Genomic DNA, 115,343 nt, shown 5'->3' with positions numbered 1-115,343 from the left:
GTCATTGACAACTTTAAATTGGTCTAAATCCAGATAACATAAAACATGATTATGGCCCTCGTTATTTGCCGCGATGGTCTCATCTAGTTTCTGTTCAAAGCCTGAACGATTGATTAAACCCGTTAGAAAATCATGACTGGCTTGCCAGGTAAGTTGACGGGTGAGGTTATGGGCAATGGTCACATCCCGAAAAATAACCACACTCCCCACTACGTTTCCTTTACGGTCTTGAATTGGAGCAGCGGAGTCATCAATGGGAATTTCGGAGCCATCACGGCGAATTAAATTCGTATTTTTCGCCAAATTAATTGTCGTAATTTCTTCCAGAGCTTGAATAATGGGATTTTTAACCGGATTCCTGGTAAATTCGTTAATAATTTTAAAAATTTCAAATAAATGATTTCCTGAGGCCTCTTCATTCGTCCAACCGGTTAGTGATTCAGCGGTGGGATTAAGATAGGTAACAGCACATTCAGCATCAGTGGTAATTACCGCATCCCCAATGGATTTAAGCGTAACCTGAGCTAATTCCTTCTCAAAAAAAAGAGCCTCCTGAGTTTGTCTATGATCCTCTATTTCTTTAAGTAATTGCTTATTTTTTGCTCGAATTAGTTCTGTGCTTGTTGCCCAAAGTCGGCGCTGGAGTTGCCGCAGAGATATGTGAGTTGCAATTCGTGCGAATAATTCCTCCATTTGAAAGGGCTGGGTTATATAATCAGCCCCCCCTAACTCCAAACCTCGAACTTTATTAAAAGTACTAGTCAGTTCGCTTAAAAAAATGATAGGAATAGGAGCTATCTCTACATCTGCTTTTAATCGTCGACACAGCTCATAGGCATCATAACCACCGAGTTTAACGTAAAGCAAAATTAAATCTACTTTAATTGCTAACACATTTTTTAGGATAGCCGAATCAGATCGACAAACTTGAAACTCATAGCCTTTGTTTTCGAGTTTCTCCCTGAGCTTTTGCAGATTACCAGAATCACCAACAACTAAAATTTTACCTTTTGTTTTTAACATAGCAAATCACTAGCTCAGTGGCGAAGTTTTTTCAATATACCCATCTTTTATATGGTGAATGTATATTGATGAAAATCACGTGTCTGGAACTGGAAATAAAAGTAAAGAATCTTGACTAACTAGGAGCAACGGTTGGACTGATATCCTCTCTTAATCAGCCTCAGAATGACTTTGTGGTATCAAGATTTAAATCGCGCGGTCTTATTGATTTATTTTTGAATAAAAATTTTATTTGTTCTTAAAAAAAACAATAAAATAGCTATTAATCATGGGCTTTAGGCTTTCAGAGTTTTATTCTCTGACCAGAATAAAGAAAGAGAACACAACAACCTCAAGTCGCTTATCAAAGGTGACGGGCTCAGAACTTTTATTGATACAAAATCCTCGGTTTACAAACTGCCCTGCACAGTTTCAGCCTAACTGAATATTTGGAGTTTGTCCGTACGAATTAAGGCCTGTGAAAAATTCAAATTATCTTTGGGGAATAGAAAGTTTAAATATACTATTAAAGCCAAGGCATTATGTTAAACTTTGTAAAAATCAAAGTAGCTATCACCAGCAACCGAACTAACTTGGTTGTAGTTAGGAGATTTTAAGATTTTTGCCTAATGAATACTTTGTTATCGTCTGTAGTCAAAAAATGCCTACTTGGACCAATTCTGTATGAGCTACATGCAAGGGGTATCACAAGTTTTAATGCCAAAGGCAGTAAATTATATGACTGAAGTATTTCTCTGGGATCAGCCTTCATGAAAAAATGGATCTGGAATGCTCGGATTCCTCAACTTTGCGGCGGCACCGGCGCCGGTAACTGGGAGACCCGTTGGATCGAGGAGTCCGATCTGTACAAGCACATTGGCTTGGTCCCACATAATGTGCTCGTAGGCAACCTTGTCGTTTTCGATGCCAACGATCACAACAAACACGACTTCAACCCGTTTTCCGGTCGGCTCAACTCCAGGAAGCATCCAGTCAATCTTGTGCGTGTGCGTAAACGAGATAATCAGTTCATCAACCAACCGTTCTTCACTACAGGTTCGAGAGACTGTTTCAAACACAACGTCTGGAGGAAAAAACTGACCAATTAGGCGCTTTGCGTAAAAGGTTCGGACGCCGCTTGGACCTTGACCACCGACCATAGTTGGCACGTTCACCAAATGCGGTTGTGGGGCCATGGTCGCTAACGTTTGATCAAGGTCGCCCGCCAACTCTGCACTCATGTGGGCATTGAAGATTGCATCAAGTTTTGCCTCTAAGCTGGGATCAGTCATTGCATCTCCTTTTCGCGGTTTTGTTATGCATTATTTTGGAGGGTGTACTTTAGTTGGACAAAGCCAAACTCGTAAGCCTTGGCTCCGACAAATGTTAGCAACACGTCTGATCCTGTCGGACCAAAGAGGGGAATTCCCTCGCCAAGAATCACCGGGATGACCGTAATTGTAAGCTCATGAACCAGCCCAGCGGACAGAAATCGCTGAATGGTGTTGCCTCCATCCACATAAATGTGAGCAACACCTTCACCAGAGAGTCGTTCGCATAATTCCCGAGGGCTTTCTGACGATTGCTGGAGTGTCTTCGGCAGTTCATCCGAGAATGTGATCGGCTTGCTGCTCATAACCACGACGGGAACATCACCATAGGGCCAAAAACTAAACGATCGCACCTTTTCGTATGAGTTGCGTCCCATCACCAATACATCGACGGACCGCATCAACGCACCGTAGCCACAATCCTCGCCCTTTGGGACTTTGGCATTGGCGGCATCCAGCCAATCAATGTCACCATTACTGCGCGCAATATAGCCGTCGAGGCTTGTTGCAATGAAAACAGAGACTTTTGGGATCATAGGTCGCCAGTGTGGTTTGAACAACTCTACCTATAAACAACACGAAATCGTTCACAAACCAAAAGCATTTCTGGAGTGGGTTCCTTCCCAATTTCAGGCAATACTCGCAAAAAGTACTGCCAATGCTCTTTCCGCCAAGACTCCAGGGAACGGTCATTCTCGCCTTCTTCATAGGCAAATCGTGCATCCACTCCACTAAATGGGCAGATCATAATCTCCGTAGTTTCAATAATGCAAGTGGGCTCACCGCTTCCATTTAATACGATTGTTTTTGCCCCTATTTCAGGCAGTTGAATTCCCTCTGCTTCCCATTCCCACAAAGCTGAACAAGTTGCAGTTTTAGTCCCCTCCAGAACTAAATTACTCAGTTCATCTGCCAAAGCGGAAGAGTCACCAAATTGGTGTGCCTCATAGCCCTCGTCACTCGATGCAGTATTCGAAAGTCCTGCTATATATGTCTGCCAATACCGCTCTAACTGCTCATTTCTCATCGGATTTTATTGAAGAGAGTAACCAATCTTGATGATTCAATTCAAAGGTTTGCTCAACACACCATTCACCTCTGAATTCTACTTCAAGGGAGTTCGATAACCTCATTCCTAGCCTTTTGAGAAGACGAATAGAAGATTCATTCCGGGAGTCGGTGATAGCAACAATTTTATTGATACTTCCAAGTTTAAACAGCAAATGGATTAAGGCAGATACCGCTTCTTGAGCATATCCTTTACCCTGCTCTTGCTGATTCAAAGTAAAACCAACTTCCACATTTGTTGGATCTTTTGCATAAATTTGTATGCCTATGTCGCCGATCAGTAAGTTAGATTGTTTATAGGCGATCGCCATTTGAAACCACTCACCAGGTATCCCGATTACGGCTGTCTGCATTTCCTTGATAAAAGATTTCCCTTCAGCTTCGGAGAGCATCGACCAACCTTGAAATTGCGCTACTTGAGGGTCTTGGCGGTAAGCTAGAAACCGCTCCAGATCTACATCAATAAACCGACGCAGAATCAGTCTTTCAGTTGATTGGGGCAGAAAGTTCGCGGGAAACAATAAAATTTCACTCCAGGATCATTGATTGACTGAACTTGGTCAAGGCCTGCGGGCCAATATTCTGTTCAGTCCCCAGCCGCCGCTAGTAACCTCTCAAACTTAACCAAGAAACCCCATGGGGTTGGTATGCAAACAGACTATTAGGCATTATTTCTTGTCATTTTTATATATCCAGGAATATTTTCAAAATCTTTGAACCACCTCTGAATATTCAGATACTCAGACAGATCGAAACCACCTTCATCGGCGACATGGGTGTATGCATACGGACTGATGTCGGCAATTGTTGCGCTAGCACCAAGAAAAAATTTATTCTCAACGAGGTGTTTCTCCATTACTGAAAGCGCTTTATGGCCACCAATCTGTTTGGCATGATATTCTGCTTCCCGCTCTTTCGGCAATCCTAAGTACTTGTTGATGTACCTTGCTGTCGCGATGTATGGCTCATGACTATACTGCTCAAAAAATTGCCATTGCAAGACTTTAGCTTTTTCATACCTATCTTGTGGTAAAAACTCAGTGTTCTCTGCTAAGTAGTTCAATATCGCATTGGATTCCCAGAGGTACCTACCATCACCCAAGTCGATGACTGGTATTCTTGCATTTGGATTCATTTTCCTGAATTCTTCGGTGTGAGTTTCACTGGCAAGGATATCAACATGAACCCATTCGTGTTCAATACCAAGAAACTCCATTAACAATTTGATTTTGTAGCAATTGCCGGACAACATATCTCCAAAAACGGTATACATAGAGTTTTCTTCCTCCGAGCTTTATGCGCATTACTTAAGTTCAATATATAATCTTAATCTATCTTTATGCTGTACACCATTTTCGAAGATTGGCTCCGAATAATTTACTAGAAAATGATCTTTCACGACAGAATCCACCCTAAAGCCAATACGCTGATAATAGGTAAGCTGATAACCGAACGTACCAGTGCCCAACTCTACACGATACACGTTTTTTTTAGCCAATTCATTCAAGGTAAACTTCAGTAATCCGGATCCGATACCTTGTTGTTGAAAGCTTGGGTAAACAGAGATATTGAATATTTCAACGATGCTATCGTGAATTGGCCTAGCAATACAAGCACCAACAATCTGCCCATTACGCTTGGCTACGTAACACCACGAATCGCTTAAATATGAGTGGATACTTTGTTCAGAAGGATCAGCCTCAAGCAAAAGCTGAATAGGGATTTCCGTAGGCTTTACTTCCGAATATTCCATTTTCACCTCGAAGCACATAACTAATCATCAGTGACTACAAAATGTTTTGTTGAACCTTTGAGTTGAGCTTCGAGTACAAACATGGGAAGAAGATAAGTCTTATGAAGATAAACTACTACAGCTTTTGTTGCTATTCGAAATTCATCTCGGCACCCAATCTAAGATTCGAGTGGGAGCTTTCTTTCGACACTTAGGTAAGGGAGATAGTGTAATTCCATTACTGATTCAAGACATCACGCTTATGTTGGGGAGCGGCGGCGATCGCGGCAACCTGGGCCCTCAATTCTTCTGAGACTCCCAGTTCCTCCAGGGTGATCATTAAGTCTTCGGCTACGGCATCGAAGTGTTCACTGTTAAGACCATGGTTTTGCACCAGTGCTTGATGGGCTTCCCGCATATAGCGCCCATCATATTTGTCTGTGCCGCCAAAGGCATAGGTCAAAAAATCCTTTTGGTGTGCCCTCTGCTTGGCCATATCCACATTGGCAAAGAAATGCTTGATCCGGTCATCCTGGAGCACCCGCTCATAAAATTTATCAACGGCTAGATCTACCGCCGCCGCACCGCCTAGTTGATCAAATAAGGTCGTCATGGGTTTTTCTTGAGAATAAAGAATTATTGAAAGATTTCTGGTTTCTTGAGGAAGCCAGGGATAGGAATTAGAACCTATTGACCCTCTACAGCGGGGCTAATTGCTTCAGATGGGCCTAGTTGAGTAGGCTGATGGAAAACGGAGTATACCGCTCGCCCAGTAAACACCACTATGGTGATCGCCCCTAGGGTAAACACAATATCGCCTGGGATACGCAACCATACCGTCCACTGCATCCAGGGTGAACCAATCACTTCCGCACTACGGGCATACCAGGTGCCGTGGTTAATCGATTGCATAAGCTGGTAAAAGCCATTGGGAATCAAGCCCAAGACCATCATCATCCCTAGACCACCATTGAGGCTCCAAAAGGAGAAGCGCAAAATTTTCTCATTCCAGGCCCGGTCCGGCACAATTTCCCGCAGAGAGAACAGCATTAAGGCGATCGCCAAACAGCCATAGACTCCAAACAGGGCACTGTGGGCATGGATGGGGGTGGTGTTAAGTCCCTGGGAATAGTAGAGGACGATGGGCGGGTTAATCAAAAACCCAAAGACCCCTGCACCGACGAGGTTCCAGAAACAAGTAGCCAAAAAGAATCGCAGAGGCCAGCGGTAAAAACGCTCGGCTTGCTGAGACATACGCAGGGTCTTCACCACTTCAAAGCCAATTAAGGTAAGGGGAACCACCTCTAAGGCAGAAGCCACTGCTCCCATGGCCGCAATAAATGACGGTGTGCCCGCAAAGTACAGGTGGTGTAGGGTGCCGATCACACCACTGCCTAAGTACAAAATTGTAGTTAGGTAAGTAGCGCGCAACGCTGAAGACTTTTTCAGAAATCCGAGTTCGCTACAGAGGTAGGCAATGGTCACCGTGGCAAACACTTCAAAGAAGCCTTCTACCCACAGATGCACCACCCACCAACGCCAGTATTCCGCCATGCTGAGGGAAGTATGGTTGTTATACATCAACCCTGAAGCATAGAAGAGGGGAATGGTAATGGCACTGTAGAAAAAGAAATGGTTTAGCCCAGTTTTATTGCCTTCGGCCTTGATGGCAGGGCGTAGGGCCCGAAACATTAACCACAGCCAAAAGACCATGCCACCGATCAGCAACAACTGCCAAAGACGACCCAGTTCCACATACTCATAGCCCTGGTGCCCAAACATAAAGCTGTTGTCGCCGGTGAGAAAGCCCTGAACACTAGCCCAAGAGCCAATTAAGGAACCTACGACTACCACCGTTAGGGCAATGAGCAAGGCACCGTTGCCCCAGACTTGACCCTTGGGTTCTTGTTTGCCAAAACGGGGAGCAAAATATAGTCCTGCTGCCAGCCAACAGGTGGCAATCCAAAACACGGCTAGCTGTAGGTGCCAAGTGCGGGATGCGGCGTAGGGCAGATATTGCTGGAGGGGTAAGCCGTAAAAGCCGTCCCCTTCCACTGCATAGTGGGCAGTGACCATCCCCATGGCAATCTGCACTCCAAACAAAGCCATGGCCACCCCAAAGAAAAGACTGGTGGCTTTTTGGCTAGGGGTAGCAATACGAATGGCGGGGCGATCGGCTACAATCTGCACTTCATCGGCTTCTTCCTGGGTGAGGTAGATGAAAAGAAAAGCGGCGATCGCAAAAATCAGCACCATCACCGACACAATTGACCACACTAAAAATTGCCCTGGGGGTTGATTACCAATCAGGTCATCGTGGGGCCAGTTAGCTGTATAGGAGAAAGGGGCATGGGGTCGATTGGTTGCCGCCGCCCAAGCCGTCCAGACAAAAAACGTAGTGACATCATGAATATCCTGCTCGCTCTTAAACCAGCCATCGGGGATGGAGTGAATTCGTGACCCATGGGCTAATAGCTCTTGATAGTCGGCAAATACCTGCTTGAGACCCTCGGCTTGAGCGGCGGTAAGTGCTAGGGTATCGGTCTCCGCATCATAGCGGTTGGGCTTAAACTGCTCCTGCACCTGAGCTTCTAGCAATGCCCGATCTGAGGCACTGAGAGCTTCAAGGTCAGCTTGGGAGAAACTGGGATCATTGGCGTAGAGTACCCCTGCTGTGGCTAGTCCCCAACGGTGCAAAACATCCGCTGTCCAGTCGGGAGCCAGATAACTGCCGTGGCCCCAAACACTGCCCACGTGTTGGCCGCCCCTGCCTAGGTAGGTAACCTGGCCATTTTCCACATCGGCAGCGGTGAAAATAGTCTTCTGTTGAGGTGATTGGACTAGGCTGGGATGGGGAGGAGCATATTTAGAAATAGCCGCCCCGGCCCCCAGTAAAACACTGAAGGTGATAACACAGACAAGTACCAGCCATACCGGTAAATTAAAGCTTCTAGACCGGTTGCGAGCTAGGGTCATAACCTCAAGGGATGGATTAGCCATGGTTAAAAAGGATGTTTGAAATTTTTCCGTTGATGCAATTCAAATATTCAGATATGGAGATTTATTTTGGATAGATCTACCTATGCAAGGTCAGTTCCAGCCTAATGTGGCTTGATGTCGCTATTTTGCGCCAGTCTAACAGACAGATCCCAGCTTCTTCATTAGCTAGCTCATAGTTGGAGAGTGGAGTTCAGCCGTTACAGCTCACGCCCGTAACGAAGTCATAATCAGCTTGCCCGACCAACGCCAGCACCACAAGAGCTACATCAAAGGAATCGCGGCATAGTTTAAGTTACCAGTGGAGGATTGGAAATCTTAACCGTTTCGCACAATGACTCAAAACTGGTCCACTGCCGATCGCCAATCCCAGTAGCTAGGGACCTCAGTTTTGTTGGATACTATTGCCGTGGGACAATTTGCCCGCTGTTTTTCCTTGGTAAGGGTATCGACTTAAATGCTTCCTAAAATTTCTTTGGCCGCAGTGGGCTTAACGGTAGGGGGAATCCTCACCATCACAGGATTTGTGGCCTACGCCCTGGACTATGCCACCCTCAACCTGGCTGGTTTTTTCTATGGCATTCCCCTGGTATTGGGAGGATTGGCCCTGAAAGCAGCGGAGTTGAAACCCATTCCCTTTAGTCAGCCGACCCCGGAAAAAATTGTCGCCCTACGGAATCAACTGGCCACACCCACCCAAAACCAAATTCGTAAGGATGTGACCCGCTATCGTTATGGCCAGGAAGCCCACCTGGACGAATCCCTGGAGCGCCTAGGGTTGAGCCCCACCGATGAGGAAAGACCAGTACTAACTAGCCTTTTGGAACAGGACTGGGAAGGAAAATACGTGCTCACCCTAACCTTTACCTCCCCCTTTATTAGTCTGGAAACTTGGCAAGAAAAGCAGGAAAAAATTGCCAAATTCTTCGGCCCCGACCTGGAGGTTACCGTCGCCGAACCGGAAGAAAAGGTGGTAACGGTGAACCTAATTTCCCAATTAACCCTCCCGTAATTTATCCAGCACTGTCCGGTCCTCCAGGGTAGAAGTATCCCCAGAGATTTCCTGCCCGGAGGCCAAACTCCGCAACAGACGGCGCATAATTTTACCGGAACGGGTTTTGGGCAAGACATCGGTGAAACGAATTTCCGCTGGCCTGGCGATCGCCCCAATTTCGGCGGTGACATGCTTGACCAACTCTTTTTTCAAATCCTCATTGGCCTCTGTGTTGCCTTCCAGGGAAACAAAGGCAAAAATGGCTTCCCCAGTCAATTCATCGGGGCGACCCACTACCGCCGCTTCCGCCACGAGGGGATGGGAAACCAACGCGGATTCGATTTCCATGGTGCCCAAACGGTGGCCAGAAACATTAATAACGTCGTCCACCCGACCCATGACCCAAAAATAACCATCGGCATCCCGGCGAGCCCCATCTCCGGCAAAGTAGAGATATTGCCCCTCCTTAGGTTGGATATGTTCCCAATAGGTAAAGCGGAAACGATCGGTGTCGCCGTACACGTCCCGAATCATGCTGGGCCAGGGTTGTTTAATCACTAAAAAGCCCCCCTGACCAGACTCTACGGGGTTGCCATCTAAATCAACTATGTCTGCCACAATGCCTGGGAAAGGTCGAGTGCAGGAGCCCGGTTTAGTAGGAATGGCTCCAGGTAAGGGAGTAAGCATAATGCCACCGGTTTCCGTTTGCCACCAGGTATCCACAATGGGACATTTGCCGCCGCCAATGACCCGGTGATACCACATCCAGGCTTCAGGATTAATGGGTTCCCCCACGGTGCCCAGTAAGCGCAGGGAAGATAAATCCCTGGCATTGGGTATGGCTTCCCCCATGCGAATAAAGGCACGGATGGCGGTGGGGGCGGTGTAGAAAATATTCACCCCATACTTTTCAATCACGTCCCAAAAACAACCGGGATTGGAGGGACGGGGTACCCCTTCATACATGACCGTGGTGGCTCCGTTGGAGAGGGGGCCATAGACGATGTAGCTATGGCCAGTGATCCAGCCCACATCGGCGGTACACCAATAAACGTCCGTGTCCTTGAGGTCAAAAATCCATTTGGTGGTCATGTGGGTATAAAGGTTATAGCCCCCGGTGGTGTGGACTACGCCCTTCGGTTTACCGGTACTGCCGGAAGTGTAGAGAATGAACAGCATATCCTCACTGTCCATGGGTTCCGCTGGGCAATGGGCCGATTGTTGGGGTTGGAGTTCATGCCACCAGTGGTCCCGCCCCGCCGTCATGGTCACATCGGCTTTAGTCCGTTGCACCACGATGACGTTTTCTACGCTGGGGGCACCGTGTTCCAGGGCCTTGTCCACTTCCTGTTTGAGGGCGATCGCCTTATCTTTGCGAAAACCACCGTCGGCAGTGATGACCAATTTCGCTTCCGCATCCACTAACCGATCCCTGAGGGCTTCCGCACTAAACCCACCAAACACAACGCTATGGGGCGCACCGATACGGGCACAGGCCAACATGGCGATCGCCGCTTCGGGGATCATGGGTAGATAGATGGCCACCCGATCGCCTTTTTGCACCCCCAAACTTTTCAGGGCATTGGCAAACTGACAAACTTCCCGATGCAGTTCCCCATAGGTAATTACCCGGGAATCTCCTGGTTCCCCCTCCCAGATAATGGCCGCCTTATTGCGCCGCCAACTATGCAAATGTCGGTCTAAACAGTTATGGGAAATATTCAACTGGCCACCGACAAACCATTGGGCAAAGGGGGGTTGCCAGTCCAGCACTCGGTCCCATTTTTTAAACCAATGCAATTCCTGCTCCGCCAGTTCCCCCCAAAACTTCTCTGGATTGCTCGCCGCCCGGCTGTAAAGTTGCTCATACTCCCGCCCACTGCGCACATAGGCCCGTTCACTAAACTCGGTGGGGGGATTAAAGAGTCGTTCTTCCTGGAGGATAGATTCAATGGTATCTGACATGGTTCTCCGTCTTGGTCGTCAATGGCCCTGGGCCCAACGTTGACGATTGTCGCAAAATTTTTTGCCCTTTCTTCGGATCTGTAACTTTTTGTATTTCTTTGCCTCTGCTTTTTACCCTGGGGGCGGCCTAGGATAGAAGAAGGAAGCCAGTATTGATACAGTTCGTTTGGCAGTGGGGAGCAAGAGAAATCACACCCTTAACGGGATTGCTAGCCATAACCCCCTTACCCGGAGATTTACACCATGAAACTCAACCATCTACTTACGGCGATCGCCACCCTTGGCCTTGTGGCCAGTTTTGCCCCCAGTGCCAACGCCCAATTCCGCAACTATAACCGCTACAACAATTCCGGCTACAGCAATTCCGGCGATCGGATTGGCACCCCAGGCTTTAGCCAGCCAATTTTTATGCCTAATCGCAGCAATACCTATCCCAACGGTTACTACAGAGGCCACAACTACAATCGCAATTATCGGGGCAAGGACGAATTAACTATTATCAATGGCGGTAATAATTGTGTTAACTGCCGGGTGAATGGTTGGGAGCGTCGGGATAATAATAATTGGCACCATCAACGCCATCGTCAGGAGTATTTTTATTACTAATATTTCTCTTAGGTTAACGACAATAAAAAAACCCTGTCTAAACTTTAATTAAGTCAACAGGGAGATAATTGTTTTTGGAAAAATTTAACGCTGCTTGAGAACTATCTGAATGCCGTCAAATTATTGCCTAGGTTTTATTGGCCAACGCCGTTTCTGGGGGCAGCTTAATATCCTTAGCTAAGCCAAGGAAAGATAGGGCTTTGATGGTCATCCAAGTTAAATCCACTTCCCACCACCGCAAACCATGGCGAGCGGAATATTGGTAAGCGTGGTGATTATTGTGCCAGCCTTCCCCAAAAGTTAACAAAGCCACCCACCAACAATTACGGGAATAATCATCAGATTCATGGCTAACGTAACCAAATTTATGGGTGGCACTATTAACAAACCAAGTGAAGTGGAAAACAAACACGAGGCGGACAAAAATGCCCCAAATAACAAAGGGCCAGCCACCGAAGGCATAAAGAATCAAGCCCAGGACCACTTGAATAGGAACTAAATTATTCTGGCAAAATTGATAAAATTTATCGTCTTGAATATCTTTGGTGTAGCGGGGAATATCTTGCTTTGCAGGAATTTCAAACATCATCCAGCCCATGTGGCTCCACCAAAACCCTTTATTGGAGTCGTGGGGATCAGGATTAGTATCGGAAAATTTGTGGTGCATGCGGTGTAAACCAACCCACTCGAATACGCCCCCCTGACAAGCCAGGGTGCCACAGACTACGAAAACATATTCCAACCATTTAGGAACGTTAAAACTACGGTGGGAAATGCAACGGTGGAAACCCAGGGTAATGCCGACACCGCCGGTAATCACATAGAGTAAGAAAGCCACCCCCACTGCTTTCCAACTAAAAAACTGGGGGAGGAAAGCCAAAAGGGCCACCAAATGAATGGAGGTGAAAAAGAAGATCACAGTCCAAGCAGGAGTTAGCTTGGGCTTGGAATCGTTGGGAAGAGCAGCAGTCATGAAAAAAACCTAACGAAAAAACGGAATAATTGGCGCTTGCTAAAAACGATTAAACTATTGTCGGAAAGTTTGCTTAAATATAGGTATTCAATGTTTAATGGGTTTAACATCGCCGGAATTTACCAATCAGCAAAGAAAATCGAATCGTTGATGATCTCGGGGATTGGAAGATAGTTTAAGGGGAATTCCCAAACATCATCAAAAGTTAAATAATATCTTAATGAAATATTCAGGACTACTTAAACAAGCAGAAGAAAACCTAGTCCCAATCTTTTCGGAAATCGACGCAAAGGTCAAGCAAAATCTATACAAAGTCATAGAGGCTTTTCGTCACCATCGGGTTGGGGTACAGCACTTTGCGGGGGTGAGTGGTTATGGCCACGACGACCTAGGTAGAGATACCCTGGATAGGGTTTTTGCAGAGGTGATGGGGGCGGAGTCGGCCGCTGTGCGGGTACAGTTTGTTTCTGGAACCCATGCGATCGCCTGTGCGTTGTACGGCATTTTGCGACCGGGGGATGAACTACTGTCGGCGGTGGGTGCTCCTTACGACACCCTCGAAGAAGTGATTGGTCTTAGGGGAAGTTGTCAAGGCTCCCTCGCTGACTTTAACATTTCTTATCGTCAATTGCCCCTCGCGGCGGCCGGTACGGTGGACTGGCAGGGGCTGGAAACGGCGGTGCGTCCGGAAACCAGGTTAGTTTTAATTCAACGCTCCTGTGGTTACAGTTGGCGCCCCAGTTTGGCGATCGCCGACATTGCCAGAATTATCGAAATTGTTAAAGCCCAAAATCCCCATACCCTTTGTTTTGTGGACAACTGCTATGGGGAATTCATCGAGACAGTGGAACCTACGGCGATCGGGGCAGATTTGATGGCGGGCTCCTTAATCAAAAATCCCGGGGGCACCATTGTCACTGCCGGAGGGTATTTAGCAGGGAAGGCAGAGTGGGTAGAAGCAGGGGCCTATAGATTGACCGCTCCAGGCATTGGCCTGGAAGGGGGAGCCACCTTTGACCAAAATCGCCTCCTCTACCAAGGCTTATTCCTGGCTCCGCAGATGGTGGGGGAAGCGATGAAATGTAACCATTTACTAGCCTATGTATTTGACCAATTGGGCTACCCGGTTAATCCGGCCCCCTTGGCCCCCCGCCGGGACGTAATCCAAGCGATTCAGTTGGGCAGTCCAGAAAAATTAATTGCCTTTTGCCGAGCGCTCCAGGGGGCTTCCCCCATCAGTTCCTATCTCCAGCCCGTACCGGCCGCCATGCCTGGTTACGCTAGTGAGGTGGTGATGGCCGGGGGCACCTTTATTGACGGCAGTACCTCTGAGTTGTCCGCTGATGGTCCATTGCGGGAACCCTACACTGTTTTTTGCCAGGGAGGCACCCACTGGACCCACATGGCGATCGCCTTGGAGGAAATCCTGGCCGCCTTTGAAGCGCTGGAGAAGGACGAAAAACCTTGAATTATCAGGACATCAGCCGTTTGGGGAAGTGGTCTGTGGCAAACTCAGGAACTCCATTGCCAAGCCTACAATTGGGTTAGCTGGTCAAAACAGCCACAGTATTTGGAGGCGTGATTGACACGATTGGTTATGAAAAATTATTATTCTGCCCTTTTGGGTCGCCCCGCTAAAGTTGCCCTAGTTGCCCTAATTCTTGGTGGCCTGGGCCTAGCAATGCCCAGCTACGCACAGGAGACCCAAACCTACTACTGCTCCCCGACCGAAACGCTGTTGATTAAAATGATGGCAGGCCCTGCCATTGAAGTTACCCTGCCGGATGGGCGGACAATGGTGCTCCCCCAAGCAGAATCAGCCTCTGGCACTAAGTACAGTAATGGTTCCCTGACGGTTTGGTCTAAGGGGAATACTGCCCTAGTGGAGGAAGGCGGCACCGTTAAATGGCAGGATTGCGTCAAAATCTAGTCACTTTCATCCCTTCATTAGGACATCAATGTCATGGTCAATAACTCCCCTACTCTCCGCCGGCGATCGCCCATTGTCTTATTGGCAGCCCTACTCAGTTTTGGGGCTGGGGCGTTGGTGTTTGTCCCCGTCCATGCGGGGGAAGTGGAAAATCCCCATAATCCCTTTGGTTACGAAGATGCGGACCAAGTGGATTACAAAGACATGGACCAGGAAAATTATCAGGATTTAACCGAGGAAAAATCCGTCAATGACAATAGCCTAGACTACGAACAAGACAATGAGTATGAGAATGACAACCAGTATGAATACAAAGATCAAGATGATTTCAATTACCGTGATATGAACTGATAGGAGCCATAGGCCTATTCAAAGGCATTGGCGATCGCCTGTTGACCCTGGGGACTGGTGGCAAAACCCAAAAATGCTTCCACCTGGGGAGAGGGGGGCGTTTTGTAAAAATAAAACAATTGCCGTCGCAGGGGATAATTCTCCTGGTTGGGACTGAGGCTGTCAATGGGCAAAATTTTGGCGGTTTGCTGGTTCTCTACCTGTCCATAGGTGGCGTAGCTGATGCCGTTACTACCCAAGGCCCGAATGATGGGGGTGGTGGCATCCCTGGGCATGGTTTGGAAATTTGCGCCCTGGCCAAAAGTTTGCCCCTGTAAAACCTGGGCGGCGAAGGTTTGTTGGGTGCCGCTTTCAGAAGGTCGATTGATCACCTGAATGGCACTGTTTGGTCCCCCCACCTCAGACCAATTAGTGATTTTTCCGGTAAAAATATCCCGTAGTTGGGCCAACGTTAGACCCCGGTTGAAAAGATTTTCCCTGCCTACCATCACGGCGATCGTGTCGCTGGCCACCGGCACCGCTGCTAAGCCCTGGCTTTGCTCCTGGGGAGTGAGGGGGCGAGAACTTGCCGCCACATCCACTTTGCCCAGAATTAGGCTAACAACCCCCTTATCGGTGCCCTGGGCATCGGTTTGCACCACTGTGCCGGGAAAAGTTTGCTGGAATTGATTTTTTAATGCCTCATTGATATTGACCATGGTGGTGGAACCATCAATGATCACCTTGGTGCCTGCTGAAACTTGGGCTGGGGCGAGGAACGCATCGGCAGCTTGTAATTCTGGAGGAGGAGGTAATTTGCTCGGTTCACCAACCATCGCCCCTGGGTTTTCATCGCCAGCGTGGAACCGTTGCCATAGCCACCAACCGCCCCCCGCCACCACCACTCCGGTAATGGCTAAAGCTCCGATTAAGATAACTGCTTCATTTTTTTGCCCCATGGGTCATTGCTCCCAACTCTATGCCATTGAAGTGGAAAAATCATAGCCTATTTAGCTTCGGTTAACCTTTACTTAATCTTGGTGTAATTCCGTCTAGCTCCCCCAATAAACTTTAATATCAAAACACACTTCCCCTGTCGGGTTAATCGTTATGGTGTCAACCCTCGATCGCCGAAAATTAGTTTCCCTCAATCTTCCCGACCAGATCTCACTCCAGGTCACCCCAGAGCAATTTGCCCAGTTGGCGATCGCCAATCGAGACTTAAGACTAGAACGCACTGCAACAGGAGTTTTGATTGTGAATCCTCCCACCGGCGGCGAAACTGGTAAGCGTAATCTTAACCTTGCCGGTCAGCTTAGTTATTGGTTTGAAGCTAACGACAATTTAGGGGAAGCATTTGACTCCTCCACGGGTTTTGAGTTGCCCAATGGTGCCAACCGATCGCCGGATGCTTCTTGGGTTGCTAGGGAACGCTGGGAGTCCCTTACCCAAGAAGAAAGGGAAGGATTTATTCCCCTCTGTCCTGATTTTGTCGTGGAGTTGCGGTCTAAAACCGACAGTCTCAAAAAACTCCAGGAAAAGATGGAGGAATATATGGAGAACGGGGCAAAATTAGGTTGGTTAATCGACCCCCAAAATAAACGGGTAGAAATTTATCGCCCCGGGCAAGCTGTCGAAGTTTTACAAAATCCAGATACACTATCAGGGGAAGAAATTTTACCGGGATTTACCCTGTCTCTTAAGAGAATTTTTCCGGTTTAATCACTATATTTCTCCCTTTTTTCTTAATTTATAGGTTGAGATTTATCAACTATTGAAATGACTCTTTTGGCGTGATTACTTCAATGGTTCTCAAGGTCTTGTCGCCAATCCTAACGCCTTTATCCATAATTTTAGTGATGCTTCTTTCTTCTAGGTCATCTCTTACTTCTGTTTCAACTACTTGACAAAAATCAAAATAGAGCTATCTCCACCTGCCCTTGTATGATGGTGAAACAGAATAATTTTGAGATTCGAGCAAGGTAAGCGAATGAAAATTTTGGTCACCGGCGGCACAGGCTTTTTGGGCACAACCCTCTGCAATCAACTTGAGGCCCAGAGCCATGAGCTAACCAAAATCAATTCCCGCAACTGTGACCTGACCCAACCGGATTCTCTACATCAGTTTGCTCCCGGCAGTTTTGACCAAATTTATCACCTAGCTGCCTGGACCCAAGCCGGAGATTTTTGTTTGTCCCATCCGGGGGAACAGTGGTTGATCAACCAAAAATTAAACACTAACGTCCTAGATTGGTGGCACGGTCAACAACCCCAGGCGAAGTTGATTTTTATGGGCACCAGTTGCGCCTATGACCCAAATTTGCCCTTGGAGGAGGAATATTACCTCACTGGTTTACCCATTGACAGTTTGTTCACCTACGCCATGACCAAAAGGATGCTCTATGCGGGGGCTTTGGCATTACAAAAACAATATGGGCTGAAATACCTCTGCCTAGTGCCTTCAACGTTATATGGCCCCGGTTACCACACCGACGGACGGCAAATGCACTTTATTTTTGACCTGATTCGCAAAATTATCCGGGGTAAGCTCTACGGTGAAACGGTTACTCTCTGGGGAGATGGTTATCAGCGGCGGGAACTGGTCTTTGTGGAGGATTTTGCCCGTATTGCCCTGGAACTGGCGGCCACTGTGGATAATGATTTGGTTAATATTGGTGCCGGGGAAGAGTTTACCATTCGTCGTTTTGCGGAGTTAATTTGCCAGGAAGTGGGCTACGACTTCAATTTGATTGAATTTGACACCAGCCGTTATGTGGGGGCTAAGTCTAAATGCTTAGGGGTGAAAAAACTCCAGGGTCTCATGCCGGATTTGCAGCTAACCGGCTTGGATCAAGGCTTGGCAAAAACGATCAAATGGTTCTGGACAGAACAGGAAAAGTTAGTGCCTGAAACTGTTGCTTAAATTGAATACGATTGTCGTATCGTTTTTAACTTTGAGAAAAATCATGAAACCCTACAGCCTACATTCTGCAGCCTCTACCGATAGTTACGAAATTTAGATGAAAACACTAAATATAGCGCAGTCTTCTTGTACAACTTACCTGGGAGTGAAGAGGCAAACCCCGAAATAGGCTTGCTGTCGTACTCGATTTCAAACAAAAGTGTACTATTCGCGGAAGGTAGGCTACAAGAAGAAATAGTTCTAATTGATATCGGAGCTCACGATGAAGTCAATTAAAACGATCGCCCAGTTGCCTATTTCTGTATACTGAAAGGGAAATGAAAATCAACTTAGCAAACATCTCTACACTAAGTCAAAATTACTATTAACCGTACTCGAAAAACAAAGTAATTTATAACCTTCGTAAAAAATGTTTATTAGTAGAGTTCATTTGTCTAAAATAATTGGAACAAAACCTAGCAATATTAGGAAGACAAAAAAAGTAAATAATGAAATTATTATTCACCTATGGGACTCTGACAAAATTGTTAGAATAAATTTTGAGGAGTATGAAGATTTCATTAAAAAAAGCCAAGGTAACACTGACAAATCAGACTACTCATTAAAACAACAATCATTTGGGGCTATTTTATTGTTAGCAGGTTTAGCTATATCCTTAATTGGAGTCAATATGAATACCTCTGCTGGTTCGACATTTGGTCGTTCATCTAATTTCAACAAAATAAACAATCAAAACACCATAGGTGGTTTTGTATTTTTGAGTGGTATTATTCTTATTGCCACATCCAAATCTTAATAGCTTCACTTTTTTGTATTAAGATACGCATCTCTTCTCCTTGCGATTTATGAAAACCCCAAAGACTTCTGACTATGGTTCCTGGCGATCGCCAATTACGGCCGATGCTCTGTTGGCTGGGAGTATTGGTTTGGGAGCGGTGCAAAACAGCGGCGGGGATTTGTTTTGGCTGGAAGCGAGACCGGCGGAAAAAGGACGTAATGTGTTGGTGCAACGTCGAGCCGATGGCACTGTGCGGGATGTCACCCCGGCTCCCTTCAATGTCCGCACCAGGGTGCACGAATATGGTGGTGGAGCCTTTTTAGTCACGGAAAATGGGATTTATTTCAGTAATTTCAGCGACCAACAGGTTTACGTCCAAGGCTTGGGGCAGGAACCACATCAGTTGACCCATACACCGGACTGCCGTTTTGCTGATTTTGTCTTGGATCAACCCAGACAAAGGTTAATTGCTGTTGGTGAACGTCACAATGCAGAAGAAAAAGAACCGGAAAATTTTCTCGCCGCCATTAGCCTAGAAAACGGAGAAGTCACGGCGATCGCCACGGGCCATGATTTTTATTCTTCCCCCCGCCTTAGTCCCGATGGGCAGAAATTGGCTTGGATTACCTGGGACCATCCGAATATGCCCTGGGATGGGACCCAGCTATGGTTGGCCGACATTGACCAAGCAGGAAACCTCAGTAATCTTAAAATCATTGCTGGGCAGACAGGTAACGAATCCATCCATGAACCCCAATGGTGCCCCGACGGCAGTTTATATTTTGTCGGCGATCGATCCGATTGGTGGAATTTGTACCGCTATCACAAAGGGGAAGTGGATAACGTTTTTCCCCTCGACGCAGAATTTGCCTATCCCCATTGGGTATTCGGCCTGCGGAGTTATACCTTTGTTGATGTTGACACTATTATTTGTACCTTCACCCAGGATGGTGCTTGGCAGTTGGGCAAACTTAAACCTTCCCGTAAACAGTTAAGCATTTTGGGACTGCCCTACAGCAATTATTCTTCCCTGTGCAGTGACGGCAAAACCCTCTGGTTCATCGGCAGTGGCCCCACCACATCCTCGGCGGTAATTGCCCTGGCGGTGGAAGCCCAGGAAACGGAAATTCTCAAAGTGGCCAGCGATTTTGACCTCGATCCGGCCTACCTTGCCCGGCCCCAAGCAATCAGTTTTGCCAGTGATGATGGGCAAACTGCCCATGCCTGGTACTATCCCCCCACCAACGGTGATTTTCAAGGCCCCCCCGATGCCCTTCCTCCCCTCTTGGTCAAAAGCCATGGTGGCCCCACCGCAGCGGCCGGCAATTCCCTGAGTTTAAAAATTCAGTATTGGACTAGTCGGGGTTTCGCCTATGTGGATGTCAATTACGGAGGCAGTACGGGCTATGGCCGGGATTATCGTCAACGGTTGAATGGGCAGTGGGGCATTGTCGATGTGGCGGATTGTGTCAGTGCGGCCCGTTACCTGGCAGACCAAGGTCTAGTTGATGGGGAGCAACTGGCTATTTCCGGCGGTAGTGCGGGGGGTTACACCACCCTGGCGGCCCTAACTTTCCACAATACGTTTAAAGCTGGGGCTAGCTATTACGGTGTGAGCGATTTGACTGCCCTAGCCACCGATACCCACAAATTTGAGGCCCGTTATCTAGATGGTCTGATTGGTCCCTATCCAGAAAGAAAGGATTTATACGAACGGCGATCGCCAGTGAACCATGCGGAGCAACTTACTTGCCCAGTGATTTTTTTCCAAGGTTTAGAGGATAAAGTGGTGCCCCCCAACCAAACGGAAATGATGGTGGCAGCCCTCAAAGCCAAGGGCATTAAGGTGGAATATGTGGCTTTTCCCGAGGAACAACATGGCTTCCGCATCGCCGCCAACATTAAAAAAGCCCTGGAGTCGGAACTCGCTTTCTACGGCGAAGTGTTCGGCTTTACCACCGCCGCAGATTGACGGCCCATTACCAAGGAGCGAATTTTGTCCCAAGGCTAATTTGTGCAATAATCAGAGTTTGCGTATAAATTACCGTATTCCTTCCCGCAACAGTTATGGCTAAAAAAGGTAAGGGGGCACGCCTCGTCATCACCCTAGAATGCACCGAGTGCCGCAGTAACCCCGACAAACGTTCTAATGGCGTTAATCGTTACACCACGATGAAAAATCGTCGTAACACCACCGCCCGGTTGGAACTGAAAAAATTCTGCACCCATTGCAACAAACACACCATCCACAAGGAAACCAAATAATTTCCCTGGTCTGTGATTATTTTCCTTAGTTCGGTATCCGCTTTGTAACCGAGATGCCCAAACTAGCACCCTATCAAGTTATTTTCGCTAATCTCCATGAACTACTACCGTAAACGCCTTTCTCCCCTACCCCCCAATCAACCGATTGATTATAAAGACACGGAATTATTGCGTAAATTCATCACTGAACGGGGCAAGATTCTCCCCCGGCGCATCACTGGTTTGACCGCTAAACAACAACGGGATTTAACCACTGCGGTGAAGCGCTCCCGTTTGGTGGCTCTGTTACCTTTCGTCAACAAAGAAATTTAGTTTTTTTCGTAGAAAATTAAATAAACTCCAATGTCTGTGAATTAGGGTCGAGAAAGTCTTTTCGTTTTAGGCCCTAATTTTCTTCTTTTAGCAGCTCCCTCGCCATTTGCAAGTATTTGTCTTTGCTTTTTTGAATTTCATCAAACCGAGATAGACTTCTTGTAATTTCCGCTACTATTGGACTCATCCAACCAATTACTTCAAGAATTTTGTCGTGTTGTTGCTTAATTTTGGAGTTATTACAGATTGGTTCATGATGGAATATTTTGTTCCTAAATTTATTGATATTTCCCAATTCATTGGACAACGTTGCTCTAGTTCTCAGAGATCTGGGTAATTGGGGCATAAAGTCTTTGTTTTTAAACAGGACAGGATAAAGTTTTTGCTTATGTTCATATTCCCTGTAGGACAATGCTGTCCAGAATCCCAGAGTCAAAGAGCTAAGAATTTGATTATGCCTTAGTTCTCTACCTTGGCGTTGAATGATCTTTTGAATTTTTTCCCTATCTTTATCACAAAGAAATGAATGGGCTTTTGTAGTTGGAAGAAGCCAATCTTCACCATAAAGACAATAAATTGCATGGTCAAAGTGGTTTCTTAAAGTTATTTCATAGCTTTGTAGTAATGGATAAAAGCACTCACTCAACGCAATATTCCAGAGATAATTCCCAAATATATCAGCGTGACTCTCTTTGTTGGAAATACGGTAGGAAACCAGTCTTCGATATGACAGGGCTTTCCTTAGTTCCTGTTGTCGAATTTGCCGAAAATCCACCGTTTCGTTAGAATAGAGTTGAGTCCCATGGTTAATCCTCTGTCAGTATAGCTGTTATCGATCCAAGGGTAAGAATAATTCTGTGAATTCTAGACCGGTTATTCAAACGGCGATTATTCGTCGTTCTACCTCCGGGTAGAAAATACAGGGAAATGCAGTAGCTTTTATGGTTGCTGCATTTTTCTTTACCTGTGAAATTCATTCGCCACAGAAATTGTGGTTGGGGTAAACCAATTTCTATCCTGGGGAACTGGAACTTTTCCAACTTTGCCCCTATCCTAGGCGTATCCCCTTGGGGAATTTGGGTGCAGAGGAGTAAACTTTATGGTCTTGAGTCGAGACGTTAAATCTTCCCCGGAACAAAGTTCTAGGGTTTCGTCAACGTTATCCGGCTACCGTTTGGCGGAATTGATTCGTCAGCGGGCTTGGGTGGAAATTGACCAAGCGGCGTTGGTGCATAACGTCCAGCAGTTCCGGCAGTATGTGGGGCCGAAAACTAATTTGATGGCGGTGGTCAAAGCTGATGCCTATGGCCATGGAGCAATTCGAGTGGCCCAAACTGCGTTACAGGCTGGGGCCGATTGGTTGGCGATCGCCACTTTGGGGGAGGGCATCGAACTGAGGGAAGCGGGCATCACCGCCCCCATTTTGATCCTGGGGGGGATTAATAGCCCAGAGGAAATTGAAGCCATTGCCCATTGGCGGCTACAACCAACCCTCTGCTCCCCAGAACAAGCTCAATTGTTTAACGATATTTTGGCTAAGTTGGGCAAGGTTTTACCAGTACATCTCAAGTTAGATACGGGCATGACTCGGCTCGGTACCCCCTGGCCCCTGGCAGCCAACTTTGTTGGTTTGGTGCAATCTTTACCCCAACTACAGCTAGCCAGTTTATATTCCCATCTGGCCACAGCGGACGACCCCAACACCGCCACCATGCTCCAGCAACAGCAGCGTTTTACCACGGCGATCGCCAGTTTGCGCCAAGCCCAATTGCCCATACCCCAATTACATTTAGCCAACTCTGCGGCCACCCTCCATGGCCCCGCTTGGCACTACGACATGGTCCGGGTCGGTTTGGGTTTGTATGGCCTTTATCCCGCCCCCCATTTAGGCGATCGCCTGGATTTAAAACCCGTATTAACGGTACGGGCTAAAATCACCCAGATCAGAACCATTCCCCCCGGCACTGGGGTTAGTTACGGCCACCAATTCGTCAGTGAAGAAACCATGCCCATGGGGGTGGTGGGCATTGGCTATGCGGATGGTGTCCCCCGTAATCTTTCCAATCAATTGGAAGTGCTGCTGCGGGGCCGACCGGTGCAACAAATCGGGGCTATCACCATGGATCAAATGATGGTGGATTTACGGGGCATTGATAACCCCCAAGTGGGGGAAGTGGTCACTCTCATTGGCCAAGACGGCGATCGCCAAATCACCGCAGACCATTGGGCCTCCACTTTGGGTACCATCTCCTGGGAAATTCTCTGTGGCTTCAAACATCGCCTACCCCGCATTCTTGTTTGATTAGGCGTAGTTAATCTCTTTCAGCTATCATTTTTGACCAGAAAAATTGCCCAGTTCCTAAGCTCCTAAGGCCTAAAGCCGATTACTTCAACCAGTTGATCCCTCACGAACAGACGATCACCCAAAAAACAAATTACCATGGTGGTGGGTAGCTACTGTTAAATTCTCAGTATGTTTACCTTTCCATTGATATAAAGAATTTTTGACTAGCATTGGGTAATTTTTTATCAAAAAGACCAATTTATTTGCATTGGGTACTTATTTTTCCCTCAGTACTCCAGGTTTTGCTGACTGGGATGGTCTTGCTCTTGTTAGCACCACAATTGGATTTTTTTGACCAACTTAATAACAATGTTCCTCTTTTTTTGGTTTTGGGCATTGTCATTTTCCTAATTCCCACCCTAGCTAGCCTCTATATTGCTTGGTCGGTTATCAAACCGCTACGGCAACTAGTCACTGCAAGTCAGAGTCTGGCCGGAGGTGGTTGGCAAAGGCCACTGTCTGAACCAATGGCCTTTGCAGAAATTCAACAGCTAGCCAAGGCCATTAATGCTATGGCCCTGCGGTTGCAGCAAACCCTAGAGCAGGACAGGGAAGACTTTCAAGGCTCAAAGGAATTGTATCAACAAGTAGTACAAAATCAAACAGATTTTATTTTGCGCTCCCAACCGGATACCACCATCACCTTTGCCAATGACGCCCTTTGTCAAGCTTTAGGGCTTTCTTTAGCGGAGGTAATCGGTTTGCAATGGCTGGATTTCATTAGCGAAGAAGATTTAAACATAGTACTAGAAAAAATAGCCTCCTTAACTCCAGAAGAGCCACAATTTATCAATGAAAATCAGGACCAAAGGGCGGGAGGCGTAGTTGGCTACACCCAATGGATTAACCGGGGAATTTTCAATGACAATGGTCAACTAATTGAAATTCAGTCCGTTGGTCGGGATATCTCGACCCTTAAAGAAACCCAACTAGCGTTAAAACAAAGTCAGAAATTTATTGAAAGCATCGCTGAAGCAACCCCTAGTCTTCTATACATATATGACCATGTTAAACAAAGTAATGCCTATAGTAATCGTTCTGTAGGTGAGTTTTTGGGTTATTCCCCTGAAGAAATTAAAGCAATGGGGGCCAGCTTGTTTGCAAATATTTGCCACCCAGAAGACTTGCCACGAATTTTAGCTGCCATCGAAAATTGTCAAAAATTAAGGGACGGTGAAATACTTGAAATTGAGTATCGCGTCAGGGATGCTAGGCAACAATGGCGTTGGCTCCTGAGTCGAGACTTAGTTTTTACCCGCACAGAAACAGGACAACTTTGGCAAACCTTAGGCACAGCCCAGGATATTACCCAACGAAAAGAAGCGGAAATAGAGTTACAAAAAATTAAAACTTTCCTCGCTTCCATTGTAGAAAATATTCCTGACATGGTCTTTGTTAAAGATGCAGAAAATTTGAGATTTTTAGAATTAAATAAGGCTGGCGCAAATTTAATTGGTTATACCAAGGAAGAGGTGTTAGGAAAAAGCGACTACGATCTATTTCCGCAAGAGCAGGCTGAATGGTTTATCCAAGAAGACCAAAAAGTTTTATTGACAGGGAAAGTTAAAGATATTCCTAGGGAATTTATTCAAACCAGTCACGGGGGAGTACGTATTCTACACACCAAGAAAATCCCCATTGCGGACGAAGTGGGTAGGGCAAAATACCTATTAGGAATTTCAGACGATATTACCGAGCTCCTCGAATCAGAACAACGTTTACAGGAATTAGCTCGTCATATTCCCGGGGTAATTTATCAGTTTAGGATGCGTCCCAATGGCACATTTCACTTTCCCTATGCCAGCGAAGGTATCCGTGATATTTATGGCGTTACTCCTGAGGAAGTGCGGGACAATTCCGATGCAATTTTAGCAGTGCTCCATCCCGACGAATTAGATGGACTTTTTCAATCAATTTACACTTCAGCGGCAAACTTAACCCCTTGGTATTATGAATACCGGGTTTGTTTTCCCGAAGGAAGGGTTATCTGGGTATTGGGTTACGCTACTCCCCAGCGGGAAAGCGATGGGGGAACTATTTGGCACGGTTACATTAAAGATATTACTGAACAAAAAGCTAAGGAATATCTACTAATTACGGAAAAAGAGAGAGCAGAAAATGCCGAAAAAATTCTAAGAAAAGCTCAAATTCGCCTCGAACGATTTAATAAAAAATTGAGTTATCTAGTGGATATTGATGGACTAACAAAAATCCCTAACCGCCGCTGTTTTAATGTGCGTATTAAGCAGGAATGGGGCAGATTATCCCGGTCTCAACAACCGTTATCGCTGATTTTATTTGATATCGATTATTTCAAAAATTACAATGACTGTTACGGCCATCCCCAGGGAGATAATTGTTTGATTAGGGTAGCTCGGGGGGTAAGAAGGTCAGTGAGTCGCCCGGTGGATTTGCTAGCTCGTTTTGGGGGAGAAGAATTTGCCATTATCCTGCCGGAAACTGACGGCGAAGGGGCTCTACTGGTAATGCAAAAAGTTGTTAATGCCATCGCCCAGTTGGCGATCGCCCATGAAGCTTCCCCCATCGGTGCGCAAATCACCATTAGCTTAGGCATCAGCACCCAGTTTCCTTCTAAGGAAAATTCCCCCAGGACCCTCATCGAGCAAGCAGACCGGGCCCTGTATGAAGCAAAACGCCGGGGGAGAAATCAATATGTGGTCTGGACGGAGGAACTGGAAGGGGAGTCCTCACTTTCATGAGGTCCCAAGGCTAGGACAGCATCCTTGAGAGCTTCAGAGCGGTCGATATAGCAATTACTTTCGGGTACAAAGCGGAACACTTCTAATTTTTCCAGGCGCCGTTTGGTTTGGCCCGTTGCTCCCACAATGTACACTGCTCGACCTTTCTCTGCTGCCTCTTCAATGGCATTTTCTAGGGCCAGGGAAGCGGTTACTCCCAAATGGGGTACATCACTAACATCGAAAACAATCGCGTCACATTCTTGAATGGCATTATGCTCCCTGGCGATCGCCTTAGCCACCCCAAAAATCATCGGCCCACTCAGTTGGAAGAGCAACACCCGGCCATTCCCCTCATCTAACCAACGTTTTTCATTGGCGGAAAGGAGAATTTCGTCGTCAGCGTCGCTAATACTTTTCACCGCTTCGGACTGCAACGCACTCATACGGTCAATGGTGAGAATATTGGCAATAAATACACCAATACCGACTGCCGCAATTAGATCCACCAGCACCGTCAGGGCAATGACCGCATACATAATCAATGCCCCTTTGATGGAGACATGGTGGGCCCGCTTGAGGAAACCCCAGTCAATAATGTCCACCCCAACTTTGAAAGCAATACCCGCCAATACGGCCAGGGGAATGGTAGCCGCCAATTTAGCCGCCCCAAGAATCACCACCAATAACACCATCGCCCGGATCAAGCCAGACAGGGCTGTGCGTCCCCCGGACTGGATATTTACCACCGTCCCCATGGTGGCCCCAGCTCCCCCCAAACCACCAAATAAACCAGACATCACGTTGCCGATGCCTTGGCCGACTAATTCTTTGTTGGAGTTATGTTCTGTACGGGTCAAGCTATCCGCCACCACCGAAGTCAGGAGGGCATCAATACAGCCCAGCATCCCCAAAACGGCCGCATCGATCAGCATCCTCTGTAACTGATCAGCCTGGAACATTGGTAGTTGTAGAGCGGGCAAGCCAGCCTGAATTTCGCCAATGCGACGGATATCCAGATCGCCAAACAGAGTGATGGAAATAATTGTCCCTAACACCAAAGCCACCAATTGGGGTGGAGCAAACTTTTTCCAACGGGAAGGCATAAACCAAATAATGCCCACCGTCATCAGGGCCAATAGGGTCTCCACTGGTCTGACATTGCTAACTAGATTCGGTAGGGCCTGGAGGGTGCCAATCACTCCTCCCTTGGGATTAGCTTGGCCAAGGAAGGGGGCCAACTGCAAAATCACCAAAATAATGCCAATGCCGGACATAAAGCCGGAAATGACGGTATAGGGCATCATGGTGACGTATTTGCCCAATTTGAGCAAACCAAAAGCAATCTGGAACAGACCCGCCATCATCACCACGGTGAAGGCCATGGCTAAGCCATTCTCGGGATCCGCCGCTACTAAACTGGCAATAACTGCCGTCTGTACCACAGTCATGGGCCCAGTGGGTTCCGAAATCAAGGTGGGGGTGCCGCCAAACAAGGCCGCAAAGAAACCCACAATCACCGCCCCCCAGAGTCCGGCCGTGGCCCCCGCTCCAGAAGCAATCCCGAAAGCTAGGGCCATGGGGAGGGCAATCACCGCCGCTGTTACCCCGCCAAAAATATCCCCCTGCAGGTTCCTAAAATTAATTTTGTTAGTTATTTGCATTATTCAATTCCCCAAAAATGGGTTAGTCATAGTCTTTAATCTATTCAAAACAGATTTTCATAGAGAATATTCTAGGGCTGATTTTTGTTTCAGACAATGATACAGATAGATGAAATCTATATGAGATCCTGGCCTTAACCCTTTGATGGTGAGCTTCATCGATGTCCCACCGCCAAGCTTGGCAATGGTCAATCCCCCTCAGCTCTGGTTGGGCAAGTTTTTGCCTGGTTATTCGCCTAAACTGCGGGGATCCAGGGCATCCCGTAGGCCGTCCCCCAATAGATTAAAAGCCAACACAGTCAAAATAATTAGTACTGCCGGGGGCCACACCAACCAGGGTTGTAACACCAAAATAGAAGCATTGGTGGCAATGGAAAGTAAATTGCCCCAACTGGGGTCCGGTTGTTGAATGCCCAGGCCGATCAAGCTCAGTACTGATTCGGCCACAATGAATCCGGGCACTGCTAGGGTGGCGGAAATAATGATGTAACTGGCGGTTTGGGGCAAAATGTGGCGCACAATAATCCTTCCGGCTCCGGCTCCCATGGCTTTGGCGGCTTGGACGTATTCCTGTTGTTTGAGGGAAAGCACTTGGCCTCGAATTACCCTAGCTAGCCCAGACCAACTAATAAAAGAAGTAATTACCACAATGAGCAAAAACCGTTGGGCACTGCTCAAACCGGGAGGCAGTACCGCCGCTAGGGCCACCAACAGATAAATGCCGGGGATGGTCATCAGCACTTCCACCAAGCGCATTAAAACCACATCTAGCCAACCGCCGAAGTAACCAGCCACGCCCCCCACCACCATACCCAGGGGAAAGGAAATGGTAATCCCAATCAGCCCAATAAATAAACTAATTCGGCCGCCGAATAACAGACGACTAAATTGATCTCGTCCCTGTTCGTCTGTCCCCAAAAGGTTCAATTTACCGGGCCCTAGGGTGCCAATTAAATGGCGATCGCCTGGGATGCCTGGAAAAATTTCCACCGGGGTAAAACTGGGCGGTAAGGGCAATTTAATTTGTCCCCAGACGTAACCATCTCCTTTAACCCAAAGGCGGACTGGGGAAGGTTGGCTGAAATCCACTTCTAGGGGTCTTAATCCCGTTTCTAAATTCGTGGGCAACTGGCGGGTGGGATAAACAGTGGGCCCGATCCATTGCCCCTCCGGCGCACCGCGTAGCGGATCTCCGTGAGATCGCCAATAGATTTGGGTAGGGGGCAACAGGGAACCATCTACCTGGGCATTGTAGGGATTGTAGGGGGCAAAAATATCCGCGCCAATGACAACTACATAAAACAACAACAGCAGGATGGCACCCCAACGGGCCAGGCTATTGCGTCGCAGTTTTTTCCACCAATCCATAAAGATTTGTCCCCTAGCAACGGCCGCTATCCAAATCCAGATAACGCTCAATCAACAAAATAGCAACAATATCATCCACCGGGCGGGGGGGAGTCCTTAAACCGAGGGGTACCAAACGCCCCAATCCTTGGGGGGGATACATTTGCCAATATCTTTGCCTGGCTTCCACGGTACTATTTTTTTCGTTTACCAATGCTAGGGCCATGGCTGGGGGCAAATAACTTTGCAGTTCTTTTTGCCATTGTTTAGCAGTGGTTTGATTACCCATTACCACTTGTCCCACTTGATATTGCTCACACAGGGACGGTAATCGCTGGGGTACCTCCTGAGCCGGAATGGTTTCGTGGTACAAAATCTGGCGATCGCCAGTCATTACCGCCACCCCGCATTTATCCCGACCGGGGTCAAATCCTAAATAATTCATACAATTTGCCAAATTTTTCACCGGGCTAACGTCCCATGGTAATGGCTAGGCCGTTATCACAAAACTAGTCCTCAAAAGGCGTTGCCAAGGCCTCATACCATTGAAAAGTACCCTCTAGATCCTCCCTGTAACGGAAAATTGTTGGCAAACTCCTTGATGGGAATTGAAGGTAGGTTTTCCTTCTGCAGTCGGTTCCGGGTCTGATAGAGAGAAAAGACCGTTGAGTATATCATGGGCATATAAGACGTTTTTGTTGGTTGCCACTGCCTTGCATAGCGAAGTTATTTGTTTTCCTCAACTGCCCCTCGCTGTTTATCGGGAAATCGCGGCCCATGTGCAACAGCTTGCTGGTGTGACCGCTACCCTTCTAACTCCCACTTTTACCCAGTTTGACTATTACAACAGTCAGGTGGGCGGCCTAGAGCTGACTCTACAGGATGATCTTTCCCCTGGCGATCGTCAAGTTATTGAGGAAATTTTGGCCTTCTATGCCGGTCGATATGGAACTCCGGAGCGACGACCCGCCATGGTTTCTTCCTACACCGCCTAGATTCCATTGCCCCCACTGCCCTCAATTTGATGGTTGCTAACCCTGCCCTGCCCCCCCAAAACATTGAAGCTGAAGAATATATCCTCGGGGGTATTCTGCTTGATCCAGAGGCGATCGGTCGCATTATTGACCTCCTAGTGGTGGATGCTTTCTACGTCAAAGCCCACCGTTTGATCTACGAGTCCATGCTCAGCCTCCATGGTCAAAGTCAACCCACGGACTTAATGTCCGTCAGCAGTTGGCTCCAAGACCACCATCACCTAGAGGCGATCGGGGGCATGGTGAAATTAACTCAGTTGTTGGACCGTACCATTTCCGCGGTGAACATTGACCGTTTCGCCGTTCTGGTCATGGACAAATATTTACGACGTCAACTCATTGCTGCAGGGCATGACATTGTTGATTTAGGTTATGAAACTAGCAAAGAATTAGAAACAATTTTCGATGAATCGGAACAAAAAATATTTCGCCTTACCCAGTCTCGACCCCAAGCAGGGTTAGTACCGCTATCGGAAACTTTAGTTAATACTTTTATTGAGCTAGATAAATTACACGAAAAATTATCTAGTCCGGGGGTAGAAACCCAATTCTATGATCTTGATGCTATGACGGGGGGATTACAACGGGCAGATTTAATTATTTTGGCCGGAAGACCATCGATGGGCAAGACAGCATTCGGTTTAGGAATTGCCGCTAACATTGCTAAAAATAAAAATTTGCCGGTGGCTATTTTTAGCCTAGAAATGTCCAAAGAACAGTTAGCATTAAGACTGTTAGCCAGTGAGTCTTTAATTGATAGCAATCGTTTGCGGACGGGACATTTTAGCCAGGCGGAATTTGAGCCTTTAACGGCGGCCATGGGCACCCTTTCTAGCCTCCCCATATACATTGATGATACTGCAAGTATTTCAGTGACCCAAATGCGGTCCCAAGTGCGTCGCCTCCAAAGTGAACAAAAAGGCCCCCTGGGCATCGTTTTAATTGATTATTTACAACTGATGGAGGGTGGCAGTGATAATCGAGTGCAGGAACTATCAAAAATCACCCGTTCTCTCAAAGGTTTAGCTAGGGAAATTAATGCGCCGGTAATTGCGTTATCTCAGCTCAGTCGGGCAGTAGAATCAAGAACTAATAAGCGACCAATGATGTCAGATTTGAGAGAAAGCGGATCTATTGAGCAAGACGCTGATTTGATTATGATGATTTATCGAGATGAATATTATAATCCTGACACCCCAGATCCAGGGGTAGCAGAACTACTAATTGTTAAACATAGAAATGGTCCCACTGGTGTAGTTAAATTATTATTTAAACCAGAATTTACCCAATTTTTAAATTTGCAACAGAGTCGGGACTACTAGATTTGCGAAATTTGTCCATCAGCAGGCTTTGCAAATACACAGTTACCTTGAGCACATCGGGTGCGGTACAGTAAAAGCTGTTAATTTGTTATCCAAACTACCCTAGCCTTCGCTGCTATGCTTCCCCTATGCGAGAACAGATTTCTGTCCTTACCCAAAATCTTAGTCAAACCATTGTGGGCAAGGATGAGGCCATTCGTTTAGTGTTGGTGGCCCTGTTGAGTGGAGGCCATGCTTTGTTGGAAGATGTGCCCGGTGTGGGCAAAACCCTCTTGGCCAAGTCCCTGGCTCGTTCTATTAACGGTAAATTTCAGCGGGTGCAGTGTACCCCCGATTTATTGCCCACCGATATTACCGGCACTAACATTTGGAACCCTAGTAGTCGTGAGTTTGAATTTTTGCCTGGCCCGGCCTTTGCCAATATTCTCCTGGCCGATGAAATTAACCGAGCTACCCCCCGCACCCAGGCGGCTTTGTTGGAGGTGATGGAGGAAAAACAGGTCACAGTGGACGGTGAAACCCGGTTGGTGCCCCATCCCTTTTTTGTCATTGCTACCCAAAATCCCATTGAGTATCAGGGGACTTTTCCATTGCCGGAGGCCCAGTTAGATCGTTTTGCCCTTTCCCTTAGTTTGGGTTATCCCTCGGAAGCAGAAGAGTTGAAAATGCTCCAGCGGCAACAAAATCCAGAGGCGATCGCCGTGGGGGATTTAGAGTCTTGCATTTCCCTTGAAGAAGTGGAGGCATTACAAAAAGCGGTGCGGCAGGTAAAACTAACGGAGGATTTACAACAATATCTCCTGCGCTTAGTGCGGGCTTCCCGAACGGATGAAGATGTGACCTTGGGGGTTAGTCCGAGGGGAACAACGGCTCTGCAACGGGCCACCCAAGCCTATGCTTTTTTAGAAGAACGGGACTATGCCATTGATGACGATGTCAAGTTTGTGGCCCCCCATGTGTTGGCCCATCGGTTAATTCCCGCCAGTGGCAAAGATCCCAAGGCAATTTTGCAAAGACTTTTAGACCGGGTTCCCATTGGTGATTAATTGGGATCATTGGGCTTCCAATTTCCAATGGTGAGCAACTCTGAAGCTCCAACATCCATGGTTACTTTCGCTAACTTGTCATCTTCTAACAGTAATTTTCCATGGCCAACACCCCCATTTTGATTACCGGTGGAGCAGGCTTCATTGGTGCTAACTTTGTTTACCATTGCGTTCAAACCTACGGCGATCGCCCCATGGTGGTTTTGGATGCGCTCACCTATGCAGGACACAGAGCCACCCTAGCTCCTTTGGAAAAACTGCCTAATTTTCGCTTTGTCGAAGGAGACATTGGCGATCGCCCTTTGGTGGATCAACTATTAAGGGAAGAACAAATTGAAACCATTGCCCATTTCGCAGCGGAATCCCATGTGGACCGCTCCATCCTTGGTCCTGGAGCCTTTGTGCAAACCAATGTGGTGGGCACTTTCACCTTGTTGGAATCCTTTCGGCAACATTGGCAAAGCCGGGGTAAACCGGCCCAGTTTCGTTTCCTCCATGTTTCCACCGATGAAGTTTATGGCAGTTTAGCCCCCGATGAACCGGGTTTTTCAGAAACCACTCCCTATGCCCCCAATAGTCCCTATTCCGCCTCCAAAGCTGGCAGTGACCATTTAGTGCGGGCCTATTTTCACACCTACGGCTTGCCTACCTTAATTACCAATTGTTCTAATAACTACGGCCCCTACCAATTTCCCGAAAAGCTTATTCCCCTCATGTGTCTTAACATTTTGCGCGGGGAAAAGTTACCAGTATATGGGGATGGGAAAAATGTGCGGGATTGGCTTTATGTCCAGGATCATTGCCGGGCCTTGGACTTAGTTTTAACTAAAGCCTTACCGGGACAAACCTATAACATTGGCGGCAACAATGAGGTTAAAAATATTGAATTGGTGGAACTTTTATGCGACCTCATGGACGAATTGGCTCCTAATTTGCCAGTTAAGCCAGCCCGAAAACTGATTAGCTATGTGACCGATCGCCCTGGGCACGATCGCCGTTACGCCATTGATGCCAGCAAAATTAAACGGGAATTGGGCTGGGAGCCAGAAGTGACAGTGGAACAGGGATTAAGACAGACCGTGCAATGGTATTTGGACAATGAAGCTTGGTGGAGACCCCTGTTGGGGTAACGGGTCTTTGGCAGGATGATTGCTGCCCCGTAAATGTTTCCCGACGGATTGGGCAATATTTATTGCTGGGGCTGATTTTGATTGTTTTGTTCTATCTGAATGCGGAGGGGGGCATCGGGTTTTTCCGTTAGACCGAGGCTATTGAGCACTTGCACCACGCCAAAGGCCACTAAGACCCCCAGCATTAGTCCTCCCACCACTAGGATCACAAACCAGTTGCGGGCTTTGCGTAGGGCTTCCTCCCGTCGGGCCCCAGTGATGTCATCATATTCATCCAGATTGGAATTACCGTCGTTGGAGCCACCGTTGGGGGAAGGGAAAACCATAAAATTTTAGGGCGATCGTCAAAATAGCCCCTTAAGATTATCTCGATTTTCCGCGCTGGCAAAGGCCAAACTCCCCCCATCCTGCTCAAATCCTAAAATTGGAGACGATCAAATTGGGGTCCCTAGGCGGATTACTCCGATAATTTAGGCGCAAATTTATCCGGCACCTCCTGGAGATGGTCAAATTGCCAAGTGAAAGTTCCCACCCCAACGGTCAAGGAACGCAGTTCGATGATGAAATTTTGTATTTCTGCTTGGGGTAAATGGGCTGCTACCTGGTCCCAATTTTTCCAATCGGAGCGGGCTTCGTAACCCAAAATTTGGCCTCGGTGCCCACTGACCAATTGCAACACCCTAGCAGTGAACTCCGCAGGAGCCACCACTTCTACTTGCAAAATTGGCTCTAACAACACTGGTTGACATTGGGGCATTCCTTCCGTCATGGCTAGGCGGGCCGCCTGTTTGAAAGCCTGTTCAGAACTGTCAACGTTGTGGTACGAACCGTCGGTTAGAGTAACGGCTATATCCACCACCGGATAGCCAAGGGGACCCTTAGCTAGATACTCCCGCACTCCCATTTCCACCCCGGGGACATACTGTTTGGGCACCACTCCCCCCACAATGGTTTCACTAAAACTAAAGCCACTGCCCCGTTCCAGGGGTTTGATGGTGAGGTACACATCCCCAAAAGCTCCATGGCCACCAGTTTGATGTTTATAGCGACCGTGAACTTGGGTGTCCTTGCGGATAGTTTCCTTGTAGGGCACTTCAGGTTGGCTGGACACCATGGGCAGTTTATATTGCCTTTCCAACCTTTCCAATGCCACTTTGAGATGGATTTCCCCTTGGCCCCAAAGGATTACTTCCTGGGTTTCAGGATTTTGCTCCCAGGTGAGGGAAGGGTCTTCCTCCACCAATTTTCCTAGGGCAGTGCTGAGTTTAACCTCATCTTTCCTCTGTTCCGGGGCGATCGCCAGACCATAGACCGGGGGCAGGGGGTCAACAAAGGGGAGGGGTTTAACTGCGGCGGTGCAGAGGGTGGCCCCAGTGTTGATGTTTTCCAACCGAGCTAGGCCGACAATTTCCCCCACAGTGGCGCTTTGCATCGACGTTTGCTGACTGCCAAAAAGACGGTAAATTCCCCCCAACCGTTGACCATTGAGGGCATCGGCCTCCTGTAAAGTGCCCTGCCAAATGCGGGCCAAGGATAACCGACCCTGGGGAGTGAAATAGGTTTTTAATACCTGGGCAATGACCGGCCCGGAGCCATCGGTACTCAAACCCCGGCGGGCCGCCGTCACACTGGGATCCGGCGCTTCTTTGATCAATACATCTAGCAATGGTCGGACGCCAAAATCCTGCTCCGCTACCCCCAACACCACCGGCACAATTAAATCTGCCCCCAACTCCTGTTTGAAATCCGCTTCAATCTCTGCCTGGGGCGGTTCCACTTCCTCCAATAATTCTTCCAACAGGCGATCGTCAAAGTCTGCCAACGCTTCCAACATCTCCTGGCGGGCCTGGTGTTCCGCTCCGGCCAATGCCGCTGGCAAGGCAATGGGATCGGCCGCACTGCCACTGTGGTACTGATAGGCCTGCTCCGTAATTAGATCAATGTAGCCCTGCAACTCCTCTCCCTTGTAAATGGGGTACTGCTGGGGAATCAGGGGGCGGGAAGAAACACTTTTTAGGGCCTGGAGTACCTCCCCAAAGGACTGTTTAGCCCGGTCCATTTTGTTGATAAACACCAAATGGGGAATGGCCCTATCGTCCAAAAATTTAAATAAAGGGGCGAGGGTCAAAACCCGGCTCACATCTGCCTCACAGACGATGACTGCAGTACCGGCCCCCATCAGAGCGCCATAGGTTTCCTGGGCAAATTCGATGGAGCCTGGACAATCGAGGAAATTTAAGCGCAAATTTTCATAGTCAATCCTCGCCACGCTCACTTCTACGCTCATTTTGCGGGTCTTAGCTTCGGGGCTACTATCGCTCACCGTGTTGCCATCTTTGATATTCCCCTTACGGCTGATACTGCCACTGACCCACAAAACACTTTCGAGCAAGGTGGTTTTACCACTGCCATAGGGGCCAACAATGGCCACGTTGCGGAGGGATTCATTCGTGGGGTTGTTCATAAAAAAATACCTGAAAGGCTCTTATTGCTGAGCCTAACCCAGAATTCCCGGCCTCAAACCTCTCCGCAATCTCTTGTAAAATTCGGGCAGGAGATTGTTAACTCTGGTTAAGTTTCAGTGAGTAAAAAACGACATGGATTATCGGCAAGCGGGCGTGGATGTGGAAGCAGGAAGGGAATTTGTCAGCCGCATTCGGCAACAGGTGGAAAGTACCTTTCGCCCGGAAGTAATGGGGGGCATCGGTGGTTTCGCCGGGCTGTTTGAAATTCCCCCTGGCTATCAAGCTCCCGTGTTAGTGTCAGGGACGGATGGGGTGGGTACCAAGCTAAAAATTGCCCAGGCCATGGACCAGCACCACACCATTGGCATTGATTTGGTGGCCATGTGTGTGAATGATATTTTGACCACTGGGGCAGAACCGCTCTATTTCCTCGATTACTTAGCGACGGGAAAACTGGAGCCGGCCCAGTTGGCGGACGTGGTGACGGGCATTGTGACGGGCTGTAAACAAAGTGGCTGTGCCCTATTGGGGGGAGAAACGGCGGAAATGCCTGGCTTTTATGGCGCAGGGGAATATGATGCGGCGGGTTTTGCGGTGGGCATTGTGGAAAAGTCCGAGTTACTCAACGGCTCCCAGGTAAACATTGGCGATGTGGCGATCGCCGTGGAGAGTTCCGGGGTCCATAGTAATGGCTTTAGTTTGGTGCGAAAAATTATTGAGAGTAATGGTTGGCAATGGTCCGATTGTTTACCGGAGTGGGGGGGCAAGTCCTTGGGAGAAATCTTTTTAGAACCTACCAGGATCTACGTCAAACCCATTCAAGTGTTATTAAAGTCGGGAATTAACGTCCACGGCATGGCCCACATTACCGGCGGCGGGCTACCGGAAAATCTTCCCCGATGTTTGGGACCAGGACAATCAATCCAGGTCAAGGCCCATAGTTGGTCTCCCCTGCCCGTATTTAACTGGTTAGCGGACAAAGGCCAGGTCAACTCCACCGCCATGTTGGAAACCTTTAATTTGGGGGTGGGTTTTGTGGTGCTGGTATCTCCAGAGCAGGGCCAGGCGACCCTAGACTTTTTCTCGGGGCAAGGTCTGGTGGCCAATCAAATTGGGCAGGTGATAGAAGGAAATGGTTCCTTCGTCTGGCTAGATTAAATCTGGGCTAGAAAAGCTTCTCAAAAGAGTATCTCTAGGCAAACATCTTTTTCAATGTTCATCAAGTAAAGAGACCATAGTCAAGACTCTTTTCCCATTGAAGGAGGGACCGATCGCCATTGGTGGATGTTTTCTCACCTTCCCTAATTGGCCCTGGCTTGGATGACCTGTAAACTACCCCCGGCATAAAGACGCTGATCGATAACGGAGAAACCAGCTTGGTCCAGTAACGCCCCTAAATCGGTGTTAATTAACTGCCAGGCGGTTTCCGTTTCAAACAGGCCCATAAAAATTGCCAAGGGCGGCCAGAATAGCCAATTACTGGGACGGTGTAAATCCACCAAGGTAAAAATCCCCCCTGGTTTAAGCACACGATGTACACCGCTGATAATGCTCCGCAGTTGTGGCGCAGTCATTTCGTGCAGGGCGACGCTGGTGTGGACTAGGTCGAATTCCTTATCTCCGAAGGGTAAATCTTCGGCTAACCCCTGGACGTAGGTTGCTTGGGGCACGTTAGTTTTTGCCCTGGCCAGGGCCTTGGGAGAAGCATCCAGACCCACCACTGTGGCTCCGGTTTGGGCTAAATAAGTAGTGGCTTGGCCACCCCCACAACACAAATCCAACACCTTCTGTCCCGGGGAGATGGCTAAATTCTCCAACGGCAATTGGTGGAAGCGCTCTTCCCCCCCTACATTCAAGGTCGCCAGGCGGGAAACCAAGGCATAAACCCAGGGATATTGATAACTCCAAGTGCGGAAAATAGTTGCCATGACCTAGAAAGAAATTCGAACGACGTTTGTAGGGTGGGATTCTTTCCTTTTCGCCATCTATTGTTACACTTGGTAAAGAAACTGAAAATTATTCTACTAAGCTTAACAATTATGGGTCGTGTTGGGGTCTTACTGCTAAATCTTGGCGGACCGGAGAAGTTAGAGGATGTACGCCCCTTCCTTTTTAACCTGTTTGCGGATCCGGAAATCATTCGTCTGCCTTTTCCTTGGTTGCAAAAACCCCTGGCATGGCTGATTTCCACCCTACGGGCGAAAAAGTCCCAGGCTAATTACGCTGAAATAGGTGGCGGTTCTCCCCTCTTGCAGATTACCGAAGCCCAAGCTGCCGCCCTCACGACCCGCCTCGGACGCCTTGGTCAAGATGCCAAGGTGTACATTGGCATGCGCTACTGGCACCCCTTCACGGAAGAGGCCGTGGAAAAAATTAAAGGCGATCGCCTGCAACGATTGGTAATTTTGCCCCTGTATCCCCACTTTTCCATTAGCACCAGCGGTTCCAGTTTCCGGGTGTTGGAGGAAATGTGGCGCAATGATCCTAGTTTGCGGCAGTTGGACTATAGCTTGATCCCTTCTTGGTACGACCATCCAGGCTATCTCCAGGCCATGGCGGATTTGATTGCGGAAGAGTTAAAGAAATTTCCCAATCCAGACCAAGCCCATATTTTCTTCAGTGCCCATGGTGTACCCCAAAGCTATGTGGATGAAGCGGGAGACCCCTACCAGGCCGAAATTGAAGCCTGTACCCGTTTGATTATGCGGACCCTCGATCGCCCGAATCAATACACCTTGGCCTACCAAAGTCGGGTGGGACCGGTGGAATGGCTCAAGCCCTACACAGAAGAAGCATTGCAAGCACTAGGGGCGGAGGGCATTGATGACCTCTTGGTGGTGCCCATTAGCTTTGTGTCAGAACACATTGAAACCCTGCAAGAAATTGACATTGAGTATCGAGAAATCGCCGAAGAAGCAGGCATTGATAATTTTCAACGGGTGCCCGCCCTCAATACCCATCCACTTTTCATCGATGCCCTGGCCGAGATGGTGATGGATTCCCTCAACGATCCCCCCTGTACCTTTGAAACGGTGCCCCATCCCAAAAAGAACATGAAAATGTATCCCCAGGAAAGATGGGAATGGGGGTTGACGACGGCGGCGGAGGTGTGGAATGGTCGCCTAGCCATGTTGGGGTTCATTGCCCTGTTGGCGGAGTTGATCAGTGGCCAAGGCCCCTTACATTTTGTGGGACTGCTCTAGAAAACTTTTGCAAGCCTCCCAACCCCCAATTCTGGGGGAATTTAATTATTGACACTAATCTTCAGACTGTTTTATCCAGGGAACTGGGGCGGTAGTTGCTTAGTCCCATTGAACTGTAATTGTTGCTCCAATTGATAAGCCAACGCCAGGACTAGGGCATCAGCAGCGGGCCTACCAATAATTTGCACACTCAGCGGTAAACCCTGGTCGTCAAATCCCACCGGAATGGCGATCGCCGGTAGGCCGGCCGCATTGGCGGGGGGGCAGGGGGCAATCCATTCAATAATTTTTTGCACCACGTCTGGGGGCGACAAATGGGCCCATTCCCCTACTTTGGGAGGCTGGTGGTTAAAAACAGGCAAAATCAGAGCGTCATACTTTTCCATAAAGCCGACAATGTGACGGGAAATCACCTGCATATCCCTTACTCCCCGCAGATAATCCCCGGCAGTGCCGCTGGTTTCCCCTAACCATTGATTGACTGTCTCCAATAGGGGCAAAGGAATGCCAGAGGCCCCCACCCCAGCTTTCCAAATTTGAGCGAACGGTTCAATTAATCTGGTGACGTCAAAACAGGTTTCCTCCAATTGGTGTCCCAAGTCCCCAGCGGCGCCGATCGCCTTGGCCACTGCCCCTTGAATGGCGGCAGTACTAGCAAAGGGAGGTAGGGAAAAGGCATAGGCTAAGCGCAACTTACCGGGGGCTTCCCCAGTGGTCTGCAAAAAAGGGCGATCGGGAGAGGGTAACCAATAGGGATCCCCGGTTATGTAACCTTCCATTACATCCAACAGGGCCGCCGCCTCCAACACTGTGCGACTGAGGGGACCATGGCAGGCAATGCCACTCTGGTAATCCCCCACCGGAGCCTGGGATACCCTGCCACGACTGGGTTTAAAGCCCACTAAGCCGCAACAAGCCGCTGGAGTTCTGACGGAGCCGCCCCCATCAGAGCCCTGGGCAATGGGCACTAATCCCGCCGCCACCGCTGCCGCACTACCGCCACTGGAGCCCCCGGCGTTGTGGTCCAAATGCCACGGATTCCGCACCGGCAAAAACCCCGGGGGTTCGGTGTAGGGAAATGAACCCAGTTGGGAAGTGACGGTTTTACCCACAATGGTGAATCCCGCCGCCTTCATTTTTGCTACCACGCCATCATCATAGGTGGCTAAATTTTCCTTCAGGGCTGCCACCCCGTAGCTCACCGGCATACCAGCAACGCAGTTTAAATCCTTAACCGCAATGGGGACGCCAAAAAATGGTGGCAAGGGCTCAGAATTTCCCACGCCCGCTAAATACTCAGTTTTTTCCTTAGCATCGGCGATCGCCGACCCGTGGGCCACGTGGGCAAAACTACCCACTGTCTGATCATATTTCCCCAGGCGATCGAGATAATACTGGGTGATTTCTAAAGGAGAAACCTGGCGAGTGCGGACTAGTTGGGCTAGGTCCAGGGCGGTGAGCAAGGAGAAATTGGTCATATTCAGAGGGGCAAATAATTGGTGGTTAAAAAAACAAACCGGCAAGGGCCGTAAGACCTTAACGTAATTTGACAGAGTTAGCTCCTTCCCTAGTCTGCACCCAGACAGTTAAATAGCTGTATTACCCAAAATTCGTTCAATGTCCGCTTCGGAAAGTTTTTGTAGATAATTAATTTTAAATTCTTCCAGGAAATCAATTAATAACTCTTCAATATCTTCTAAATGATGTTGTTGATTAAGCTCCAAATTAAGTTCCGTGGTCAGCTTAGTGAGTAAATTTTCCAGCAGTCGCTCAAATTCCTTATCCTGTTCCAAAAAGCTTTGGAGAATGGTCAGTATGCGTTGGTAAAATATTGCGATCATATTGGCCATCATTTCCCGTTGCATATTTTTTACCCCAGGCAAACTTTGTAACTGGCTATAACCCTGGATTTGTCCTAGGGAAGATTGCATATTGTATAGCATAAAATCCTGCACTTCCGGTTCAACTTCTGGCAATACTTTTTGCAATAAAACCTGGGAAACAATCCTAATAATTTCTACCAATTCATTGCGGTTATTAAGATCGATATATTGGGTGGTTTTCGCCCGGTCTAAAATTTTTCGCAGCGCTCCTTCCCGCACCAATTGCTGCATTTGTTCCACTAGCCGCACCACAATTACCTCTGTCATATCTTCGGCAATGATGGCAACGAAACCCTGGGTAGCTTGCCCCTTGACCTTATTCAAATCCATCAATTTGGCCTTATCGAGCCTGACGGTGAGGGGGATAATTCGCAACCAACGGAAGAATGGCAAAAACAAGAAGAGGTCATACCAACGCCACAGCATGGCATCAACCCAACTGATTCCCCGGTAACGCAGGCTGATTAAACGGGTGCGCCCTAAGAAATCCACTAGGAAAATCAGGAAAAAAGGAAAATCAATTAAGCCAAAATTGTCCACTGGCTGGCCATTTTCGCCAATTTCACGGAAATAGTTGGTGGCGATCAGGGGTCTAATTTCCCGATCAAAAAAGAGTAACTGGCTGGTTAGTCCATTTTTTAACAGATATTCCTTAGACCAAAAAGTTTCAAAGGATTCGGTGGCGGAGGCATCGGTGGAACCAAAAACATGGAGCCGCATACGATTTTTAATCCGCTCAAAGGTGCCAGTTTTATTGGCAATTTGGAAGGGATTTTCTATAATCATCTGGGCGCTGTCTTGACGTAATTCGGCCAGGATATTATCAATTTCTTGCGCCTGTTGGACGTTGCCAGCTCCATCCAATGCCTGTTCATCTAATTTGCTATTTAACTCATCTACCAGTTCTAAATAGGCGGTGGTGGAACGGTACGGTTCAATGCCTTTTACCCAATCGTAATAGGGGGTGATATTGAAGGGAAAAATTCGCACGGGCTGTTTGGGAAATACCCGATGGAAAGGGCCGACTTTAACTGAAAGCTGTACTGTCCCCTGTAACCAAAAATCCCGCAATGGAATATAGGTCAAATCAAACAGAACTAAACCGTAATTAGCCAGTAAAATTAGAGCTAGCATACGCTCATACCAAAGGGGTACTGCTAGACGTTTTTTGGATCGGTCGAAGGGACGGGGCATAGTTAGAAATGACGAAATGCTTGGATGATGGCCGATCGCCAGACTTTAAGATTAGGCACGGAACGCCTCCCTGGCCAAAGTTGTGGCGAGATTAACTCTGAGTCCCCACCGTTGGAGGGGAAAAATTAAGTTTGCAGCCACGGATTCTAATGGCAGAGGCAAAAACAATTCGCAAACTGTTCCGTCCCAATTCTAGGCAAGAAATTGCCAATGGTAAAATCGTGGGGGTATAGATATCTTGTTTTTTAGCTAATTGCAACACTGTAACCATGCGTTTGAACTTTTCCCAGACTCTCTTTTTCGCTACCATTATGGGCGGATTGGCCTTGGGGACCATGGGTGAGGCCCTACCCTTTTTGCCTACCAATGCCGTTCAAGCCATGGAAGCTTCTACCTCTCCATCTCTCCAGGGTACTACTTGGTATATCAGTGGGTGGTCTGGCTCCCCAGTGCCGGGCAGTGCCCCGATCAAGTTGCAATTCAAGGACAATCGCCTGATGGGTACCGCCGGTTGCAATAGTTTTAATGGCGCCTACACCAGCAGTGATGGTAACTTAACCATTGGCCAAGCCCTAGCCACAACCCGCAAAGCCTGTGCCGCCGAGGTTATGGCCCAGGAACAGGAATTTTTGCAATTTCTGACCCAGGTAAAGACCTATAGCATCGGCAACGATGGACAACTGACATTGACCTACCTGAAGGATGGGGAACAGGGCAGTATCACTTTTATTCCCGCTAGTCAGTACAGTGCCCTCCACAACAGTCAATGGCAACTGGTGACCATGGCCGGGGTGGCACCCATCACTAACGAAAACTCCCAAGCAATACCCCAGATTCAATTCCTTGGCGATCGCCTGGCGGGGACTGGGGGCTGTAATCGCCTCATGGGACAGTTCACCATTGACGGGGAAAATTTAACCATAGATGAGCGCATGGCTTCCACCATGATGGCCTGCTCTGAACCCCTCATGAACCAGGAACAGCAATTTATTCAAGCCCTAGTCAACGCCCAAAAATACCAGATTCTCACCAGCGGTGAATTGGTGATCGACTACCTAGCGGCAGACAAAACTGAACAATTAGTTTTCTTGCCCCTGACGGCAGATCCACAGACCCAAGGATAGTGCCTCTAAACTAGGCACAAAGTACTTGCCAGAGAGAAAATCCACTAGTCCACCGCTGGGGCGGGGGGGAAATGCTCAGTCCATGTGGAAGGCGAACCACACCGACCAGACAAGAATTCCAATAAAGAGAACCGTCCCCACCACAAAGGCGGCATTATGGAGACTGTTGGTGTCGATGAGCGTCATACAATCAAGGAGGTGTTAGGGTTTAGGGCTTTCAGGGCCATTTAAATCCGTTAACCATTACCAGGGGGGCAAAGCAACAAGCCTTCCAAGTTTAGCCTCTGTTTGTCCAGGAACATTACCTTGGAGGGGAAAGGTCACAATTTTTGACAATTGCCCCATGGGAAAGCGTTAATTTAGCTTGATTACAGACTAATCGCACAATTTCATTGCCAAATCCCCAACCACCATGACTCCCCCCAATGCCCTACTTACAACCCGTCATTACCGGGCTGGTGATCTGATTTTTAGCCAGGGAGACCGGGGAAATTATGCCTACATTGTCGAAGAGGGGCAAGTAGAAATTTGGACAGAACTCCAGGGCGATCGCCTGGTGTTGAATATACTCCAACCGGGCAGTTTATTTGGAGAATTGGCCTTGGTGGATGCCAAACCCCGGTCTGCTTCCGCTTCAGCCCTGACGGACTGCATTCTTTCCCTGGTCACCCCAGACCAAGTTAACCAACGCATCGACACCGCCGACCCGATTTTGCGCCTACTGTTACTGGTGGTGATCGGTCATTTTCGTTCCGAGAGTAACAATTTTCGGGGCACTGATGAACCCTCTCCGGAATTGGATGCCGCCCTCACCAAAGCCAAACTTTCCTTCAAAGAACGTATCACCGATGCGGTGGACATGATCCGTTTAGAAGGAGAAATGCAAGAGGCGATCGCCAAAGAACAATTCCATCTGATGTACCAACCCATTGTCTTCATGAACGATCTACGTATCGAAGGTTTTGAAGCCTTGATCCGGTGGCAAAGTCCAAAACGGGGTTTTGTCCGCCCAGATGTTTTCATTGAGGTGGCCGAAGCAACGGATTTGATTATTCCCATCGGTCAATGGGTCATCGAACAAGGACTAAAAGATTTAAAAAGTCTGCAGACAAAATTTAACCCTGATTTGTTAATGAGTTTTAACATTGTCGGTCGACAGACCAATAACGAAGACTTCATCCCTTGGTTACTGGCCAGGGTAGATCACCATGGTCTAACCCCCAATAAAGTGAAGCTAGAAATCATTGAACGCACCCTTTTTAGCGGCGATAGTTCTGCCCCCTGGATCGAAAATTGTCGCTCCCGAGGGTTTGCCCTCGTGCTGGATGACTTTGGTACTGGCTATTCCAGCCTGCAATACTTAAACGAGTACAAAATTGACCGGGTCAAAATTGATAAATCCTTTGTGGATGGCCTGGGTACCAACCAAAACAGTGAAAGTATATGCTCCGCAATTTTGCAACTCTCCCATGCCCTGGGCATGACGGTGGTGGCCGAAGGTATTGAAACCCAAGCACAATTGGAAGTTTTGCGCTCCCTAGGATGCGACTATGGCCAAGGTTATCTATTTTCCCGACCCCTACCTTTTGATCAGGTCATGGCTCTGCCGAAGGATTCCTTTCGTTAGGGAAAAATATCTGTGAATAGTTTGATGATCAAAGAATAGAGTTTAATGTCCCATTGCTCACTGTTCAGGTCAAGACTAATTCTACTCTTGGTTTTCAGTTGGTATCAATCAGGTTTTCAGCATACATTAGTGCCTCTTGTTCGTCACTGATTTTCCCTTCAATGTGGGCAATGTGAATTTCCGTCAGCAGTTGGCCGATCAAAGGACTGGGTTTAATGTGTAACTTGTCGATTAAATCCTTGCCGGTAATTAACGGTTGGGGATGGGCCAGGCGATCGCCGGGGTCGAGGTAGTGGGATAAAAGTTCAAAGATAAAACTGTGGTAATCGTGGGGGCAGTGGGCCAGGGCATAGAGGACAAAATGGGGGAGATATTTGCCCAATTCCGCAAAGAAAAAGTAGAGTTGCCGTACGGTGGGGCTAGTTTCTAAACAACTTAACTGGGGATAGGCCTGCAAAATTGCCTGCACGGAGCGCAGTTCATGGCGGGAATATTTCAATCGTTGTAATTCCCCTTCGGCGGTTTTCACATCGGCGCAGACCAAACTGGCCAACTTAGCAATGGCAATGCCTTTTTTCCCCAACGCCTGGAAGAACTGCTGACGTTCTAGCAAAGTTAACTGGTTTTTGATGGCGGCGATCGCCAAATCAATGCAACCCACAGCGTTGAGGGAACTGAGGTTAGCGTGGGGAAACCAATGGCTCAGCATGCCGTCCTGCCAAGCAGCCAACAACCACTGACTACCCCGGGGACTGCCGAGTAAATAGTTAAATTCCGCCTGTACCCTCTCTGCCGCCACTGTTTTTATCCGGGGCGCTAATTGTTGTAAAACGATTCTAGTCGCTGGTTCAAGGGCAAATTGCAACTGGGCTGCCTGACGATAGGCCCGCAGTAACCGCAGAGGATCATCAGCTAAATTTACCGCCGCCACCATTTTTAGCTCGCCCCGTTGTAAATCCCCCACCCCCGCCATGGGATCAATGAGCCGATTTTGCTGGAAGTTATAGGCGATCGCATTAACGGTGAAATCCCGCCGGGCCAAATCCTGTTCTAAACTTTTCCCTTCCTGTTGGGCAAAATCCACGGTGCCATGGGCGAACACCACCCGGGCAATTTGTCGAGCCTTATCCAACACCACAAAACCAGCTCGATATTGACTGGCGATCGCCGAGGCCGTTTCAATGGCCCCACTGGGCACGACGAAGTCCCAATCCAAATATTCCCGCCGTCTACCCAACAGGGCATCCCGCACTGCACCACCGACCAAACAAGCCTGGGAAGGAAGTAGAGCCAGATCAAAGGGAACCTGTTGACGTAAATCAGCCAGGTGGCTCACAGGACAAAGCATAATCAATAACCGTTACCCCAGGACAGTTTTCAATGGCGGCACAATCCATCAGTCTAAGCTAGAGTAGCGAAAAATAGGCAAGAATTGAGGTTTACCATGTGTATTTGTGTGAACTGCCATTACGTGGACCGCTGTGTCACCTACCATGCAGTGGAACATCAACATCAACAACCCCATTTGAGCGATCGCCCGGATTTTGATCCGGTCAACCCTTCTATCAACGTCAATATTCGTACCCCCGACCATGGCATCGAAATGGAGTGGGATGTGGTGGGTTGCGATAGTTTTTTCGAAGAAATGGGTAAATGGAGCCGTTTGCGCCCCAATGAACTAGTGCCCACTTAAATTTTTTGAGCGAAAACTAGCTTCCCCTGACAGTGAAACGCGGCAAAAATAACGCTCCGTGCAACAATGAACGCGGTATCAATAACATATAGGCAACTTCGTTAACCAAGGTTTCAAGATGGAACTACTCTATCAATTAGCCTGGCTAATTCCCGTCCTGCCCCTATTGGGTGCAACGGTAGTTGGCATTGGCCTCATTTCTTTCAATCAAGCAACCAATAAACTACGGCAAATCAACGCTGTTTTCATCATTTCCTGTTTAGGGGCTGCATTGGTAATGTCTGGGGCTTTGCTCTGGGATCAAATCCAAGGCCATGCCAGCTATTCCCAAATGATCGAATGGGCATCGGCGGGGAGTTTCCATTTGGAAATGGGTTATGTGATCGATCACCTCAGCGCCCTGATGTTGGTCATTGTCACCTCCGTGGCCCTATTGGTGATGATCTACACCGATGGCTACATGGCCCACGATCCGGGTTATGTGCGTTTCTATGCCTATCTCAGTCTGTTTGCTTCCTCCATGCTGGGGTTGGTAATTAGTCCCAATTTGGTGCAGGTTTATATTTTTTGGGAGCTGGTGGGGATGTGTTCCTACCTGCTGATCGGTTTTTGGTATGACCGCAAGGCCGCCGCTGACGCTTGCCAAAAAGCTTTTGTCACCAACCGGGTGGGGGATTTTGGCCTATTGCTGGGTATCCTCGGGCTCTATTGGGCCACCGGCAGTTTTGACTTTGGCACCATTGGGGAACGCCTAGAAGGTTTGGTTTCCTCCGGTGTGCTCAGCGGGGCGATCGCCGCCATTCTGGCCATTTTGGTTTTCCTCGGCCCTGTGGCCAAATCGGCCCAATTTCCTCTCCATGTCTGGCTACCGGATGCCATGGAAGGTCCCACTCCCATTTCTGCCTTGATCCATGCAGCCACCATGGTAGCGGCGGGGGTATTTCTCGTCGCCCGCATGTATCCAGTGTTTGAACCAATTCCAGTGGTGATGAATACCATTGCTTTCACCGGTTGTTTCACTGCCTTCCTGGGGGCCACCATTGCTCTAACCCAGAACGACATTAAAAAAGGCTTAGCCTACTCCACCATTTCCCAGTTGGGCTATATGGTCATGGCCATGGGCATTGGAGCCTATTCCGCTGGGTTATTTCACCTGATGACCCACGCCTATTTCAAAGCGATGCTGTTCCTCTGTTCCGGTTCCGTCATCCACGGCATGGAAGGGGTAGTGGGCCACGATCCAATTCTGGCCCAGGATATGCGCATTATGGGAGGGTTACGGAAATATATGCCCATCACGGCCACCTGTTTCTTGATCGGAACTTTGGCTATTTGTGGCATTCCTCCCTTTGCGGGCTTTTGGTCTAAGGACGAAATTCTCGGCCTCGCTTTCCAAGCCAATCCCCTACTCTGGTTTGTGGGTTGGGCCACCGCTGGCATGACCGCTTTTTACATGTTCCGGATGTATTTCATGACCTTTGAAGGGGGTTTCCGGGGCAATGACCAGGAAGCCAAAGACGGCGTTCTAAAGTTCTACGGCTTAATGCCTAACTTTGGTCCGGGAGCCATGAACGTGAAGGAATTGGACCATGAAGCAGGGCACGACGACCATGGCCACAGCAGTGAACCCCACGAATCCCCCTTGACCATGACTTTTCCCCTCATGGCCTTGGCGGTTCCTTCGGTGCTAATTGGTCTCTTGGGACGACCCTGGGCCAACCAATTTGAAGCGTTCATCCATGCGCCAGGGGAAGTAGTGGAACACGCAGCGGAATTTGAATGGGGCGAATTTTACATCATGGCCGGCAATTCCATTGGCATTGCCCTCATCGGCATTACCATTGCTTCGTTGATGTATTGGCAACACAAACTCGACCCCAAAGTGTTGGCAGAAAAGTTTCCCTCTTTGTACCAACTATCCCTGAACAAATGGTACTTTGACGACTTTTACGACAAATTGTTTGTCCAAGGTTCCCGTCGGGTAGCCCGCCAAATTATGGAGGTGGACTACAAAGTGATTGACGGAGCAGTTAACCTCACTGGTCTGGTCACCCTAGTTAGTGGGGAGGGCCTAAAGTATCTGGAAAATGGCCGGGCCCAATTCTACGCCCTCATTGTGTTCGGAGCGGTGTTGGGCTTTGTGATTGTCTTTAGCCTCACCTAGGCTGTCACCGGGGAGAGATATTTTTCAGTGTCTCCCCCAGAAAACGGGGTAAGTCTTCCTGACCACTGCCCCCTCTGTGCCATTTGGTTGCCATAACCAGATGGTTTTTTCTGTCCTAAAGTCTGGCGGGTAAACCTAGGGGTTCCTAGGCTAAAACCTGGGGTTTTTAGTAGCTGTCTTCCCCTTGGACAGTTTTGAGCACTAAACGTTGATTGGCCTGCATCAACAGGTCGGCGATCGCCGTTTTGAACCGTAGGGCGACGGAAGAATTAGCCAAGAAAGCCTGGGCTTGCTCCCGGTATTCTGCTCCTTGTACCGTTTCCGCTTGGTCTAGGGTTTCCAACGCTTGGCAGAGGTCATTGATCTGGGCGGTATGGTCAGACACGGTCTTGTTGCTCCAATGCAGTTTCCGCCATGGTAACCCAGCTACCCAAAAACAGAACCTTGCTTAATGAAACTTTTGCCTTGTTGCCGTTCCCACTTCTACCATTGCAAAGCTAGGCCAAAGGTTGACTTCCTTTGGCATCCCCTGAGGCAATAACTAGCCACCGTTAAAATGGGGTAAGCCGAGATTATAAACAGGAGGTGTTGATTCCGTGTCCGGTAAAAAAAATGATTACGATGCCCTCTTAGCAGATTTCACTGATAGGGAAGGGGCGATCGCCCTGTTGCGCCAATACCGACCCTACCTGGAAAAATTGCCCAGTTTACGGCGACCCGAACAAAGTATTATCACCATTCCCCTGCCCATTGTTCGTTTACGTTATCTGCCCCTCAACGATGCTGACCAAGGGGGCCGACAAACCACTCCCGTAGCGAAGGTAATTCCCTGTGACCTGGCGATTTTAATGTGTGACCCAGAATGGCAGGTGAAATTAGGCTCAGAAATCTTGGTTTTCATCCACCGTCCAGAAGAAAACTTTTCCGATCTGCTCGGTCGTTGGCGTCGGAGTCAAATTTACCTAGACCAGGACTATGAATGGCTGATGCCCCCCCAGGAAAAACACATGTTTAGTGAAGCGGCGGAAGAAATCTGTCCCCTATTCATTATTTTTGAGCAGACTCCTAATCATATCCAAAAGGGCCTGGCTGGGGCGGGTTTACCCTTTGTGCTCCATGGTGAAGGCTATGCCCCTGTAACGGAAACTCCCGAACTAATTTCTGAATAGCGGCTAGAGATTACCGGGCCTTCGGGCCTTAAAGAGGGTCCATGAGGTCGAATAAACGAATTTTTAAAGCTTCAATTTGGGAGAGGGGAGCCACTCCTGTGGGGCAAGAATCACTACACATCCGACAGTTGTTACACCCCCACACCCCCTGTTTATCTTTTCCTAGGGCTTCAAGGCGGGCCTTGCTGGCCATATCCCGATTATCCAAAATTAAACGGTGGGCCTTGGCGAGGGCATGGGGACCGACAAAATTGTCATTTTTCTTTTTGGCATCGCAGTCAGAATAGCAAACTCCACAAAGCACACAGTTGCTCACATCATTGAGGGCGGCCCGTTGCGCCGGTGACTGGAGAAATTCCGATCCGTTTTCCCTTTGGCGCTTATTCATTAGGTAAGGATAAACCGCATCCAAGCCGGCAAAAAATTTGTTCATATCCACCACCAAATCCTTAATAACGGGTAAATTGCCCAGGGGACTAATGGTGAAAATGCCGGTATTTTCCTGGTTACTATCGGTGAGCCACTGTTCTAAATTTTTAATGCTTTCTTTACAGGCCAATACCGGGCGATCATTAACCCGCAGAGCACAGCTACCACAAATGGCATTGCGACAGTTTTTGCGGAAGGCGAGACTGCCATCCTGTTGCCATTTAATCTGATTCAAACAGTCTAGGACGGTGGCCTGGGTATCAACCTCCAAAGCATAATTTTGCCAATGGCGATCGCCGTTGCCCTGTTGTCGTTGCACTTTAAAAGTAATTTTCATGGTAAGGGAGGTTAACTTAGCAAAAAGGGCATGAACTTCCCATTACCAAAGGGCCACTGACAATAATTTTTCTGCCTGGCCCCTGCAAATGCCCGCAAGTTAATGGGGAATTACAGGAAGACATCCTCCTTAAATTTTACCCCCCATTAGCCCTAGGAAATTAGCCTTACTCTTCCTCGTCGTCGGCCCCCACCTGCTTGAGGTGAATATGTTTGCGGCCGAGGGTAATTTCAAATTCATCTCCTACGTTGAGACTCATTTTTTTTGTGTAGGCGGCGCCAATGAGAAGATTGCCATTGGATTGCACGCTAATGCGGTAACTGGCGGAACGTCCTCCCCGACCTTGGCCAGAGGAAGAACTATCTAAATCAATGCCTTGGGCATCCATTAAGGCGTTGTAGAACTTCATCATATTGACCCGAGGCAGGCCTTTTTTGGTGGAAGTTACATAACCGCAGATTTTGGCTTTCTCTTCTTTGGGAAGGTCTCCTAATTCTTTAACTTTCTCGAGCAATGCTTCGCCGGTTAAGGGCTTGGTTGCGTTTGATTTAGCCATTAAAGTTTTCAGTGATTGAGATTGATCAGGGTTGGGAAGCAAGATGGGGTTAGTCGAGGGAATAATGGACTCTTTTTCCCCTTGCTACCCTGCTTATATTACACGTTTCTAGCAATAATTATCTAATTTGTTTAAATAAATAGTTAATTTAATGGGATAGTTGATGGGCAAGGATGGCTTCTATACTAAAGAGATGAAGTTGACAACAAAAAGCCATTACAGTGTTAAAGCCCTGCTGGATTTAGCTCTACAACCAGACTACGGCCCTGCTTCGGTGAAGGCGATCGCCGAGCGACAAAATATTCCTGGGCCCTATTTGGAAAAACTGTTGATTACCCTACGACGGGCAGGCATAGTTAATGCCTATCGGGGGGTGAGGGGAGGTTATCAATTGGCCCAGGCTCCGGACCAGATTTCCCTGGGGCAAATATTAGCAGCTCTGGAAGAAAGTTTGGAACCATTTCCCCAATATAGGGATGACCAAAGTTTGGCGGAGGATTGGGTCACCCTGAGTGTGTGGCGACAATTACACCAAAAATTTGTCAAAGCTCTTTATTCGATCACTTTGGCCGACCTCTATTACGATGCCCGCAGTTGGCAGGCGGCCCAGGGGGAGGGGATTAATTTTATTGTTTGATGGCGTCAGTGAACGGTTCAGTTATGGTTACGTTTCTGCTTCAACCGGGGGTAATTCGGCCTCCTCGTAGGTCCGCCATTGATTGCGACCATGGGCCTTGGCTTCATAGAGGGCTAAATCCGCCGCTTTGACTAGGGACTGGGGACTGCCATGGCGATCGGGTAAACAGACGGCAATGCCAATGCTGACGGTGACATAGCCGGTGTCGGATTCAGTGTGGGGAATGGCCAAGTTAGCCACTTCCGCCTGGAGGGCTTCCGCCACATGAATGGCTCCCTGGAGTTCGGTTTGGGACAGGATAATGGCAAATTCTTCCCCTCCGTAACGGGCGGCTAAATCCGTTGGTCTTTTGGCCACTTTGGCCATAACACTAGCAATTTTTTTCAAGCATCGATCGCCGGCGGGATGGCCGTAATTATCATTAAAACCTTTGAAAAAGTCCACGTCACAAAGTAGCAGGGCTAGGGGCTCCGTAACCCGTTGCAATCGTTGCCATTCCCGTTCCAGGGTGGAATTAAATAGATAGCGGTTACCCACCTGGGTGAGGGCATCCAAGGAAGAAATTTGTTGCAATCTAATGTTGGCGGTTTCCAGTTGTTCATACAGTTCCCCTTGATGAATGGCGATCGCCACCTGGGTGGCCAACTCCATCAACAGTTGCAGATCCTCTTCTTGCCAATAACGGGGAGCTTTGCATTCGTGGGCAATGAGCAAACCCCAAAGATTTTCATTAAAAACCACCGGCACCACCAAATTGGCCTTGACCTGGTAGTGACGCAGTAACTCCTTGTGGCATTCTGCCAAGTCAGCCTTTTCAATGTCAGACACGGCCCGCACCCTACCTTCCCGGTAAAGCCGCAGATAATGGCCTTTAAAACAGGGGTCGTCAATTTCTTCATTAATGATCGATTGGCAAAAATCGTTGTGGGATTCCGTCACCACCCGCCCCGACCACTGGGAATTAAATTTAAATAACAGCACTCGGTCAGTGTTTAAAAATTGCCTCACTTCAGTGACAGTGGAGTGCAAAATATCATTGATATTGAGGGAAGAACGGATCTTATTAGAGATTTTCAGCACCAATTTTTCCTTGGTATTACGCTGTTCTAGGCGTTCCTTGAGGGAAACGTAATCGTGCAGTTTTTCCGTCCAAGGATTTTCTCGGTTGAGGATATTGGGAGGAAAAGCTTCGCCAGCATCGTCTGGAGCATGCTCCGGCTTTACCTCCAATGAGGAATCGTGGAGCAGTGGGGGAGTGGGGCCAAAATCAAGAATTTGCGGATAAAACAAATAGGTAATTATGGCTTCCGCCGGTAGAGGTCTGGTGAGAAAATAACCCTGTCCCAGGTGACAGCCCATTTTCCGGAGTCGTTGCAGTTGGGCTTCCGATTCAATACCTTCGGCAACAATTTCTAAATTTAGACCCTTAGCCAAATCGATTACATATTGAACAATGGCAGTGTCAGCCCCCTCATTAAGTAAATCGTCCACAAAGGATTTGTCGATTTTGAGACGGTGAATGGGCAGTTGCTTGAGCATACTCAAGGAAGAATAGCCGGTGCCAAAATCATCGATCGCCACTTGCACTCCCTCTTCCCGCAGACGATGGAGTAGTTTGACTGTACCCTTAATGTCCTCCATCATCAAACTTTCGGTAATTTCTAGCTCCAGATCCTCCGGTGGCATGGCTGTACGTTCCAAACAATCCAAAACTGAATTGAGCCATTTATCGTCCTGGAACTGGCGGGCCGAAATATTGACCGCCATGCGTAACCGCCTTCCCGTTTCTCGGTAAAAATGCTGGTGGGTGGCACAGGCCATTTCCAGCACCCATTGTCCAAGGTTATGAATTAAGCCCAACTCCTCCGCCAACGGAATAAATACATCGGGGGCCACCTGGCCCAGACGGGGATGTTGCCAACGCACCAACGCTTCCATGCCCATCAATTTGCCCGTATCCAGGGCCACCTGAGGCTGAAAATAGAGCACAAATTCCCCGTTCACCAATGCCCGTCGCAGGTCTGATTCCAAGGTCAGGCGATCAAGCGTCGGCGAAGAATCCTGGGGCAGATAAAACTGATAGGTGTTTTTCCCCTGGCATTTGGCTCTAGTCAGGGCAATCTCAGCAAACTTGAGCAAAGATTCAGCAGTTTCACCATCGTAGGGAGCCATGCTGATGCCCGTGCTAGCGGTGAGGTAAATGGGTTGTCCTTCAATGAAAAACGGCTCCTGGAAAGTACCCAACAGAGTTTCGCACAGGGGAATAATTTCTTGCTTATCACTAATTTTGGTCAGCAGAACCGTAAAACCATCCCCATGCCAACGGGATAATAACGGGGCATAGGCGGCCAGGGGGGACAATTTTTGCTTCAGGCGATCGGCCACCTCCTGCAACAGGCTGTCGCCAATTTTATGGCCAAAGCTTTCATTAATGCGTTTGAATCTGTCCATGGCAATGACCAAAACCCCTACCATTTTGCCTTCGTAGAGAGCATCGAGCAGGGCCAGGGTGAGTTGCCGGTTAAAAATGATCCAATTAGGTAATTGGGTAAGGGGATCGTAGGCTGTTTGTTGGGTAATTAATCTGGTGACAAACTGTTGGGTAATGGCCATATAAAGCTGGGTGCCGGCCACCTGGGCCAATTTTTGCTCTGCTTCTTCCCAAATGGGCATTAGCTTTTGGGTTTCCTGCCAGGCTTCAAAGGAAAGGCGGGGCAACATATTGCGGCGATCGACTATCCGTTTCCCGGCCCAATTTTTCACCAGAGATTGTTCTTTGCGCAGAAAGATTAGTCCCCCCACCCATTGCTGATCCGCGGTCAGGGGCACCACCAAAAAAGATTGAAAATTTTCCGCATTCAATGCCTCCGCCGGAGCGGTCCAATTGCCCTTTTCACCCAATTCACTGAGGGTGTAGCCCTGGGGGACACAATTGTTGGTATGGGAGGGTTTCACACTGGTCAAAAATTTTGGTTTTTCCCAGAGGGACTGCACTGGAGTGGAGGACTCCGCCGCTGTTGGTTTTCCCCGCATCAACTCCTGCCAGAGGTCAGTTTCCAGCCATTCTCCCCAATCAAAACTGAGATTCCATTGGTAATACCGGGCCGAAGTCCCTGTGAGATCCGGGGCAATGTAGAGCACTGCTCCGTCCGCTTCCATTGCTTCCCCCACCATCTGCAGCGCATACTGCCAGGTTTCTGGGCGATCGCCATACTGGGCCACGGTGCTTTCCAGGCGTTGGACTAGGGCTTCTTGGATTTGTTGCTGATGGACCCGCTCACTGAGTTGGGACTGGGTAATGGCCAGGGAAACTTCCTTACTGAGGAGAGCCATGGTTTCCCATTCCTGGTCTGTGAATCGTCGGGGCTTGCTGTGGTGTATGGCCATAATGCCCCACAGTTGTTGATCCTGCATGATGGGCACCGTTAAGGAAGATAGTACCCCCATGGCCAAAAGATATTGAATATGGCAACTATCCACCTCCATATAACGGTTGTTTAGGTAGTCCATGGTGCTGATGTGGCCAGACAAATCATGGGACCTTTTACGGCGGTGGGCCACATCCACTGCAATCATTTTTCTTTGCATACCCAACTCCTCCCTGGCGTGGGGGGGAATGTCGTCCGCAGGGAAATGGAGCCCCAATAGGGAAGGCAAAACGGCTCTGTCCACCGCCTCTGACAGTACTTCTCCACTACCATCAGCCGCAAATCGATAAACTTTTACCCGGTCCACTCCCAAAAATAGCTGAGCTTCCTCCACAATTACTTGGAGGGTTTCCCGCAAAGTCAAAGCCCGATGAAATTTATTAATGACATTGCGGAGAAAATTTTCCAGGGAGTGATTAGAATCCATGTTTTGACACAACGAAGATTGGGCGGAGAAAGGAGATTGTCGCAACAATCAACGGCAAAACCAGCCAAAGTCATAGGTAGTCTTCCCCCACGAAAAAAAAAGATCCGCCCTAGAAACCTTGATTGTTTAAACCGCTTCTGTTTACCCTCGGCCCTTGGCGATTAGATCCTTGCCAGCCTTAGTACCCAGGAAAGGAGAACAAAACTTAAGCCAATAAAAGGGAGGGAAAACTAAATTGAATTTTCTCTATATCTTAACAAAATTGGGTAGGGAACCATGGTGGCTCTGGTGGCTGTTGCGGGGAAAGAGTTGCATGTTTGCCGGCCACCCTCCACAATGAAGCCAATTTGCCCAGGGTTTTTCCCTTACTTGATCGGCGATTTTTCTTGATTTAATTTACTTTTTTTCCAACAATCTTTGCTGTGATCGCTATTTATCCTGGTAGTTTTGACCCCATTACCCTCGGTCATTTGGACATTATTGAGCGGGGTAGTGGTTTGTTTGAGCAAATCATTGTCGCCGTGCTCTGTAATCCCAGCAAGCAACCCCTATTTTCGGTGGAAAAGCGACTAGAGCAGATCCGCCACTGCACCCAACACCTGGCTAATGTGACCGTGGATAGCTTCAATGGACTGACGGTGGACTACGCCAAGCAAAAACAAGCAACGGTGCTATTGCGGGGTCTGCGGGTCCTGTCGGACTTTGAGAAGGAGTTACAAATGGCCCACACTAATCAAACCCTTTGGGACGGAGTGGAAACTGTATTTTTGGCCACCGCCAAGGAATATAGCTTTTTAAGTAGTAGTATTGTCAAAGAAATTGCCAAGTTCGGTGGTAGTGTGGATCATCTTGTTCCCCCCTCGATTTTGGCCGATATTTGTTCTTCCTACCCATCCCCCTAGATCAATTGCGTTAAAACCGTTTTAACTTTCGTTCTATTTGCCCCGTCAAGCGCCTAGATAACCCTATGACCCGCCGAGAGAGTGCCAATCCCGAAGTAACTGAGAATAGCGCCGTTGTGCCCGGTCAGACGGTGGATTTCGATATTCAACAACAGCTAGCTGAGCTCCAGGAATTACTCTACGACAGCTTCCATATCCCCCTAACGGCCTGGAGTGTGGTGGATGAGGAGAAAATCCTGGACCAAATTGATGTCATTGCTGAATTTATTCCGGGGGCAGTGCATCGGGCGATCGCCATTTTGGAAAGGGAACAGCAGATTTTACAGGGGGCGGAGGTAGAAGCCCAACGGATGATCGAAGTGGCCCACCAGGAGGCCCAGCGCATTAAGGATGAATCGGGCATTATCCAAAAGGCCCAATACGAAGCAGACCAATACAAAGCCCAAATACAACAGGATTGCGATGCCCTCCAGCGCCAGGTGCAACAGGAATGTGAAGCTCTGCAAAGGCAAACCCAACAGGAGTGCGACACCCTACGAAGGCAGACCATGGGGGAACTAGATCAAATCAAACAGGTTACCCACCAGGAAATTCAACAATTTCGTCAGCAAACGGTGCAGGAATGTGAAGCCCTGCAAAAACAAACAGAACAGGAAGCCACCGAGATGCAGAGGGACGTGGACACCTATGCCGATCGCCTGTTGAGCCGTTTGGAAGGGGAATTGGGACAAATGATGCGCAGTGTCAGCCAGAGCCGGCAGATCCTGTACGAAAATTCCGCTGAACATAACGCCACCATCACCAATCGTCCCCCCGTGGCCACAGCTCCCCCTGTGGTGCCCCCTTCCCCTGGCCCCAAACCCCCCAGAGGCGATCGTCCCCGTCGTCGTTCCCGCTAGGGTGGGGTAGGTTACTGTGTCATTGAATCTAGACAAAAATAACCCCCATCTATCGTCAGAGCCGGGGCATTTAGGGGAATTTCGGCGGGGGTTGGAAAGTTGGCCCCCAGGCTTAGCTTGGCAACCCGATGGAGAGCAAATTGAGGCTCTGGTCAAGCTCTACCAAGGAGTTTTGACCGGTAATGCCCGCTTAAATTTGACCCGCATCACCGCTCCCCTGGACTTTTTGGAAAAACATCTTTGGGATTCCCTGGCGGGGATTTTGTTGTCGGACCATTGCCATGGTTACCCCCAAGCGAAGGTGATTGACATTGGCACCGGGGGAGGATTCCCCGGATTACCCGTGGCCCTGGTGTGGCCCCAGTGGTCCGTGGCCCTGTTGGACTCCACCCGCAAGAAAGTTAATTACCTAGAGGAGTTGGGGCACCGTTTAGGCTTGGCTAATTTGACCTATATGGTGGCCAGGGCGGAAGCGGTGGGGCACCAGTCCCAGCATCGCTCCCAGTATGATTTGGCCTTAATCCGGGCTGTGGGGGAAGGGGGGGTCTGTGCGGAATATGCTCTCCCCTTGGTGAAGGTGGGGGGCACAGTGGTGCTTTACCGGGGTCAATGGTCAGCGGCGGAAGCGGAGCAGTTAGAACGGGCCAGTGCCCTCTTAGGCGGCAAAGTCAGTGCCACGGTGGCAGTTGTTACCCCCTGGAGCGGTGCCCAACGACACTTCATCTATCTAACCAAGGAAAAACCCACCCCCAATGATTTTCCCCGGGCGATCGGCGTGCCCCGTCAACATCCCCTCGGCGTCGTGGATTGATATCGGCTTTCCGTTGAACCAAATTATTGTAAATTGTTGACAAAAAACTTTTCCCACAGACAAACACCGTTAGGGCTAAAATTTGCTTTAGCCGTATAAGATATAAATCATCTTACTCAGACGATCCCCCGACCCGTTTTTTGGACTAAAGTTAACGCTTACTAAGTTCGCTGTTTTATTTTAGTCTGTGGGCGGTATGCTAAGGGGATGGCCATCCAAATTTGAGGGTACGACCTTGGATCAGCAGAAAATCCTCGGCTATTTTATCGAAGAAGCTCAGGAACATTTGGAAACCCTAGAACGGGGCATCCTTGACCTGGGTAAGGTGGTGCGGGACTCGGAACAGGTTAACGAGATGTTTCGGGCGGCCCATTCCGTTAAGGGGGGAGCGGCCATGTTGGGCTACACCAGCATCCAAAAGACGGCCCACCGCCTAGAAGATGCATTCAAGGTGTTGAAGGAGCATCAATTACCCGTAGACCAAAAGTTGGAATCCCTATTCCTCAACGGCTACGATGTCTTGCAGGACTTGGTGGAAAAGCTCCAAAGTCCCAGCGGACTCCAACCAGAGGAGGCGGATTCCATTGTGGATGGGGCTTCCCACCAGTTTGAAGAGTTACAGAATTATCTCAATTATCTCCTCACCCAAGGTAGTGCCACGGCCACCTCAACCCAGACCATGGCGGCTAAGTCTACCAATGCGGGTACGTTCAATGAGAGCGATGTGCCCGAAGAAATTAAAGCCCTGTTGCACAAAATGTTGCAGTTGTTTAAGCAGGAGCCCTCGGCCACTTCCCGGGAGAAGCTGCAAGAATATTGCACCCGTTTGGGTCGCTTAGCCCCCAAGCAGGAAAATTGGCAGCATTTACTCTCCCTCAGTAAACAGGCGATCGCCAATCCGTTGCATTCCTACCGCACTTTGGCCCCGGTGGTGTTGAAGGATCTGAAACAGGGCTATGACTGTTTTACGTTGGCCAAACCAGAAAACATCCGGGTCAGCGATGGTCTTAAACAATTGGCATCTAGTCATGTGGCCCAGGTTCTCATTCCAGCGGAACCGACGGCGGCGGCCAACATTCTGATGAAGGTATTTAACGAAAGTCAACTGCGCCAACTGATTAAAAATCTTTCCGCCTCCCATTAGTCCGGGGCTTTAGACTCGATCAAATAGCCACAGGTGTGTTCCCCGTCATTGAGCCAATGGGTTCTTTCGATGGCACAGTCCGGCAGAATGGCGGCAAACATTTCCAACTCATGACCACAAACAGTGGGATAGGATTCGGCCACGTCGGCGATTGCACAGTGGTGCTCAGACAAAATGAATTTCTCCGACTGTTCCAGCGACAGGGGATGGAGTTCTGCCATATAACCTTCTTGACGCCGTAGTTCCACTAGTTTATGTACCCTTTTGGCCAAGGAACCCTGGCCAATTTGTTGGCGGTAGGCTTCCGCTTTCCGTTGCCATTGTTTTTTCAGCACTGCCCCCAACTGTTCCTCCCCCACTGTTTCTACCAGGGAATCGATGAAAGAAAGGGCAAATTCTCCGTAACGTTGGGGAAACTGTTCCCTGCCCTGTTTGCTCAGTTGGTAGAGAAATTGGGGTCTGCCCATGCCCTGTCTTTCCTGTTGATGCTCAATTAAGCCATCATTTTCCAAATCCTTGAGGTGCTTGCGCATGGCCTGGGGACTAATGCCCAACTCCTCAGCCATGGCGATCGCCGATCCTTGCCCTTCTTTGAGGAGATAGCGCAGAATATCTTCTTTGGTGGAGTGGGAAGAACTGGTGGTCATGGTCAACAACAGGAGAGGGAAATTTTAGAACCGATGCGGTGGCAGTCCAGTAAACTGAAGGGACAACCCCCATGCTAAGCATGATTACCTAAATTAATTGTCGGGTAATTATCAATTGGTTAACCCTGGCCCATGGGCCAAGGGACTTCCCGCAGGATCGCCGACCTTGGTCTTGGTACTTTGACAACAATTGGGTTGCTAATCTATTCTAGAATAGACTAAAACAACAAATAAGTTGTTTAAGGCTCATTCCTTGAGATTTATTCCGTTCCACTGCCAATCTACCTTGCCCTAGGCAGTTACCTATCTGAATTCCCCGGAGAACACTGCATTCGATGAGTTCCACCACCGTTAAAAACCTGGTCAACCAACCCTACAAATATGGCTTTATCACCGACATTGAAGCGGATGCTATCCCCCGTGGTCTGAGTGAAGACGTGGTGCGACTCATTTCTGCTAAAAAGAATGAGCCAGAATTCATGTTAGATTTTCGCCTGCGGGCCTACCGTCATTGGTTGACCATGACGGAACCCACTTGGCCAGCGGTGAGCTATCCCTCCATTGATTACCAAAATATTATTTACTATTCCGCCCCTAAGCAAAGTAAGAAAAAACTAGAAAGCTTAGACGAGGTGGACCCCGCTTTGTTGGAAACTTTCGAGAAGCTGGGCATTCCTCTGTCGGAGCAAAAACGTTTGAGTAATGTGGCGGTGGATGCCATTTTTGACAGTGTTTCCATTGGCACCACTTTTAAGGAAAAGCTGGCGGAGGACGGAGTAATTTTCTGTTCCATTTCTGAAGCATTGCAGGAACATCCCGATCTGGTGCAAAAATATTTGGGCAGTGTGGTACCCACCGCTGACAATTTCTTTGCCGCCTTAAATTCCGCCGTATTCAGTGACGGTTCCTTCGTCTTTATTCCCAAAGGCGTGAAATGTCCCATGGAATTGTCCACCTATTTCCGTATTAATAATGGGGATACAGGGCAGTTTGAGCGGACATTAATTATTGCCGAAGAGGGGGCCTCCGTTAGCTATTTGGAAGGTTGTACAGCGCCCATGTACGATAGCAACCAACTCCATGCTGCAGTAGTAGAGTTAGTGGCCCTGGATAATGCTGATATTAAGTATTCCACGGTGCAAAACTGGTATGCCGGCGATGAAAACGGCAAAGGGGGAATTTACAACTTTGTGACTAAGCGGGGTCTATGCAAAGGCGTTAATTCAAAGATTTCCTGGACCCAGGTGGAAACTGGTTCTGCCATCACCTGGAAATATCCCAGCTGTGTACTGGTGGGTGATAATTCGGTGGGAGAATTTTATTCCATTGCTTTAACCAATAATAAACAGCAAGCCGATACGGGAACCAAGATGATTCACATCGGCAAAAATACCCGTAGCACCATTATTTCCAAAGGTATTTCTGCTGGTAACTCTGCCAATAGCTATCGGGGTTTGGTGAAAATGGGACCCAAAGCCCAGGGCGCTCGCAATTACTCCCAATGCGATTCCATGCTCATTGGCGATCAGGCGGCGGCTAACACTTTCCCCTACATTCAGGTGGATAATAATACCGCCAAGGTAGAACACGAAGCCTCCACCTCCAAGATTGGCGAGGATCAACTCTTTTACTTTGCCCAACGGGGAATTTCAGAAGAGGATGCAGTGTCCATGCTAGTCAGCGGCTTTTGTAAGGATGTGCTCAACGAATTGCCGATGGAATTTGCGGCGGAAGCTGACAAATTATTGAGCCTCAAACTAGAAGGTACTGTGGGTTAAGCAAGTCTATTGGTTAGGGGCGGTTAATGCCAAACTGCCCCGGCCAAGACCCCTGATTCTGACCCACTGTTTTATTAAAAAACAAGCTTTCTCTTCATCTAATCTATTTTTACCACTCAACTACTTAACTAAATTAATTCATGAGCCAGACTGTTCTATCCATTAAAAATTTGGCCGCCTCCGTTGATGGAAATCAAATTCTCAAGGGGGTTAACTTAGAAATCAAAGCAGGGGAAGTCCATGCCATTATGGGGCGCAACGGTTCCGGCAAAAGTACCCTGTCCAAGGTAATTACTGGGCACCCCGACTATGAAATTACCGACGGTGAAATTATTTACCAAGGGCAAGATTTATCAGCTCTAGAACCGCACGAAAGGGCTTTAGCAGGTATTTTTCTCGCCTTTCAATATCCCTTAGAAATTCCCGGCGTCAGTAATTTAGATTTTCTCCGCATTGCTTATAACGCCAAACGCAAACATTTAGGCTTGGAAGAATTAGACACCTTTGATTTTGAAGACCTAATCCAAGAAAAATTGGATGTGGTGAAAATGAATCCTGCTTTTCTGGAACGCAGTTTAAATGAAGGGTTTTCTGGGGGAGAAAAGAAGCGCAACGAAATTTTGCAGATGGCTATCCTAGAGCCGACCCTATCCATTTTGGACGAAATTGATTCCGGTCTAGATATTGACGCACTCCGCATTGTTTCTGAGGGGGTCAATTTTCTAAAAAATCCCGACAATGCCACCTTGGTGATTACCCATTATCAACGCTTGCTAAATTATATTGTTCCCGATCATATCCATGTCATGTATGATGGCAAAATTGTCATGAGCGGTGGTAAAGAATTAGCTCTGGAACTAGAAGAAAAAGGCTATGACTTCTTAGATGAAAAAGCATTGGCTGCTGTCTGATTTTTTCAGAGTTCACCAAAGTTACTAATTTAATTACTAACTTCATTTAACCGTTAACTAATCCGAACCACCATCGCCAAGGATATTTGCTATGACTGCCGCTGTTTTGACTAATGCTTTAAGAAAAAATAATCACCATTTTGAAGTGGACAAACAGTTGCAGAGTCTTAAAGATCGAGCAATTTTAGGGGAAGGTGGAGATCCAACCTTGCTCGCCAAAAGACAACGGGCAGAGAAATTGTTAGACGGACTAAGATTACCCAATAAAAATGATGAAGAATGGCAGTTTACTAATTTAACTGAGCTCAAGGAAATTGACTTTGCCACTGCAAAAAAAATCAGCCTAGATGCTGCTAGTGCAGAAAACTTTTATTTACCGGAAGCAAAGCAAAGCCGTTTGGTTTTTGTTAATGGTTTCTTCTCGGCGGAATTATCCAATACCAGCGATTTGCCTGAAAATATCGTCTGCGGATCCTGGAATCTTTTGCCCCCCAATAAACAGGAAAAGTTAGCTGATTATTTAGCTCAACGGGAAGATGGAGAAGATGTTTTTAGCACCCTCAACACGGCGGGGCTGAAGGATAGTGCCATAGTCTGGATTCCCGCCAATATTGAGCTGGCGACCCCCATCCATTGTCTGTTTTTAACGGTGGTTGATCCCACTCCTGCCTTAGTGCAAAATCGTTTGTTAGTGGTAGTAGAAAATAATGCCCAAGTTACCATTGCAGAGTCCTACGGGGCTATCACCAATAACTGTACCGATCGCCCGCAGCAACAGCCCTACTTTAACAACATTGTCAGCGAAATTTACCTAGGGGAAAATGCCCAGGTCACCCATATCCGTAACCAGCGGGATTCCGGTGATAGCTTCCACATTGCCACCACGGCGATCGCCCAGGCCAAGCAGAGTCGTTACAAACTCATTGATATTAATTTGGGCGCTAAATTATCCCGCCATAATTTGGCCATGACCCAACAGGGGGAAGCCACGGAGACCGAATTTTTGGCCTTGACTACCCTGGCCGGCCGGCAGGTAAGCGACACCCACAGCACTATTGCCTTAAATCACCCCCATGGGGTGACCAATCAACTCCATAAATGCATTGTGGATGAATATTCCCAGGCAGTTTTTAGCGGCAAAGTTTTAGTCCCCCAGGCGGCCCAACTAACCAATGCCCAACAATTAAATCGGAACTTAGTACTGTCTCCCAAGGCTCGCATCAATACCAAACCAGAGCTACAAATTACCGCCGATAACGTTAAGTGTTCCCACGGTGCCACCATCAGTCAATTGGAAGCCGATGAAGTTTTTTATCTCCGCAGTCGGGGCTTAAATGATTACGATGCCCGCCATTTGTTAATTGATGCCTTTGCCGGAGAAATTTTGGATCAAATTCCCCTACCCTCTTTGCAAGGACGTCTGCGGCAATGTATTTCCTGTCGGACTATTTAGTCAGTCAGAAAATTGATATTTTAGTTGATTTTTTAATTAGTCTTAGTATTGTTTGATTGTTAAACCATGCTTGCCCTACAAACCCCCAGCCTTGCCGCCACTGTCCGCCAGGATTTCCCCATTTTAAATCAGGAAATTAATGGTCATCCTCTGGTGTATTTGGACAATGCCGCTACGTCCCAAAAACCCCGGGCAGTGTTGGAAAAATTAAGGCACTATTACGAAAACGATAATGCTAATGTCCACCGGGGAGCCCATCAGCTAAGTGTGCGGGCCACTGATGCCTATGAAGCAGTACGGGGTAAGATCGCTAAATTTATCAATGCCCGATCGCCAAAGGAAATTGTTTATACCCGTAATGCCACGGAAGCAATTAATTTAGTGGCTTATAGTTGGGGCATGAATAACCTCCAGCCAGGGGATGAAATTATCACCACTGTGATGGAACACCACAGCAATTTAGTACCTTGGCAAATGGTGGCGGCTAAGACTGGGGCGGTGCTGAAATTTGTCCAATTAGACGAGCAGGAAAGCTTTAATTTAGAGCAATTTAAAACCCTACTTTCTGCAAAAACCAAGCTAGTCACCGTTGTTCATATTTCTAATACCTTGGGTTGCATTAACCCAGTGGAAGAAATTACCCGATTAGCCCACCAAGTTGGGGCCAAAGTATTAATTGATGCTTGTCAGAGTGCGCCCCATTATCCCTTGGATGTGCAACAAATTGATTGTGATTGGCTAGTAGCCAGTGGCCACAAAATGTGTGCCCCCACCGGCATTGGTTTCCTCTACGGCAAAGAAGAAATTTTAACAGCCATGCCGCCCTTTTTTGGGGGTGGAGAAATGATTGCTGAGGTCTTTTTCGACCATTTCACCACTGGGGAATTACCCCATAAATTTGAAGCGGGTACTCCGGCCATTGCCGAGGCGATCGCCTTGGGGGCGGCAGTGGATTATCTAACTGATTTAGGTATGGAAAATATCCACAACTACGAAGTGGAATTAACCCATTACCTCTGGCAAGGCTTGGCGGAAATTCCCCAACTGCGGCTTTATGGGCCTAACCCCAAATATGGCGACCGGGCTGCCCTGGCTTCCTTTAACGTGGCTGGACTCCACGCCAGTGACGTGGCCACCATGATGGACCAAGACGGCATTGCTATCCGTTCTGGTCACCATTGCACCCAACCATTGCACCGGCTATTTGACGCTTCTGGCAGTGCCAGGGCCAGTTTGTACTTTTACAACACCAAAGAAGAAATTGATCTATTTTTGCAATCTTTGCAAGCCACCATTAGCTTCTTTAGTGACGATAACTTTAACGTTTAACTGCTTCAGCAAACCTGATTTTGAGGTAATCATCCTCCATTTTTGCTCCAGCAGGGGTCAAGCCAGCCAAGGCCTGGGGCAGCACTAGGTTGCGGCGATGGTTGCCAATGCGGACATTTAACTCATCCCCGGTTTTATTGAGTTGGATTTGTTCCTTATGAATGCCAGGTAAGTAAAGCTCTAGACTGTAGTCGTTATTGTCACCCTGGACAATGTTAATGGTGTTTTCTTTGTAATAAACCTGGGAAGGATCCTCATCTTTATACAAGGTTTCTTTCAGTCTTTCCAGAGCAGCTAGACCACACATCTCTTCGGAAAATAAGGGCGCTTCCTTCACCGGCAGAGGATAGAAATTGTCGTAGATTTCTTGTTTATAGACCTGTTGGTTACTTTTCCATCGTTGAAAGAAAGGATCATCAATGGTGTCTGGCAAAATCCGGTTAGCAATGACCAAATCTGTGGCCACATTGTACAAACTCAGATAGGCATGGGCCCGCAATGATTCCTTCAGCACCATTTTTTCTGGATTAGTCACTAGGCGCACGGAAGTTTGGGTATTATCCGTCAGCACTTTTTCCAGAGCCTCAATTTGCTCATAGAATTCGTAGGGGGCATCCATCACTTCTTTATCGGGCAAAGAAAAACCGGCGATCGGTCTAAATAGGGGTTCCACCAACGGTCTGAGGGCCACGGACATTCCTTGTAAAGGCTTATAAAAACGCCGCATATACCAGCCCCCCACTTCCGGCAAACTGAGCAGACGCAAGGCCGTGCCCGTGGGAGCAGAGTCGATAATCAGTACGTCATAATCAGCTTCGTCGTAGTGGCGCTTCATCCGCACCAGACCAAAAATTTCATCCATGCCAGGGAGAATGGCCAGTTCCTCCGCTTGTACCCCGTCTAGCCCCCGGGCCTGTAGCACCTGGGTAATGTAACGCTTCACTGCGCCCCAGTTACCCTCCAACTCCATCAATGCATCCAATTCCGCTCCCCAGAGATTTTCCTTCACAAGGCGAGGCTCATGGCCCAACTCCATATCAAAACTGTCAGCGAGGGAATGGGCCGGGTCGGTACTCAGGACCAGGGTCTTATGGCCTAATTCCGCACAACGGAGGCCAGTGGCCGCCGCAACAGAGGTTTTGCCAACCCCCCCCTTACCTGTCATCAGAATTACGCGCATGGATGGATCTGCCTAGAAATATGAAAAATCGGAGACGGAATGTTACATATTGTTAACTTCCCTGCCTCCATTATGCCGGGAAACACTAGGCTTTGGGAAGAATCAGAGACTTCATCATTAGATTGATCACAGCGGTGACCGCGAAAACTAACTTCCAACAATAAAAAGCTTTATTTTTCGATTCCCCGATTTCAATCAATGTCAATCATGCGATTTTGCCAATGCTCTATGGGCTCCTGATATCGTTTACAGGATTAATTGAAAAAACATTAACCACAAAGATAGCTTAATAAAATTCAAGATAGTTTAATTTGTCAAAAATTTCTTGCCATAGAAACTTCTAAATCCCTTCCATACCTTACCGCCGTATCTTACATTTTGATTTGCCAAACAAACCCAATATTCATTGGCTTCTTCGTTCTTAATATTATTTGGTACACCAAAATAATCTATAGATTCCAAATATTTTAATTGTTCTGAAGATAGCAAAGGGCACTTTTTTTGGTATTCAACTTGAGATATATCCTCAGATATTAATTTAATATTCCACTCTATAACTTGACCAAATCTAAAAATTATCGGACTAAAAAAGATAGCTATCCACAATAATGCCAAAAAAGAATTAATTCTAGAAAAAAACACAGAAATTCTATACCCTAACCACACAAAACCCAGAGGAAAAAGTGCCATTGAAGCAACCCATTGCCTAGACATAATCCAATAATTGCTTAGATAAGAAATATAGGATAACAAAATTGAAGCAGCCAAAGCAAATATCATTAACAAAATCGGGCTGACAAAGCTTTTAAAGTAGTTAGATCTTAGTCGGGGTATACATGCCACAAGTAGAACAGGTGTCATACTTGCTATTATTAGAGGAAATAGAAAGCTTTGCAAAAATTCTAAATGATTTAACTGGAAAAAACTGGTAAATAACTGTTCAGATTTTATCCATTGGAAAGGATCAAGGTTTGTTTTTTCACTAAATCCACCTCTTAGCCAAGTTGATTCTCCCAGTAGAATAAATATTAAGCATCCTCCCAGTAGCAAGAGAACATTTATATGCTGGATAGCAGATTTAAATGAAAACTTTTCTGTTGCTTCAATTAATTTTTGCAAATATGTAAATATGACAATACCTAACCAGTATATACAGAAGTAAGGATGAAAAAGAACTCCAATTAAAACAGAAAGAGTTCCAAAAATCTTAAAAATAAATTTTGATCTTAAATTTATTGGAGTGCTGTAATAAGCAAGAGTACAAACCGTGGCAGATACTAGTGGCATATAGGGTCTAGCTTCACCAACAAAATACATCAGCTGAGTTTGGGAACCCAAAGCCATAATTCCTATAAATTGCCATAAAAATGATATTTGCCAAAGACGAAATAGATAGAGAGTTGATAACATTAACCCCAACCCAGACAATAGGCTAGGAAATCTCAACCAAAAGGTGCTGGCTCCAAAAATTTGCATTAGCCAATAGTTAATAATCATGTAAATACCTGTTTGTCCATGATTAATTTCTAATATTGATTCGCGGATAACGTGCCAGGCTTCTCCTGTTGTTTCGTATGAGCCCAGAGCAAAATGTAAAAATTCGTCTATCCAAAGGGGTCTTCCAAAGGAAGAATATAAACCCAAGCAAAATAGAGAAAATAACACTAAAACCAAATTAAATATTTGAGGATTAACTGATTTATTATCTATTAATTTAATATTTTCTTTGTTCACGATTTTTGCCACACAGCTATGATAGACTTACCAAATTTATATCGTAGCAGAGGATCAATGATTTTAGAAATTGGTATCATCCAAGTGTCCCAGACTCTTATTTGTCTCAAAGTTGGCATGGCTTGCCTTAAATAACGATTGCTTAATGAAGCTATTAAACCTACAGAGTCAAGATATTTCAAATTAATTAGTTTGAGATCTGCCAACGTCAATTGTTTTATTGTTAGATAATTATACCGACGGTAGTGCCCTACAGATTCATCAAAGGAAGAAAACAACCATTGATGAGCTGGAGCTAAGACTATCAAAAAACCTTCTGTCTTTAGATGTTTAACTGCGATTTTTATTTCCTCAGTATCATCTTGAATATGCTCAAGTACATCGACATAGATAATCGAATCAAACAACTCGTTAGCTCCGATATCAATTAAAGAACCTTTTTTAACTTCGCAGATTGGCAAGGAATTAACTTCTACTTGGAGTATTTTATTAAGTGAAGGATCTGGCTCTAAGCAAACCCAGCGTTTATGGTCAGAGCGACAAAGAACTTTGGTTGTAGCGCCAATACCTGCACCAACTTCTAAGACGAATTGACCCAAATACGGAATAATTATTTTAGAATAATATTTTTTCCAGTTTTTAGCGTTTTTAAATAGGCTCAATTCAGATCCAATGTACTTATAGTCTTTCATGTTTTTTCAGATTTCCTTTACTGATAAAATAAAGTAGTGATAATCTCTATTTGGCATAAAACTAATATTATTACGTCCCATTAAAACAAGAAAAATAAAAGATAATGCAATCATAAATATTTGTAGAATAAGAGAGAATAATATAGTTACTATATAGGATGTCCATCCGGGTATGGCAATGTCTGTCATAAGACGTATCCCTATAACTATTAATAAAACTATAATTATTAATCCAATCATAAGACAGGAAAGAATTAATAAACGAACGCCAACGATTTCACCGTGAACTGAAATTGCACTTAAGCCATGCGTAACTAGCGCTATAAAGTTCATTTGAGACTTACCATAATAACGAATTCCACGACGAGTATCTATATTTTCATTTGCCAGTTTTGATTTCAAAATACCCGCTGCATAATGATTCCATATTTCTGAAACTCCCACTAATCTAGGAAGTAGTCTAAATGGAATAACGCTAAAATTACCAACTCTAATATCATATCCAGTTAGTAATCGATAAATGACGCAGTATAGATAGTAGAAAATTTTAAATGACTGAGACTCTGAACGTCTACTTCGTCGTGCAAAAATAATTTTATTATAGTTATTTTCAGTACATTTTTGAATTAAAACAATACAATCTTCGGGAGTGTCTTCTCCATCAGCATCCATTACTAAAACCATATCTCCTTCACAATATGCTTCCGCATGAGCTATGCCAATTGCTATAGCTCGTTGATGCCCAATATTTCTTTTAAGTTGAATAATTTTAATACTCTTAATTATATTGAAATCAATATTTAATATTTCGTTATTTTCAGTAGTCGAGCCGTCATCAACGATTAAAATATCGGCAATAATATTATTGCTATTTAGAACTAAATCTATATCCTCTAATAGCTTTTTTACTGACTTCCAGTCGTTAAAAACAGGAATTATAAAAATGACTTTTCTGGAATAAGTTTGCCTAGACGCTTTTTTGGAGTTCATCACGGACAAGTGAAAAAATTTTCTTAAGCAAAATACTTTGTTAAATCTTGTAAAATAAATGCGTAATTTTTCAGGGAATGTTTTCTGCGGTAAATTTTGCTCATAATAATCATTTTTTGGCGAATAGATTTATTTTTTAATACCTTTGAGATCTCTGATGATATATTAATTTCACTCTGCCAACTTAGAATTAATTCCTCTAAGCCATATTTTTTTAACTCCCTAGCCATCCAGGTACCGGGGGATACTAACGGTATCCTTTCTGCAATGATGGCTTCAGTGAAAATGCCGGAAGTCCTTTCTGCGTAAGCCTCTGGGTCGTAGGGTAAGAGAATGATTTGGGCTTTGTTTAACCAATCGGTGTATTCTTCCCTGGTCAGGCGATCGCCAATTAAATGAACTTCAATGCCTTCACTGTTACTTTTTAACCCGGAAGCGGCAGCCGCAATTATCTTCAGTTTGGGGGAGTTATGCCAAGGTGATGAAACCAAACCTCGCATCACCGACCAGCCTTTTTCTTCCCTGGGGGCACCGGGCCACCAGCAAACGATGGGATCAGCTTGTAGGGATAGGGGCACAACTTCAGCAAAATCCGTGTGGGGAATGGGCATCACCGTAAAGGGTTGGCGAAAATAATTCTGGAGCGATCGCCCGAGGGGTTCACTATCGGTTAAGAATTGGCACTGGGGCGGGGGCAATAATTTCCGTAAGCGTTGGTGGAGCCAATGGTAAAGAGGACGGGTTTGGTCTAAATGCACATCTCGGCGGTAGAGAATCCAAAAATGCAATCTTTTGCGGTTTGAAGCAGACAATTGCCGCAGTCCCCACCAGACAGCAAAAAGTTGGAGATGGATAAAGCGCTCCAAAAATAGGATGATTGGTCTGTTTTCTCCATTGTTCAGCAACGGTTGCAATTGTCGGGCCAAGACATTGCCGCATTCCATAGCCTGGGGAAGACGGGTTAATTTTGCTACCATACTGCCCTCTGCTTCCAAATCCTCCGGCAGAAGAACTCGATGGAGGCGATCGCCAATTTCCTCTAACTTCGGATCTGCATCCTGGGGAACCCAAGCTTGATATTGCCAACCCAAATACTCCACCGATCGCCGCACTGCCCCGTGGTAAGGCAAAATATGGCCTTCCCCTCCCATTAGATGGGGAATGAGAGAAATAAAGAGGGGTTGATCCTTGGAATCGTCAGAGTTCATTCGCTTGAGGGGGAAGCCAGCAGACTAATAGTTTCCCCCAGATTGGCAAAGACGGGAATCGGCCCCGCTAATTGCGCCGCAAATTTATCCAACTGCTGGCAGGTTTCCTGGCCCCGGCCTGTTAGTAGCACCACTGGTTGGCAACCGGCGGCAATGGCCGCTCCAACGTCACTGGGGGCATCACCAATAAAGTAGGATTCTTGGAGAGAAATTTGGTACTGCTCTGCCGCCCGCAACAGCATTTCGGGGGCAGGTTTGCGGCAATCACAGCCTTCCTCTGGATGGTGGGGGCAAAGGAAAAAATCGGTGAACTTTACTCCCTCTTTGCCATACTCCCGTTGAATTTTGTCATGCACCGCCGCCACGTCACCATGGTCAAAATAACCCCGGCCAATGCCCGCCTGGTTGGTGATCACAATTAATAAATAACCGGCTTTTTGCCACTGGATTAAAGCTGGTCCGGCACCCCGGGGTAACTGCACTTGTTCTGGCTTACCAAGGTAGGGAATATAGTCAATGATGACGCCGTCACGGTCGAGGAACAGAGCTTTACGGAGGGCACTCAAGGTTATCGGTGTGGATTTTGGCTAGGTTAAAAAAGGCCTTAGCATTTTACCAGGCAGGGAAATAGTCTGATTCTCGGTGGAACTAATTTTGGTTCCTTTCCCAGCTACACCTTAACCCCAACGGACTTTTGGGCGAAGAGACGGGATTCCACCTGTTCACAGATGTGGTGGTAGGTCATCAAATGCACTTCTTGGATGCAGGGGGTATTTTTATCGGCAATGAAGAGGGGATAGTCGGCAAATTCCTGGAACAAACCGCCGTTATTACCAGCCATGCCAATGGTGTGCAAACCCCTATCCTTGGCACATTTCAGTGCATGGAGCACATTGGTGGATTTGCCAGAGGTGGATAAACCCCAAAGAACGTCCCCCGGTTGCCCTAAAGCTTCCACCTGGCGGGAAAAAACAATGTCGTAGGTATAGTCGTTGCTGACAGAAGTGAGGATGGAACTGTTGGCAGTTAAGGCGATCGCCGGTAGGGCTTGGCGGTTGAAATGGAAACGGCCGACAAACTCAGCGGCCAGATGTTGGGCATCGGCGGCGGATCCCCCGTTACCGCAGATGAGCAATTTGTTGCCTGCCTGGAATCTTTGGCAAATCAGGTCCACCACGGCCTCAATGGCTGTGCAATAGGATTGGTCAAAAGCCTTGGCAAGGGACTGTAATCGCTGTTCAACCCATTCAGACATAGTAAATCCTCATTTTCAAAGCCTGAAGCAACAAGCAAAATCTAGCTTCGACTTTTAGGGACTCCCATTACCGCAAAAAAGTGGCAGGGGCCAAAATATAGTTCCTCATCTTAATCGAGGGAGGCAAAAATTGGCTAATGTTAAAGGGGTTGGCGTTTGGTCACTGGGGACGATTTTCCCTCATCCTAGGGTGAGCAGACAGTGATTTGAGATTTTTATGTGGATTATTTATAAGGAATTTTCCTTTGAGGCGGCCCACCAATTGCCCCACCATGAAGGAAAATGTCGGCGTTTACATGGCCACAGTTTTCGGGGACGGGTTTACGTGGCCAGCGATCGCCTCAAAACCACTGGTTCAGAAACGGGTATGGTGATGGATTTTAGTGTGCTCAAAGCCCATTTAGACCCCTTGGTGAAAAACTACCTCGACCATTATTTCCTCAACGAAAGTCTCGGCTTGGAAAGCCCCACCAGTGAGGCGATCGCCGCTTGGATCTTTGCCAAGTTAGAAGAAGCTGGGGTACCGGGGTTACATTCGGTGGAAGTGCTGGAAACCTGTACCTCCGCCGCCCGTTACTTCTCGCCCCGCCTGTCCACATTTCTCTGATTTTGGTAATCCCTGTCATCGGGGGGGGGGACAGCGCCTAGGGCTCTAGATGGCACAACAAAACCCTTACATAGTTGAGCTTTACGAGTGTTTTATGCATATCAAGCCGCTGTAGAATTTGCTGTAAGTGCCTATTATGCTTGGTTAATCAACACTGGTAAACCCGAGAAAAAGACCAAGCTCCAGCTTGCCGAACTGGAGGGAGCAATTACAAAGAAAAATTTTATACTTTTGGGATATGTCCCCATTTTCTTGGTGGAAGAAAAACCAAATATCTAGGGCAAAAAATTTAGGGTAAAAATAAACTTCATTGTCGATCTGCAGGAAAACTGCCCATGCAATTAGATTGAAATCGATATAAATTGACCCCGGTTAGCCAACCATTGCTTAAACTAGGGGAAAGTACTAAGTTGAGTGAAAAAAATTGTCAGCCTTAGGCATTTAGCGGAATTTTGATAGGATTTCGCTCCTTTGAGGCATTCTGAAACTAGCATTAGTCACCACTGTTGTTGTTTGTTGAACCGTTATCTCCGCCGCCCCCGCCATGGTCTTACCCTCCGATTCCCCCGAATTTAGCCTTTCCCCCTTTGAACAAGCCCTCATTGAAGCGGGTTATCTTTCCCTTTCTCAAATTCATCAGGCTTTAATGGAGACTCGCCGCACCGGCATTGCTCTGCCGACGTTGGTGGAAACAATGTTGGGGGAATCTTTGCCCGACGAACTACATCGTCAGTACCAAGCTCAACAACAGTTTGCCCTCTCGGTGATCCATGGGGTGAAATTTTTTGACCAACATCAGTTGATGACCCTGGCCAACACCGAGGAGATCGCCAGTTTACTGAACCGTTACTTTCCTTTGCCCGTCTGCCGTCAGTATGGTTTTTTGCCTCTACATTATCGGGAAGATCCCGGTGCATTGTTGGTGGTGATGGTGGACCCCAGCAGTAAGGAAGCAGGTCAATTTTTGCAACGGCAATTGGCCCCCCATAGTCTTACCCTGCGGCGGCGGGGGGTAACTAGGGAAGATTTTGACAATTTAATTGACCAGCTTTACCACGATCCGGAAGTGCAGGCTGCCCTCAGCGCCCACGACCAAACGGCGATCGCCGAAAATCCCTACGATGGCAAGGCAACGGTGGTGGAAGTGACGGAAATAATTGAGGATTTGCCCCAACAAATCGCCGCTCTACAGAATACTCCCCCGGTTGCTCCCCCCACTGCTCCGCCGGTCAGTGCCGTAGGGGAGAATGTATCTGTTCCGACCTCAGATACCAAAGCCGAAGGGCCAGAAGTTAAATTAGCCAATAAGATTCTTATTCTGGGCTTACGGGAAGGGGCCAGCGAAATTCATATTGATCCCCAGGATAATCAGGTGCTAGTGCGGATTCGCAAGGGCGGTAATCTGTGTATGTTGCTCGAACCCTTGCCCAGGGAATTAGGACCCAAACTGGTCACTAGGCTGAAAACCATGACCCATTTGGACACCAGCCAGACCAATGTGCCCCAAAAGGCTCGCATCCGCAAAAGTTATAACGGCCAGTCGGTATTTTTCTACGTCAATATTCTCCCCAGTTTTTACGGCGAAAAAGTACTGGTGCGGGTGGTGCCTTCCCTAGAAAAATTGCCCGATTTTACCCAACTTTGTGGCGATCGCCAGGGCCAGGAAAGTTTGCAAAAATTAGCTGAGCAATCCCAGGGTTTAGTGGTGGTGATCGGGGCGGCTTATGGCGGCAAAACGACCACCATGGAAGCTTTTTTGGGAAAACAGTTGGAACAGGATCGTGCCGTCGCCCTGGTGTCCGATCCCCTGGTTCATATCTATAAAGACATTAATCAGTTAGAGATTAACCTCCAAAAGGACTTTACCGGCGAGAAGGCAGTGCAGTCCCTCCAGGAGCAGTTCCCCCCTGTGGTGGCGGTGGATCCCTTGGAAGATCAAGAAACTGCCCAGGCTTTGACCCAGGCCCTCAACCAAGGACGTTTAGTTTTCACCTCCGTTATTGCCAAAGATGTGCCCTCGGCGATCGTCCAGCTGCAGGAATGGTTTGAACCGGCAGTACTCGGACAACACCTCAAGGGCATTGTTTCCCAGCGACTAGTGCGGCGGGTGTGTCCTGCCTGTCGTTTGAAGGGGGAGGTGACACTGGAAGAGCAACAGCGTTTTGGTTTGCCTGCGGGGCCCATTTATCGGGCTAACAGTTTGAGTGTGGAGCTAATGGCCCAACCCATGATCAAAAGTCGCCTCTGTCGTCAGTGCCATGGCCTGGGTTACGCTGGCATGACAGGGGTATTTGAGGTGGTGTCGGTCACTCCTGAACTCCAACAGTTGGTCAGTGGCCCCTGCTCCCATGAAGAAATTATCAACGGTCTTAATCAAGCCGGTATTGCCAGTCCCGCCCGGACGGCGATCGCCTTAGTGAGTCAGGGAGTTACCACCCTCGAAGAAGTAAACCGACTTTTTCCCCAACTGCCCCAGCAACTATCGCCCCAAACCTCCCCCACTGCGGCTAGTATTACGGCTCCACCCCCAGTTGCCCCCCCCGCAAGTCAACCTCACCCAGGAGAAAGTGTGCCCCCCAACGACCAATGGTGGCAACGTCTGCAACAACTGGAAAAATCTGTGCAAGAGCTTAACCGTGCCCTGGCAGATTTGAAAAAAATGGCGGGAGATCGCCCTTCTGCCCCCCGACCCCATACCGCTCCCTCCCATCCCCCATCTGCTTCTGGCCCCAACTTAGACCTGATGGCGGAATTGCAAGCCCTAGAGGATTTATCCGCCCACAAAAAGCCCAAGGTGAGGGATAGACATGACCAGAACATTACCGTCATGGAAGGCTTTGATAAAATTGAAGAATTATTAATCGACGAATTGGAGCCACTGTCCGCCGTCTCCCCTCATGCTGGGGAAGAAACCTTCATTGCGGAAGAAGAAGCCAATTCCCCAGAACAAAGTAAACTCAATCCTTTCAAGTCCGTGATTGACCCTTGGTAATCCAGGCACTATTTCTTCGCAGATGGCAAAGGCTGGAAAAAAATTCTGCCCATCCAAAGCAAACACACCAGGAAATAACCGGTGCTGATCAGGCCATTCAGGTACATCAGTCTAAATCCTGCCAATTCCCCCGTCCCCTGGCCAGTACCCCAGAGCAGTAAATACAGACAGAGCCAGCCCAGGGTTAACTGCAATGACCGACGGCTCAAGCGGCGACGTTGACGATGATACTCATGGTCAGCCCAACCAGGTTGGTCTGGTTGGCGCAACTGCCAGAGGGACGGTAATATGCCCACTACGGGAAGCAGATATAAACAAAGTTGTAGGCGCATCAGTTTCGTGTCGGCAAAACGATCTTCGTTCACTCTGATTTTCCATCCTGCTTGCGAGCCCAGCTTGACCGGCGCTGACTTTTCCATTAACCCTAACCTTGCTGAATTTGTCCATGGCCTCCACCCCAAACTCCGTAACCCTCTACACCGATGGCGCTTGTTCAATGAATCCTGGCCCCGGTGGCTATGGCGCAGTAATTCTCTACGATGATGGTCGCCGGGAAGAACTATCCGCCGGTTATAAAATGACCACCAATAACCGCATGGAAATTATGGGGGCGATCGCCGCCTTGAGTCACTTACCGGAACCGTCCCAGGTATTGCTCTACACCGATTCCCGCTATATGGTCGATGCCATGAGCAAGGGTTGGGCCAAGAAATGGAAGGCCAAGGGATGGCAAAGAAATGCCAAGGAAAAGGCCAAAAATCCCGATCTCTGGGAAACGATGTTAGCGCTGTGTGAAAAACACCAGGTTACGTTTCAGTGGGTCAAAGCCCACGCTGGCAACAAGGAAAATGAGCGGTGCGATCGCCTAGCGGTGGCCGCCTACCAAAATGATCCCAGCTTAGTGGACGAGGGCTTCGGTAAATTCTAGGGGCCAAAAGTACATCAAGTCCCATCCTGTGCCTAGGCTTTGCCAACCCAACGATTTCCCTTTAATGGCAAAGGAGGGAAATTTCTCCATGGACAATTTTCAGCACTAGGGCAGGTTTGCTTCCTTCCCCATGTCATTATTCTGCCAAAAAAGTTTGCTGTTAACATCAATCTTGTGTGTTATATGTTGGTTAAACAACATCTAGTAGGTTTCCCAATGGCAACGCTAGAAGCCCCCCCCCATAGTCTCCAACACCAGGAAATTCCCCCCAGCCATCGTATTTTGGTTGTTGAAGACGAAGTTTCCATCCGTGAAACCATTGTCCTCTCACTGCAGGAAGAAGGTTATGAAGTCTATGCAGTGGACGATGGCCGCGACGCTTTAGCCCTGTTGCAAGAATTTAGCGAAGACCCAGGCCAGGCCGCCGTTGACTTGATCATTCTCGACATCATGCTTCCCCAGGTAAACGGTTTAGATGTGTGTCGTAGTTTGCGCTTTGGTGGCGATAACACTCCAATTTTGATCGTCAGTGCCAAGGGCAGTGAAATGGAAAAGGTCACTGGCTTGGAGGTGGGGGCGGATGACTACATCACTAAGCCCTTTAGCATGAGAGAATTAGTCGCCCGTTGCCGAGCCATGATCCGTCGCCAAGGCCTGGCCGGTAACAGCATTGCCCCATTCCGTAAATTTCGAGACTTGGTGCTTTATCCCCAGGAATGCCGGGTGTTAATGCGGGGAGAAGAAGTCAATCTAGCCCCGAAGGAATTCCGCCTGTTGGAATTGTTCATGAGCTATCCCCGTAGGGTCTGGTCCAGGGAACAGTTAATTGAACATATTTGGGGCATTGATTTTATGGGAGATAGCAAAACGGTGGATGTCCATATCCGCTGGCTGCGGGAAAAGCTAGAACAAGATCCTAGTCAGCCGGAATACTTAGTTACCGTGCGAGGTTTCGGCTATCGTTTTGGTTAATCTTAGGGCGTAATTTTCCGGTATCTGACACTGTGGGCCCATGGCGATCGCCCTAGTTTTGGGGTCAATGTCAGCAAATGTATAACATTACACCAAACGACTTCAGGTTTTCTGGTGTAAATCTGTTACAATGTCTTTACAAATAAAAAGGGTCTGACCACCGTTCCCCATCTGCAGGCTGTGTTTACAGAATTTGCTGATCATTGCCTGGTTTAGTCCCTACCCTACATCCTTTGGACTCGAACTCAGTCAATAGTCAGTTAATCCCTAGTAATTAATTTATGGGCCAAACGCCAACGATCGCCATTAACCACTTAGGTTGCGAAAAAAACCGGATCGATTCGGAACATATGCTGGGACTGCTGGTGGAAGCCGGCTACCAGGTGGATGCCAACGAAGAATTGGCCGACTACGTCATTGTTAATACTTGTAGTTTTATCCAAGATGCCCGCCAGGAATCGGTGCGGACCTTGGTGGAATTGGCTGAAGCGAAGAAGAAAATTGTTATTTCCGGTTGCCTGGCCCAACATTTCCAAGAGCAACTGTTAGAAGAAATCCCCGAAGCAGTGGCTGTGGTGGGCACAGGGGATTACCAAAACATTGTTGATATTATCCGGCAAACGGAACAGGGCCAAAGGGTCAAAGCAGTTTCTGCTAATCCTAGTTTCATTGCCGACGAACATTTACCCCGTTATCGCACCACCAACGAGGCGATCGCCTATCTACGGGTGGCGGAAGGTTGTGATTATCGCTGTGCCTTTTGCATTATTCCCCAACTGCGGGGTAAGCAACGCTCCCGTCCCATCGAATCCATTGTGGCCGAAGCTCAGCAATTGGCCAGCCAGGGAGTAAAGGAATTAATTCTCATCTCCCAGATCACCACCAACTACGGTTTGGATTTGTATGGGGAGCCAAAATTGGCGGAACTATTACAGGCCCTCGGCAAAGTCGATATTCCCTGGATTCGCATTCACTACGCCTATCCCACTGGATTGACCCCGAAAGTGATCGAGGCGATCGCCACTACGCCCAACGTCCTACCCTATTTGGATTTGCCCCTGCAACACTCCCACCCGGACATTCTCAAAGCCATGCATCGTCCCTGGCAAGGTCAGGTCAATGACGACATTATCACCAAGCTCAAAACCGCCCTCCCCGACGCTATCTTGCGCACCACCTTCATTGTTGGTTTTCCGGGGGAAACGGAGGCCCATTTTCAGCATTTGTTAGACTTTGTCCAGCGCCACCAATTTGACCATGTGGGAGTCTTTACCTTTTCCCCAGAGGAAGGCACCGCCGCCTTTGACCTGCCCAACGCTGTGCCGGAAGAGGTAATGGGCGATCGGCGGGATCGGTTAATGGCCCTGCAGCAACCCATTTCTGCCCAGAAAAATGCCGCCTGCTTGGGACAAACCCTAGATGTGCTGATTGAACAGGAAAATCCCAGCACCGGGGAGTTCATTGGCCGAGCATCCAGATTTGCCCCGGAAGTGGACGGTCTGGTCTACGTCAAAGGGACCGCTAACTTGAACGAAATTATGCCTGTGACCATCACCGCCACCGACGACTATGACCTCTATGGTCTAACCGCCGAGGAGGCTAGGGTTTTTTAGCTAATTGAACTAAGGGGATGGACTGGCTGTGTTATTGACGGTTGGTTCCCAGCCATTCCCGCAAAATTTTTAACTTTTAATTATTTGCCCACTAAACCGTCTTTTGTTACCTGAAATTATTTAACTTTTCCATGACTAATACCTTGACTAGTACTTTTGCCGACCTTGGTCTTTCTGAAAAACGTTGTCAACTCCTGGCCGACATTGGCTTTGAGTCCCCCACCCAAATTCAAACCGAAGCCATTCCCCTCCTGCTCAGCGGCCGGGATATGTTGGCCCAGTCCCAAACGGGTACCGGTAAAACCGCCGCCTTTGCATTGCCGTTGATGGACCGCATTGATCCCGAGGGGGATTTGCAAGCCTTAATTTTGACCCCCACCCGGGAGTTGGCCCAACAGGTGGCGGAAGCGATGAAGGACTTTTCCCACGAGCGCCGTCTGTTTATTTTGAATGTGTATGGTGGCCAATCCATCGAACGACAAATTCGCAGCCTAGAGCGGGGGGTGCAGATTGTGGTGGGTACCCCAGGGCGAGTTATTGATTTAATTGAGCGCAAAAAACTGAAATTGGAAACCATCCAATGGGTGGTGCTAGATGAAGCGGACGAAATGCTAAGCATGGGCTTCATTGACGATGTGAAAACTATCCTGCGTAAAACTCCTCCTACCCGTCAGACGGCTTGTTTTTCCGCCACCATGCCCCGGGAAATTAAAGAGTTGGTCAACCAATTTTTGAACGATCCCGCTCTGGTGACCGTTAAACAAACCCAATCCACCCCCACTCGCATTGAGCAACAGCTTTACCATGTACCCCGGGGTTGGTCTAAGGCCAAAGCGTTGCAACCGATTTTGGAAATGGAAGATCCGGAATCCGCCATTATCTTTGTGCGCACCAAACAAACCGCCGCTGACCTGACCAGTCGTTTGCAAGAAGCGGGCCATAGCGTGGATGAGTACCACGGCAACCTGAGCCAGTCCCAACGGGAGCGCTTGGTGCATCGTTTCCGGGATGGCAAAATTAAGCTGGTGGTGGCCACGGACATCGCGGCCCGGGGCTTAGATGTGAATAACCTCAGCCATGTGGTTAACTTTGATTTGCCCGATAACGCTGAAACCTATATCCACCGCATTGGCCGCACCGGTCGGGCTGGTAAAACCGGCAAGGCGATCGCCCTGGTGGAACCCATTGACCGTCGTTTACTGCGCTCCATCGAAAATCGTCTCAAACAACAGATCGAGGTTTGTGCGATCCCCAACCGTTCCCAGGTGGAAGCCAAGCGCATTGAAAAACTCCAAGAACAACTCAAGGAAGCCCTCGCCGGTGAACGAATGGCCTCGTTCTTACCCCTGGTGCGGGAACTGAGCGATGAGTATGATGCCCAGGCGATCGCCGCTGCAGCCCTGCAGATGATCTATGACCAGAGTTGTCCCCATTGGATGAAAACCGATTGGGAAGTGCCTGAAGTCGACTTCAACAAGCCCGTTCTGCGTCGTAACCGTGGTGGTGGCGGTGGTCAAAATAAGGGTGGGGGCTACCAAGGTAAACCGGGTAAACCCCGTCGCTCCAGTGGTGGCCGTCGCCCTGCCTACAGCGATCGCCAACAGTAAAAAATGGTCAGATCGGCTGGTTGAAAAAAACGAAGCTGGGTTAATGACTCGCTAAAAAAATCACTCCTCCAGAATGTGAATCCTGGGGGAGTTTTACTGTGACCAATGATTGACTCCCAGGGGAGAAATTGACTAACCCATGGCTAGGGATAAAAAGCGAGTTGGGGTAAGCCCAAGGATTCTTCCCAACCCATCATTAGGTTTAGGCATTGCACCGCCTGCCCTGCCTGGCCTTTGACCAAATTATCAATGGCGGAAAGGACAATGACCCGCCCAGTACGGGGATCCACTTCAATGCCGATGTAGCAAAGGTTAGTGCCCCAGGCCCATTTGGTTTGGGGGTAAACCCCGTGGGGCAGAATTTTCACAAAGGGGGAAGCCCGGTAAAAAGCACTGTAAATGGTGATCAGATCATCCCGCACTAACCCCGGATCACGCAGGGTGGCATAAACGGTGGCTAAAATACCCCGCACCATGGGGATCAAGTGGGGGGTGAACTGGACTTGCAATTCCGTACCAGCTAAATCACTGGCAATCTGCTCAATTTCAGGGGTGTGGCGGTGTTTGGCAACCCCATAGGCCCCCAAAGAACCCTCCGCTTCCGCTAGGAGCATATTAACTTTTGCTTCCCTTCCTCCCCCAGAAGTGCCGGATTTGGCGTCAATGATGGCGGTTTCAGGCACAATGAAACCCTGTTTGAGCAACGGGGAAAGGGCCAGCAAACTAGCGGTGGGGTAACATCCGGGGCAACCAATTAGTTGGGCATCCTTAATGGCATCCCGATACAATTCCGGCAGGCCGTAAACAGCTTGGTTATTGGTGGCTTGGTCCTGGCGATCTTTTTTGTACCATTCCGTATAGGTGTTGAGGTTACGGAAACGGTAGTCCGCCGACAGGTCTAAAACTTTACAACCTTTGGCCAATAATGCCGGGGCCATGTCACAGGCCAAACCGTTGGGCAAACCAAGGAATACCGCATCACAACGATCGGCGATCGCCTCTAGGTCAATGGGTTCAATGGTGAGATTTACCCGGTGGGTTAAATGGGGATAAAGGTCACTGTAGGGCTTCCCTGCGCTACTGTGCCCCGCTAGGTAGGTCAATTCCACCTGGCGATGTTCTAAAAGTAAACGTACTAACTGAATGCCGCCATAGCCTGATGCGCCAATGATACCGACTCTAGCTTTTTCATTCCCCATGGTTCTCAAGTCTCAAATAATGCCAATAGATTGGTGAAATTGGTGTGTTGGCTGAATTTTAATATCAAAATTGCCCAATGGCGAACTTGATCCCTGGTTTTGCCAAGATTTTTTCTGGGATCTCCCTGCCTGGATAAATTGCTGGACTCCCCTGGGGAACGGTCAACTTTGCGTACAATGGCTAGACGGGGGTTAAGCCCGACCATTAAAGGGTTTAACTCTGTCCTACTTTGCGTCTTTTTTCCCATGGGTTACATCGCCGTCGTTGACTATGATATGGGCAATCTCCACTCCGTCTGTAAGGGTTTGGAGAAAGTGGGGGGTAATCCCCTCGTCACGGACCAGGCCCACGTTATTGATGCTGCCACGGCCATTGTTCTGCCGGGGGTAGGTTCCTTTGATCCGGCGGTGCAACATTTACGGGAAAGGGGCTTGGAAGATGTGCTCAAAACGGCGATCGCCAAGGGGACTCCTTTTTTGGGGATTTGTTTAGGTTCCCAACTGCTATTTGACAGTTCCGAAGAGGGCCAGGAAAAAGGGCTCGGCATTATCCCTGGGCAAGTCAAACATTTCCGTTCTGAGCCGGGATTAACCATTCCCCACATGGGCTGGAATGGGCTGGAATTAAATCAACCGGATTTATGCCTCTGGCAAGCTTTGCCCCCGGACCCCCAGGTGTATTTTGTCCACTCCTACTACATGGCTCCCCTTGATCCTCAGGTAGTTGCCGCTAGCACTACCCACGGCAGTCAGACCATCGCGGCGGCGATCGCCAAAGATAATGTGATGGCAGTGCAATTCCACCCGGAAAAGTCCTCTACCCTGGGACTAAAAATTTTGGCTAACTTTGTTCAGAAGGTGCTTTGAGCATATTTAGCCCTACCAAGTGTCGTGGTTGGTCACAGTTGCCTGTAATTTTTCCAACACCTCCGTTACAGGAATTTCTCCCAATTCCCCCGAAGCCCTGGTGCGGATATTGAGGACATTGGCCTCGACTTCCTTCGCTCCCACCACCGCCATAACTGGGATTTTTTGCTTTTCCGCATTGCGAATCATTTTCCCTAGGCGATCGCCACTGGTATCCACTTCGGCCCGCAAACCAAGGGCTTGCATTTGTTTGACCACTGACTGGGCAAAGGGTAAAAACTCATCACTCACCGCCAGCAAACGCACCTGAATGGGAGCTAACCAGAGGGGAAAATCCCCTGCATACTCTTCAATCAAAATGCCAATTAACCGTTCCAGGGAACCAAAGGGGGCGCGGTGAATCATCACAGGTCGTTGACGGGAACCATCGGCGGCAATGTATTCCAAATCAAACCGCTCCGGCAAGTTGTAATCTACCTGCACGGTACCCAGTTGCCATTCCCGTTCCAGGGCATCTCGGAAAATGAAATCCAGTTTAGGACCGTAGAAAGCCGCTTCCCCTGGGGCTTCAAAGTAATCCATCTCCAATTCCTGCACTGCCCGACGAATGGCTCCCTGGGCTTTGTCCCACGCATCATCGGAGCCAATGTATTTATCGGACTCCGGATCCCGAAAAGAGAGGCGGGCTTTAAAATTCTTCAGTTGCAAACTCTTGAACACGGTCAGAATCAGATCCACCACGCTCAAAAATTCTGCGTCCAACTGATCCGGGGTGACAAATAAATGGGAATCATCCACCGTAAAACCCCGCACCCTGGTTAATCCCCCCAGTTCCCCCGATTGCTCGTAGCGATAGACGGTGCCGAATTCCGCTAACCGTAGGGGCAAATCCCGATAGGAGCGCAGTTCACTCTTGTAAATTTGGATATGGAAAGGACAGTTCATCGGTTTGAGCACAAAGCCCATTTCCTGGGCTGCTTCCTCCGCTGATTCCGCCATCATGGGGAACATATCTTCATGGTATTTTTGCCAGTGCCCCGATTGTTTGAACAAGTCTACCCGGGCAATGTGGGGGGTAACTACGGACAAATAGCCCCGCTTAACTTGTTCCTGTTTGAGAAAATCCTCCAAAATGGTGCGAATAATTGTGCCTTTGGGAGTCCAGAGGGGTAAACCGGGGCCTACGGGGTCGGAGAAGATAAATAATCCTAATTCTTTACCAAGTTTACGGTGGTCCCTTTTGAGGGCTTCTTCCTTGCGCCGTTGATATTCTGCCAACTGTTCTGGGGTTTCCCAAGCAGTGCCATAAATTCTTTGCAGTTGGGCGTTATTGGCATCTCCCCGCCAGTAAGCTCCCGCCACACTTTCGAGGGCGATCGCCTTGGGGTTAATCTCCGCAGTATTTTCTAAATGGGGCCCGGCACAGAGGTCCCACCATTGATCCCCCAGATGGTAAAGGGTGATGGGCTCATGGATACTGGCAAGGATTTCCAATTTGTAGGGTTCTTGGATCGCCTCAATCCTTTGTTTGGCCTCCTCTCGACTGAGTTCTTCCCGCATCACCGGCAATTTTTTATTAATTATCTTCACCATCTCCTTCTTGATTGCTTTCAAATCCGCCTCGGTGAAGGGTTCTTCCACATCAAAATCGTAGTAAAAGCCCGTCTCTGTCCAGGGGCCAATGGTTACCTGGGCTTTGGGAAAAAGTTTCTGTACCGCCATGGCCATGATGTGGGAGGTGGTGTGGCGGATTTTTTTGAGATTTTCCGACTCACTGGTGCGGGGTAAGGCAATGGTATCGGGGGAAACGGGGGGTTTGGCCATGGATGATGTTTACAAAAAATGTTCAAACGAAGGAATTTAGCCCCCTCCCATGATACTTGATCTGCTCCCGCCCCCCATCGTTCTGGGCATTGCGGCTCGATTAGAGGGAGGATGTCGCCCATGGGAAAAGGTTATAATCCAAGGCGTTTGTTTTCCTTCATGCCTGGTTTTGCCGTGTCCTACGCCATTGATTTTGGTACAACCAATACCGTCATTGCCCGCTGGAATGAAGTAACCCGTCAAGGAGAGTTAATTGACTTGCCCTCCCTGAGTCGTCCCCTAGGGGATAGTGGCCCCTTGCTTCCCAGTTTGCTCTATGTGGAAAATGCGGCCCTCGGCCAGGTGGCGATCGCCAGGGAAGTGATGGATCAAGGCCAGGATGTTCCCACGGATAGCAGGTTTTTTCGCAACTTTAAGCGGGGTATTGGGGCGGCGGTGCAAGGATTTTTACCCCAATTGGATGGCTGTACCTTATCCCTGGAGACATTGGGACAGTGGTATTTAAATAAATTAATCCGAACCTTAACGGCGCAGGAAGGCAAAGGGCCCGATTGTTTGGCCTTAACGGTGCCGGTGGACAGCTTTGAATCCTATCGCCATTGGCTGAGCCACACCTGTCGCAGTTGGGGAGTGGAGGAGATACGCCTTGTGGACGAACCGACGGCCGCCGCCTTGGGCTACGGGGTGGGGGATGCCAACCAAGTCTTGGTGTTAGATTTTGGTGGGGGCACAGTGGACTTTTCCTGGGTGCAGTTGGGAGAAAAGACCGCAAAAAGCCGGGCAGGATTCCTGCTCAAATGGGGGGATGTGCTTGGGGGCGGCAAAACTGGGGAAAAATCTGCCCTTGCTAAGGTACTGGCCAAAGCAGGGGCTAATTTGGGCGGTAGTGACATTGACTATTGGATTAGTGAATATTTTACCCAGGCCCAAGGTTTACAGGTTTCCCCCTGGATTAAACGTTTAGCGGAGCGGCTCAAAATTGCCCTGGCCCAAGCGGAAGAAGCCACAGAAGTTTACTTTGATGACCAAGCCCTAGAATCCTATGAGTTTCAACTGCGGCGATCTGACTTAACAGAAATCCTCCAGCAACGGCAATTTTTCGACCGGCTAACGGCCCTGTGGGAACAGGTGCAGCAAGTGGCCCAACGACGGGGTTTGACTCCCGCTGACCTAGATGCAGTGCTGGTGGTGGGGGGAACTAGTCAGTTACCCATGGTGCAAGATTGGATTAACGCCCAATTTCCCGCCAATAAAATTCGTAATCAACAACCCTTTGGGGCGATCGCCCTGGGAGCGTTGCAAATTTACCAAGGCCGGGAGGTGCAGGACTATCTCTACCACAGTTACGGGGTTCGGTATTGGAATCGCCGTAAAAATAGCCATAATTGGCACCCAATTATCAAAAATGGGCAAGCTTACCCCATGGTCGAACCCATTGAATTAACCCTAGGGGCTTCCCTGGATAATCAGCCCAGCATTGAACTAATTGTGGGGGAGTTGGGGTCTAGCATTGGGGCCACGGAGGTGTACTTTGACGGGAATCAGTTAATCACTAGGGTTTTGGAAAACCAAGAGTTCACAGTCCAGCCCCTCAACGACCGCAATGGGGCCAGGCAAATTGCCCAACTGTCTCCCCCTGGCGTCCCCGGTGGCGATCGCATTAAGGTCAAATTTTGGGTGGACGACCAGCGTTATCTACGGCTTACCGTGGAGGATTTGTTGCAGCAAAAATTGTTACTGGAAAATCAAGTGGTGGCCCAGTTGCGTTAACTTTGGGTCAATTTTTCTCTCAAGCAACACTGTTCCAGTCAATACCATGCCAAAACAAAAACCGATTCCAGGCGATCGCCAAGATTAGGGTAAAATGTTCTACCCAAAGTCGAGGCCAAATTTTTTATGATCACCACCGATGTCGTCATTATTGGGGCGGGGCACAACGGCCTAGTCTGTGCGGCCTATCTGCTCCAACGGGGCCTGGGGGTGACGTTACTAGAAAAGCGGGAAGTGCCTGGGGGCGCGGCCACCACAGAAGCTCTCATGCCGGAGCTATCCCCCCAGTTTCGCTTTAACCGCTGTGCCATTGACCACGAATTTATCTTTCTGGGGCCAGTGTTGCAGGAATTAAATTTGTCCCAGTACGGTTTGGAATATTTATTTTGTGACCCCAGTGTTTTTTGTCCAGGATTGGACGGTGAAGCTTTCATGGCCTACCGTTCCTTAGCTCAAACCTGTGCCCACATTGCCACCTATAGCCCCAGAGATGCGGAAAAATATCAGCAATTTGTCAATTATTGGACGGATTTACTCACCGCTGTCCAGCCCGCCTTTAATGTCCCTCCCCAGGCTTTACTAGACTTAGCCCTCAACTACGGTTGGGAAAATTTAAAATCTGTGTTGGCGATCGCCGGGTCGAAAACTAAAGCGTTGGATTTTATCCGCACCATGATCGGCTCCCCAGAAGATGTGCTGAATGAATGGTTCGACAGTGAACGGGTGAAAGCTCCTTTAGCTAGATTGTGCTCGGAAATTGGCGCTCCCCCATCCCAAAAAGGCAGTAGCTCCGGCATGATGATGGTGGCCATGCGCCATGGGGAGGGCATTGCTAGACCCAAAGGAGGCACTGGAGCCCTAACGGAGGCCCTGGTTAAATTGGTGCAGGCCAAAGGGGGAAAAATTCTCACCGATCAAACCGTCAAACGGGTATTGGTGGAAAACAACCAGGCGATCGGGGTGGAAGTGGCCGGCGGCGAACAGTACCGGGCCCAAAAAGGCGTTATTTCCAACATTGATGCCCGGCGTCTATTTTTGCAATTGGTGGAACCAGGCGCCCTAGCCAAGGTGGATCAAACCCTAGGGGAACGGCTGGAACGGCGGACGGTAAACAATAATGAGGCCATTTTAAAGATTGACTGTGCCCTCTCCGGTTTACCCCAATTCACCGCCATGGCCGGGCCCGAGGATCTAACAGGAACCATTTTGATCGCCGACTCGGTACGCCACGTGGAGGAAGCCCATGCCCTCATTGCCCTGGGGCAAATTCCCGATGCTAACCCTTCCCTCTATTTGGACATTCCCACCCTCTTGGACCCCACCATGGCTCCCCCAGGCAAGCACACCCTGTGGATTGAATTTTTTGCCCCCTACCGCATCGCTGGATTGGAAGGGAGCGGGTTAATGGGCACAGGTTGGACCGATGAGTTGAAGGAAAAAGTGGCGGATCGGGTGATTGATAAATTGACTGACTATGCCCCTAACCTAAAATCCTTGATTATTGGTCGCCAAGTGGAGAGTCCCGCAGAATTAGCCCAACGGCTGGGGAGTTACAACGGCAATGTCTACCATTTGGATATGACCCTAGACCAGATGATGTTCCTGCGACCCCTACCGGAAATCGCTAACTATCAAACCCCCATCAAAAATCTTTACTTAACAGGGGCTGGCACCCATCCGGGGGGCTCCATCTCCGGTATGCCTGGTAGAAATTGCGCTAGGGTCTTTTTAAAGCAACAACGACGTTTTTGGTGAAGCGGAAAACTTAGATTGGGATGGCAATAAAGTCCCTTGTTTAGCCATGGGGGAGCATAGTAGGTGAAGCTCGACAAGATAAATGGTTTACCATGTTAGGCCTAAGCTTGCCCTTCGAAGGTCAGCCTTGAATCCTACTGTTATTTTCCTTTCCATACCATGGCCAGCGCCACCACTGCCAGTGCAGACCTCTACGAAAAAATTAAGGACTTCTACGACGACTCCAGCGGTCTCTGGGAAGATGTCTGGGGTGAGCACATGCACCACGGCTACTACGGTCCCCACGGTACCTATCGGATCGATCGCCGTCAGGCCCAAATTGATCTAATTAAAGAACTACTGGCCTGGGCGGTGCCCCAAAATAGTGCCAAGCCAGGAAAAATTCTCGATTTGGGCTGTGGCATTGGCGGCAGTAGTTTGTATTTAGCCCAGCAATACCAAGCAGAGGTGATGGGGGTGAGTCTCTCCCCGGTACAAGTGGAGCGGGCAGGGGAAAGGGCCAAGGCCATAGGATTGAGCTCAACCTGTCAGTTCCAAGTGGCCAATGCCTTAGCTTTACCCTTTGCTTCCGGCTCCTTTGACTGGGTCTGGTCGTTGGAAAGTGGGGAGCACATGCCCAACAAAGCTCAGTTTTTGCAAGAGGCCTGGCGGGTACTTAAACCTGGTGGCCGCCTGATTTTAGCTACCTGGTGTCACCGTCCCATTAATCCTGGCAATGGCCCCCTAACCGCCGATGAACGTCGCCATCTCCAAGCTATTTATGACGTGTACTGTTTACCCTATGTGGTTTCCCTGCCAGATTACGAGGCGATCGCCGGAGAATGCGGCTTTGGGGAAATTAAAACCGCCGATTGGTCTGTGGCTGTGGCCCCCTTTTGGGACCGGGTAATGGAATCTGCCCTTGATCCCAAAGTGTTATGGGCCCTAGGACAAACGGGGCCAAAAATTATCAATGCCGCCCTGTGTTTGCGGTTAATGAAATGGGGCTATGAACGGAGATTGGTGCGTTTTGGCTTATTAACGGGGATAAAGCCTTTAGTTTGAAGTCCACAATGTCCTAGGTAATTATGGAATTCGACTATCTTCATTTATACGTTGACGATTATCAGTCAGCCCATCATTGCTATCAGCACCAATGGGGTTTCATTTGCTTAGATAAAATCAACAATCAGGAGGGGATTACTGGCATTTATCAACAAGGGCAAATTCTGCTACTAATTTCTGCCCCTGCCCCTAGATCTGATTTCAGTAGATATGGTGATTACCTACAAAAACATCCCCCTGGCATTGGTGAGGTGGCATGGCAAATAGCAACAGAAAATTGGTCTACCTTTACCGCTCACCTAGAGCAAAAAAAAATTAAAACTAGCCCTATTAGGCATCTCCTGACTGGGGTAGAGGGATTGACTTTTGTGGCCTGGGGAGACGTGGCCCATAGCGTTTATCCCGCTCGTCCTTCCTTGAAAAGTCAAAAGTTCCATGGATCTAAGTTAACCACCATTGATCATGTGGTACTAAACATTGGAGCTGATCAATTCACCCAGGCCTCCCAATGGTATCAACAGGTGTTTAGTTGGTCAGTACAACAATGCTTTAGCATTAATACTTGCGATTCTGGGTTATACAGTGAAGCATTAATCAATGCTAATGGAAAAGTTCAGTTTAATCTCAACTGTCCGACTACAAATACCTCTCAAATAGAAACTTTTTTAGCTAATAATGGTGGAGCAGGCATTCAACACGTGGCCTTTGCCACCGACAATATTATTGAAACTGTCACCCATCTGCGCGGTCTGGGAGTAGAATTTCTTTCTATACCTCCTAGCTATTACAAACAACAACAGCAGTGCAATCACTTCCACAATAATTGTTTAAATTTGGATTGGGATAGCCTACGACGTCTGCAGATTCTCCTCGATGATCAGGAGAATACAGGTCAGCAGTTACTACTACAAATTTTTAGCCTGCCTTGTTACGGAGATGGTAGTTTATTTTGGGAAATTATTGAGCGCCGTCATCGAGCTAGAGGGTTTGGAGAAGGCAACTTTCAAGCTCTCTACGAAGCAGTGGAAGCCTTGGAAAAAAGCTTGGAAGTTTGACAATAGATAGTCTGAAAAGATTTACTAATGCTTAGTTTTTGATTATTCTAATCATTATTTTACTTTTATCATAAAATTAATTACCCTAGATATGCTTAAAACCATTGTTGCGGAGCAAAGACGGTTCTTTCGCCTTGGTAAAACTCAATCAGTGGGAGAAAGATTAAGCTTACTAAGCAAACTAAAAGCACAAATCCAAGCCCAGGAAGTGGAAATTACTGCTGCCCTTAAGCAGGATTTTGGTAAGCCTCCCTTTGAAAGTTATGTGAACGAAATTTTGGGAGTAATTAGGGAAATCAATTATTATCAAAAACATCTCCAGCAATGGTCTAAGCCTCAACGAGTGGGCGTTAATTTACTGGTATTTCCTGCCACAGCCCAGCTAAGACCAGAGCCCCTTGGTGTAGTTCTAATTATTAGCCCCTGGAATTATCCTTTTTATCTTTGTTTAATGCCCTTAATTGGGGCGATCGCCGCTGGTAATTGTGTGGTGGTTAAACCTTCAGAATATACGCTGGCCACTAGTGCAGTAATTGCTAAATTAGTTAAGTCCGTATTTCCCCCAGCTTGGGCCACGGTGGTGGAAGGGGATGAAACCGTTAGCCAACAATTGTTACAGGAAAAATTTGACCATATTTTTTTCACCGGTAGCCCGAGGGTGGGTCGATTAATTATGGCGGCGGCAGCGGGCCAATTAACCCCAGTTACGTTGGAATTGGGTGGTAAATCTCCCTGTGTGGTAGATAGGGAAATTAACCTACAGGAAACGGCAAAACGGATTATATGGGGCAAGCTGGTCAATGGGGGGCAAACCTGTGTGGCACCGGATTATTTGTTGGTGGAGCAATCCTGTCTAGATCAACTTTTGCCAGCTTTACAACAAGCCATTAAGACACTGTTCGGGGAAAATCCGGCCCATAGTCCTAACTACACTCGCATTGTTAACCGACGACAATGGTCACGGTTAGTGGGTTTATTAAGCCATGGCAAAGTGATTACGGGGGGAGATTATAACGAAGGCGATCGCTATATGGCACCGACTTTAATTGTTGATCCGGATCTAAATTCCCCCTTAATGCAAGAAGAAATATTTGGACCCATCCTGCCAATTTTGACCTATGAAAACTTAGAGGAAGCAATAGATTTTATTAACGCTAAACCTAAACCGCTGGCGTTATATTTTTTCAGTAATAATCGACAAAAACACGAACAAATACTGCAATCTACTAGTTCTGGTAGTGTTTGTTTGAACGATATTCTCCTACATTTGACTGTGGCAGAATTACCCTTTGGCGGAGTGGGGGAAAGTGGCATGGGGCGCTACCATGGCAAAGCCAGTTTTGATACTTTTAGCAACCATAAAAGTATTTTACGTCGTCCCTTTTGGGGGGAAACTAATCTCCGTTATCCTCCCTATGGTAAAAAGATGAACTTGATTAAAAGATTTTTCTCCTAGGTTAAGCCATGGCTGTTCTTCCCCAACTGAGTATTATCATTCCTGTCTTTAATGAAGCAAAAATTTTACAAAAATCCTCAGGCGATAATAGCAAGGAATATTTGGGACAATTTATCCAGGATCAACGGATAGAAATCTTAATTATTGATGGGGGGAGTGGCGATCGCACGGTGGAGTTATGCAAAAATTATGCTGATCGTTTGCCTTTACAGGTTTTTTCTAGCCCTCAACCAGGGCGAGCAAACCAAATGAATTACGGTGCCAGTTTGGCCCGGGGGGAATGGCTGTTATTTTTACATTTGGACAGTATTTTACCTAGGGATTTTTTTGCCCAAATAGCTCAAATATTAAGCAATTCCGATTACATAGCCGGGGCTTTTAGGTTGGCCATTGATCTGCCCGGTAGACCCTATCGCTGGCTAGAAAAATTAATTCTTTGGCGCTCCATTTACGCCCAACGGCCCTATGGCGACCAAGGTTTGTTTATTCGGCAACGGGATTTCCACCGGCTGGGGGGCTTTGCCGATTTACCGATTATGGAAGATTACCAATTTATGCAAAAACTGGGAAAACAGCAGGGCAAGGTGGCGATCGCCGAGGGCAAAGTGATTACGTCTGGAAGACGGTGGCAAAAGCTAGGACTGGTGCGGACTACGGCCATTAACCAGGCGGTGGTGGCGGGCTACCATCTGGGTGTTTCCCCTCACACTTTGGCCCATTGGTACCGGGGGGCAAAACCGAATCGAGGGAACCGGCCAAACTCCGACGGGACTTCTTGTTAGAGTAAGTTAGTTAGGGGTAAAGCTGGGGCGGTTTGGTCAACTCCATGGCAAGTCCGGGAAAATTTTTCCAGGCTTTGCTCCAGGGCGGCAGTTTCAGGTCACAGGAGGGACACTTGTATGGCATCAACGGATTTCAAGGACTATTACCAGATTTTAGGGGTGGGCAAAACCGCTTCAGAAGCTGACATTAAAAAACAGTTCCGTAAATTGGCGCTGAAATATCATCCTGACAAGAATCCTGGGGATAAGGCAGCGGAGGAAAAGTTTAAGGAAATTAGCGAAGCCTATGAGGTGGTTTCCGACCCGGAAAAACGCAAAAAATATGATCAATTTGGTCGCTATTGGCAACAGGCCGGAGCCGCGGGGCAACCCGGTGGGGGTTATGGCCCAGGGAATGCCGGCGTGGGAGTTGATTTTGGTGGCTTTGACTTTAGCCAGTACGGTAATTTTGACGAATTTATCAATGAGCTATTAGGGCGTTTCAATACCCCCGGTAGCGGTCCCAGAACTTCCTATGGTTATTCCACCGGCGGCCCTGGTTTTAATGATTTTGGTGGTTTTGGCAATGCCCAGGCCCCCGCAGGCGATCGGGAAGCAACCCTACAGTTAAACCTAGCGGAAGCTTTTCGGGGGGTGGAAAAGCGCCTCAACTTGGGGGAAGAAATGGTCACAGTGCGCATTCCTGCTGGAGCCAAAAATGGTAGTCGAGTGCGGGTCAAAGGTAAGGGCATGGCCAATCCCTATGGCCAACGGGGGGATCTATACCTTAATTTGCAACTGACCTCCCATCCCTTTTTCCAATTTGAAGGGGATAACTTGGTCTGTGAATTGGCGATCGCCCCTGATGAAGCGGTGTTGGGAGCCGACATTGATGTGCCCACCCCCGATGGCATGGTGCGGATGAAAGTACCGGCCGGGGTTAAATCTGGCCAATCCCTACGGTTAAAGGGCAAAGGTTGGCCCAACCCCAAACAGGGCCGGGGCGATCAGTTGGTGCGTCTAGTCATTACTGCTCCGAAAAATCCCAGCGCCATTGAACGGGAATGCTACGAAAAAATCCGGGCGCAACGGACCGAAAATCCCCGCCAAGCGGTGGAAAAATACGCCAACCTATTTGGGTAAAATTCGGCTAACAATGCCATGGGCCAAGGTATCACTGGTTTTGATCCTAGTCTTTACGTCTATCTGCAAAGCATTAGTGCAGAGGAATCGGTGTATCTAGCCCAATTGCGGCGGGAAACAGCCCATTTACCCGGTGCCCCCATGCAAATTAGCCCAGAGCAAGCCCAATTCCTTGGTTTGTTGATCAGTTTAACCGGAGCAAAACAGGTACTGGAAATTGGTGTTTTTCGGGGTTACAGTACCTTGGCTATGGCCTTACAACTTCCCCCCGATGGTCAAATTATTGCCTGTGACCAAGACCCCAACGCCACGGCGATCGCCAAGGAGTATTGGCAGAGGGCGGGGATGGCAGAAAAAATTGATTTAAGATTGGGGTCCGCCTTGGCAACGTTGGAACAGTTGGCTGGGATCAAGCCGTTGCCTCAATTTGACCTGATTTTTATTGATGCCGATAAACGTAACTATCCCCACTATTACGAAGCTGGCTTGAAACTACTGCGGCCAGGGGGATTGGTAGTTATTGATAATGTACTCTGGCACGGAAAAGTAGCCGAGGTTGATCCCCAAGAACCTCAAACCCGGGTTTTGCAAGAATTTAATCGTGACCTGGCCCGAGATGCACGAGTACAAATCGGTGTGATTCCCCTGGGGGACGGTATGACGTTGGCTGTTAAAAAATAGTAGGCCTCTTCCTGTCCGGAAATGCTGATGGTTGCGGGTTCCAGATTTATAACCCTGGTCTATGCTGACGATTAGCAATCTTGATGCAATTCCCCTTCCTTTTCCATGGCTACTACCCTCCCTTCCCCTGCCCGTTTTGTCCATGGGCTCCGTTTTGATAATCTCCGGGGGGACATTTTCGGCGGTATCACAGCGGCGATCGTTGCCCTTCCCCTAGCTTTAGCCTTTGGGGTTGCTTCGGGGGCTGGCCCCATTGCGGGACTATATGGCGCCATTTGTACGGGATTTTTTGCCGCCCTTTGTGGGGGAACTCCAGCTCAGATTAGTGGCCCCACGGGACCCATGACAGTGGTAATGGCCTCCACCTTTGCCAATTTAACTGCCAGCAATCCAGAAAATGGTTGGGCCATGGCCCTGACAGTGGTGATGTTCGGCGGCATTTTCCAGGTGCTTTTGGGGCTATTTGGTTTGGGGAAATATATTACCTTTATGCCCTACACTGTCATTTCCGGTTTTATGTCCGGCATCGGGGTAATTATCATCATTTTGCAAATTGCCCCCTTATTGGGACACCAAACGGCCCCTGGGGTAGTGCGCTCCCTGGAAGCTCTTCCTACCTATATCAATGATGTTAATTTTGCCGCCTTTAGTTTGGGCTTAATTGCCCTGGCGATCGTCTTTTTTTCTCCGCCCCGTGTTAACCGGATTTTGCCCGCTCCCTTAATCGCTCTGGTGGTGGGGACAATAATTTCGCTCATTTTTTTCGGAAATGTATCCCTGCCTCGTATTGGGGAAATTCCCTCCGGTTTGCCCAGCCTTCATCTGCCCTATCTCAGTTGGGGGAGCTTAAAACAAATGTTGCTCTATAGCATCATGTTGGCGGTGTTGGGTTCCCTAGACTCTCTATTAACTTCCCTTGTGGCGGATAACATCAGCCGTAGTCACCATGACTCCGACCGGGAATTGGTCGGCCAGGGCATTGGCAATCTTGTTTCCGGTCTATGCGGCGGTTTGCCTGGGGCTGGGGCCACCATGCGGACGGTAATTAATATTAATTCCGGTGGTAAAACCCCCATTGCGGGCATGATCCATGCGCTGATTTTGTTAATTATCGTCCTTAAAGCGGGGCAGTTGACGGAACCTATTCCCCATGCCGTCTTAGCGGGCATCCTGATCAAAGTGGGCATCGATATTGTTGATTGGAGTTTCCTCAAACGGGCCCACCAACTTTCCACGAAGGGGGCGGGGTTAATGTATCTGGTGTTGGGATTGACCGTGTTTGTGGATTTGATTACGGCGGTGGCGGTGGGGGTGTTTGTGGCCAATCTGTTCACAGTGAAAAATTTGACCGATATCCAACTCCAGTCGATTAAAAGTGTTACCCGGGGAGACGGGGAAGACTGGTTAGAAGAAGAGGAACAACAAATTTTGCGAGAAGCCAATGGCCGCATTTTTATGTTTCACCTCAGTGGTCCCATGAGCTTTGGGGCAGCCAAGTCCATTGCCCGCAGGCTAACCATTGTGGAAAATTACGATGTGCTGATCCTCGATTTGGCCACAGTACCCCGCCTTGGCATCACTGCCCTACTGGCGATCGAAACTATGCTCAAAGATGCATTAGCTAAGCAACGGGAAGTTTTTTTGGTGGGGGCTAAGGGTCAAGTCCAGGCTCGCTTGCAAAGGTTGCCGGTGTTGGCCCAACTATCTCCCCATCATCGTTTGGAAAGTCGTTTGCTCGCTTTACAAATGGCCGCCGCCTGTATCAATGTTGATTAGGCGTTTAATGGCTTTTGGGCTGGGGATTTATGTTTGGCAAATATCGACCCAAAAATCTTGATAACTGGCATTACCGTAATCTTTTTTGGTCAATTGTTTCATTACTGCTTTTTGCCATGTTTGTGAAAACGCAAATAGGAGGAGTTATTACTTCCGTCTTGTTTACGGTGACCATTCTGGTAATGGTAAAAAATATGGCCATCAGCTCTCTCTGGAAAACTTTTCTACGGGGACTTGTGGCGATCGCCTTGGGCTGTGATTTATTAACTTTATTGATTAGTAACCCAACCATTTCCCAAAGACTATTTACTTGGGCAGATATAGTCTATGCGGTGTTCTTCGGAGCGGCGGTGATTACCATTAGCCAACAATTGAACAAGGCCCAAAAAGTCGACCAAAATATTTTACTGGGAGCTATCAGTGTTTACTTACTGATTGGAGTCTTTTGGTTTTTACTTTACCGGATCTCCTATATTATCTCCCCTACCAATTTTAATGAATTACAAAGTGATGGAATTAACAATTTCGTCTTGCTCTATTTTAGCTTTACGACTTTGACCACCCTGGGTTACGGCGATATTCTCCCCACAGATTCCATTGCCATGGGATTGTCCAATATGGAGGCGGTTATTGGTCAAATGTATTCAGTGATTTTCGTTGCCCGCCTGGTTAGTCTCTACACTAACGATCTTAATCGTCACAACCAAACCCAGGAGAAAAAAGAATCCGACTAGGCACCCATGCGAGAAAATTCATCCCTTGGCACAATGGTAGAAGCGAAACCTAGCCCAAACAGTATCACTTAGCTCATTTCATGGTTGTCTCCGCCACTGATCATTCAGATAGAACCACATCCCAAACTGGCGATCGCCAAGGCTCATCACCCAGCCCGTCGGAGTCAGAACCAATCCTTTGTCCCCATTGTCGCCGCACGGCCAGTAATGGCATTAAATGCAAGGGAATTTGCGTTGCCGATAGCGATTATTGAGCATTTTCCGGATTTTCATCATCATCAACCTGAGCTTCTGGTGTTTCCTCGGGAGATTCCATCACAGTTTCTTCGTCCACCACTTCACTGGTAATCAGATTTAAAAACACATCTTCTAAGGTGGGGCGTAGCCGTTGCATTTCGTACAAGTCCCAACCCTGGGTAACGATCGCCTGGGCTAATTGTTGCCCCAGTTCCTCCAGTTGATTACTCCGCACCAAAATTTGCTGACGTTCCTGCTGTTGGGGATGGCTTTTAATCTCCACCTCTTCCACACCGGGCAATGACTGTAAACAACGGGCGATCGCCGTTCCCTCTGCCCCAGCTACCTCCAACTGATAACTGAGATTACCTTTTAAATCTGCTAGTAAATTGTCCGGGGTATTGGTGGCCACCACCCGCCCTTGGTTGATGATGGTTACCCGGTCGCAGGTCATGCTCACCTCCGGCAAAATGTGGGTGGAAAGGATAATGGTGTGGTCCTCTGCCAAACTTTTAATTAAGTTACGCACTTCGATAATTTGCTTTGGGTCCAGCCCCACTGTGGGTTCATCCAAAATGATCACCGCCGGATCATGGACAATGGCCTGGGCAATGCCCACCCGTTGCTTAAAGCCCTTGGACAGCTTGCGAATCAGGACTTTTCGTTTTTCTGTTAACTGGCACCGTTCCATGGCCCAGGTCACCCGCTGGTGGCGATCGCCTGGTTTAACTCCCTTAATGCTAGCCACAAAATCCAAAAAGCTTTCCACAGTCATATCCCCATAGAGGGGGGGATTTTCCGGTAGATAACCAATGCGTTTCCGCACCGCCAGGGATTGTTCATGGACATCAAACCCCGCCACCCGCACTGTCCCGGTAGTGGCCGGAATGTAGCCAGCCAAAATCCGCATGGTGGTGGTTTTCCCTGCGCCGTTGGGGCCCAAAAAACCGAGAATTTCGCCTTTTTGTACCGAAAAGTCCACATCTTGGATGGCAGTGGTGGAACCATAAACTTTGCTGAGATGTTCAACCTCAATCATGGCGGGGGAAATTAGTGAGTAAACAAGCTGGGCATATTATCCCCTTTTCTTGGCCGGGCCCCAAGTGAGGTGGGTCAACCCGAAACTACTCTAGATTTATCTGCGTTCCCAATGGCTGGTTGGCAAGGTCTTGATTAACCCACTAAAGCAACCAAAATTCTGGGGGACTTTTCTCTAGCTTCCCTTCAAACTGTCGCAGCGAGAGAGCTTTTAAAACACTCTCTAACTTCTGGCAATCTTCTCTTTACCTTTAAAATGGATTAAGGCTGTTCTGAAAAAAGCCATTGCCACTCAACTTCACCCATATTTTTCCCATGCCGGAGTCATCCACCCCTTCCCTGCTGGTTCCCAACTTTTCCTCCCGTGCGGCGGCGGTACATCGAGTCACTAAAGAAACGGATGTGCGAGTGAGTTTGAATTTGATGGGCAGTGGTTTATGCCATGTGGCTACGGGAGTTCCGTTCTTAGATCATATGTTGCACCAGATTGCTTCCCACGGTTTGATTGACCTGGAAGTGAACGCGACTGGGGACATTGAAATTGATGACCACCACACCAACGAAGATGTGGGTATTACCCTTGGCCAGGCTTTAGCTGAAGCCCTTGGCGATCGCCGTGGTATTAATCGGTTTGGCCATTTCATTGCTCCCTTGGATGAAGCCTTAGTACAGGTAACGTTGGATTTTTCTGGGCGGCCCCACCTCAGCTATGGCCTACAAATTCCGACGGAACGGGTGGGCACCTACGACACTCAACTGGTGCGGGAATTTTTTGTTGCGGTGGTTAACCACAGTCAAATTACCCTCCACATCCGTCAGCTTGATGGCATTAATTCCCACCACATTATCGAGGCCACTTTCAAGGCGTTTGCCCGGGCCATGCGCATGGCGATCGAAGTTGACCCCCGCCGGGCCGATACTATTCCCAGTTCCAAAGGGGTTTTGTAAGGCTGATTTTAATCCCATTAACTAGGGAAAATTCTTTGCAGAGATAGGATGAATCCTGGCAAAACAGTTTCCCCTGATAGGGTGCTGGGATTTTCCAGAACTTCCACCGCTTCACAAGAACGATAAATTTCCACCCGCCGATTTTTGGGGTCAATCAACCAACCTAACTTGGTTCCGTTTTCCATATACTCCTGCATTTTTTCCTGTATTTTTTTCAGCGAATCGGTTGGAGACCGTAATTCCACCACAAAATCAGGACATAGGGGGATAAATCCCTGTCTTTGTTTGGGAGTAAGTGTTTGCCAGCGTTCCCTCGCTAGCCAAGACGCATCCGGCGATCGGTTAGCGCCATTGGGCAATTCAAATCCTGTGGAGGAGTCAAACGCTATGCCTAAAGTATCGTTAGCTTCACCCCATACCCCAAGTTGAGTAATGATTTTGGCGTTACGATTACCTGTTTCGCCACCAGTGGGAGGATTCACAATTAATACCCCTGTTGCTGTGCGTTCAAGTCTTAAATCACGATTTTCCGCCGCTAAAACAGCAAATTGTGCTGGCGTAACCTGCAAGGCCAGTTCTTCAGGAATGTTCAAAGACAGTGACTTGGGATGATCAACTGACTGAACCATGGCAATTTCCTCTGTGCAACCAGGGGGACTTTTTAATTTTAGTCCTTAGCCCCCGTCTGCAAATTTCAGAGCATCAGTAATTGTTAAAACAGATCCTAGGATTTGCTAAGGGTCAGTAGTTGCCGAGTTTGTAGGCTCCGCACCAATGCTAAGTCGATGGATTGATCGCCTAGGTTAGCCAGGATTGTTGCCACATTGGCTTGACTGTCAGTATATTTTTCCACCTCTTGAAGAAACTTAAATTCAGCCTCTGTTAATTCCAACGGTTGATAGTTATAGTCAAATAAACTGCGGCTGGGCCAACCGGTAACACAGGGATGAAGCCCTGGTTTGGCTTGTAAAAGTTCCCCATCGTCAGCCCAATCACTAATTTGTACGGGGGGTTTAGCCAAGAAAAATTCGTAGTGGGTAATTTCTGGGTCTAACAATTCGATCAGACGATACCGTTCCTTTTCGCCCAAATTTTTGGCCCGTTCCATTAAGTCCGGCGCTTTACCCAACAGGCGATCGAGTTGCCAATAGTCGGGGTTGGAAAAGCCTAAAAATTCTAGTCCGGCCGAGTCGATTAACTCAAACAGAGTATCAATGTTGTAGTCCGTTTCCTGGGGATGGACATACATATCTGCAAAGGATTCGTCCCGGTGATTTTCCAGGGACCAACGCTCTTTTTCCCTTTTCACTAAACGGTTATATTCCGGCAAACTAGCAAAAATTTGTCGACCTACCGCTACTCCATCCTGGTAATCACCCCGTTTTTCCCCCTGTAAAATGGCGATCGCCCTTTGCATGAGCTGGATTTCCCAACGGCCGATTTCAGCGTAAACAAAAATGTGGAATAAACCGCCGGGGGCTAATTTTTCCGCCAGAGCTTGGATACCTGCAATGGGGTCGGGGAGATGGTGCAACACCCCCACGGAGTTAATGTAGTCAAATTGTCCTGGTATGCTGGCGGCATTTTCGAGGGGTAACTGCTGAAAACTCGCTCGGTCGCACCACACGCCGGATTTTTGTAACCTTTCCTGGGCAACCTGCAAGGCCCCTTCGCTAATGTCAATGGCGTGGATTGTCGCTTCGGGGTTAAGGTGAACTAAATATTCCGTTCCCACCCCAGTACCACAGCCGGCATCGAGAATACGAATTTTTTGGTTAGATGGCCGTCGCCCCAAACAGAAATTGTGCACCGCAGTCCATTGCCAGCGCCAGTTATAACCCGGGGGTGGCTCCTGTAACAGGGGTTCCGGGGGAAAAGGATAGGTATTGTAGAGAGCCTGGACAGCTTGGCGTTGGGGGGAATTGGGCAACATGGAGGGGTAGATCAGGAAAAAACTTGAGCTTTGGCGATCGCCAGAGAAATGTAGGAGGCAAAATTCTCGCCCTAGTTTTTAATCATCACCTAATATCGGCCCACCGCCTAGGGGATAGCTATCAATCCTCCGGGAAATGAACCTGCAAACCTTCGGGCACAATGTCTAGCCCCAGCAAAACTTTTTCCGTATTGGACATATCACCGATAATCCGTTGCAGAGGAGGGGGCAATTGTTTGATCAGGGTGGGGGTGACCATGATTTTTTCCTCTTCCGCCCGTTGGGGTTGCTCCAATACATCGATGATTTCAACGTTGTACTGATCACCTAAATCTTCTTGACAAATGCGGTAAATATTGGCGATCGCCTGCTGAGAACGCACCGAATTACCCGTAATATAAAGTCTTAAGACAATCCTATTCATATCTATCGTTGATAGTAAATAAGGCCAATGCTCAAGTCTAACTCAATAAACCCAGGATAAATAGCCTCAATCAAAGGGAATCTAAAGAAAAAAGAATGATAAACTAATAGATTGGTAACCTAGTTAAAGTAAGATGTGATTCAGTCAATCAAAGAACAGATTACTCAATAAGACATTAACATCTCAAGAGCTGTCTTTGGGGGGAAATCGTGGTGAAATGCGGGAGGAAATATTCAAATTATTTAAGCTGACATAGTATTTGCGATAAAAACCCGCTAAATATCCCATTAATTCTAATAATATCAATCTGCCTTCGACGGCATAGGCTTGGGATTTAACCACATTAATATTATGATTTTTTTCCTTGAGGGTCGTGGTATGGATTTCGATAATGTCCCTGGGGCTGGCTTTCATAAAACCTAGGCGATCGGCTAAATTTCTCAAGCGACCAGACAGATTATGGTCTATCCTAAAGGCCCGTTGATCCAACGCTAACTCTAACAACTCTCCATAGGATTGTTTCAACTCTTCAAACAATTCTGGAAAGGAGTCTTTGATGGTATCGGAGCCAAACATCCGGGCGGTGACGCTGGTGGTGGAGCTAATTAGGGTTTCCAGGTCGTGGTATTCCTTCTGTTGGCTGGCTAAGTTCCGTTGATTTTCACTCTTGCGGCGATAAATATTTCTTTCTAAAACCGATAGCAATTCATAATAAAGCAAATAGCTGTCTAGGTTTTTTAGTCGTAAATAGCCATCGGCCCCGTGCTGAAAAGCTTGAATAACTAAATGCTCATCTTCACTTTGGCTATAGGCAATGATGGATTGGTCGGGAAAAATTGTACGGGCTTTAATTAGAGTATCAATTCCTTGAATTTCCGATAAAAATAGATCTAATAAAACAATGGCAAATTCCCGGTCTTGGCAAACTTCCACCGCCTCAGCCAAATTCGACACCGCTGTGATTTGCACTGGCAGACGGGCCGCCAAAGGGGACATAGTCGACGAACCCAGATAATTCTCAACCATTGTCGCCGTGGCCGAATCGTCTTCAATCAGTAGAATTTGGTAGGGATCCTGGGTCATGCAATCACTGCTAAGTTCCAAGGCGAGGGGTTCATTGGTGAGTTCAGTTTAATTATCTTGTTTTGCCTCCCCAGGTTTTGCCTGGTAACGTCCCTGTGCCTAAAGTTTTGAGGAAAATTAAAGCAAAATTAAAACCTGGTAAATAGGCATTTACCAATCCTAAATACAGCGGTTGGGGTGTCTGAGTGGCACAGCAAACTCTTTACTGTATCTCTATGATTTGATTTGAGTATTTAGCTGTGTTCATTATATTGATCTTCTAGCTGAGTTTTTAGGGTTGGTTAATTAATCTTCACTCCCCCGTATCAGCACAAAGTTGCCCATCTTCGAGTTGAATAATCCGATCCGCCACGTCCAAAATGCGGTTGTCGTGGGTAACAATCAAAATAGTAGACCCCTGCTCCCGGGCTAGTTTTCGCATTAACTCCACCACGTCATGGCCCGATTTACTGTCCAAGGCCGCCGTTGGTTCATCGGCCAAAATCATTTTGGGATGGGAAACCAAAGCCCTGGCGATCGCCACCCGTTGTTTTTGTCCACCAGAAAGACTATGGGGACTATAGTTGATGTGGTCCCCTAGACCCACCGCCTCCAGCATAGCAATGGACAATTCCTTAGCCTGATGGTCATTGTATTGGGAGTGTAGTTCGATGGCCATCTGCACATTTTGCCTGGCCGTGAGGGATTCCAGCAAATTATGGGCCTGGAAAATATAACCAATGTGACGGCGGATCTGGACTAACTCGTGTTTTTTGGCACCATTTAATTCTTGGCCAAACACCCGCAAACTACCGCTTTGGGCTGACCGCAATCCCCCCATGAGGGTCAACAATGTGGTTTTTCCCGAACCGGAAGGCCCTTTGAGAATAACCACTTCCCCTTCCTCCAATCGGAGATTGATATCAAATAAAATCTGTTTACGCAGGTTGCCAGTGCCGTAGAAGTGACTGAGATTCTCCATAGCCACCACTGGTTCCATTGGCGCCGTTTTCACTGGATCGCTGGAGGGAGAGGAAAGGAGCATTGCCATGGGCACAATCGTAGTGGGGGAAAAATCTTTATCTATCATGACCGTTCCTTGGGGGGAAAACCACCGCTAAACTTAAAGACCCGCCCCCAGACGGTCATATCCTAATTGTTACAAGTTTTCACAAATTTTTACGAAATTTATGCACAAAATCCCCGTTACCGTAGTCACTGGCTTCCTCGGCTCTGGCAAAACCACCCTGGTTAGGAACCTATTGCAAAATAACCAAGGACGACGCATTGCCGTATTGGTCAACGAGTTTGGGGAAGTGGGCATTGATGGGGACATACTCCGCAGTTGCCAAATGTGTGACGAAGACGGTAATCAGATCTCTAATGAAGCCCCTAAAATTGTCGAATTGGCCAATGGCTGCCTCTGTTGCACTGTGCAGGAGGAATTTTTGCCCACCATGCAGGCTTTATTGGAGCGGCGGGAGGAAATTGATTGCATTGTGGTGGAAACTTCTGGTTTAGCCCTACCCAAACCCCTAATTCAAGCTTTTCGTTGGCCAGAAATTCGCACCGGCGCCACCGTAGATGGGGTGATTACCGTGGTGGATGGGGATGCCCTGGCTAGGGGAGCCATGGTGGGAGACTTGGATGCGTTGGAAGCGCAACGGCAGGCCGATGATAGCCTCGACCATGAAACCCCCATCGAAGAATTATTTGAAGACCAGTTGGCCTGTGCGGATATGGTGCTGTTAACCAAAACCGATTTGTTGGCGGATGCGGATCAACAACGGCTGGAAAGCTGGTTGGGCGACCAGTTACCCACGGGGGTGAAAGTGGTGCCCTGTCACCAAGGGCAAATTAGCCCAGCAGTTCTCCTCGGCTTTAATGCAGCGGTGGAAGACAATCTCCATAGTCGCCCCAGTCACCATGACCACGAGGAAGACCACAACCACGATGAGGATATTAATGCAGTCTATGTGGCCCTGGACCGAGAGTTTGATCCCAAGCAGTTGGTCAAAGGTCTAGCCAATTTAGTGGAAAACCATGAGATTTATCGCATTAAGGGTTTTGTCGCCGTGCCCCAAAAGGCTATGCGTCTGGTGCTGCAAGGGGTGGGTCCACGGTTTGATTATTTCTACGATCGCCCCTGGACAGAGGTAGATAGCCGGCAAACCCGCTTAGTGTTAATTGGCCAGGCTTTGGAACCGGAAAAGATCAAAATGGCGATCGCCAACATCTAGGCCCCTTCGGCCATTAACAGAATCAGCTACCATGGAGCAGAGAAACATCAGCTTTCAGGGTAATGGTAAATTTCGGGCTCAATTCAGCTAGCATCCTTGGTATTTTTCTCGCAGTGGCCGGGGCGGGGCTCTATTTCCTGCGCTCGGTGCGGCCGGAGGTGTCCCGGGATTACGACATCTTTTTCTCCGCTGTGGGCCTACTGTGCGGATTAATTTTACTGTTCCAAGGTTGGCGGCTAGACCCGATTTTACAGTTTGGGCAATTATTACTCAGTGGCTCCACTGTGTTTTTTGCCGCTGAAACCATCCGTTTACGGGGCATCACCACCGAACAGGCTAGGCGCAGTGCCCCCTACGCAGACGATCGCCGGGTGAGTAAAACTAGGGTCTATACCGAAGCCGAATTGGACCAATTGGAACCGGAAGATGAACCTGTGGCCCGTAACAATCGCCGCCTGAGGGGTTATGACGATGATGCCCGCAGTGGCCGCCCCGATGGCTATGGAGAAGCGGAAGCTAGGGCCAGGCCCCGTCCCTCTAGTGGTCGCAGTGCTCCCCCCCCCAATGCCAAGCCAACCCGCTCCCGTCCCCCCGCTGGCCGCAGTGCCCCCCAACGCCCCCCCGCTGGTTACGGTGATAACTACGGTTATGAAGACGATTATTCCGGTTGGGATAGTGGTGCCAATGACGTTTGGGATGATCCCACCCCCAGCCGTCGTCCCCCCAGCCGTCGCCCCCGCCCAGAAGCTAGCAATACTCCCAATTCCAATCCCCCCCGTCGTCCCAGCAACCGCCGCCCCCGTCCCACTACTGGGCCGAGCAGTGATTATGATTCCTTTGGCGATCGCCCAGAGAGGAATGCCCCCCGCAATGCCCGCCCCTACGAAGATGAACCCCCGGCGGCCTATGTGGACTACCAACCTATTGATGAAGCTGATTTAACTCCCCGCCCCACCACTCCAGAGGACCAGGAACAGGCGGCCCGCAGTGGTAACCCCCGCAGTCAACGTCCCAGTCGTCCCCCAGTCGATGCGGAAGAGCCCCCCATCGGAGCTGATGACCAAGAACGGTTTGATTATTAATTTTTCTCAGTGAACAGGGTGAAAGTTTGGAGTAGTTTAGGGCGGACTCCATGGTTATGGTTGGCAATAATACTAGTCCCCCTAGCGCTCAGTGGTTGTAATAACGTCAGGCGATCGCCATTGGACCAGAGCCTAAATAGCCGCTTCAATGACGAACAGCCCAGCTTGAGCGGTGATGGTCGTTGGTTGGCCCTAGTTTCTAACCGCAACGGCACCAGGGAAATTTTGGTCTATGACCTCCGCAATAACCAGTTGGTCAACCTACCGGGATTGAACCAAGCCAACACCATTGCCGAAAGCCCCAGCCTGAGTCGCACTGGCCGCTACCTGGTCTATTTGTCCAGCATCCAAGGGCGGCCCGACATTGCCCTTTATGATCGCCTCACCAAAAAAACTGACCTGTTAACCCTCAACTATCGCCAATGGGTCAGAAATCCAAAGATTAGTCCTGACGGCCGCTACATCGTTTTTGAAACCGCCAAACGGGGACAATGGGACATCGAAATTCTCGACCGGGGCCCCCAAATTGAACTGGACATTGCCGAGGGTACCCCCGTGGAAAATCCCCCCACTCCCCCATGATTAACCATGGGCAAAACTGAATTTTGCTTAAAGCTCCTTCACAAAAGGGGATTCAACATTATGCGATTCTAAAGAGTGGCGAAATTTAACCACTAACAATTAATTAAAAATTTATAAATCCATGGAACAGCCGATGAAACCAACGGTGATCATCACCGGAGCCTCCTCCGGGGTGGGTCTATATGGCGCTAAAGCGTTAATTGATCGGGGCTGGCACGTAATCATGGCCTGCCGCAATTTGGACAAAACTCAGAAAGTTGCCGACGAGTTGGGTTTTCCTAAAGATTCTTACACCATTATTAAACTAGATTTGGGCTATTTAGACAGTGTGCGGCGATTTGTGAGCCAGTTTCGAGAATTGGGGCGTCCTCTCAAAGCTTTAGTTTGTAATGCGGCAGTTTACTTCCCTTTATTAGATGATCCCCTCTGGTCAGCGGATGACTATGAATTGTCTGTCGCCACCAATCACTTGGGACATTTCTTGCTTTGCAATCTCTTGCTCGAAGACCTGAAAGCTTGTCCCGACGAAGATAAACGCCTAATTATCTTGGGTACCGTCACCGCCAACAGCAAAGAGCTTGGGGGCAAAATTCCCATCCCCGCTCCACCGGATCTGGGCAACTTTGAAGGGTTTGAAGCGGGCTTTAAAAAACCCATTACCATGATTAATAACAAAAAATTCAAGTCGGGCAAGGCATATAAGGACAGTAAGCTCTGCAATATGCTCACCACCAGAGAATTACACCGTCGCTTCCACCAAGCAACGGGCATTGTTTTTAATTCCCTTTACCCTGGTTGTGTGGCGGATACTCCCCTCTTCCGCAACCACTATTCTCTTTTCCGGACTATTTTCCCCTGGTTTCAAAAAAATGTCACCAAAGGCTATGTCAGCCAAGAATTGGCAGGGGAACGGGTAGCCATGGTGGTGGCCGATGACAAATTTAAAGAGTCCGGGGTGCATTGGAGTTGGGGCAACCGTCAACAAGCAGGCCGGGAAGCTTTTGTGCAGGAACTTTCTGAACAGGGGAGTGATGCTCAAAAGGCCCAGCGCATGTGGGATTTAAGCGAAAAGTTAGTGGGTCTGGTTTAGTTCACCTGTAAATTCCCCCCAGCATTGGGGGGTCAGGGGGGCAAGTCAAAAATGATCAAACAGCGGCGATGGGATAGTCCCTGGACTGGTCTGTTTCTACTTCCCGGTCCACTGCGCCTTGGTAGGTGTCCACCACATGGTTGGGTAAAATGTCTTGCCCTTGGTTGAGGAAACTCCAACTCTGGCCCACATGGACATAGGTGCCTAGTCCCGTTGTGGGGGGCAAGAGAGGAATCACGTCGGCGAGGTTAACAATGCGGTAACTGTTGGGTACTTGGCGGGAATGGAGTTGGGCAAAGGCTATATCCCCAACCCTAGGGCAGGCGTAGCTATAAAGTTGGATCTGGGGCCGTAAGTTAGGCAGGTTAACCGCTAAATCCAGGGCCGCCAGCACTGCCAGGGAAGCCCCCAAACTATGGCCAGTGATGTAACAGGGCACAGCCGGGTCTAATTTTCGGGCAATTTCCCTCGGAATGGGACTGACGATGCGGAGATAGTTTTCGATAAAGCCTTGGTGAATTTTGCCGAAATGTTGTCCCGATTGGCGATCGGTGAAGGGAATTTGCTGGGCCCGGAGATTGTTGACCCATTCCATGGTGGTTTGGGTACCCCGGAACACAATTAAATTGTGCTGGGGAGAACTGAGGACAAAACCGAGGTAAACGGGGATTTGTTGGGTTACTTTCACCACTTGGCGAATGGTTTCCCCCAGGGAATCTTCCGCTTGGTCCCAGGTTTGATCGAGGGGATCGCCCGTGTTATCTAAGGGAATTTGCACCGCAACGGATTCGGAAATCTTGGCTTCCTTACCCCGAAAAGAAGCAATTTGTTGGTATTTGTCCAGGTCAGAGCTATAGGCTGGCAATTGTCGGATATTGCCGTCGTAGCTAGGGATGGTTTTCCCCGTTAGGTATTGTTGGGTGGCGATTTTACTGCAACGGATCAGTAGTCGGGAAATTTGGCGATCGTAGGGCAGAATGGGAGGAGTGAGCCTAACACTGTTGATAATCTCCTCGCCCCGGTAAATTTTTTCCGCATCAGCTTCAAAGGCGGCACTTAACATACTGGTGCGGTCGGTATTAGCGGCCTGGGCCCGAGCCAGTTCCTCCAACTCTTGCTGTTTTTGTCGATGGCGCTCCTCCTGGCCTATGGTGAATGCTCCCCCCAGGGCGGCTCCCCCTAGCAATAGTCTTCGGCGGTTAAAGATGCCCATGGTTTACGCTTCCCTGAGTCAGTCAGGCTGGATTGGTCCAAGATTTAACAAATCAGCGGGATGGGGACTTGGCCGCACCATTGGCATAATACTGGTTGGTGCTTTGCCCTAGCATCCAAGTGAGGGTAAACAGTCCAGCAAAGCCTTTAAAACTGTCGAAATAGGGCACCCAGATCCCGATCGCCAGTAGGGTGACCCAGACTACAGAGGCGGTGATCACTGCGCCCATGGCCCCAAAAATATTACCGGCGATCGCCAAGAGGTCTTGTCCCCGGGGAAATTGCCAAACTTTACCAATGTCCCGGCACATCTTGGCCAGCAGAAATAACACCAGCAACAGCCGCAGGGAATAGTAACCGGCGATCGGCAATAGGGCCACGAGGCTAGTGCCTAAAGCGTAGTCGAAAACTAAATCCCTGGCCTGCTTGGCCCGGTGCAGATTTTTTTGCCAAAGTTCGACGGATGACTGCACTGTATTCTCAGACCGGTGATGCCGACAAAGGCCCAGAGCTACCCATTGTTGGGCAACCCCAGGGGGATTTTAACCCAATTTGAGGGTAGAGGTGATGCGCTCCATGGCTTCTTCCACATTGCTCCGACTGTTAAAAGCAGAAATGCGGAAATAGCCTTCCCCGGCCGCCCCAAAGCCAGAGCCAGGGGTACCCACCACATTCACCGTATGTAATAGCTTGTCGAAAAAGTCCCAACTGCTCAGGCCATCGGGGGTTTTGACCCACACATAGGGCGCATTGACCCCACCATAGACCATCAAACCGGCGGCGGCTAACTTCTCTCGAATAATGCGGGCATTTTCCAAATAAAAGGCAATCAGTTCCTGTACCTGGGCTTGGCCTTCCGGGGAATAAACAGCCTCGGCCCCCCGTTGGATAATGTAGGAAACCCCATTAAATTTGGTAGATTGGCGGCGGTTCCAGAGTTTCCATAATTCCACGTCACTGCCATCGGCGGCTTTGGCGGTTAAAGTTTTTGGCACCACAGTGAAGGCGCAACGGGTGCCGGTGAAACCAGCATTCTTGGAAAAGGAGCGAAACTCAATGGCACAGTTCCTGGCCCCTTCAATTTCATAGATGGAATGGGGCAAAGTGGGATCGGTGATAAATGCTTCGTAGGCCGCATCAAAAAAGATAATCGAACCATGGGCCAGGGCATAATCTACCCAATCCTTTAAATAGGCTTTAGTGGCAGTGGCTCCGGTGGGATTGTTGGGAAAACAAAGGTAAATTAAATCTACTTTTTGGCTTGGAATTGCCGCTGTGAACTCATTTTCCGCCGAAATGGGCAGGTAAACCAGTCCGCCGTATTCTCCTTTGTCGTTGGCATCGCCGGTGTGCCCCGCCATCACGTTGGTATCCACATAGACGGGATAGACAGGATCGGTGACGGCAATGGTGTTATTTTTGCCGAAAATATCGAGAATATTGCCGGTGTCGCATTTGGAACCGTCGGAGATGAAAATTTCTTCGGCACTAACCTCACAGCCCCGGGCTTGGAAATCGTGCTGGGCAATTTTTTCCCGCAACCAAGCGTAACCCTGTTCCGGGCCATAGCCCTTAAAGGTTTGGCGATCGCCCATGTCGTCGATGGCTTTGGCCATGGCCTGGCGACAAGCAAGGGGCAGGGGTTCCGTCACATCCCCAATACCAAGTTTGATCACCTGGGCGTTAGGATTGGCATTGGTGAAAGCATTTACCCGCCGAGCAATTTCGGGAAACAGGTAACCGGCTTTGAGCTTGAGATAGTTGTCGTTGATACTGGCCATGGCTTGGTGATTAAAGGGCGATCGCCATTATAAAAGGTGAGTTACCCCTCGCCGTAGGGAAGTTGACAATGGGGTTATGCCCGCTCCAACCAACCCTACTCCCCTTGGTTCATTGACGGCGACGGCCGTAGCTACTCCAATTTCCTGCAAAATCTATCCTTACATCACATCTCAATCAAACATTTATGTCCCAGTGGATCACAGAATGGATTCCCCAGGTGATGAATCAGTTAGGCTACGGGGGGATCAGTCTTTTAATGTTTTTAGAAAACCTCTTTCCCCCCATCCCCTCCGAATTGATCATGCCCCTAGCTGGTTTTGCCGTTGCCCAGGGAAAATTGGCATTGTTCCCGGCGATCGTGGCAGGCATTGTTGGGACAATTTTGGGAGCTTATCCCTGGTACTACATTGGTAAATTGGTCAGTGAAGAACGGTTAGAACAACTTGCCGACCGTTATAGTAAGTGGATTGGCCTAGATGCCAAGGACATTCACAAAGCTAACGTTTGGTTTGGTCGCTATGGTCATCAATCGGTGTTCTTGGGACGTTTGGTACCTGGCATCCGCACCATGGTCTCTTTGCCTGCAGGCATCAATGCCATGGGTCTTATTTCCTTCACCCTCTATAGCTTGGGAGGCATATCCCTCTGGGTAACCTTTCTCGCCAGTGCCGGCTATAAACTGGGTAATAACTATGACTTAGTGGAGCAATACTTGGGGCCGGTGTCAAAAATTGTCCTGGTTAGTGTGGCCGCCATCATCGTGTTGTCAATTGTTCGCAAACAGCTACGTCGGAGGGCTTGATTTTTGGGCTCCCACTCCTGTGTAATCTCGTAAATTTCCTAGTTGATCCTATCCTTGCCCCACGGGCCACTAGGCTAAAATTGGGGCTTGGCTATATTCGATCGTCCTGATCCTGGGGAAGCTTACCGTGATTGCACAACTTAATACACAACCACAAGAACCGGGACCCCAGGCGATCGCCAATGTGCTTGAACAAGGGCATTTGCTAAAAAATTGGCTGCTGGAAACATTGAATGCTCCCATCTTTAAGTTGGGAACTGAGAGCATCACTTTGTGGTGGATTGTTCAGGCCTGTTTTCTGCTTTTATTGGTGGGAGTATTTGCCAAGGCCACCAAACAATTTCTCAAAAAAATTCTCCTGCTCAGACTAGGATTTAGTGAAGGCAACCGAGAAGTAATTGGTACATTAACAAGTTTAGGTGTGGCAGTATTAGGCTTTATTATTGTGCTGCAAGGCATGGGCTTGGAACTGGCTAGCTTTGCCGTAATTATGGGGGGACTGGGAATCGGTATTGGTTTTGGCTTGCAGGAATTAACTAGGAATTTAGTCAGTGGTTTAACAATTTTTGGCGAAAATAAACTCAAAGTTGGTGACTTAATTGAATTTAATGACCACATTGGTTACATCAAAGAAATTTCCATTCGCTCTACGATAATCCGCACCTTTAGAGGCAGTGACCTAGTGGTGCCCAACACCGATTTAACCAGCAACTTAGTAATCAACTGGAACTATGAAAATTGTAGCGGTCGCCTCGAAGTGCCAGTCAGTGTGGCCTATGGCAGTGACTTAGTTCTAGTGACGGAAGTGCTATTGGAATCCGCCGCCATGGAAAAAAATATTGTCAGTGAGCCAGCACCAAAAGCAGTTTTTCTTGGGTTTGGCGAAAATTCTCTTAATTTTGAACTCTGGGTTTGGACTGAAAGAATCGACCAAAGATTTCTGATCTTTAGCTCTCTCAATCACATCATTCAATATAATTGTCGTCGCCGGGGAATTAATATGCCCTTCCCCCAAAGGGATCTATGGCTAAGAAATCCAGAAAGCATCTCTCTAGCAGTTAGCAATCAAGAAAATAAGGTTCCAGCCCCTGGAGAAAAATTAGATAATTCTCCCACCCTCACCCAGCTATTGAAGAAAAACTTCTGCTTTCAAAAACTCAATGATCTTGAAATTAGAAATGTGATTGAAATGGGGAAACGATGGCATTTATCGGCGGGAGAAACCTTAGTCAAACAAAATCAGTACCACAGCTATTTTTGTGTCGTGCTCACTGGGGCAATAAATGCCATTTATGAAAATGAAAAAATCAGCAACCGTATATTTACTTTCAGACAAGGGGAATTCTTTGGTGAGTTACCTTTGATGCTGGAAGTCCCCTATCCCACCACCATGATCGCCGCTGAAGAATCCACCCTTTTCCTAATCGGTAAAGACTGTTTTCACAAACTTCTATCTACCCACCCCCATCTATCCATACGGGTGGCGGAGGAATTGGGTAAACGTCAGGGTGCTCTCCAGGGATATGAACAGAAACTAAAAGAAATGGGACTACTGGCTGAGGCGGATCTGAAAAATCCTGTGGACTGGATTAGGCAAAGAATCAACAAAATTTTTGATGTTAGCCTAAAGTCTTGATCTCGTTAGCTAAAGCTTATAGGCGGTAATGCTTTTTTAAAAGTTTCAAGGAGATAAATCTATCCTCGTTGTTATGGCATACTTCTATTTTATTAATCGATAAATCTGAAGTTGCTACCATAGGAATTAGATTAGTAGAAACGATTAAATTTTCATTATATCGAAACCACTGGGTGATTAACGGTTTCATCATTGTCACTATTAGGTCAGCAGAATCCGTGCAAAACCTGCAAAGCTTAATGCAGCCATTATAGGGACTGGTAACTACGGTAAGATCAGAAGTTGGAAGTACCTCACCCTAACTGATCGTCTAGAGACAAGCCATGGTTGCACAAATCGAGTCACAACAACAGTATGAACAGGCTACCCAGGCGATCGCCAAGGAACTATTAGCCCAGACCCGGGAGAAAAGATCGCTATGGGACAAAATTGGCGATAATCTGCGGCTCGATGACAAATTGCTGGATTGGACCATGGGTCATCCGGGGTTGCGGGTGCAATTGTTCAAATTCATTGACTGTCTACCAGCGTTGCAGAGTAATAGTGAGATTGCCAACCATCTCCAGCAGTATATGAGCGAAGAGGAGGTGGAGTTACCGGAGGCACTGAAAAAACTGTTGAACTTTGCTGATGCCCATTCTACGCCAGCCCAGATTGCAGCGGGAACGGTGAGTAAGGCCACGGAACAGTTGGCATTTAAATACATTGCTGGGGAAACGATCGCCCAGGTGATCAAAACGGTGGAACGACTCCGCAAGGAAAAAATGGGCTTTACCATTGATTTACTGGGGGAAGCGGTAATTACGGAATCGGAGGCGGCGGAATATTGGCAGAACTATTTAGACTTGATGGCCCAGTTATCCCAACAGGCAAAATCCTGGTCAAAGGTGGCCCAGATTGATGAGGCAGACGGGGAAATGTTGCCCCAGGTGCAGGTATCGGTAAAGTTAACGGCCTTTTATTCCCAATTTGATCCCCTTGACCCTGAGGGCAGTAAAGCAAAAGTCTGTGAACGGATTCGGGCATTGTTGCGACGCGCCCAAGAATTAGGGGTGGCGGTTCACTTTGACATGGAGCAGTACCACTACAAAGACCTGATTTTAAATATTCTCAAGGAATTGTTGGTGGAAGAAGAGTTCCGTTCCCGCACCGATATTGGCATCACCATGCAGGCCTATCTGCGGGATTCAGCGGCGGATCTAGAAGGGTTAATTCCCTGGGCCAAACATCGGGGTTATCCCATCACAGTGCGCCTGGTGAAAGGGGCCTATTGGGATCAGGAAACCATTAAAGCCCAACAAAACCATTGGCCAATTCCGGTTTATGTGGAAAAAGCCCAAACCGATGCCAATTATGAACGCATGACCCGGTTACTGCTGGAAAACCACCAATATTTATACGCCGCCATTGGTAGCCATAATGTCCGTTCC

At 48.2% G+C, this 115,343-nt stretch carries 105 protein-coding genes (2 of these 105 cut by a window edge); 59 read left to right on the top strand and 46 right to left on the bottom strand.

Going from position 1 to position 115,343, the window contains the following annotated elements:
- From H6G45_RS07695 to H6G45_RS07655, 9 genes are all read right to left on the bottom strand, one after another.
- On the bottom strand, nucleotides 1–1,023 hold the 5' portion of the coding sequence (locus H6G45_RS07695) for an EAL domain-containing protein (RefSeq protein WP_190597863.1). The gene continues 1,149 nt to the left of window position 1, outside the view; 1,023 of the gene's 2,172 nt are visible here — the first part of the coding sequence; its start codon is at nucleotides 1,021–1,023; its stop codon lies beyond the left edge, outside the window.
- A gap of 740 nt (nucleotides 1,024–1,763) precedes the next feature.
- Nucleotides 1,764–2,294 (bottom strand): ester cyclase, encoded by a 531-nt coding sequence (locus H6G45_RS07690; protein WP_190597862.1) that lies wholly within the window; start codon nucleotides 2,292–2,294, stop codon nucleotides 1,764–1,766.
- Nucleotides 2,295–2,317: 23 nt separating this feature from the next.
- Complete coding sequence (locus H6G45_RS07685) at nucleotides 2,318–2,869, bottom strand: dihydrofolate reductase family protein (protein WP_190597861.1); 552 nt, start codon at nucleotides 2,867–2,869, stop codon at nucleotides 2,318–2,320.
- A 26-nt stretch (nucleotides 2,870–2,895) separates the two neighbouring features.
- Nucleotides 2,896–3,249, bottom strand: a complete 354-nt coding sequence (locus tag H6G45_RS07680) for an ASCH domain-containing protein (protein ID WP_242018092.1) — start codon at nucleotides 3,247–3,249, stop codon at nucleotides 2,896–2,898.
- 100 nt (nucleotides 3,250–3,349) lie between these two features.
- Complete coding sequence (locus H6G45_RS07675; RefSeq protein ID WP_199309626.1) at nucleotides 3,350–3,922, bottom strand: GNAT family N-acetyltransferase; 573 nt, start codon at nucleotides 3,920–3,922, stop codon at nucleotides 3,350–3,352.
- A gap of 140 nt (nucleotides 3,923–4,062) precedes the next feature.
- Nucleotides 4,063–4,674, bottom strand: coding sequence for a glutathione S-transferase family protein (locus H6G45_RS07670; protein ID WP_190597859.1), 612 nt, complete (start codon nucleotides 4,672–4,674; stop codon nucleotides 4,063–4,065).
- A 30-nt stretch (nucleotides 4,675–4,704) separates the two neighbouring features.
- Nucleotides 4,705–5,154, bottom strand: a complete 450-nt coding sequence (locus H6G45_RS07665; RefSeq protein WP_190597858.1) for a GNAT family N-acetyltransferase — start codon at nucleotides 5,152–5,154, stop codon at nucleotides 4,705–4,707.
- Nucleotides 5,155–5,371: 217 nt separating this feature from the next.
- Nucleotides 5,372–5,746, bottom strand: coding sequence for a group 1 truncated hemoglobin (locus H6G45_RS07660; RefSeq protein ID WP_190597857.1), 375 nt, complete (start codon nucleotides 5,744–5,746; stop codon nucleotides 5,372–5,374).
- A 74-nt stretch (nucleotides 5,747–5,820) separates the two neighbouring features.
- Nucleotides 5,821–8,133: a nitric-oxide reductase large subunit gene (locus H6G45_RS07655; RefSeq protein WP_190597856.1), complete on the bottom strand. Its 2,313-nt coding sequence runs from the start codon at nucleotides 8,131–8,133 to the stop codon at nucleotides 5,821–5,823.
- A 454-nt stretch (nucleotides 8,134–8,587) separates the two neighbouring features.
- On the opposite strand from H6G45_RS07655, the gene H6G45_RS07650 reads away from it, so the two are divergent.
- Nucleotides 8,588–9,142 carry a DUF2854 domain-containing protein gene (locus tag H6G45_RS07650; protein ID WP_190597855.1) on the top strand — a complete coding sequence of 185 codons (555 nt, stop codon included), beginning with the start codon at nucleotides 8,588–8,590 and terminating at the stop codon, nucleotides 9,140–9,142.
- Here H6G45_RS07650 and acs read toward each other — a convergent pair.
- Nucleotides 9,128–11,089, bottom strand: coding sequence for an acetate--CoA ligase (gene acs, locus H6G45_RS07645; protein WP_190597854.1), 1,962 nt, complete (start codon nucleotides 11,087–11,089; stop codon nucleotides 9,128–9,130). The genes H6G45_RS07650 and acs overlap by 15 nt on opposite strands.
- Before the next feature lie 243 nt (nucleotides 11,090–11,332).
- Between acs and H6G45_RS07640 the strand changes: the two genes are divergently transcribed.
- Nucleotides 11,333–11,695 (top strand): hypothetical protein, encoded by a 363-nt coding sequence (locus tag H6G45_RS07640; RefSeq protein ID WP_190597853.1) that lies wholly within the window; start codon nucleotides 11,333–11,335, stop codon nucleotides 11,693–11,695.
- 127 nt (nucleotides 11,696–11,822) lie between these two features.
- Here the strand turns inward: H6G45_RS07640 and H6G45_RS07635 are convergent, their stop codons facing one another.
- The gene (locus H6G45_RS07635; protein ID WP_190597852.1) at nucleotides 11,823–12,668 is read right to left on the bottom strand and encodes an acyl-CoA desaturase; all 846 of its coding nucleotides are present in this window, start codon (nucleotides 12,666–12,668) and stop codon (nucleotides 11,823–11,825) included.
- A gap of 220 nt (nucleotides 12,669–12,888) precedes the next feature.
- On the opposite strand from H6G45_RS07635, the gene H6G45_RS07630 reads away from it, so the two are divergent.
- From H6G45_RS07630 to H6G45_RS07620, 3 genes are all read left to right on the top strand, one after another.
- A complete protein-coding gene (locus tag H6G45_RS07630) occupies nucleotides 12,889–14,136 on the top strand; it encodes a methionine gamma-lyase family protein (RefSeq protein ID WP_190597851.1) in 1,248 nt (415 codons plus the stop codon).
- Between the two features lie 129 nt (nucleotides 14,137–14,265).
- Nucleotides 14,266–14,598: an MliC family protein gene (locus tag H6G45_RS07625; protein ID WP_190597850.1), complete on the top strand. Its 333-nt coding sequence runs from the start codon at nucleotides 14,266–14,268 to the stop codon at nucleotides 14,596–14,598.
- A 33-nt stretch (nucleotides 14,599–14,631) separates the two neighbouring features.
- Nucleotides 14,632–14,949, top strand: a complete 318-nt coding sequence (locus tag H6G45_RS07620; RefSeq protein ID WP_242018091.1) for a hypothetical protein — start codon at nucleotides 14,632–14,634, stop codon at nucleotides 14,947–14,949.
- A 14-nt stretch (nucleotides 14,950–14,963) separates the two neighbouring features.
- On the opposite strand, the gene H6G45_RS07615 is transcribed toward H6G45_RS07620, so the two are convergent.
- Complete coding sequence (locus H6G45_RS07615; RefSeq protein WP_190597849.1) at nucleotides 14,964–15,887, bottom strand: phosphate ABC transporter substrate-binding protein; 924 nt, start codon at nucleotides 15,885–15,887, stop codon at nucleotides 14,964–14,966.
- A gap of 151 nt (nucleotides 15,888–16,038) precedes the next feature.
- On the opposite strand from H6G45_RS07615, the gene H6G45_RS07610 reads away from it, so the two are divergent.
- From H6G45_RS07610 to rpsR, 6 genes are all read left to right on the top strand, one after another.
- Nucleotides 16,039–16,650 (top strand): Uma2 family endonuclease, encoded by a 612-nt coding sequence (locus H6G45_RS07610; protein WP_190597848.1) that lies wholly within the window; start codon nucleotides 16,039–16,041, stop codon nucleotides 16,648–16,650.
- A 268-nt stretch (nucleotides 16,651–16,918) separates the two neighbouring features.
- Nucleotides 16,919–17,851 carry an NAD-dependent epimerase/dehydratase family protein gene (locus tag H6G45_RS07605; RefSeq protein WP_190597847.1) on the top strand — a complete coding sequence of 311 codons (933 nt, stop codon included), beginning with the start codon at nucleotides 16,919–16,921 and terminating at the stop codon, nucleotides 17,849–17,851.
- 409 nt (nucleotides 17,852–18,260) lie between these two features.
- Nucleotides 18,261–18,647, top strand: a complete 387-nt coding sequence (locus tag H6G45_RS07600) for a hypothetical protein (RefSeq protein ID WP_190597846.1) — start codon at nucleotides 18,261–18,263, stop codon at nucleotides 18,645–18,647.
- Nucleotides 18,648–18,696: 49 nt separating this feature from the next.
- Nucleotides 18,697–20,601, top strand: coding sequence for a S9 family peptidase (locus tag H6G45_RS07595; RefSeq protein WP_190597845.1), 1,905 nt, complete (start codon nucleotides 18,697–18,699; stop codon nucleotides 20,599–20,601).
- Between the two features lie 95 nt (nucleotides 20,602–20,696).
- A complete protein-coding gene (gene rpmG, locus H6G45_RS07590) occupies nucleotides 20,697–20,894 on the top strand; it encodes a 50S ribosomal protein L33 (RefSeq protein WP_010873736.1) in 198 nt (65 codons plus the stop codon).
- Nucleotides 20,895–20,990: 96 nt separating this feature from the next.
- Complete coding sequence (gene rpsR / locus H6G45_RS07585) at nucleotides 20,991–21,206, top strand: 30S ribosomal protein S18 (protein WP_010873737.1); 216 nt, start codon at nucleotides 20,991–20,993, stop codon at nucleotides 21,204–21,206.
- Between the two features lie 73 nt (nucleotides 21,207–21,279).
- Here rpsR and H6G45_RS07580 read toward each other — a convergent pair whose 3' ends face one another.
- Nucleotides 21,280–21,981: an Abi family protein gene (locus tag H6G45_RS07580; protein WP_190597844.1), complete on the bottom strand. Its 702-nt coding sequence runs from the start codon at nucleotides 21,979–21,981 to the stop codon at nucleotides 21,280–21,282.
- Nucleotides 21,982–22,305: 324 nt separating this feature from the next.
- Between H6G45_RS07580 and alr the strand changes: the two genes are divergently transcribed.
- Complete coding sequence (gene alr, locus H6G45_RS07575) at nucleotides 22,306–23,508, top strand: alanine racemase (protein WP_190597843.1); 1,203 nt, start codon at nucleotides 22,306–22,308, stop codon at nucleotides 23,506–23,508.
- Nucleotides 23,509–23,804: 296 nt separating this feature from the next.
- Nucleotides 23,805–26,270, top strand: coding sequence for a PAS domain S-box protein (locus H6G45_RS07570; protein ID WP_190597842.1), 2,466 nt, complete (start codon nucleotides 23,805–23,807; stop codon nucleotides 26,268–26,270).
- On the opposite strand, the gene H6G45_RS07565 is transcribed toward H6G45_RS07570, so the two are convergent.
- The 3 genes from H6G45_RS07565 to H6G45_RS07555 all read right to left on the bottom strand — a co-directional run bounded on the left by H6G45_RS07565 (nucleotide 26,219) and on the right by H6G45_RS07555 (nucleotide 29,705).
- On the bottom strand, nucleotides 26,219–27,913 hold the full coding sequence (locus H6G45_RS07565; RefSeq protein ID WP_190597841.1) for a SulP family inorganic anion transporter: 1,695 nt from the start codon (nucleotides 27,911–27,913) through the stop codon (nucleotides 26,219–26,221). The genes H6G45_RS07570 and H6G45_RS07565 overlap by 52 nt on opposite strands.
- A gap of 228 nt (nucleotides 27,914–28,141) precedes the next feature.
- The gene (locus H6G45_RS07560) at nucleotides 28,142–29,281 is read right to left on the bottom strand and encodes an ABC transporter permease (RefSeq protein WP_190597840.1); all 1,140 of its coding nucleotides are present in this window, start codon (nucleotides 29,279–29,281) and stop codon (nucleotides 28,142–28,144) included.
- 13 nt (nucleotides 29,282–29,294) lie between these two features.
- A complete protein-coding gene (locus H6G45_RS07555) occupies nucleotides 29,295–29,705 on the bottom strand; it encodes a pre-16S rRNA-processing nuclease YqgF (RefSeq protein ID WP_190597839.1) in 411 nt (136 codons plus the stop codon).
- 253 nt (nucleotides 29,706–29,958) lie between these two features.
- On the opposite strand from H6G45_RS07555, the gene H6G45_RS07550 reads away from it, so the two are divergent.
- From H6G45_RS07550 to rfbB, 4 genes are all read left to right on the top strand, one after another.
- Complete coding sequence (locus H6G45_RS07550) at nucleotides 29,959–30,255, top strand: hypothetical protein (RefSeq protein ID WP_228025747.1); 297 nt, start codon at nucleotides 29,959–29,961, stop codon at nucleotides 30,253–30,255.
- 29 nt (nucleotides 30,256–30,284) lie between these two features.
- Nucleotides 30,285–31,616, top strand: a complete 1,332-nt coding sequence (gene dnaB, locus H6G45_RS07545) for a replicative DNA helicase (protein WP_190597838.1) — start codon at nucleotides 30,285–30,287, stop codon at nucleotides 31,614–31,616.
- A 128-nt stretch (nucleotides 31,617–31,744) separates the two neighbouring features.
- Entirely contained in the window at nucleotides 31,745–32,662 is a 918-nt protein-coding gene (locus tag H6G45_RS07540; RefSeq protein WP_190597837.1) for a MoxR family ATPase, read from the top strand.
- Nucleotides 32,663–32,763: 101 nt separating this feature from the next.
- Nucleotides 32,764–33,792, top strand: coding sequence for a dTDP-glucose 4,6-dehydratase (rfbB, locus tag H6G45_RS07535; protein WP_190597836.1), 1,029 nt, complete (start codon nucleotides 32,764–32,766; stop codon nucleotides 33,790–33,792).
- Nucleotides 33,793–33,851: 59 nt separating this feature from the next.
- Here the strand turns inward: rfbB and H6G45_RS07530 are convergent, their stop codons facing one another.
- The gene (locus H6G45_RS07530) at nucleotides 33,852–34,118 is read right to left on the bottom strand and encodes a hypothetical protein (RefSeq protein WP_190597835.1); all 267 of its coding nucleotides are present in this window, start codon (nucleotides 34,116–34,118) and stop codon (nucleotides 33,852–33,854) included.
- 131 nt (nucleotides 34,119–34,249) lie between these two features.
- Nucleotides 34,250–36,256, bottom strand: a complete 2,007-nt coding sequence (locus tag H6G45_RS07525) for an elongation factor G (RefSeq protein ID WP_190597834.1) — start codon at nucleotides 36,254–36,256, stop codon at nucleotides 34,250–34,252.
- Between the two features lie 133 nt (nucleotides 36,257–36,389).
- On the opposite strand from H6G45_RS07525, the gene purM reads away from it, so the two are divergent.
- Complete coding sequence (gene purM / locus H6G45_RS07520) at nucleotides 36,390–37,415, top strand: phosphoribosylformylglycinamidine cyclo-ligase (protein ID WP_190597833.1); 1,026 nt, start codon at nucleotides 36,390–36,392, stop codon at nucleotides 37,413–37,415.
- A gap of 143 nt (nucleotides 37,416–37,558) precedes the next feature.
- On the opposite strand, the gene H6G45_RS07515 is transcribed toward purM, so the two are convergent.
- Nucleotides 37,559–38,185 carry a class I SAM-dependent methyltransferase gene (locus H6G45_RS07515; protein WP_190597832.1) on the bottom strand — a complete coding sequence of 209 codons (627 nt, stop codon included), beginning with the start codon at nucleotides 38,183–38,185 and terminating at the stop codon, nucleotides 37,559–37,561.
- Between the two features lie 111 nt (nucleotides 38,186–38,296).
- Here H6G45_RS07515 and hemH point away from each other — a divergent pair, with 111 nt between their 5' ends.
- A complete protein-coding gene (gene hemH, locus H6G45_RS07510) occupies nucleotides 38,297–39,460 on the top strand; it encodes a ferrochelatase (protein WP_190597831.1) in 1,164 nt (387 codons plus the stop codon).
- 71 nt (nucleotides 39,461–39,531) lie between these two features.
- Here the strand turns inward: hemH and H6G45_RS07505 are convergent, their stop codons facing one another.
- Nucleotides 39,532–40,938, bottom strand: a complete 1,407-nt coding sequence (locus H6G45_RS07505) for an amidase (protein WP_242018089.1) — start codon at nucleotides 40,936–40,938, stop codon at nucleotides 39,532–39,534.
- Nucleotides 40,939–41,046: 108 nt separating this feature from the next.
- Nucleotides 41,047–42,537, bottom strand: coding sequence for a hypothetical protein (locus H6G45_RS07500; protein WP_190597830.1), 1,491 nt, complete (start codon nucleotides 42,535–42,537; stop codon nucleotides 41,047–41,049).
- A 269-nt stretch (nucleotides 42,538–42,806) separates the two neighbouring features.
- Here H6G45_RS07500 and H6G45_RS07495 point away from each other — a divergent pair, with 269 nt between their 5' ends.
- Both H6G45_RS07495 and H6G45_RS07490 read left to right on the top strand, forming a co-directional pair.
- Entirely contained in the window at nucleotides 42,807–43,661 is an 855-nt protein-coding gene (locus tag H6G45_RS07495; RefSeq protein WP_190597829.1) for an META domain-containing protein, read from the top strand.
- Between the two features lie 412 nt (nucleotides 43,662–44,073).
- The gene (locus tag H6G45_RS07490) at nucleotides 44,074–45,288 is read left to right on the top strand and encodes an EAL domain-containing protein (RefSeq protein ID WP_190597828.1); all 1,215 of its coding nucleotides are present in this window, start codon (nucleotides 44,074–44,076) and stop codon (nucleotides 45,286–45,288) included.
- Between the two features lie 94 nt (nucleotides 45,289–45,382).
- On the opposite strand, the gene H6G45_RS07485 is transcribed toward H6G45_RS07490, so the two are convergent.
- Complete coding sequence (locus H6G45_RS07485) at nucleotides 45,383–46,636, bottom strand: CCA tRNA nucleotidyltransferase (protein WP_190597827.1); 1,254 nt, start codon at nucleotides 46,634–46,636, stop codon at nucleotides 45,383–45,385.
- Between the two features lie 96 nt (nucleotides 46,637–46,732).
- On the opposite strand from H6G45_RS07485, the gene H6G45_RS07480 reads away from it, so the two are divergent.
- Nucleotides 46,733–46,981, top strand: a complete 249-nt coding sequence (locus H6G45_RS07480) for a Ycf34 family protein (RefSeq protein WP_190597826.1) — start codon at nucleotides 46,733–46,735, stop codon at nucleotides 46,979–46,981.
- Nucleotides 46,982–47,099: 118 nt separating this feature from the next.
- Nucleotides 47,100–49,145 (top strand): NAD(P)H-quinone oxidoreductase subunit 5, encoded by a 2,046-nt coding sequence (locus tag H6G45_RS07475; RefSeq protein ID WP_190597825.1) that lies wholly within the window; start codon nucleotides 47,100–47,102, stop codon nucleotides 49,143–49,145.
- A gap of 166 nt (nucleotides 49,146–49,311) precedes the next feature.
- Here H6G45_RS07475 and H6G45_RS07470 read toward each other — a convergent pair whose 3' ends face one another.
- Nucleotides 49,312–49,530, bottom strand: coding sequence for a hypothetical protein (locus tag H6G45_RS07470; protein WP_162329026.1), 219 nt, complete (start codon nucleotides 49,528–49,530; stop codon nucleotides 49,312–49,314).
- A gap of 211 nt (nucleotides 49,531–49,741) precedes the next feature.
- Between H6G45_RS07470 and H6G45_RS07465 the strand changes: the two genes are divergently transcribed.
- Complete coding sequence (locus H6G45_RS07465; RefSeq protein WP_190597824.1) at nucleotides 49,742–50,314, top strand: hypothetical protein; 573 nt, start codon at nucleotides 49,742–49,744, stop codon at nucleotides 50,312–50,314.
- A 28-nt stretch (nucleotides 50,315–50,342) separates the two neighbouring features.
- Here H6G45_RS07465 and sdhB read toward each other — a convergent pair whose 3' ends face one another.
- Together sdhB and H6G45_RS07455 are read right to left on the bottom strand one after the other, a co-directional pair.
- Nucleotides 50,343–51,080 (bottom strand): succinate dehydrogenase iron-sulfur subunit, encoded by a 738-nt coding sequence (gene sdhB, locus H6G45_RS07460; protein ID WP_190597823.1) that lies wholly within the window; start codon nucleotides 51,078–51,080, stop codon nucleotides 50,343–50,345.
- A gap of 166 nt (nucleotides 51,081–51,246) precedes the next feature.
- Complete coding sequence (locus H6G45_RS07455) at nucleotides 51,247–51,636, bottom strand: AbrB family transcriptional regulator (RefSeq protein ID WP_190597822.1); 390 nt, start codon at nucleotides 51,634–51,636, stop codon at nucleotides 51,247–51,249.
- Between the two features lie 163 nt (nucleotides 51,637–51,799).
- Between H6G45_RS07455 and H6G45_RS07450 the strand changes: the two genes are divergently transcribed.
- The gene (locus tag H6G45_RS07450) at nucleotides 51,800–52,273 is read left to right on the top strand and encodes an RrF2 family transcriptional regulator (protein ID WP_190597821.1); all 474 of its coding nucleotides are present in this window, start codon (nucleotides 51,800–51,802) and stop codon (nucleotides 52,271–52,273) included.
- 27 nt (nucleotides 52,274–52,300) lie between these two features.
- Here H6G45_RS07450 and H6G45_RS07445 read toward each other — a convergent pair whose 3' ends face one another.
- A complete protein-coding gene (locus H6G45_RS07445) occupies nucleotides 52,301–56,128 on the bottom strand; it encodes a diguanylate cyclase (RefSeq protein WP_190597820.1) in 3,828 nt (1,275 codons plus the stop codon).
- A gap of 422 nt (nucleotides 56,129–56,550) precedes the next feature.
- Between H6G45_RS07445 and coaD the strand changes: the two genes are divergently transcribed.
- The 4 genes from coaD (at nucleotide 56,551) to H6G45_RS07425 (ending at nucleotide 59,884) form a co-directional block, all read left to right on the top strand.
- On the top strand, nucleotides 56,551–57,030 hold the full coding sequence (gene coaD, locus H6G45_RS07440) for a pantetheine-phosphate adenylyltransferase (protein ID WP_028948957.1): 480 nt from the start codon (nucleotides 56,551–56,553) through the stop codon (nucleotides 57,028–57,030).
- Between the two features lie 65 nt (nucleotides 57,031–57,095).
- Nucleotides 57,096–57,929 (top strand): DivIVA domain-containing protein, encoded by an 834-nt coding sequence (locus tag H6G45_RS07435; RefSeq protein WP_190597819.1) that lies wholly within the window; start codon nucleotides 57,096–57,098, stop codon nucleotides 57,927–57,929.
- Between the two features lie 16 nt (nucleotides 57,930–57,945).
- The gene (gene rsmG / locus H6G45_RS07430) at nucleotides 57,946–58,740 is read left to right on the top strand and encodes a 16S rRNA (guanine(527)-N(7))-methyltransferase RsmG (protein WP_190597818.1); all 795 of its coding nucleotides are present in this window, start codon (nucleotides 57,946–57,948) and stop codon (nucleotides 58,738–58,740) included.
- Between the two features lie 235 nt (nucleotides 58,741–58,975).
- On the top strand, nucleotides 58,976–59,884 hold the full coding sequence (locus H6G45_RS07425) for an Hpt domain-containing protein (protein ID WP_199309625.1): 909 nt from the start codon (nucleotides 58,976–58,978) through the stop codon (nucleotides 59,882–59,884).
- Here H6G45_RS07425 and sufR read toward each other — a convergent pair.
- The gene (gene sufR, locus H6G45_RS07420) at nucleotides 59,881–60,531 is read right to left on the bottom strand and encodes an iron-sulfur cluster biosynthesis transcriptional regulator SufR (RefSeq protein WP_190597816.1); all 651 of its coding nucleotides are present in this window, start codon (nucleotides 60,529–60,531) and stop codon (nucleotides 59,881–59,883) included. The two genes, H6G45_RS07425 and sufR, sit on opposite strands and share 4 nt — an antisense overlap.
- 335 nt (nucleotides 60,532–60,866) lie before the next feature.
- Here sufR and sufB point away from each other — a divergent pair, with 335 nt between their 5' ends.
- From sufB to H6G45_RS07400, 4 genes are all read left to right on the top strand, one after another.
- Entirely contained in the window at nucleotides 60,867–62,309 is a 1,443-nt protein-coding gene (sufB, locus tag H6G45_RS07415; protein ID WP_190597815.1) for a Fe-S cluster assembly protein SufB, read from the top strand.
- 140 nt (nucleotides 62,310–62,449) lie between these two features.
- Complete coding sequence (gene sufC, locus H6G45_RS07410; protein WP_190597814.1) at nucleotides 62,450–63,220, top strand: Fe-S cluster assembly ATPase SufC; 771 nt, start codon at nucleotides 62,450–62,452, stop codon at nucleotides 63,218–63,220.
- A 91-nt stretch (nucleotides 63,221–63,311) separates the two neighbouring features.
- Entirely contained in the window at nucleotides 63,312–64,673 is a 1,362-nt protein-coding gene (gene sufD / locus H6G45_RS07405) for a Fe-S cluster assembly protein SufD (RefSeq protein WP_190597813.1), read from the top strand.
- Nucleotides 64,674–64,739: 66 nt separating this feature from the next.
- Nucleotides 64,740–66,002: a SufS family cysteine desulfurase gene (locus H6G45_RS07400; protein WP_190597812.1), complete on the top strand. Its 1,263-nt coding sequence runs from the start codon at nucleotides 64,740–64,742 to the stop codon at nucleotides 66,000–66,002.
- Here the strand turns inward: H6G45_RS07400 and H6G45_RS07395 are convergent.
- The 7 genes from H6G45_RS07395 to gmhA form a co-directional block, all read right to left on the bottom strand.
- Nucleotides 65,992–67,182 (bottom strand): TRC40/GET3/ArsA family transport-energizing ATPase, encoded by a 1,191-nt coding sequence (locus H6G45_RS07395; RefSeq protein WP_190597811.1) that lies wholly within the window; start codon nucleotides 67,180–67,182, stop codon nucleotides 65,992–65,994. The two genes, H6G45_RS07400 and H6G45_RS07395, sit on opposite strands and share 11 nt — an antisense overlap.
- 306 nt (nucleotides 67,183–67,488) lie before the next feature.
- Nucleotides 67,489–68,916 (bottom strand): hypothetical protein, encoded by a 1,428-nt coding sequence (locus tag H6G45_RS07390; protein ID WP_190597810.1) that lies wholly within the window; start codon nucleotides 68,914–68,916, stop codon nucleotides 67,489–67,491.
- Nucleotides 68,913–69,608, bottom strand: a complete 696-nt coding sequence (locus H6G45_RS07385) for a class I SAM-dependent methyltransferase (RefSeq protein ID WP_190597809.1) — start codon at nucleotides 69,606–69,608, stop codon at nucleotides 68,913–68,915. The genes H6G45_RS07390 and H6G45_RS07385 overlap by 4 nt, the downstream gene beginning before the upstream one ends.
- 6 nt (nucleotides 69,609–69,614) lie before the next feature.
- Nucleotides 69,615–70,598 carry a glycosyltransferase gene (locus tag H6G45_RS07380; RefSeq protein WP_190597808.1) on the bottom strand — a complete coding sequence of 328 codons (984 nt, stop codon included), beginning with the start codon at nucleotides 70,596–70,598 and terminating at the stop codon, nucleotides 69,615–69,617.
- Nucleotides 70,599–70,621: 23 nt separating this feature from the next.
- On the bottom strand, nucleotides 70,622–71,806 hold the full coding sequence (locus H6G45_RS07375) for a hypothetical protein (RefSeq protein WP_190597807.1): 1,185 nt from the start codon (nucleotides 71,804–71,806) through the stop codon (nucleotides 70,622–70,624).
- The gene (locus H6G45_RS07370) at nucleotides 71,803–72,372 is read right to left on the bottom strand and encodes an HAD family hydrolase (RefSeq protein ID WP_190597806.1); all 570 of its coding nucleotides are present in this window, start codon (nucleotides 72,370–72,372) and stop codon (nucleotides 71,803–71,805) included. Before H6G45_RS07370 ends, H6G45_RS07375 begins: the two co-directional genes overlap by 4 nt.
- Before the next feature lie 104 nt (nucleotides 72,373–72,476).
- Nucleotides 72,477–73,061, bottom strand: coding sequence for a D-sedoheptulose 7-phosphate isomerase (gmhA, locus tag H6G45_RS07365; protein WP_190597805.1), 585 nt, complete (start codon nucleotides 73,059–73,061; stop codon nucleotides 72,477–72,479).
- 217 nt (nucleotides 73,062–73,278) lie between these two features.
- Here gmhA and queD point away from each other — a divergent pair, with 217 nt between their 5' ends.
- The 3 genes from queD to H6G45_RS07350 all read left to right on the top strand — a co-directional run bounded on the left by queD (nucleotide 73,279) and on the right by H6G45_RS07350 (nucleotide 76,660).
- Entirely contained in the window at nucleotides 73,279–73,668 is a 390-nt protein-coding gene (gene queD, locus H6G45_RS07360; protein ID WP_190597804.1) for a 6-carboxytetrahydropterin synthase QueD, read from the top strand.
- An 87-nt stretch (nucleotides 73,669–73,755) separates the two neighbouring features.
- Entirely contained in the window at nucleotides 73,756–73,947 is a 192-nt protein-coding gene (locus H6G45_RS07355) for a hypothetical protein (RefSeq protein ID WP_190597803.1), read from the top strand.
- Nucleotides 73,948–74,212: 265 nt separating this feature from the next.
- On the top strand, nucleotides 74,213–76,660 hold the full coding sequence (locus H6G45_RS07350; RefSeq protein WP_190597802.1) for a GspE/PulE family protein: 2,448 nt from the start codon (nucleotides 74,213–74,215) through the stop codon (nucleotides 76,658–76,660).
- A gap of 8 nt (nucleotides 76,661–76,668) precedes the next feature.
- On the opposite strand, the gene H6G45_RS07345 is transcribed toward H6G45_RS07350, so the two are convergent.
- A complete protein-coding gene (locus H6G45_RS07345; protein WP_190597801.1) occupies nucleotides 76,669–77,025 on the bottom strand; it encodes a hypothetical protein in 357 nt (118 codons plus the stop codon).
- 80 nt (nucleotides 77,026–77,105) lie between these two features.
- Here H6G45_RS07345 and rnhA point away from each other — a divergent pair, with 80 nt between their 5' ends.
- From rnhA to H6G45_RS07325, 4 genes are all read left to right on the top strand, one after another.
- The gene (rnhA, locus tag H6G45_RS07340; protein ID WP_190597800.1) at nucleotides 77,106–77,588 is read left to right on the top strand and encodes a ribonuclease HI; all 483 of its coding nucleotides are present in this window, start codon (nucleotides 77,106–77,108) and stop codon (nucleotides 77,586–77,588) included.
- A 183-nt stretch (nucleotides 77,589–77,771) separates the two neighbouring features.
- Complete coding sequence (locus H6G45_RS07335) at nucleotides 77,772–78,560, top strand: response regulator transcription factor (RefSeq protein WP_199309623.1); 789 nt, start codon at nucleotides 77,772–77,774, stop codon at nucleotides 78,558–78,560.
- Between the two features lie 281 nt (nucleotides 78,561–78,841).
- Nucleotides 78,842–80,173, top strand: a complete 1,332-nt coding sequence (rimO, locus tag H6G45_RS07330) for a 30S ribosomal protein S12 methylthiotransferase RimO (RefSeq protein ID WP_190597798.1) — start codon at nucleotides 78,842–78,844, stop codon at nucleotides 80,171–80,173.
- Between the two features lie 131 nt (nucleotides 80,174–80,304).
- On the top strand, nucleotides 80,305–81,780 hold the full coding sequence (locus H6G45_RS07325) for a DEAD/DEAH box helicase (protein ID WP_199309622.1): 1,476 nt from the start codon (nucleotides 80,305–80,307) through the stop codon (nucleotides 81,778–81,780).
- Nucleotides 81,781–81,923: 143 nt separating this feature from the next.
- Here the strand turns inward: H6G45_RS07325 and argC are convergent, their stop codons facing one another.
- Entirely contained in the window at nucleotides 81,924–82,979 is a 1,056-nt protein-coding gene (gene argC / locus H6G45_RS07320; protein WP_190597797.1) for an N-acetyl-gamma-glutamyl-phosphate reductase, read from the bottom strand.
- Between the two features lie 246 nt (nucleotides 82,980–83,225).
- Here argC and hisH point away from each other — a divergent pair, with 246 nt between their 5' ends.
- Nucleotides 83,226–83,846 (top strand): imidazole glycerol phosphate synthase subunit HisH, encoded by a 621-nt coding sequence (gene hisH, locus H6G45_RS07315; RefSeq protein ID WP_190597796.1) that lies wholly within the window; start codon nucleotides 83,226–83,228, stop codon nucleotides 83,844–83,846.
- A gap of 12 nt (nucleotides 83,847–83,858) precedes the next feature.
- Here the strand turns inward: hisH and thrS are convergent, their stop codons facing one another.
- Nucleotides 83,859–85,670: a threonine--tRNA ligase gene (gene thrS / locus H6G45_RS07310; protein ID WP_190597795.1), complete on the bottom strand. Its 1,812-nt coding sequence runs from the start codon at nucleotides 85,668–85,670 to the stop codon at nucleotides 83,859–83,861.
- Between the two features lie 174 nt (nucleotides 85,671–85,844).
- Between thrS and H6G45_RS07305 the strand changes: the two genes are divergently transcribed.
- The 10 genes from H6G45_RS07305 (at nucleotide 85,845) to H6G45_RS07260 (ending at nucleotide 97,845) form a co-directional block, all read left to right on the top strand.
- A complete protein-coding gene (locus H6G45_RS07305) occupies nucleotides 85,845–87,440 on the top strand; it encodes an Hsp70 family protein (RefSeq protein WP_190597945.1) in 1,596 nt (531 codons plus the stop codon).
- Between the two features lie 126 nt (nucleotides 87,441–87,566).
- Nucleotides 87,567–89,195 (top strand): NAD(P)/FAD-dependent oxidoreductase, encoded by a 1,629-nt coding sequence (locus H6G45_RS07300; RefSeq protein WP_190597794.1) that lies wholly within the window; start codon nucleotides 87,567–87,569, stop codon nucleotides 89,193–89,195.
- Nucleotides 89,196–89,354: 159 nt separating this feature from the next.
- Nucleotides 89,355–90,239, top strand: coding sequence for a methyltransferase domain-containing protein (locus H6G45_RS07295; RefSeq protein ID WP_190597793.1), 885 nt, complete (start codon nucleotides 89,355–89,357; stop codon nucleotides 90,237–90,239).
- A 23-nt stretch (nucleotides 90,240–90,262) separates the two neighbouring features.
- On the top strand, nucleotides 90,263–91,294 hold the full coding sequence (gene hppD, locus H6G45_RS07290) for a 4-hydroxyphenylpyruvate dioxygenase (RefSeq protein ID WP_190597792.1): 1,032 nt from the start codon (nucleotides 90,263–90,265) through the stop codon (nucleotides 91,292–91,294).
- 91 nt (nucleotides 91,295–91,385) lie between these two features.
- Entirely contained in the window at nucleotides 91,386–92,750 is a 1,365-nt protein-coding gene (locus H6G45_RS07285; protein WP_190597791.1) for an aldehyde dehydrogenase family protein, read from the top strand.
- Nucleotides 92,751–92,758: 8 nt separating this feature from the next.
- Nucleotides 92,759–93,532: a TIGR04283 family arsenosugar biosynthesis glycosyltransferase gene (locus H6G45_RS07280; protein WP_190597790.1), complete on the top strand. Its 774-nt coding sequence runs from the start codon at nucleotides 92,759–92,761 to the stop codon at nucleotides 93,530–93,532.
- Between the two features lie 117 nt (nucleotides 93,533–93,649).
- The gene (locus H6G45_RS07275) at nucleotides 93,650–94,654 is read left to right on the top strand and encodes a J domain-containing protein (RefSeq protein ID WP_190597789.1); all 1,005 of its coding nucleotides are present in this window, start codon (nucleotides 93,650–93,652) and stop codon (nucleotides 94,652–94,654) included.
- A gap of 18 nt (nucleotides 94,655–94,672) precedes the next feature.
- Nucleotides 94,673–95,335, top strand: a complete 663-nt coding sequence (locus H6G45_RS07270) for a class I SAM-dependent methyltransferase (RefSeq protein WP_190597788.1) — start codon at nucleotides 94,673–94,675, stop codon at nucleotides 95,333–95,335.
- 105 nt (nucleotides 95,336–95,440) lie between these two features.
- Nucleotides 95,441–97,111, top strand: coding sequence for a SulP family inorganic anion transporter (locus tag H6G45_RS07265; RefSeq protein WP_190597787.1), 1,671 nt, complete (start codon nucleotides 95,441–95,443; stop codon nucleotides 97,109–97,111).
- 116 nt (nucleotides 97,112–97,227) lie between these two features.
- Complete coding sequence (locus H6G45_RS07260; RefSeq protein ID WP_228017012.1) at nucleotides 97,228–97,845, top strand: potassium channel family protein; 618 nt, start codon at nucleotides 97,228–97,230, stop codon at nucleotides 97,843–97,845.
- A 247-nt stretch (nucleotides 97,846–98,092) separates the two neighbouring features.
- On the opposite strand, the gene H6G45_RS07255 is transcribed toward H6G45_RS07260, so the two are convergent.
- Complete coding sequence (locus H6G45_RS07255) at nucleotides 98,093–99,121, bottom strand: ABC transporter ATP-binding protein (protein WP_190597785.1); 1,029 nt, start codon at nucleotides 99,119–99,121, stop codon at nucleotides 98,093–98,095.
- Between the two features lie 314 nt (nucleotides 99,122–99,435).
- Here H6G45_RS07255 and hisB point away from each other — a divergent pair, with 314 nt between their 5' ends.
- Nucleotides 99,436–100,068 (top strand): imidazoleglycerol-phosphate dehydratase HisB, encoded by a 633-nt coding sequence (hisB, locus tag H6G45_RS07250; RefSeq protein WP_190597784.1) that lies wholly within the window; start codon nucleotides 99,436–99,438, stop codon nucleotides 100,066–100,068.
- A 17-nt stretch (nucleotides 100,069–100,085) separates the two neighbouring features.
- Here hisB and H6G45_RS07245 read toward each other — a convergent pair whose 3' ends face one another.
- The 5 genes from H6G45_RS07245 to H6G45_RS07225 all read right to left on the bottom strand — a co-directional run bounded on the left by H6G45_RS07245 (nucleotide 100,086) and on the right by H6G45_RS07225 (nucleotide 104,538).
- Nucleotides 100,086–100,697, bottom strand: coding sequence for a Uma2 family endonuclease (locus H6G45_RS07245; protein ID WP_190597783.1), 612 nt, complete (start codon nucleotides 100,695–100,697; stop codon nucleotides 100,086–100,088).
- Between the two features lie 95 nt (nucleotides 100,698–100,792).
- A complete protein-coding gene (locus H6G45_RS07240) occupies nucleotides 100,793–102,001 on the bottom strand; it encodes a class I SAM-dependent methyltransferase (RefSeq protein WP_190597782.1) in 1,209 nt (402 codons plus the stop codon).
- A gap of 121 nt (nucleotides 102,002–102,122) precedes the next feature.
- On the bottom strand, nucleotides 102,123–102,431 hold the full coding sequence (locus H6G45_RS07235) for a circadian clock KaiB family protein (RefSeq protein WP_190597944.1): 309 nt from the start codon (nucleotides 102,429–102,431) through the stop codon (nucleotides 102,123–102,125).
- Nucleotides 102,432–102,608: 177 nt separating this feature from the next.
- Entirely contained in the window at nucleotides 102,609–103,508 is a 900-nt protein-coding gene (locus tag H6G45_RS07230) for a response regulator (protein ID WP_190597781.1), read from the bottom strand.
- 292 nt (nucleotides 103,509–103,800) lie between these two features.
- Nucleotides 103,801–104,538 carry a DevA family ABC transporter ATP-binding protein gene (locus tag H6G45_RS07225; RefSeq protein WP_190597943.1) on the bottom strand — a complete coding sequence of 246 codons (738 nt, stop codon included), beginning with the start codon at nucleotides 104,536–104,538 and terminating at the stop codon, nucleotides 103,801–103,803.
- A gap of 139 nt (nucleotides 104,539–104,677) precedes the next feature.
- On the opposite strand from H6G45_RS07225, the gene cobW reads away from it, so the two are divergent.
- The 4 genes from cobW (at nucleotide 104,678) to H6G45_RS07205 (ending at nucleotide 108,481) form a co-directional block, all read left to right on the top strand.
- Entirely contained in the window at nucleotides 104,678–105,727 is a 1,050-nt protein-coding gene (cobW, locus tag H6G45_RS07220) for a cobalamin biosynthesis protein CobW (RefSeq protein ID WP_190597780.1), read from the top strand.
- A gap of 62 nt (nucleotides 105,728–105,789) precedes the next feature.
- On the top strand, nucleotides 105,790–106,809 hold the full coding sequence (locus H6G45_RS07215; RefSeq protein WP_190597779.1) for a Ycf66 family protein: 1,020 nt from the start codon (nucleotides 105,790–105,792) through the stop codon (nucleotides 106,807–106,809).
- Nucleotides 106,810–106,827: 18 nt separating this feature from the next.
- A complete protein-coding gene (locus tag H6G45_RS07210) occupies nucleotides 106,828–107,391 on the top strand; it encodes a biopolymer transporter Tol (protein WP_347338252.1) in 564 nt (187 codons plus the stop codon).
- A gap of 121 nt (nucleotides 107,392–107,512) precedes the next feature.
- Complete coding sequence (locus H6G45_RS07205) at nucleotides 107,513–108,481, top strand: protochlorophyllide reductase (RefSeq protein WP_190597777.1); 969 nt, start codon at nucleotides 107,513–107,515, stop codon at nucleotides 108,479–108,481.
- 55 nt (nucleotides 108,482–108,536) lie between these two features.
- On the opposite strand, the gene H6G45_RS07200 is transcribed toward H6G45_RS07205, so the two are convergent.
- From H6G45_RS07200 to H6G45_RS07190, 3 genes are all read right to left on the bottom strand, one after another.
- Nucleotides 108,537–109,694, bottom strand: coding sequence for a DUF2974 domain-containing protein (locus H6G45_RS07200; RefSeq protein WP_190597776.1), 1,158 nt, complete (start codon nucleotides 109,692–109,694; stop codon nucleotides 108,537–108,539).
- 52 nt (nucleotides 109,695–109,746) lie between these two features.
- Nucleotides 109,747–110,166 carry a hypothetical protein gene (locus tag H6G45_RS07195; RefSeq protein ID WP_190597775.1) on the bottom strand — a complete coding sequence of 140 codons (420 nt, stop codon included), beginning with the start codon at nucleotides 110,164–110,166 and terminating at the stop codon, nucleotides 109,747–109,749.
- Nucleotides 110,167–110,235: 69 nt separating this feature from the next.
- Entirely contained in the window at nucleotides 110,236–111,474 is a 1,239-nt protein-coding gene (locus H6G45_RS07190; RefSeq protein ID WP_190597774.1) for an LL-diaminopimelate aminotransferase, read from the bottom strand.
- Nucleotides 111,475–111,659: 185 nt separating this feature from the next.
- Here H6G45_RS07190 and H6G45_RS07185 point away from each other — a divergent pair, with 185 nt between their 5' ends.
- The 3 genes from H6G45_RS07185 to pruA all read left to right on the top strand — a co-directional run.
- The gene (locus H6G45_RS07185; RefSeq protein ID WP_190597773.1) at nucleotides 111,660–112,277 is read left to right on the top strand and encodes a DedA family protein; all 618 of its coding nucleotides are present in this window, start codon (nucleotides 111,660–111,662) and stop codon (nucleotides 112,275–112,277) included.
- A 127-nt stretch (nucleotides 112,278–112,404) separates the two neighbouring features.
- Nucleotides 112,405–113,913: a mechanosensitive ion channel domain-containing protein gene (locus H6G45_RS07180; protein ID WP_190597772.1), complete on the top strand. Its 1,509-nt coding sequence runs from the start codon at nucleotides 112,405–112,407 to the stop codon at nucleotides 113,911–113,913.
- Nucleotides 113,914–114,236: 323 nt separating this feature from the next.
- Nucleotides 114,237–115,343, top strand: partial view of an L-glutamate gamma-semialdehyde dehydrogenase gene (pruA, locus tag H6G45_RS07175; protein ID WP_190597771.1) — the 5' end (the start) only. It continues 1,866 nt past the right edge of the window; the window shows 1,107 of its 2,973 coding nt (coding positions 1–1,107); the start codon lies at nucleotides 114,237–114,239; its stop codon lies beyond the right edge, outside the window.

The sequence above is a fragment of the Synechocystis sp. FACHB-383 genome, from assembly GCF_014698605.1.
GTDB classification, from domain to species: domain Bacteria; phylum Cyanobacteriota; class Cyanobacteriia; order Cyanobacteriales; family Microcystaceae; genus Synechocystis; species Synechocystis salina.
Note: the sequence above shows the minus strand (reverse complement) of the source record. Positions and strands in the feature narration are given on the sequence as shown.

Excerpts from the sequence above, each read along its gene's own strand:
- H6G45_RS07325 (WP_199309622.1), top strand. The coding sequence starts at position 80,305 with ATGACTAATACCTTGACTAGTACTTTTGCCGACCTTGGTCTTTCTGAA.
- alr (WP_190597843.1), top strand. The coding sequence starts at position 22,306 with ATGGTCTTGAGTCGAGACGTTAAATCTTCCCCGGAACAAAGTTCTAGG.
- sufB (WP_190597815.1), top strand. The coding sequence starts at position 60,867 with ATGAGTTCCACCACCGTTAAAAACCTGGTCAACCAACCCTACAAATAT.
- thrS (WP_190597795.1), bottom strand. The coding sequence starts at position 85,670 with ATGGCCAAACCCCCCGTTTCCCCCGATACCATTGCCTTACCCCGCACC.
- H6G45_RS07495 (WP_190597829.1), top strand. The coding sequence starts at position 42,807 with ATGCGTTTGAACTTTTCCCAGACTCTCTTTTTCGCTACCATTATGGGC.
- H6G45_RS07255 (WP_190597785.1), bottom strand. The coding sequence starts at position 99,121 with ATGATTGAGGTTGAACATCTCAGCAAAGTTTATGGTTCCACCACTGCC.
- H6G45_RS07655 (WP_190597856.1), bottom strand. The coding sequence starts at position 8,133 with ATGGCTAATCCATCCCTTGAGGTTATGACCCTAGCTCGCAACCGGTCT.
- rimO (WP_190597798.1), top strand. The coding sequence starts at position 78,842 with ATGGGCCAAACGCCAACGATCGCCATTAACCACTTAGGTTGCGAAAAA.
- H6G45_RS07525 (WP_190597834.1), bottom strand. The coding sequence starts at position 36,256 with ATGAACAACCCCACGAATGAATCCCTCCGCAACGTGGCCATTGTTGGC.
- H6G45_RS07400 (WP_190597812.1), top strand. The coding sequence starts at position 64,740 with ATGCTTGCCCTACAAACCCCCAGCCTTGCCGCCACTGTCCGCCAGGAT.
- rpmG (WP_010873736.1), top strand. The coding sequence starts at position 20,697 with ATGGCTAAAAAAGGTAAGGGGGCACGCCTCGTCATCACCCTAGAATGC.
- dnaB (WP_190597838.1), top strand. The coding sequence starts at position 30,285 with ATGGTTGCTAACCCTGCCCTGCCCCCCCAAAACATTGAAGCTGAAGAA.
- H6G45_RS07375 (WP_190597807.1), bottom strand. The coding sequence starts at position 71,806 with ATGAACTCTGACGATTCCAAGGATCAACCCCTCTTTATTTCTCTCATT.
- H6G45_RS07435 (WP_190597819.1), top strand. The coding sequence starts at position 57,096 with ATGACCCGCCGAGAGAGTGCCAATCCCGAAGTAACTGAGAATAGCGCC.
- hemH (WP_190597831.1), top strand. The coding sequence starts at position 38,297 with ATGGGTCGTGTTGGGGTCTTACTGCTAAATCTTGGCGGACCGGAGAAG.
- H6G45_RS07350 (WP_190597802.1), top strand. The coding sequence starts at position 74,213 with ATGGTCTTACCCTCCGATTCCCCCGAATTTAGCCTTTCCCCCTTTGAA.
- H6G45_RS07505 (WP_242018089.1), bottom strand. The coding sequence starts at position 40,938 with ATGACCAATTTCTCCTTGCTCACCGCCCTGGACCTAGCCCAACTAGTC.
- H6G45_RS07260 (WP_228017012.1), top strand. The coding sequence starts at position 97,228 with ATGTTTGTGAAAACGCAAATAGGAGGAGTTATTACTTCCGTCTTGTTT.
- hisB (WP_190597784.1), top strand. The coding sequence starts at position 99,436 with ATGCCGGAGTCATCCACCCCTTCCCTGCTGGTTCCCAACTTTTCCTCC.
- H6G45_RS07690 (WP_190597862.1), bottom strand. The coding sequence starts at position 2,294 with ATGACTGATCCCAGCTTAGAGGCAAAACTTGATGCAATCTTCAATGCC.
- H6G45_RS07450 (WP_190597821.1), top strand. The coding sequence starts at position 51,800 with ATGGGCAAGGATGGCTTCTATACTAAAGAGATGAAGTTGACAACAAAA.
- H6G45_RS07685 (WP_190597861.1), bottom strand. The coding sequence starts at position 2,869 with ATGATCCCAAAAGTCTCTGTTTTCATTGCAACAAGCCTCGACGGCTAT.
- H6G45_RS07230 (WP_190597781.1), bottom strand. The coding sequence starts at position 103,508 with ATGACCCAGGATCCCTACCAAATTCTACTGATTGAAGACGATTCGGCC.
- H6G45_RS07595 (WP_190597845.1), top strand. The coding sequence starts at position 18,697 with ATGAAAACCCCAAAGACTTCTGACTATGGTTCCTGGCGATCGCCAATT.
- H6G45_RS07280 (WP_190597790.1), top strand. The coding sequence starts at position 92,759 with ATGGCTGTTCTTCCCCAACTGAGTATTATCATTCCTGTCTTTAATGAA.
- sufR (WP_190597816.1), bottom strand. The coding sequence starts at position 60,531 with ATGACCACCAGTTCTTCCCACTCCACCAAAGAAGATATTCTGCGCTAT.
- H6G45_RS07215 (WP_190597779.1), top strand. The coding sequence starts at position 105,790 with ATGGTAAATTTCGGGCTCAATTCAGCTAGCATCCTTGGTATTTTTCTC.
- H6G45_RS07605 (WP_190597847.1), top strand. The coding sequence starts at position 16,919 with ATGAAAATTTTGGTCACCGGCGGCACAGGCTTTTTGGGCACAACCCTC.
- sdhB (WP_190597823.1), bottom strand. The coding sequence starts at position 51,080 with ATGAAAATTACTTTTAAAGTGCAACGACAACAGGGCAACGGCGATCGC.
- H6G45_RS07285 (WP_190597791.1), top strand. The coding sequence starts at position 91,386 with ATGCTTAAAACCATTGTTGCGGAGCAAAGACGGTTCTTTCGCCTTGGT.
- H6G45_RS07560 (WP_190597840.1), bottom strand. The coding sequence starts at position 29,281 with ATGGATTGGTGGAAAAAACTGCGACGCAATAGCCTGGCCCGTTGGGGT.
- rnhA (WP_190597800.1), top strand. The coding sequence starts at position 77,106 with ATGGCCTCCACCCCAAACTCCGTAACCCTCTACACCGATGGCGCTTGT.
- sufD (WP_190597813.1), top strand. The coding sequence starts at position 63,312 with ATGACTGCCGCTGTTTTGACTAATGCTTTAAGAAAAAATAATCACCAT.
- H6G45_RS07300 (WP_190597794.1), top strand. The coding sequence starts at position 87,567 with ATGATCACCACCGATGTCGTCATTATTGGGGCGGGGCACAACGGCCTA.
- acs (WP_190597854.1), bottom strand. The coding sequence starts at position 11,089 with ATGTCAGATACCATTGAATCTATCCTCCAGGAAGAACGACTCTTTAAT.
- H6G45_RS07455 (WP_190597822.1), bottom strand. The coding sequence starts at position 51,636 with ATGGCTAAATCAAACGCAACCAAGCCCTTAACCGGCGAAGCATTGCTC.
- H6G45_RS07625 (WP_190597850.1), top strand. The coding sequence starts at position 14,266 with ATGAAAAATTATTATTCTGCCCTTTTGGGTCGCCCCGCTAAAGTTGCC.
- argC (WP_190597797.1), bottom strand. The coding sequence starts at position 82,979 with ATGGGGAATGAAAAAGCTAGAGTCGGTATCATTGGCGCATCAGGCTAT.
- H6G45_RS07475 (WP_190597825.1), top strand. The coding sequence starts at position 47,100 with ATGGAACTACTCTATCAATTAGCCTGGCTAATTCCCGTCCTGCCCCTA.
- cobW (WP_190597780.1), top strand. The coding sequence starts at position 104,678 with ATGCACAAAATCCCCGTTACCGTAGTCACTGGCTTCCTCGGCTCTGGC.
- hppD (WP_190597792.1), top strand. The coding sequence starts at position 90,263 with ATGGAATTCGACTATCTTCATTTATACGTTGACGATTATCAGTCAGCC.
- H6G45_RS07395 (WP_190597811.1), bottom strand. The coding sequence starts at position 67,182 with ATGCGCGTAATTCTGATGACAGGTAAGGGGGGGGTTGGCAAAACCTCT.
- H6G45_RS07640 (WP_190597853.1), top strand. The coding sequence starts at position 11,333 with ATGAAACTCAACCATCTACTTACGGCGATCGCCACCCTTGGCCTTGTG.
- H6G45_RS07570 (WP_190597842.1), top strand. The coding sequence starts at position 23,805 with ATGGTCTTGCTCTTGTTAGCACCACAATTGGATTTTTTTGACCAACTT.
- H6G45_RS07530 (WP_190597835.1), bottom strand. The coding sequence starts at position 34,118 with ATGGTTTTCCCTTCCCCCAACGGTGGCTCCAACGACGGTAATTCCAAT.
- H6G45_RS07610 (WP_190597848.1), top strand. The coding sequence starts at position 16,039 with ATGGTGTCAACCCTCGATCGCCGAAAATTAGTTTCCCTCAATCTTCCC.
- rpsR (WP_010873737.1), top strand. The coding sequence starts at position 20,991 with ATGAACTACTACCGTAAACGCCTTTCTCCCCTACCCCCCAATCAACCG.
- H6G45_RS07270 (WP_190597788.1), top strand. The coding sequence starts at position 94,673 with ATGGGCCAAGGTATCACTGGTTTTGATCCTAGTCTTTACGTCTATCTG.
- H6G45_RS07635 (WP_190597852.1), bottom strand. The coding sequence starts at position 12,668 with ATGACTGCTGCTCTTCCCAACGATTCCAAGCCCAAGCTAACTCCTGCT.
- H6G45_RS07540 (WP_190597837.1), top strand. The coding sequence starts at position 31,745 with ATGCGAGAACAGATTTCTGTCCTTACCCAAAATCTTAGTCAAACCATT.
- H6G45_RS07670 (WP_190597859.1), bottom strand. The coding sequence starts at position 4,674 with ATGTATACCGTTTTTGGAGATATGTTGTCCGGCAATTGCTACAAAATC.
- H6G45_RS07265 (WP_190597787.1), top strand. The coding sequence starts at position 95,441 with ATGGCTACTACCCTCCCTTCCCCTGCCCGTTTTGTCCATGGGCTCCGT.
- H6G45_RS07600 (WP_190597846.1), top strand. The coding sequence starts at position 18,261 with ATGTTTATTAGTAGAGTTCATTTGTCTAAAATAATTGGAACAAAACCT.
- H6G45_RS07380 (WP_190597808.1), bottom strand. The coding sequence starts at position 70,598 with ATGAACTCCAAAAAAGCGTCTAGGCAAACTTATTCCAGAAAAGTCATT.
- H6G45_RS07650 (WP_190597855.1), top strand. The coding sequence starts at position 8,588 with ATGCTTCCTAAAATTTCTTTGGCCGCAGTGGGCTTAACGGTAGGGGGA.
- H6G45_RS07490 (WP_190597828.1), top strand. The coding sequence starts at position 44,074 with ATGACTCCCCCCAATGCCCTACTTACAACCCGTCATTACCGGGCTGGT.
- H6G45_RS07565 (WP_190597841.1), bottom strand. The coding sequence starts at position 27,913 with ATGCAAATAACTAACAAAATTAATTTTAGGAACCTGCAGGGGGATATT.
- H6G45_RS07615 (WP_190597849.1), bottom strand. The coding sequence starts at position 15,887 with ATGGGGCAAAAAAATGAAGCAGTTATCTTAATCGGAGCTTTAGCCATT.
- H6G45_RS07190 (WP_190597774.1), bottom strand. The coding sequence starts at position 111,474 with ATGGCCAGTATCAACGACAACTATCTCAAGCTCAAAGCCGGTTACCTG.
- H6G45_RS07205 (WP_190597777.1), top strand. The coding sequence starts at position 107,513 with ATGGAACAGCCGATGAAACCAACGGTGATCATCACCGGAGCCTCCTCC.
- gmhA (WP_190597805.1), bottom strand. The coding sequence starts at position 73,061 with ATGTCTGAATGGGTTGAACAGCGATTACAGTCCCTTGCCAAGGCTTTT.
- H6G45_RS07275 (WP_190597789.1), top strand. The coding sequence starts at position 93,650 with ATGGCATCAACGGATTTCAAGGACTATTACCAGATTTTAGGGGTGGGC.
- H6G45_RS07245 (WP_190597783.1), bottom strand. The coding sequence starts at position 100,697 with ATGGTTCAGTCAGTTGATCATCCCAAGTCACTGTCTTTGAACATTCCT.
- rfbB (WP_190597836.1), top strand. The coding sequence starts at position 32,764 with ATGGCCAACACCCCCATTTTGATTACCGGTGGAGCAGGCTTCATTGGT.
- H6G45_RS07295 (WP_190597793.1), top strand. The coding sequence starts at position 89,355 with ATGGCCAGCGCCACCACTGCCAGTGCAGACCTCTACGAAAAAATTAAG.
- hisH (WP_190597796.1), top strand. The coding sequence starts at position 83,226 with ATGGGTTACATCGCCGTCGTTGACTATGATATGGGCAATCTCCACTCC.
- H6G45_RS07660 (WP_190597857.1), bottom strand. The coding sequence starts at position 5,746 with ATGACGACCTTATTTGATCAACTAGGCGGTGCGGCGGCGGTAGATCTA.
- sufC (WP_190597814.1), top strand. The coding sequence starts at position 62,450 with ATGAGCCAGACTGTTCTATCCATTAAAAATTTGGCCGCCTCCGTTGAT.
- H6G45_RS07200 (WP_190597776.1), bottom strand. The coding sequence starts at position 109,694 with ATGGGCATCTTTAACCGCCGAAGACTATTGCTAGGGGGAGCCGCCCTG.
- H6G45_RS07445 (WP_190597820.1), bottom strand. The coding sequence starts at position 56,128 with ATGGATTCTAATCACTCCCTGGAAAATTTTCTCCGCAATGTCATTAAT.
- H6G45_RS07185 (WP_190597773.1), top strand. The coding sequence starts at position 111,660 with ATGTCCCAGTGGATCACAGAATGGATTCCCCAGGTGATGAATCAGTTA.
- H6G45_RS07500 (WP_190597830.1), bottom strand. The coding sequence starts at position 42,537 with ATGCCCCGTCCCTTCGACCGATCCAAAAAACGTCTAGCAGTACCCCTT.
- H6G45_RS07335 (WP_199309623.1), top strand. The coding sequence starts at position 77,772 with ATGTTGGTTAAACAACATCTAGTAGGTTTCCCAATGGCAACGCTAGAA.
- queD (WP_190597804.1), top strand. The coding sequence starts at position 73,279 with ATGTGGATTATTTATAAGGAATTTTCCTTTGAGGCGGCCCACCAATTG.
- H6G45_RS07485 (WP_190597827.1), bottom strand. The coding sequence starts at position 46,636 with ATGCTTTGTCCTGTGAGCCACCTGGCTGATTTACGTCAACAGGTTCCC.
- H6G45_RS07480 (WP_190597826.1), top strand. The coding sequence starts at position 46,733 with ATGTGTATTTGTGTGAACTGCCATTACGTGGACCGCTGTGTCACCTAC.
- H6G45_RS07225 (WP_190597943.1), bottom strand. The coding sequence starts at position 104,538 with ATGGCAATGCTCCTTTCCTCTCCCTCCAGCGATCCAGTGAAAACGGCG.
- H6G45_RS07620 (WP_242018091.1), top strand. The coding sequence starts at position 14,632 with ATGGTCAATAACTCCCCTACTCTCCGCCGGCGATCGCCCATTGTCTTA.
- H6G45_RS07385 (WP_190597809.1), bottom strand. The coding sequence starts at position 69,608 with ATGAAAGACTATAAGTACATTGGATCTGAATTGAGCCTATTTAAAAAC.
- H6G45_RS07630 (WP_190597851.1), top strand. The coding sequence starts at position 12,889 with ATGAAATATTCAGGACTACTTAAACAAGCAGAAGAAAACCTAGTCCCA.
- H6G45_RS07665 (WP_190597858.1), bottom strand. The coding sequence starts at position 5,154 with ATGGAATATTCGGAAGTAAAGCCTACGGAAATCCCTATTCAGCTTTTG.
- H6G45_RS07240 (WP_190597782.1), bottom strand. The coding sequence starts at position 102,001 with ATGTTGCCCAATTCCCCCCAACGCCAAGCTGTCCAGGCTCTCTACAAT.
- H6G45_RS07555 (WP_190597839.1), bottom strand. The coding sequence starts at position 29,705 with ATGAATTATTTAGGATTTGACCCCGGTCGGGATAAATGCGGGGTGGCG.
- purM (WP_190597833.1), top strand. The coding sequence starts at position 36,390 with ATGGATTATCGGCAAGCGGGCGTGGATGTGGAAGCAGGAAGGGAATTT.
- H6G45_RS07515 (WP_190597832.1), bottom strand. The coding sequence starts at position 38,185 with ATGGCAACTATTTTCCGCACTTGGAGTTATCAATATCCCTGGGTTTAT.